This window comes from Kitasatospora purpeofusca, from assembly GCF_036010405.1.
Classification (GTDB): domain Bacteria; phylum Actinomycetota; class Actinomycetes; order Streptomycetales; family Streptomycetaceae; genus Kitasatospora; species Kitasatospora purpeofusca.
Genome location: NZ_CP108561.1, coordinates 3091660 through 3206191, shown reverse-complemented (window position 1 = coordinate 3206191; position 114532 = coordinate 3091660). Strand labels below are relative to the sequence as shown.

Sequence of the window (114532 nt, the reverse complement as noted above, 5' to 3'; positions counted from 1 at the left end):
GTCACCAGGGGCAGGCTCCAGGCCACCCTGGACTTCCCGTTCCAGGGCGCCGCCCGCGCCTACGTCTCCCAGGGCGGCACGGCCCGCGGCCTGGCCGAGCTCTACGGCCAGGACCACCGCTACACCACCGCCGACACCGACGCCTACGAGCTGCCGACCTTCCTCGGCAACCACGACATGGGCCGCTTCGGCTCCTTCCTGCTCGCCGACAACCCCGGCGCCGACGAGGCCACCCTGCTGAAGAAGGACCGGCTCGGCAACGAGCTGATGTTCCTCACCCGGGGCCAGCCCGTCGTCTACTACGGCGACGAGCAGGGCTTCACCGGCGCCGGCGGCGACAAGGACGCCCGCCAGGACGTCTTCGCCTCGCAGACCCCCTCCTACAACGCCGACCGCGTCCTCGGCGGCGCCCCCGGTTCCGCCGACCGCTACGACCGGGACGCCGCGCCCTACCGGGACGTCGCCGCCCTCGCGAAGCTCCGCCGCGACCACCCGGCGCTCGCCGACGGCGCCCAGATCGAGCGGTACGCGGCCGACGGCCCCGGCGTCTACGCCTTCTCCCGGATCGACGCCGCCCAGCAGGTCGAGTACCTGGTCGCGGTCAACAACGCCACCGAGGCGAAGACCGTCACCCTGGACACCTTCTCGGCCGGACAGGGCTTCGACCCGGTCTACCCGGCCCCCGGCGCGCGGACCACCAGCGGCGCCGACCGCAGGGTCACCGTCACCGTCCCCGCGCTGTCCTCGGTCGTGCTCAAGGCCGCCGGGAAGCTCGCGCCGGCCGCCGCCGCGCCCTCGATCACCCTGGAGGCGCCCGCCGAGGGCTCCACCGGCACCGTCACCGTCCGCGCCGAGGTGCCCGGCGGCGGCTTCGGCCGGGTCACCTTCGCGGCGCAGATCGGCGACCGGCCCTGGCAGGTGCTCGGCAGCTCCGACACCGGTGCGTCCGGCTCCGCCGGCCAGAGGCCCTATGCCGTCACCCAGGACCTCACCGGCGTCGCCCCCGGCACGCCCGTCCGCTACAAGGCCGTGGTCCAGGACGCCGCCGGCCGGCTGCGCTCCGCGACCGGCGGCTTCAGCACCGGCACCCCGGCCCCGAAGCCCGTCCCCAGCGCCGCCGCCCGCCCGTACGCCGTCGTCCACTACCAGCGCAGGAACGGCGACTACGACGGCTGGAACCTCTACGCCTGGGGCGACCTCGCCGACGGCGAGGCCACCCAGTGGCCCGCCGGCCACGGCTTCACCGGCCGGGACGCCTACGGCGCCTTCGCCCATGTGAAGCTCAAGCCGGGCGCCTCGGACCTCGGCTTCGTCGTCGAGAAGGACGGCGTCAAGGACGTCGACGCCGACCGGCACCTCGACCTCGGCACCACCGGCGAGGTCTGGCTGAATGAGGGCGACCCGGCCGTCCGCACCGAGAACCCCGGCCCGGTGAACACCCCGCCCGCGGGCACCGCCGTGCTCCACTACAACCGGGCCGACGGGAACTACGACGGCTGGGGCCTGCACGACTGGACCGGCGCGGCCAGCCCCACCGACTGGGGCAACCCGCTGCAGCCCGTCCGCCGGGACGCCTTCGGCGCCGTCTTCGAGGTGCCGCTCGCCCCCGGCGCGACCAGCCTCAGCTACATCCTGCACAAGGGGAACGACAAGGACCTGCCCGCCGACCAGTCGCTCGACCTGGCCGGCACCGGCCGCGAGGTCTGGATCCTCGGCGGCCGCGAGGGCTACCTGCTGCCGCAGTCCGGCGGCGCCTCCTCCCAGCTGGACCCCGCCACCGCCAAGGCCCAGTGGATCGACGCCCGCACCGTCCTCGTCCCGCCCGGGTACGGCGCCGGGGACGCCGTCCTCGCCGCCGGCACCAGCGCCCAGCTGGTGTACGACCCGGCGGGCGGCCTCCGGGCCGACCGGGGCACGCTGACCGGGCCCGGCCGGTGGATCCGGCTGGAGCCCGTGCCCGGCGGGCCGACCGTCGCCCAGAAGGCGGCCTTCCCGCACCTGGCCGGCTACCGCGCCTTCACCGTGGACCCGCGCGACACCGCCCGGGTGCCCGAAGCCCTGCGCGGCCAGCTGCTGTTCACCGAGCACCTGCCGAGCGGCGCCGCCCTCGCCGCCACCGGCGTGCAGATCCCCGGTGTGCTCGACGACCTGTACGCCCGCCGCACCGGCCGGGTCGACTTCGGACCCGCGTACTACAACGGCAAGGTCGCGCTCTCGCTCTGGGCACCGACCGCGCAGGAGGTCTCCGTCCAGGTCTTCGACACCGCCACCGGCGGCACCCCGAGGACCCTGCCGCTGAAGCGCGACGAGGAGACCGGCGTCTGGGAGCTCGTCCGGGACCGGGCCGAACTCGACGGCAAGTACTACCTGTACCAGGTGAAGGTCTGGGCGCCGACGGTCCAGCAGCTGGTCGTCAACACCGTCACCGACCCGTACTCCGTCGCCCTCTCCACCGACTCCCGGCGCAGCCTGGTCGCCGACCTCGCCGCGAAGGCGCTCAAGCCGCCGGGCTGGGAGGACCACGCCGTGCCGCCGGCCGTCCCGCTCGGGCGGGAGCAGATCCAGGAGCTGCACGTCCGGGACTTCTCCGTCGCCGACGACACCGTTCCGGCCGCCGAGCGCGGCACCTACCTGGCCTTCACCGAGTCCGAGGCGGCCGGAACGAAGCACCTGCGCGAGCTCGCCTCGGCCGGGGTCACCACGATCCACCTGCTGCCGACCTTCGACATCGCCACCATCAGGGAGAACCGGGCCGAGCAGCAGCTGCCCGCCTGCGACCTCGCCGCGCCGGCCGCCGACAGCGAGAAGCAGCAGGAGTGCGTGGCGGCCGTCGCCGCCCAGGACGCCTACAACTGGGGCTACGACCCGCTCCACTACAACGTGCCGGAGGGCTCGTACGCCACCGACCCCGAAGGGACCGCGCGCACCGTCCAGTTCCGGCGGATGGTGCAGGCGATCCACGCGGCCGGCCTGCGGGTGGTGCTCGACGTCGTCTACAACCACACCGCCGCGAGCGGCCAGGCCGAGCACTCGGTGCTGGACCGGGTCGTCCCCGGCTACTACCAGCGGCTGGACGCCAACGGCAAGGTGACCGCGGACAGTTGCTGCGCCGACACCGCGCCCGAGCACGCCATGATGAACCGCCTGGTGGTCGACTCCGTCACCACCTGGGCGCGCGAGTACAAGGTGGACGGCTTCCGCTTCGACCTCATGGGCCTGGACCCGAAGTCCACGATGCTGGACGTGCAGGCCGCGCTGCGCCGGATGACGCCGGACTCGGACGGCGTGGACGGCAAGAACGTCCTGCTCTACGGCGAGGGCTGGAACTTCGGCGCGGTGGCGGACAACGCCCGGTTCGAGCAGGCCACCCAGCGGAACATGGCCGGCACCGGCATCGCCACCTTCGACGACCGGTTCCGGGACTCCGCGCGCGGCGGCAACTTCCAGCTCTCCTCGGCGCCCCAGCAGGGCTTCGCCTCGGGCCTGTTCACCGACCCGAACGGCTCGGCCGCCAACGGCACCCCGGAGCAGCAGAAGGCCCGGCTGCTCCAGCAGACGGACCGGCTCAAGGTGGGGCTGACCGGCAACCTGGCCGACTACTCCTTCACCGACAGCTCCGGTCGGACCGTCACCGGCAAGGACGTCGACTACAACGGCGCCCCGACCGGCTACGCGGCCCGGCCCGGGGAGGCGCTCGCCTACGTGGACGCGCACGACAACGCCGACCTGTTCGACGCGCTGGCGTACAAGCTGCCGGCCGGTACCGCGCCCGCCGACCGGGCCCGGACACAGGCGCTGGCGCTCGCGCTGACCACGCTGTCGCAGGGCCCCGGCTTCGTCCAGGCGGGCAGCGACCTGCTGCGTTCCAAGTCGCTGGACGCCAACTCCTACGACTCCGGCGACTGGTTCAACGCGATCCACTGGGACCCGCGGGACGGCAACGGCTGGGGCCGGGGGCTGCCGCCGGCCGCGGACAACAAGGAGCTGTGGCCCACCGCCAAGGCCCTGTTGGCGGATCCGCGGCTGACCGTGGGCCCCGCCGACATCGCGGCGGCGGGCGCGCAGTACCAGGACTTCCTGCGGATCAAGCGCTCCTCGCCGCTGTTCGCGCTGCCGACCCTGGCGGCCGTGCAGCAGCGGCTCGGCTATCCGCTGTCGGGCACGCCCGGCGAGGTCCCGGGGGTGCTCACCCTGCACCTGGACGGCACCGGGCTGCCGGGCGCGGAGAAGGGGATCACGGTGGTGTTCAACGCGACGCCCACCGAGCGGAGCCAGACCGTCGGCGCGCTCGCCGGGACGGCCCAGGTGCTCCACCCGGTCCAGGCCGCCGGCGCCGACCCGGTGGTGAAGCGGTCGGGCTTCGCCGCGGCGACCGGAACCTTCACCGTGCCGGGCCGCACGGTGGCGGTGTTCGTGCAGCGCTGACGGTCCGTCGTCGACCGGGCCCCGTTCCGTCACCGCGGAGCGGGGCCCGGGACTGATCCACAGGGTTTCCGGTTCCATTCAATGTATGGAGTTGGCCGGAAACCGCCCCTGGCACGGCCGGAAAGGGGAGGTGCCGCCCCCGCCGGGCGCCGGAGAGGGTCCTGCGGCCCGGGCCCGCGCCCTGAGCGCTGGTCAGTGCCAGCAGGGGGTGACCAAACCTTTCGGCGGACATGAAAACGATCGTCGGATGTTCTTGCCGCCGTAACACTCCTGACCTTCCGGCAGATGTACGGCCCGGTAGCTAATCGGCCAATCACTGGCATGCATCTGTCATTAACGGCTCGTTTGCTGCCACGATTCCTCCGGCTGCAGATGAGGGGGCCCCACCCCCCGGTGCAGCTGTCCGAGGTCAGGAACGGCGCGATCCCCCTGCCGAAACGCTTTACCACCTTGCTCCGCAACCGCACCCGCGCCGCGCACCGGCGGCGGGGGCCCCCACTGAGTCGCAACCCTGCGACCAGGTTCTGTCCACCGCCCGCGAACCCCGCGGCGGTCGGAAAAGGAGTCCGCATGTCCCGTTACGCCCACGCCCGGAAGGCAGCGGTTGTCATGGCCGCCACCACCGCGCTGCTGGTGACCGGTTTCCCGGCCCTCGCACAGGCGGTCACCCCCGACGCGCCGACCGCCGTCGCCGCGCAGCAGGCGAGCCGCGCCGAGCTGATCGCCTCCGCGACCCAGCAGACCGCCGGCCTCGCCCAGACCCTGGGCCTGACCGCGAACGAGAAGCTGGTCACCAAGGATGTCGTCCAGGACACCAACGGCGCCCGCCACCTGCGCTACGAGCGCACCTACGCCGGCCTTCCGGTGCTCGGCGGCGACCTGATCGTCCACCAGGACGCCACCGGTGCCACCACGGGCGTGACCAAGGCCAGCGAGGCCGTGCTGAGCGGCGTGAACACCACGCCGAAGCTCGCCGCGCCGAAGGCCCAGGAGGCGGCGCTGGCCGCCCAGGCCGGCTCCGCGGTCGACACCGCTCCGCGCCTGGTCGTCTGGGCCGCCGACGGGACCCCGAAGCTCGCCTGGGAGACCGTCGTCTCCGGCAAGGAGTCGGACGGTACCCCGAGCCGCCTGCACGTCGTCACCGACGCCTCCACCGGTGCCGTGCTGAGCCAGAACGAGGGCATCAAGACCGGCACCGGCACCGGCGTCTTCGTCGGCAACGTGCCGCTGACCACCACCCAGAGCGGGTCCTCGTACCAGCTCAAGGACGGCACCCGCGGTGGGCAGTACACCACCGACATGGGCAACCGGACCACCGGCAACGGCACCCTGTTCAGCAAGTCCAGCGACACCTGGGGCAACGGCCAGGCCAGCAACCGCGAGTCCGCCGCCGTCGACGCCCAGTACGGTGCCGCCGCCACCTGGGACTTCTACAAGAACACCTTCGGCCGCAGCGGCATCCGCAACGACGGCGCCGGCGCGTTCAGCCGGGTCCACTACGACACGGGCTACGTCAACGCCTTCTGGGACGACGGCTGCTTCTGCATGACCTACGGCGACGGGTCCGGCGACACCCACCCGCTGACCGAGCTGGACGTGGCCGGCCACGAGATGAGCCACGGCGTCACCTCCGCCACCGCCAACCTCAACTACTCCGGCGAGTCCGGCGGCCTCAACGAGGCCACCTCGGACATCTTCGGCAACGCGGTCGAGTTCTACGCCAACCTGCCGAAGGACAACCCGGACTACCTGGTCGGCGAGCTCATCGACATCAACGGCAACGGCACGCCGCTGCGCTACATGGACAAGCCCTCCAAGGACGGCGGCTCGGCCGACTCCTGGTACTCGGGCGTCGGCAACCTGGACGTGCACTACTCGTCCGGTGTCGCCAACCACTTCTTCTACCTGCTGGCCGAGGGCAGCGGCGCCAAGGTGATCAACGGCGTCAGCTACAACAGCCCGACCACCAACAACATCACCGTCACCGGCATCGGCCGGGACAAGGCGCTGCAGATCTGGTACAAGGCGCTGACCTCGTACATGACCTCCACCACCAACTTCGCCCAGGCCCGCACCGCCACGGAGAACGCCGCCAAGGCCCTCTACGGCGACGGCAGCCCCGAGCTGATCGCGGTCGGCACCGCCTGGGCGGGCGTCAACGTCGGCACCGTGCCCCCGAACCCGGGCGGCGTCACCGTCACCAGCCCGGGCAACCAGAGCACCAAGGTCGGCACCGCCGTCAACCTGGCCATCAAGGCCACCGGCGGCACCGCCCCGCTCACCTACTCGGCCACCGGCCTGCCGGCCGGCCTGTCGATCAACGCCTCCACCGGTGCGGTCACCGGCACCCCGACCACCATCGGCACCTCCAACGTCACCGTGACGGCGAAGGACTCGGCGAACAAGACCGGTACGGCCAGCTTCACCTGGGCGGTCACCGACGGCAGCAGCACCTGCACCCCGGCGCAGCTGCTCGGCAACGCGGGCTTCGAGACGGGCACGGCCGCGCCGTGGACCGCCTCCAGCGGCGTCATCGACAACTCGTCCTCGCAGGCCCCGCACGGTGGCACCTGGAAGTCGTGGCTGAACGGCTACGGCTCCACCCACACCGACAGCCTCTCGCAGACGGTCACCATCCCGGCCGGCTGCAAGGCGACCCTGAGCTTCTACCTGCACATCGACACCGGCGAGTCCGGCACCACCCAGTACGACAAGCTGACGGTCCAGGTCAACGGCACCACGCTGAAGACCTACTCCAACGTGGACGCGGCCGCGGGCTACCAGCTGCGGACCTTCGACCTGTCGACCTACGCGGGCCAGACGGTGACCCTGAAGTTCAACGGCACCGAGGACTCCTCGCTGCAGACCAGCTTCGTGATCGACGACACCTCGATCGCCACGAGCTGACCCGGCGCCGGTGAACCCGGCGGAAACCAGGTAAAGACAGGGCAGGGCCCGGCGGGTGCGACCGCCGGGCCCTGTGTCGTGCCCGGGTGCGTGCCGTCGGTAGGGGTACGGTGCCGTGGCCGGGGGTGTGCGGTCCGGGTCCGTGAGCTTCCGGAAACCGTGCGGTCACCCCGGGGCAACCGGCGGGCAACACGAAACACGGGCGAAACGTGTCCGTCCGCGACCGGTAATCCGTTCTCGCCACACTTCCGGCACCTGCCCTCTTCGCAGCTCCCGGAGGACCTCCCATGCTCCTGGCCGCCTCCCTGGCCGTGTCCGCGGCCGCACCCGGCGCCGCCTCCCTGGCCGCCGACGCGCCGTCGGGGATCGACACCGGCGACACCGCCTGGCTGCTCGCCGCCACCGCACTGGTGCTGCTGATGACCCCGGGGCTGGCGCTGTTCTACGGCGGTATGGTCCGCGCCAAGAGCGTGCTCAACATGATCATGATGAGCTTCGTCTCGATCGCGGTGGTCACGGTGGTCTGGCTCCTGGCCGGCTACTCGCTCGCCTTCGGCCCGGACGCCGGCGGCTGGGGGCTGATCGGCGGCCTCGACCACCTGGGGATGGCCGGGATCACGCCCGCCTCGGTCACCGGCACCGTCCCCACCGTGCTGTTCGCGACCTTCCAGCTGACCTTCGCGATCATCACCGCCGCGCTGATCAGCGGCGCCATCGCGGACCGGGCCAGGTTCGGCGCCTGGGTGGCCTTCACCGCCGTCTGGACGCTGCTGGTCTATGTGCCGGTCGCGCACTGGGTGTTCGCGCCCGGCGGCTGGATCCTGTCCCGGCTCGGTGCGCTGGACTTCGCCGGCGGCACCGTGGTCGAGGTCAACTGCGGCGCGAGCGGACTGGCCCTGGCGCTGCTGCTCGGGCCCCGGATCGGCTTCCGCAAGGAGGCGATGCGCCCGCACAGCCTGCCGCTGGTGCTGCTCGGCGCGGGCCTGCTCTGGTTCGGCTGGTTCGGCTTCAACGCCGGTTCGGCGCTGGGCGCCAACGGCCTGGCCGCCTCCGCCCTGCTCAACACCCAGGCGGCCGGCTGCACCGGGCTGCTCGGCTGGCTGCTGGTCGAGAAGCGCCGGGACGGCCATGCCACCACCCTCGGCGCGGCCTCCGGCGCGGTGGCGGGCCTGGTCGCGATCACGCCGTCCTGCGGCAGCGTCGACCTGCTCGGCGCACTGGCGATCGGGCTGGCGGCGGGCGTGGTCTGCTCGTACGCGGTGAGCTGGAAGTTCCGCTTCGGCTTCGACGACTCGCTGGACGTGGTGGGCGTGCACTTCGTGGCCGGGGCGATCGGCACCGTACTGATCGGCCTCTTCGCCACCGCCACGATGACCGGCGGAGCGACGGGGCTGCTGCACGGCGGCGGTTTCGGGCAGTTGGGGCGTCAGCTGGTGGCCGTCGCCGCCGTCGCGGTCTACGCCTTCGCGGTCACCTACGGCATCGGGTGGGCGATCGAGCGGCTGATGGGCTTCCGGGCCGGCGAGGAGGACGAACTCACCGGCCTGGACCTCGCCGTGCACGCCGAGACCGCGTACGATCACGGCGTCCTGGGCCACGGCGTGCTGGGGCAGGGGAGTCTCCCGCCCCGCCCCACCGCCAGCGTGCTCGCGCACCCGTCCGACAAGGCGCCCTCCGCATGAAGCTGATCACCGCGATCGTGAAGCCGTTCAAGCTGGACGAGGTCAAGCGCGCGCTGCAGGCCGCCGGGGTGCACGGACTGACCGTCAGCGAGGCCAGCGGGTACGGCCGCCAGCACGGGCACACCGAGGTGTACCGGGGGGCCGAGTACCGGATCGACCTGGTGCCCAAGGTGCGGATCGAGGTCGTCGTCGAGGACGATGACGCGGACCTGGTGATCGAGGCGGTGGTCCGGGCGGCCCGGACCGGGAAGATCGGCGACGGCAAGGTGTGGGCGGTCCCGGTGGAGACCGTCGTCCGGGTGCGCACCGGCGAGCGCGGGCCGGACGCGGTCTGACGGACCGGGTCCGACGGCGCGGCTGCTGCCCGGCCGGGTCCGACGGCGCGGCTGCTGCCCGGCCGGACAGGCGCCATCCCTCCTCGGGGTGGCGCCTTCGCTTTGGGTTCGTTCACGACCTCTGCGGGCCCGCGGAAACCTTTCTCCCATCCCCTTGACGGGTCCTGGTGGCGACCCTAAATTCGGCGCAGCACATTTCCTGAAAGTTTCAGCAAGCTTTCATCAGCGGTACCCCGGCTGCCCCACCCCAGCCACCCCCACAGGAGACAACGTGGTCACCACCGTTCCCGCCCGTCGGCCTGCCCGCGGAACCGGGCCCGTCCGCAGAACCGGGCCTGCCCGCGGAACCGGGCCCGTCCGCAGCGCCAGGCCGGTCCGCAGTGCCGGGCCCCTCCGCGCGGCCGGCGCGCTCGGCGCCTCGGCGGCCCTCGCCCTCTCGCTCACCGCCGCCCTCGGCGCCCCCGCCGCACAGGCCGCCCCGCCCGGCGGCGGCAAGGACGTCACGGCCACCCTCTTCGAATGGCGCTTCGACTCGGTCGCCAGGGCCTGCACCGACACCCTCGGCCCGAAGGGCTACGGCTTCGTCGAGGTCTCGCCGCCCCAGGAGCACATCCAGGGCAGCCAGTGGTGGACCTCCTACCAGCCGGTGAGCTACCGGATAGCCGGGCGCCTCGGCGACCGGACGGCCTTCAAGAACATGATCGACACCTGCCACTCCGCCGGCGTCAAGGTGATCGCCGACTCGGTGATCAACCACATGTCGGCGGGTTCCGGCACCGGCACCGGCGGCACCGCGTACAGCAAGTACACCTACCCCGGGTACTACCAGGACCAGGACTTCCACTCCTGCCGACGGGCGATCGGCAACTACAACGACCGCTCCGACGTGCAGAACTGCGAGCTGGTCAACCTCTCCGACCTGGACACCGGCAGCGCCTACGTCCAGCGGACGATCGCGGCCTACCTGAACGACCTGGGCTCGCTGGGCGTCGACGGCTACCGGATCGACGCCGCCAAGCACATCGCCGCCGCCGACCTCGCCGCCATCAAGGCGCGGACGGCCAACCCGCAGGCCTACTGGGTGCAGGAGGTCATCCACGGCGCAGGCGAGCCGATCCAGCCCTCCGAGTACACCGGCACCGGCGACGTCGACGAGTTCCGCTCCGGCACCTGGCTGAAGAGCGCCTTCCAGGGCGGCCGGCTCGCCGACCTGTCCGGCTGGGGCGGCGGCCTGCTGCCCACCGACAAGGCCCGCACCTTCGTCGACAACTGGGACACCGAGCGCAACGGCTCCACGCTGACCTACCGGGACGGCTCCGCCTACACCCTGGCCAACATCTTCGTGCTGGCCCACCCGTACGGCTCGCCCAACGTCTACTCCGGCTACGCCTTCAGCGGCCACGACGACGGCCCGCCGAACGGCGGCACCGTCAACGCCTGCTACCAGGACGGCTGGAACTGCACCCACGCCTGGCGGCAGGTGGCCAACATGGTCGGCTTCCGCAACGCGGTGGCCGGCACCGGACTCACCGACTGGTGGTCCGACGGCAGCAACGCGATCGCCTTCGGCCGGGGCGGCAAGGGCTTCGTGGCGATCAACCGGGAGAGCGGCGCGATCGCCCGGACCTTCCAGACCTCGCTGCCGGCCGGCTCGTACTGCGACGTCCAGCACGGCGACCCGGTGGCCGGCGGGTGCACCGGCCCGTCCTACACCGTCGGCACGGACGGCCGGTTCACCGCCACCGTCGGCGCCGGCGACGCGGTCGCGCTGCACGTCGGGGCGCCCGGCGGCGGCACCGCGGTGACCGGCGGGGCGTCCTTCACCGTCGACGCGGCCACCAGCTGGGGGCAGAACGTCTACCTGGTCGGCGACAACGCGGCCCTCGGCGCCTGGAACCCGGCCGCCGCGCTGCCGCTCTCCTCGGCCGCCTACCCGCTGTGGAAGCTCGACGTGACGCTGCCCGCCGGGACGTCCTTCGCGTACAAGTACGTGCGCAAGGACGCCTCGGGCGCGGTCACCTGGGAGTCCGGGGCCAACCGGACCGCGACGGTGCCCGCCTCGGGCAAGGTGGTGCTGAACGACACCTGGCGTCCGTAGGCGGTGTCGGCGCGCGTGGGGGATGCCCGTCAGCCCGGTGCGACGGGCATCCCCCCTGCGAGTGGACCGGCGGCCGCAAACCCGCTTCGGCGGGTGAACTCCGGCAGCATCGCGGAATGAGCACCACCCCCGTCGTCCTCGACCTCGAACTCCGGGGCGGCCGCTGGGACGGCCACCGCAAGCGCGTCCACGCCGCCGCCCCGCCGCCCTCGCTGCGGATGGCGCTGCGGACCGAACTGCCCGCCGCCGAGGCGGGCGAGTACTGGCCCACCACCAGCGTCCACCTGCTGGTCGACGAGGACGGCGGGCGCCGCTACCGGCACTCCCACGACGAGTAGTGGGCGCCGGGGGTCCGATTGCCGGCCCCGGTGCCGGCCCAGGTGGCGGCGCCCGGGCGGCGGATCAGCCGCGGCCGACGTACGGCATGGTGGTCGCCATCACGGTGGCGAACTGCACATTGGCCTCCAGCGGCAGTTCCGCCATGTGCCGTACGGTGCGGGCCACATCGGCGACGTCCATGGTCGGCTCCACCGCGATCCGCCCGTCCGCCTGCCGGACGCCCAGGCTCATCGCGGCCGTCATGTCGGTGGCGGCGTTGCCGATGTCGATCTGCCCGCAGGCGATCCGGTACGGGCGGCCGTCCAGCGACAGCGACTTGGTCAGCCCGGTCACGGCGTGCTTGGTCGCGGTGTAGGCGACCGACTGCGGGCGCGGCACATGCGCGGAGATCGAACCGTTGTTGATGATCCGGCCGCCCTGCGGACGCTGCGCCCGCATCTGCCGGAACGCCGCCCGGGCGCACAGGAACGCGCCGGTCAGGTTGAGGTCCACCACGGCCCGCCACTCGGCGACGTCCAACTCGTCCACCGCGGCCGGGGCGCCGAAGGTCCCGGCGTTGTTGAACAGCAGGTCCACCCGCCCGAAGCGCTCGACCGCCGCCGCGAACAGCGCGTCCACGGCCTCCGGATCGGTGACGTCGGTCGGTGCCACCAGGGCCTCCGTGGCGATCGGCCGGGCGGTCTCGCGCAGCGGCTGCGCGCGCCGTCCGGCGAGCACCAGCTGCCAGCCCCCGGCGGCCAGCTCCCGCGCGACGGCCCGGCCGACGCCGCTCCCGGCTCCGGTGACAACGGCGATCTGTTCCAGCATGGCGGACTCCTCGGCTCGCGGCGGCTGGCCCGATCGTTCCCGATCCCCGCCCCGGCGTCACTGGTACGAGTGTCCAAGGCCCGGACGGCGCGGTGGCCGCTCGCTCGTTCGGGCGGTTCCGGCGGCGGGCGATGGACGCGCCCGCGACGGTGCCCGGTGCGGTCCCGGGGGAGGGCTCCGGTCGCGGTCCGGCGGATCCCCGCCGACCGGCGGGGGTACCACCCCGCCGGTCGGCAGGACCCGGCGGAGGCTTTACTCGATCGGGAACAAACATTGGATCGGTGCAGGCCGACGCGCAACCGGCCCGGGGCGGGCCACGTCATAAGATCGCAGGACGGCACGCCGCCGCGCAGGGCGGCGATCAGCCTCCCGGGGGTCCCGCAGACAGTCGCGCCCCGGGCCTGTCCGGCCCCACCCGGGGGCCATCGCCCGGCTCCGCGGAGCGGGCGCGACACCGGTCGGAGAGTTCTCACCGTGCAGCCGCAGTCCTTCCGTTTCCGCGCCGTGCTGACCGGTGCCACCGCCTTCACCCTGGCCGCCGCGCTCGCGGCCTGCGGCAGTACGGACGGCGGGAACAAGGGGGATTCGGCGAAGGCCGGCGCCGGCAAGGGTGCGGCGACGGCCACCGGCTCCTCCTCCGCGTCGGCCGCCTCGTCCGCGCCGGGTTCCTCCGCGTCGGCCGCCTCGTCCGCGCCGGGCTCCTCCGCCCCGGGCTCCCCGACGGCCGGTTCGACCTCGGCCGCCGCGACGCCCGTCCCGGCCGCCGGGTCCGGCAAGGTGCTGATGCCCACCGGCCCGCAGGCCGCGTTCGGCAAGGCCAGGGACACGGCCGCGGGCCAGATCATGATGACCACCCTGGCCGGTCCCAAGTCCGGGGTGTCCGGCAAGGTCTGGGTCTGGCTCCCCCCGGAGTACAACGACCCGAAGTACGCGAAGACCGGCTTCCCGGTGCTCACCCTGTACGCGGGCGGCCAGAGCGCCGGCTACAACACCTGGACCGACAACCAGTTGCCGATCCAGGAGGTCGACGCCGACCTCGCCAAGCAGGGCAAGGCCCACCCCTTCATCATGATCATGCCGGTGCAGAACCTCGACTCCAACGAGGCCAAGGCCCTGGAGTGCGCCGACATCCCGGGCCAGCCCAAGATCGGCACCTGGATGGCCGAGGACATCCCCGACTTCGTGCGCGCCAACTTCCGCACCGTGAAGGGCCGCGACGGCTGGGGCCTGATGGGCGCCTCCACCGGCGCGTTCTGCAGCGCGAAGCTGGCCCTGCAGCACCCGGACAAGTTCAAGGCCGCCGTCCCGATCGACGGCTACTTCAACCCCGACTCGCCGCTCTGGAAGGGCTACGAGAACGACCGCCAGGCCAACAGCCCCGACCTCCTGGTCGCCCAGGGCAAGGCCGACGTCAGGATCCTGGCCACCGCCGGCGGCGCCAACGCGTACGAGATGAAGCTGGTCAAGGCGTGGGTCGCGAAGGCCGCGGCGCCGCTCACCGTCGAGTACTACGAGCAGCCCGGCGGGAAGCACCTGACCACCGACTTCAAGAAGATGATCCCGGACACCCTGCAGTGGCTCACCAAGAACCTCGCGGGGCCGCAGAGCGACTGAGGGGCCCGGGGCAGGAGCGGAGTGAAGTGGAGCGGACCGGCCGATCGCATCGGACGGTCCGCTCCGCCGTTCCCGGCACCGGCACCGGCACCGGCATCCGTCGTTCGGCACCCGGATTCCGGTGGTTTCCTGCGGTTTCCCGCAGCTTTCCGCGCCGCCGTGCGACGGTCGCGGCGGAATGTTGCGCCGCGTTCGCCGTCGCGCCCCCCGGAACGGGTCGAACCGCCGCTGAGCTGCACGTCAATCGGACATTGATTCGCCTCTGATGTCCTCTCATCACCCTGGTGGGAGTGCCAGCCCACCACTTCCGCCAGGTCGTGCCAGCCCTGCCCGAGACGTGAAGAGAGTGCCATGCCCAGCCACCTGCTGCCCGTAGCGTCCCCGGTGTCCCCGGCCGTGCCCACCCAGGGCGGCCCCGTGCACGACCGCACCGCCGACGAGGAGCCGCAGGCCTTCCGCTTCGCCGGCCTGCGGCTGGTGCACTCCGCACTCCGTCGCGACCTCGCCAGGCTGCCCAACGCCCTCCGGCTGCTCCAGCCCGGCGAGGACGAGAAGGGCGCCGCGCTGCTGCGCCACTGGACCTTCGTCACCGCCGTGCTGTCCTGCCACCACGAGCAGCAGGACACCCGGATCTGGCCGATCGTCCGCCGGTTCGCGCCCGAGCTGCGGCTGCTGCTGAACTGGCTGGAGTCGGACCACCACAACCTCGACCACTCGTTCACCCGGGTCACCACCCTGGTCCGGATCGCCAGCCGGGACACCGGTTCGGTCTGGCCGGTGGCCTACGCGATCGAGGACCTCGCCGCCCGGCTGGAGACCCATCTGCGGGTCGAGGAGCGCCAGCTGCTGCCGCGGATGGAGCTGGTCTTCACGGAGAACTCGCGGGTGGGCAGCCTGCCCGAGCTGCTCGACGTGATGCACTCCGCCGACGGCCCGGGCACGCCGGACGCGCTCGCCTGGCTGCTGGACGGTGTCGAGCCGGCACTGGTCGAACGGCTGCTCGCCGACTGCGACGACCTCGTGGCCCGGCACTGGCCGCACTGGCAGGCCACCTACCAGCGGTGCACGGCGCCGCTGTGGGGCCCGCCCGAGGCCTGGGACGCGGCCGGGGAGTGAGACCCGGGGCTTTTGCGGCGCTTCGGTCTACGCGCGTGGCAGGTGCCGGGGGCGTATGCCACCGCCCGATCGCCGCGCGGCAGTCGTCCGGCCGCCGTGCCCGGTGGGTTCAGCGCAGACCGAGGCGGTCCAGGTAGCCCGGCAGGTCGGCCGGGTCGTGGGTGGCCAGGCCCAGGTAGCCGTCCGGCCGGACGACGAACAGGCCAGGTCCGTACACCCGCTCGGTGACGCCGCCGTCGACCCGGTGCCCGTGCACCCCGGCGGGCAGCTCGGGCAGGTCGCGGCCGACCGCGAGCACGGTGACGTGCGGGCCGCGGAACAGCTCGAAGAGCCGCCGCGCCGACCCGGTGCCGCCGGCCGGTCCGCTGTCCGCTGTGCCGCTGGCCGCACCGCTGGCTGTGCCGCCGGCCGGTCCGCTGTCCGCCGTGGCGTTCGCCGCGCCGTCCAGCGGTGCGTCCGGGGCCCGCTCCCCGGCCCGCAGCGCGTCCTCGGCCAGGCCGGGGCGTGCCTCGACGGTCAACGGACCGTCCTCGTAACCGAGTCCGAGCTGTTCGGTGCGCGGGCCGCGCCGCAGTCCGCCGGCCCGGACCCCGCCCGCGCGGTGCAGCCGGGTGGAGATCTCCAGCACGTCGGCGGCGATCGGCAGCCGTTCCTCCTCGTAGCTGTCCAGCAGGGCCTCGTCGGCGCCGTGCCGCAGCACCTGGCCCAGCTTCCAGCCCAGGTTGTAGGCGTCCTGGATGCTGGTGTTGAGGCCCTGGCCGCCGGCCGGGGAGTGCATGTGCGCGGCGTCGCCGGCCAGGAACACCCGGCCCTCCCGGAACCGCTCGGCGAGCGCCGTGCGCGGCCGGAAGCCGGAGGCCCAGTGCACCCGGCCGAGCGCCGACTCCGGCAGGTGGGTGCGGGCCGCGACGGTCCGTCGCACGCCCTCCGGCGAGGTGTCGGGCTCCGCGTCGTTCCCCGCTCCGCCCTCCGCCCCGGCCTCCGCGCCGCCCTCCGCGCCGAACTGGGCGAACAGTTGGAACGCGGTGGTGCTCGGCAGCGGGCAGAGCAGGAGCGGGCCGCCGGGCGCCTTCGGCCACACGTGCCAGTTCCCGCGGTCCAGGCCGTCGATCTCCAGATCGGCGACCAGGGCCGGGCGCGGGTCGACCTGCTCGCCCGCCATCGGGATGCCCACCGCCCGGCGGACGGTGGAGCGGCCGCCGTCGGCGGCGACCAGGTAGCGGGCGGAGACGGTCAGCTCGGTGCCGTCGGGGCCGGTCAGCCGGGCCTCGACCCGGTCCGGGTACTGGTCGAGGCCGCTCAGCGCGGTGCCGAGGACGACCTCGCCGCCGAGTTCGCGCAGCCGCTCGTGCAGCAGCTCCTGGGTGCGCCACTGCGGGAGCATCCAGACCGAGGGGAACGGCACGGTCGGGTCCGGGGCGACCGGCCCGGGGCCCCCGACGAGGTCCCACTCGCCCTGCGGCTCGCCGTCCTCCCAGCTCAGCATCCGGGGGTAGGGCCGACCGGCGGCATGGACGGCGGTGAGCAGGCCGAGGTCCTCGAAGACCTCCTGGGTCCGGGGCTGGAGTCCCTTGCCGCGCGAGCCGGGGAACAGCGCCCCGGCCTGCTCGACCAGCAGCGCGGGGACTCCGCGCCGGGCGAGGTCGCAGGCGAGGGTCAGGCCGGTCGGGCCGGCGCCGACGACAAGGACCTCGGTCCGGGTCGGGGCGTGCGTCATCACGAACTCTCCTTAACGTTGTTAAGTAGCTGACGTTCGAAAGCATGGGCTTAACGTTGTTAAGTTGTCAATGCCGTACGGTCGTACCGGGCGGCCCCACCATCGCGAAGGCGGTCGGCCATCACGGAAGGAAGGGCGCGACATGCCGCCGAAGCTGGACCGCGCCCAGGTGGTCGACGCCGCCCTGCGCCTGCTCGACGAAACCGGGCTGGACGGGCTCACCCTGCGCCGGATCGCCGCCGAGCTGGACGTCAAGGCGCCCGCGCTGTACTGGCACTTCGCCAACAAGCAGGCCCTGCTGGACGAGATGGCCACCGAGATGCTCCGCCGGATGTACGCCGGGCCGGTCGCCGTCCCGGAGGGCTGGCAGGAGGCGATCACCACCACATGCCGGACCCTGCGTACGGCGCTGCTCGGCTACCGGGACGGCGCCAAGGTCTTCAGCGGCACCCGGCTCACCGACTACGGGCACTCCGAGGGGCAGGAGGCCCTGCTCGGCGCGTTCCGCCGGGCCGGGTTCGAACTCGCCGACGCCGTCCTGGCCTTCACCACCGCGTACGCGTTCACCATCGGGTTCGTGATCGAGGAGCAGGCCGTCCAGCCGGTGCCGGGGGAGCGGGCCCCCGACTACGACCCGGACCGGCGGGCCGCCGCCATCGACCCCGGGCACGCGCTCGCCGCGGCCGCGAGCCGGGAGCTCTTCGGGGACTTCGAGCGGCGCTTCGAGCGCGGTCTGGCGATCGTCGTGGCCGGCGTCGAGGCCTCGCTCCGCCCGGAGCCCTCGCCCTGACCCCTTGCCCCCCGAACCCGTCCTGACCGGCAACTCCCGCTGTCCCCTAGGGGATTCACCCCGCACGGCCTCCGGGTGGCGGCGGTCCGGAGGCTCGGGGGAGGGCCAGGGGCCGGGTACCGCCGACGGCTGATGGCCGACCGGCGGCGCCCGCCTACCGTCGGAGCCATGACGAGTGCACCCGCGAACCCGCCCCCGGAGCACCGCCCCGGACTCCGTTCCACCGACCTGCCCGCTCGCCGGTCCGAGGGCCCTGCCACCGGCCGCCGCCGGAGGCCGGCCGTCCGCTCGGCCGCCCTTGCGGCGGGCGCCGTGCTACTGCTCGGTACCGGCCTCGCCGCCTGCAAGGGCGGTGTCTCGCTCTGCCTCGACGACAACAGCTGCGATGTCGCCGTCCACACCGAGAAGGCCGACAGCACCCACACCGTCGAGGTCTTCGGCGGCGACAGGACCGTCACCCTCACCGTGGGCCGGATCACCGACACCACGGCCGAGGTCAAGCTCGGAGAGGAGACCAAGACCCTCACCGAGGACATCGAGACCGGTGTCGGCTCCGCGAAGATCACGCTGCGTCATGCCAATGCGCGCGAGCACACCGCCGAACTCCACGTCGTCCGCTGACCGCCGGTCGGCCCCGGGCGACCCCGACCGGCCGGCCCCGCCGCAGAGTGCCGCGGAGCGCCGCTACTACTCAGGCAGGCGGTTGAGCCAGGTGATCGGCGCGACCGTGATCGCCGTCTCCGGCGCACCGTCCCACTCCGAGGGCAGTCCGGCCGCCGTCAGCGCAGTCACCACCGCGCGCCCGACCTCGGCCGTCCGCCGCACGGCGGCCTCCGTCGACTCGCCGTCCACCTGGAACCCGCCGTACCGCAGCATCAACGCACCGCCGTCGGCGGCCCGTTCGGTGTCCTGCTGATGGAAGAACACGAAGCCCCGCGAGTCCTCCTCGGCCTCGCCCCCGATCTCGGCGTAACCGCAACTCGCACAGCAGGTGAAGTCCATCGCGGCGACGATGCCCAGCTCCTCCAGGGCGTCGAAGGCGGCCTCCAGTCGGTCGACGTCGGTCGTCCCCGGCCAGGAGGCCTGCTCCTCCAACCGCGCCCGCCACAGCGGAGCGACGATCCGCTCCGCCTCCTCCATCGTCAGTCCCTGGTCGTCGAGGACCTCGACCAGGGACTCGGCTATCTCGTCCGGCTCCTGGAAGCCGCACCGGATCAGCTCGCGGGCCCGCTCCTCGGCGTCCCGCAGTACCTCGTCGGCAAGGGTGCTCTGTACGGTCTCCTGGTCCATACCCGTATCCAAGCACCCGCCTCCGACAACGGCCGGGGCGTGCGGTCCGGTGCTACCGTCCCCCGGTGACCTCGCTCCTCCAGCCCCCGCTGATCACCCGTCTGCTCGCCGCCGACCGCATCCTGATCGCCGGCGCCGGCGGCGGATTCGACGTCTACGCGGGCCTGCCGCTCGCCCTCGCCCTGCGGGCCGCGGGCAAGGAGGTGCACCTCGCCAACCTCTCCTTCAGCGAGCTCCACGCCCTGCCCGCCGAGGTCTGGCAGGAGCCGGACCTGGCCCTGATCACGCCGGACACCCCGGCCCCGGAGGGCTACTTCCCCGAGCGGACGCTCGCCCGCTGGCTCCGGCTGCAGGGCATGCCCGACCAGGTCTGGGCGTTCCCCAGGACCGGAGTGCGACCGCTGCGCGCCGCCTACCGGTCCCTCGTCGACCATCTCGGCATCGACGCCGTCCTGCTGGTCGACGGCGGCACCGACATCCTGATGCGCGGCGACGAGGTGGGCCTCGGCACGCCGGAGGAGGACATGACCAGCCTCGCCGCCGTCGCCGGGCTCACCGGAGTCCCCGAACGGCTGGTCGCCTGCCTCGGTTTCGGCATCGACGCCCACCACGGGGTCAACCACTCCCTGGTCCTGGAGAACCTCGCCGCGATCGACCGGGCCGGCGGCTACCTGGGCGCCTTCTCCGTCCCGCGCGACAGCCGGGAGGGGACGCTCTACCTGGACGCGGTGGAGCACGCCCGGGCGGCGTTCCCCGAGCACCCGAGCATCGTCCAGGGCTCGGTGGCGGCCGCGCTGCGCGGCCTGTTCGGCGACGTCCGGTTCACCGACCGCACCAAGGGCGGCAAGCTCTTCGTGAATCCGCTGATGACGCTCTACTTCGGGGTCACCGTGGAGGCGCTGGTCGCCGAGCACCGCTACCTCGACCGGCTCGAACGGACGGTCCTGATGCGCCAGGTCGCCACCGTCATCAGCGAGTTCCAGGACTCGCTGCCCGTCCAGCGGCCGCCGCGGCAGTTCCCCCACTGACGCTCCGGAACCCGGCTGCCCCCGGGCTCCGCGCGACCGCCCCGCGTGACCGCCCCGCGCGACCGCCCGCATGGCCACCCTCGCGACCGCCCCGGGCCGAGGGTGGCGGGAGGTCAGCCGGTGGCGAGGCGGAACTCCAGATTGCCGAAGCGCACCTGGTCGCCGGGGCGGACCCGGATGCCGCCGACGATCCGGTACCCGTTCACATGGGTGCCGTTGGTCGAGCCCAGGTCGTACAGCACCCAGCCGTCGCCCTCCCGGCGCAGCTCGGCGTGGTGCCGCGAGACCGAGGCGTCGTTCAGCCGCAGCCCCGACCCGGGGAACCGGCCGATCGTCAACTGCCCGCCCCCGGCGTGGGGGAGGCTCAGCCCGGGCAGCCGCTCGGCCCGCCAGGCCCCGCCCAGGCGCACGCCGAAGGCGGAGACCCGGCCCACCGTGCGCAGCAGGAACCGTCCGACCGGGTTCCCGGCCGGCAGGTCGGCCATCACGGCCTTCAGTTCGGCGTGGCTGCTCGCACGGAGGACGAGGTCCAGCCGGCCCAGAAAAGTGTCGTGCGACAGCCGGCCGTTCCCGGCGCCCTCCCGCAACGCGTCGAGGGCCCGCTCCCGCTCGGCCTCGGACGGCCGGACCACCTGTGTCCGGTTCTCACGCGACATCATGGACCGATTCTCGACTCCCCCCGCCGACCTGTCCAGATTCCCCGGGCCGCCGGTCCGCCGGTCCCGGGTCCGCCGATCCCCGCTCCGGCCGTCCGGCGGTGCGGATCAGGTCTTCCGCGCGGCCGCCACGATCTTGACCGTGGTGTGCAGGAACCGCGAGGTCACCGCCCCCCGGTAGGACTTCCCGAAGAGATTGCCGCTGGTGACCCACTTCCCGTCCTTCAGGTGCACCACGACGAACGCGGTGCCGGGATCGGCGCCGAGCACCTCGTAGTCGCCCTTCGGCGAGGTGTAGGGGAGCGGGAAGTCCGCAGGCAGCGGCTCGGAGAGGAAGTTCAGCGTGAGCCGGACCTCCGGCGTCACCTCGACCTCCGCGAACGGCTCGGCGTCCAGCACCGCCTGGACCTCGTCCACCGTGCGCAGCAGCACCGGCACCGGGAAGCCCAGCTGTTCGGCCAGGTGCTGTTCGATCCGCCCGGTCAGCGCGGCCCGGGCCGCCGCGTCGGTGGCCTCGGCGGTGAAGAACACATTGCCGCTCTGGATGTAGGAGCCGACGCGCTCCAGGCCCAGCTCGGCGAAGAGCGCGCGCAGCCGCTCCATCCGCACCGTCCGGCCGCCCACGTTCACGGCGCGCAGGAAGGCGATGTAGGTGGTCGTAGTGGTCACCCGGCCAGTGTGGCACCGGGCACCGACAGCGCGCGCACGTCGCGCCGCCGCGCGGTGTCGGTGCCCGGCGGTCGGCCGTGGCCGGTGCCACACTGACGGCATGGCTACCTGGCAGGATTTCGAGCAGCAGGCGCCGGACCTGGCGCCTGCCGTGCGGGCCCGTTTCGAGGCGAACAAGCACCACGTCCTGGCGACGCTGCGCAGCGACGGTTCACCCCGGGTGAGCGGAATCGAGGTGGGCTTCTTCGGGGCGGACGTCGTACTCGGCTCGATGCGCGACGCGATGAAGGTACGGGACCTCCGCCGCGACGCCCGCTTCGCGCTGCACAGCAACCCGAGCGACGAGACGCTGGCGGACGGCGACTCCAAGCTGTCCGGCCGGGCCGTGGAGCTCATCGACGAGGCGGAGCGCGCCGCCTACGAGGCCGAGCTCCCGGAGCCGCCGCCCGGCCCGTACGACGCCTTCCGGCTGGAGCTGGAGCAGGTCGTGCACACCACCGTCGTGGGGGACGCGGTGCGGATCAGCTCCTGGCGGCCGGGCGAGCCGGTGCGGAGCTTCGAGCGCCGCTGACACCGGCCGGCGGCACCGCCGGTAGCGCCGGGCCGGTACCCCCGGGCCGGTACCGGCGGCCGTCCCTACGGCAGGACGGACCTGACCGCCTCCGGCGTGCGCGCCACCACGGCGTGCCCGTCGTCCGCGGTGATGATCGGGCGCTGGATCAGGATCGGGTGCTCGGCCATCGCCGCGAGCCAGCCGGCCCGGTCGCCGGCCTCCCGGCCCCACTGCCTCATGCCCAGGTCCTTGGCGACGGGCTCCTCGATCCGGACGATGTCCCACGGCTCCAGGCCCAGCCGCACCAGCACCTGCTCCAGCTCGGCGACGCTCGGCGGGTCCTCCAGGTAGCGCCGCACAGTGAACTCGGCGCCCGCACCGGTCAGCTCGTTCAGTGCGCTGCGGCACTTCCCGCAGCGCGGGTTGATCCAGATCTCCATCCCACTACCCTACCGACCGGGGCCGACCCCGCCCCGCCCCCGCGCCGCCCGCCCTTGGCCGCCCGCCGTTCGCCGCCCCCGACGCGTGCTGCCGGACCCCGCGGCCGCCTCCGTCGCCCGTCGCGGGAACTCCCCTCCGTCCACCGACAGTTGTCCGTAGCGTCGTTGGATCTACGGGAGGGGAATCCCGCATGGACGGTGCGTCGATCATCGAACGTCTCATGACTACGGAGGGGCGCTTCGACCCCTACCCGCTCTACGCGCGGGCGCACGAGCTGGGAGCCGCCGCCCCGGCCGGCCCCGCGGCGGTCCTCGTGGCCGGGCACACCGCCGCCAACCAGGTGCTGCGCAACCCCGCCTTCGCCGTGGAGGACACCAGGACCCTCACCGCCGACAACGCGGACCTGCTGGCCCACCCCTCCGTCGTGCTGCTCGGCCACTCGGTCCTCCAGCGCAACGCCCCCGACCACGGCCGGGTCCGCTCGCTCGTCGCCTCGGCCTTCAACGCCCGCCGGGTCGCGGCCCTGCGCCCGGCGATCGAGAAGACGGTCGCCCGGCTGCTCGACGAACTGGACGACGGGGGCGCCGACGGCTCGCCCGTCGACTTCATGGACGCCTTCGCCTTCCGCCTCCCGGTCGAGGTGATCTGCGAACTGCTCGGCGTCCCCGCCGTCGACCGCCACCGCTTCCGGAGGCTCGCCTCGGACCTCACCATCGCGCTGGAGCTGGTCCAGGACCTCGGCGAACTGGCCGCGGCCGACACCGCTGCGGAGGAACTGGATTCCTACTTCGCGGAGTTGGCGGCCGAGCGACTGGCCAGGCCGACCGGCGACCTGGTCAGCGACCTGGCCCGGATCGCGGCCGACTCGCCGGACCGGATCTCCGGCGAGGAACTGCTGGGCAACCTCGTCCTCCTCCTGGTCGCCGGCTTCGAGACCACCACCAACCTCCTCGGCAACGGCCTCACCCTGCTCTTCCGCCACCCCGGTGCCGCCGAGGGCCTGCGCACCGGCGGGCTCGACCCCTCGCTGTTCACGGACGAGGTGCTGCGCTACGACTCCCCGGTCCAGCTCACCTCCCGGATCTCCACCGCCCCCGACCTCACGGTGGCCGGCCTGCCCACGCCCACCGGCACCGTGGTGCTGGTGATGCTGGGCGCGGCCAATCGCGACCCGGCCCGCTACACCCGTCCGGACCGCTTCGACCCGACCCGCACCGACAGCCAGCCGCTCAGCTTCGGCGGCGGCCAGCACTTCTGCCTGGGCAGCCAACTCGCCCGGCTGGAGGCGGACATCGCCGTCCCGGCGCTGCTGGACCGCTTCCCCCGGCTGGCTCCCGCCGGCATCCCGGTCCGCCGTGACCGCCTCGTCCTCCGCGGCTACGAATCGCTTCCGGTGACCACCCGCTGAGCCGATTCCCGGGGCCGCGTCCCCGGCTCCTCAGCCGCCCCCGGCCGCGTCGGCGAGCCGGAGGCTGCGGGCGGACTGGTAGCGGCTCCCGGCCGAGGCGAAGGCGGCGGCCGAGGCCCGCACCCGGGCCGGGTCGCCGTCCAGGAGCGCCTGCGCCCGGTCGAGTTGGGCCGCGGCGACGGGGTTGCCCGCGATCGCGGCGCGGGCCTCGGCGAGCCGCTCGCGCGCCTCCGGGTGGCCGCTGAGCACCGAGGCCTCGACCCGCACCGCCGCGTACCAGTGCAGCCAGACCCAGGACACCCACTTCCACACCTCCTCCGGGGCGGGTGAGATCCGCTCCAGCGCGGCCCCCGCCTCCCCCCGGTCGAGCAGCACCGTGGCGTCGAACACCGCGCCGTAACCGTGGCGGTGCTCCTCCTCGGTGCCCGCCCGGCCGGCGACGGCCAGCCAGGAGGCCCGGGCGCCGTCGTCACCTCGCAGCCCGTGGACCATGGCGACCGCCGCGGCGGCCGGGCCGAGCGAGAACGAACGCGGCCGCCCGCCCTGCTCCCAGGCTTCGAGGAACCGTGCCCCACCCGCGAGCACGTCCTCCTCCTGCCCGGCGAACGCGTCCGCGACCAGCAGCCAGGACGTGGCGTGGTGCCCCACCTCGGCCGTCAGCGGATGCCCGGCGAGCCGGCGCCCCCACTGCCGGGCCCGGTCCAGTTCGCCGACGCCGATCGCGGTCGCGGCGGCCATCGCGAGCGCGTCCACCTGTTCGTGCGCGGTCGCCGGGGTGCGCGGCGCCAGGGCCAGCAGCTCGACCCGGCGGCGGGCGGCCGCAGCGGCCGCGAACGGCTCCCCGGCCCAGCTGTGCGCACCGGAGAGGGCGTCCAGGGCGGCGGACTCGGCCACCGGGTCGCCCGCGCGCCGGGCGAGGTCGACGGCCCGCTCGGCGTACCCGACCGTCTCCCGGGCCGTGTTGTCCGGGCTGCCCTGGACGGAGCCGTAGGCGTCCGCGAGCACGGCCGCCTCGGCGAGGGCGAGGGCGGCCGAGGCGGTGGCGGAGCCGTCGGACAGTTCCCGGGCCCGCGCCAGCAGGGCGGTCACTTCCGCGGCGGCGGGAAGGCGCGCGAACGTGCTGGAGAAGCGGTGGGCGACGGTGGCGGCGGTCGCCAGGTCGCGGGCGGCCCCGGCCGGGTCCCCGGCGTCGAGCGCGGCCGCCGCGGCGGCGCGGTGGAGGCGGTACATGTCGTCGCCGAGGCGTCGGCACCCGGCCACCCGGGCGGCCTCCCGCAGCGCGTCTGCGGCGTCGGTGGCGTCTACGGCGTCGGTGGGGGAGCCGTCGGCGAGGGCGGTGGCGAGGGCGGCGGCCTGTTCGAGCCGCTGCTGGGCCTCGCCGAGCAGATGGCGGTCGAAGGCCAGCCCGGCGAGCCCGAGCGCGAGGCGGCGGGCGTCGGGCCGCCGATCGGGGCGTTCGGCGGCCCAGGCCAGCGCGGTCCGCAGCTCCTCGGCAAGCGCGTCGAACCCGGCCTGCCAGTCGCCCTCCCGCAGCTGCCGTTCCTCGTCCGCCGCCCGCGCGAGTCCCTCCGCGCCGCTCAGGCACCAGTCGAGGTGGCGCCCCCGGGTCCGCGCCGACTCCTCGGCCCCGTCCAGCAGTTCGGCGCCGTACTGCCGGATCGTCTCCTGCGCCCGGTAGCGGGTGCCGTGCGCGGACGGGACGACGGTGAGCAGGCTCTGCTCGGCGAGCCGGCCGAGACCGTCGGCGACGGCGCCCGGGTCGAGCGGGGCGAAGCCCGCCACCGCGACCGCCGCCCCGGCCGTGAACGGCAGCACGAACGCCGACACCCGTCGCAGCAGCGCGCGGTCGGCGGGCTCCAGCAGGTCGTGGCTCCAGTCCAGGACCGCCCGCACCGAGCGGTGCCGCTCGTCCGCGCGCGGGCCGCCCGCCAGGATCCGCAACTGGTCCGACAGTCCGGCCCGGAGTCCGTCCAGCCCGAGCGTCGGCCAGCGGGCGGCCGCCAGCTCGATCGCCAGCGCCATCCCGTCGAGCCGCTCGCAGACGGCCGCGATCCCGTCCCGGAGCGCCGGATCCGGGGCGGCCCCGGCCGCCGCGGTGGCCCGTTCGAGGAACAGCGCGACCGCCTCCGACGTGCCGCCGCCGTCCCGGGACAACGGTGGTACGGGGAAGACCCGTTCGAAGGGCACCAGCAGCCGGGCCCGGCTCGTCGCCAGCACCCGCACCTGCGGGCAGGCCGCCAACAGCCGTTCCAGGAAAGGCGCGACACCGTCCCTGACCTGCTCGCAGTTGTCCAGCACCAGGAGCGCCCGGCGTTCGGCCAGTGCGGCGCACACCGCTTCGTCGAGCCCCTGCCCGGGCTGCTCGCCGACCCCCAGGACGGCCGCGACGGCCGCCGCCACCCGGTCCGGACCGGTGACCGGGGCCAGGTCGACGAACCACACCCCGTCGGCGAACCCGTCGGCCGCCCCGGCCGCCACCGCCAGCGCCAGCCTGGTCTTGCCCACTCCACCGGGCCCGACCGCCGTGACCTGCCGATGGTCCGCCAACAGCGCTGCCAGCGCGGCCCGTTCACGCTCCCGTCCTACGAAGGCCGTCAGTGGAGCGGGCAGCGCGGGGGCCGGCCGGGGCCGCTCGGCACGGGCGAGTTCGACCGCCCGCCGGGACAGTGCCCGCCGGTCCGGCAGCGCCAACTTGCGCAGCAGCGAAGAGGTGTGGGACTCGACGGTGCGCACGGAGATGAACAGCCGAGCGGCGATCTCGGCATTGCTGAGGTGTTCGCCGAGCAGCGCGAGCACATCGGCTTCGCGGGGCGAGATCACAGGAGTCGGCACCGCGTCATTATGCGGGTCGACTCCGTGGTCCGTTCCGTGGTCACCACGGATGCGGCCCCCGTCCCGCCCGGGGGAGGCTGTGACCAACGCCGCCGACGAGCACAGGAGTGAGAGACCATGACCGGACCGCGCACCCTCGCCGAGCGCCGCCAGGACATCGAACAGCGCCTCGCCGAGGACGTCGACGTCTGGGTGGCCACGGCCTCGCCGGACGGCGTGCCCCACCTCGTCCCGCTCTCCTTCGACCTCGACCGGGACGGCGGAGCCCTGCTGCTCGCCACCCCGGTCGGCAGCCCGACCGGCCGCAACCTCGCCGCCGTCGGCACCGTCCGGCTGGCACTCGGCCACACCCGGGACGTCTGCATGATCGAGGGCGAGGTCGAGGCCCTGGGCCTCGACGCCCTCCCGCGCGAGCGGGCGGACCGCTTCGCCGCCCGCACCGGCTTCGACCCGAGGGCCTCGGCCGTCCGGTACGGCTGGTTCCTGATCACGCCCCGCCGCGTCCAGGCCTGGCGGGAGGAGAACGAGCTGGCCGGCCGCGAGCTGATGCGCGACGGCCGCTGGCTCGACGAAACGGTCAGTTCTTGAGAAGCCTTCCCCGGCGCGGTCGCGCCACCATGGAACAGTCCCGCCCCACCAGCCCCACCGAGGAGCCCACCATGACCGCCACCGCTTCGAGGACCACCACCTCCAAGACCCCCACCCAGCCCTTCGACGGCTTCACCGAGGACGAGCGCGCGGCCATGAAGGAGCACGCCAAGGAGCTCAAGGCCGCGGCCCGCCGCAACCCGCGCACCGCCAAGGCCGACGCCGAGCAGGAAGTGCTCGCCAAGATCGCCGAGATGGAGCCGGCCGACCGCGCCCTCGCCGAACGCGTCCACGCCCTCGTCCGGGCCGCCGCCCCCGCCCTCACCCCCAAGCTCTGGTACGGCATGCCCGCCTACGCCAAGGACGGCAAGGTCCTCTGCTTCTTCCAGTGCGCCCAGAAGTTCAAGTCCCGCTACGCGACCCTCGGCTTCAGCGACGTGGCCAACCTCGACGACGGCAGCATGTGGCCGACCACCTTCGCCCTCACCGCCCTCACCCCCGCCACCGAGGCCCGCATCACCGCCCTCCTCACCACGGCCACGGCCTGACCGCCCTCAACTCCCGCTGCCGGTTCCCCCTGTCCGCTTCGCCCGGAAGGCGCGCCGGTAGGCGGCGGGCGTGGTGCGCAGCGCCTCGTGGAAGCGGCGGCGCAGGTTGACGGCGGAGGAGAGGCCGACCCGGTGCGCGATGGTCTCCACCGGCAGGTCGGTCTCCTCCAAAAGGGCCCGGGTGGCGGCGATCCGCCGGTCCAGCAGCCAGCGCCCGGGGCTGATGCCCAGCTGTTCGGTGAAGCGCCGGGTCAGCGTCCGGGCCGACACCTGGGAGCGGACGGCCATCTCGGCGACGCTCACCGGCCGGTCCAGCCGTCCGTTCAGCCACTCCAGCAGCGGGGCCAGCGAGTCGGCGGACGGCGCGGGGGCGGGCAGTTCGGCGTACTGCAGCTGGCAGCCCTCGCGGTGCGGCGGCATCACCATCTGCCGGGCGATCCGCAGGGCGTGCGCGGCGCCGTGGTCCTCGCGCACCAGGTGCAGGCAGAGGTCCGCTCCGGCCGCGGCGCCGGCGCTGGTGGCGACGTCGCCGTGGTCCACGTAGAGCACCCCGGGGTCGACCCGGACCCGCGGGAACCGGGCGGCCAGCTCGGCGGCCCGGGCCCAGTGGGTCGCGGCCCGGCGGCCGTCCAGCAGCCCGGCGGCGGCGAGCACGAAGGCGCCCGAGCAGAGGCCGACGACCCGTGCGCCGCGCCGGTGCGCCCGGACGACCGCGTCGACCACCGCCGACGGCACCTCCGTTCCGGCCGGGTGCTGCCAGCCGGGCACGAGCACCGTGTCGGCGGCCTCCAGCGCGTCCAGCCCGGCGGCGACCAGGAGGTCGTAGCCGGCCCGGGTACGGACCGGACCGGGGTGCTCGGTGCAGACCCCGAACGCGTAGCGGACGGGCACGGCCGGGCCGTGGTCGCCGAACACCTCGGAGGCGCAGGCCAGCGGGAAGGTGTCCTGCGGCGGCAGCAGCAGGGCCACCACCCGGTGCGGCCCCGGTGAGCCCGGGAGCGGACGCGGCGTCATGGCGGGAAAGTACCCCATCATGTCGTTCGGGACACTGGGACAGCACGATTGGTCTGAACCACTATCGCTGCTGTGACCACCGCCGAGACGCACACCCCGCCTGCCCCGCACTCCCGCCCCGGACCCCGGGACGGCCGGATCCCGTTGTGGACCGCACCCTTCACCCTCTACTTCACCGCCCGCGCGGTCTCCCTGCTCGGCGACGCGATGATGCCCGTGGCCGCCGCGCTCGCGGTCGGCGCGCTGTACGGCGTCTCCGGGGCCGGCCTCGTCCTCGGCACCTGGACCGGGACGTTCGTGCTCCTGGTGCTGTTCGGCGGGGTGCTCACGGACCGGATCGGCGCCCGCCGGACGATGGTCGCCGCCGATCTCGTCCGGGTGCTCACCCAGGGCGTGCTGGCGGCCGCCTTCTTCGCCGGACGGCCGCCGTTCTGGCTGCTGGTGACCATGGCGGCGGTGGCCGGTGCGGCCGTCGCGATGTTCCTCCCGGGCGTGAACGGGATGGTCCCGCTGGTCGCGGCCGACCCGCAGCGGGCGAACGCGACCCTCAAGGTGGCCGACGCCCTCGCCCAACTGCTCGGCCCGGCCCTGGCGGGACTGCTGATCGCGCTGACCGGCGCCGGGGCGGTGTACGCGATCGACAGCGGCACCTTCCTGCTCAGCGCCCTCTGCCTGGCCCTCGTCCGGCCCACCGCCCGCACTGCTCCCACCGCCCGCACCGGCGGTCCGCTCCGCCAGGAACTGCTCCGGGGCTGGCGGGAGTTCCGCGCCCGTACCTGGATGTGGGCGGTGATCCTGGTCTGGATGGTCTTCGGCATCCTGCTCTTCGGCCCGCTGGTACCACTGGGTTCGGCGCTGGTCGCCGACCGGCTCGGCCCGAACGCCTACGGCCTGGCGGTCTCCTTCCTCGGCGCCGGAACCGTGCTCGGCGGCCTGGTGGCCCTGCGACTGCGCCCGGCCCGCCCACTGGCCGCGGGCACGGCGGCCATGGTCCTGTACACCGCGCTGCCGCTCTCCGTGGCCCTGGACGCGGGACTGCCACTTCTCCTGGCGGGCCACGTCCTCGGCGGCGCCGCCCTGGCGTTCTGGTCGGTGATGTGGGCGACCAGCGTGCAGACCCACACCCCGCCCGCCGTGCTCAACCGCGTCTCCGCCTACGAGCTGGCGGGTTCGGTGTCCGGCATCTCGCTCGGCCAACTACTGGCCGGCCAGGCCGCCGCCCTGGCCTCCCCGGACCACCTGCTCCTCCTGTCGGCCGCCGCCTGCCTGACCGGCTGCGCAGCCCTCTTCGCCACCCCCGCCGTCCGCCGCCTCCCCCGCACCGGCCCCACCGGCTGACCACGCCCGGATGACCGACTCGTGCTGGTTGTGGATCACAGTTGTCCGACGACCCGGCGAGGGCCGCTTACAGCAGGCTCATCGTCGTCAGCCCGACGAAGGAGGAGACGAGCGCCCGTCCACATGCCCGGAGGACCCTGTTCGCCCCGGAGCCGCTGTCCAGCCCCGTCACCAGCAGCACCACGATGCTGCTGAACGCGAAGCCGCTGAGAACGCCCGCCAGGGTCGACAGCAGGCCGGCGAGCGCTCCCTCGTCGGCGGTCGTGATCAAGGAACCCGGTTCGCACTGCACCGGTCCACCCCGTCGAAGGTCGCAGCTCAGAACGGTCGCAGCCGCACGGGCCGGAGCGCCGTCCGCCCTGACGGCACGACGCGGGCCGCACTCCCGCAAGGCAGCTCAGGCAGGACGCTACCGGCCCCTCGGGTCGCGCCGGACAGGTTTCTGATGAACCGTCAGTCGAAAGGGTGAGGCGGAAACGGGAGCGGGGGCCGTCGCACTCCGTGAGAGTGCGACGGCCCCTGCGAGTGGCCGGTGCGGGCCGCTCTACAGGTCGTAGTAGAGCTCGAACTCGTGCGGGTGGGGGCGGAGGGCGATGGGGGCGATCTCGTTGGTGCGCTTGAAGTCGATCCAGGTCTCGATGAGGTCCGGGGTGAAGACGTTGCCCGCGAGGAGGTACTCGTGGTCGGCTTCGAGGGCCTCCAGGACGGCGGGGAGGGAGGACGGGACCTGGGGGACGTTGGCGTGCTCCTCGGGAGCCAGCTCGTAGAGGTCCTTGTCGACCGGCTCCAGGGGCTCGATCTTGTTCTTGATGCCGTCCAGGCCTGCCATCAGCATGGCGGCGAAGGCGAGGTAGGGGTTGGAGGAGGGGTCGGGGGCGCGGAACTCGATGCGCTTGGCCTTGGCGTTGGAGCCCGTGATCGGGATCCGGATCGCGGCGGAGCGGTTGCGCTGGGAGTAGACCAGGTTGACCGGGGCCTCGAAGCCGGGGACCAGGCGGTGGTAGGAGTTCACCGACGGGTTGGTGAAGGCGAGCAGCGACGGCGCGTGCTTGAGCAGGCCGCCGATGTAGTAGCGGGCGGTGTCGGAGAGTCCGGCGTAGCCCTGCTCGTCGTAGAAGAGCGGCACGCCCTCGGTCCACAGGGACTGGTGGACGTGCATGCCCGAGCCGTTGTCGCCGAAGATCGGCTTCGGCATGAAGGTGGCCGTCTTGCCGGCCCGCCAGGCGACGTTCTTGATGATGTACTTGAACAGCATCAGGTCGTCGGCGGCGTGCAGCAGGGTGTTGAACTTGTAGTTGATCTCCGCCTGGCCGGCCGTGCCGACCTCGTGGTGCTGGCGTTCGACCTCCAGGCCCGCCTTGGCGAGTTCCAGGGACATCTCGGCGCGCAGGTCGGCGAAGTGGTCGACCGGCGGGACGGGGAAGTAGCCGCCCTTGTACTTGACCTTGTAGCCGCGGACGTCGCCCTCGGTGGAGCCGGAGTTCCAGGCGCCGGCCTCGGAGTCGATGTGGTAGTACGAGGCGTTGGCGCTGGTGTCGAACCGGACCGAGTCGAAGACGTAGAACTCGGCCTCGGGACCGAAGAACGCGGTGTCCGCGATGCCCGAGGAGGCGAGGTAGGCCTCGGCCTTCTTGGCGACGTTGCGCGGGTCGCGGCTGTAGGCCTCGCCGGTCACCGGGTCCTGGATGAAGAAGTTGATGTTGAGGTGCTTCTCCTGGCGGAACGGGTCGAGCCGGGCGGTGGCGAGGTCGGGGACCAGGGCCATGTCGGACTCGTGGATTGCCTGGAAGCCGCGGATCGACGAGCCGTCGAACATCAGGATCTCGGACGGGTCGAACGTCGCCGCGGGTACGGAGAAGTGCTGCAGAACGCCTGGCAGGTCGCAGAAGCGGACATCGACGAACTTCACGTCGTTGTCCTGGATGAACTGCTTCACTTCGGCGGCGTTGTTGAACATCCATCCTCCTCGGCGTAGCGAATGGGGCTCACCCTAGGAATGGGCCGTTTCCGGCCGGTGACCCAGTCGTTTCCTGAATGTTAACCGCCGCCGTCGTGCGGGCGGCAAAGTCGTACGGTCCTGGACAAAACGCCTTGCCGGGCCAGGTGGGGGCGGTGAAGTGGTCTGGACCACTGGGGAGGGTCGGGGGAAAGCCCGCAGTGGCCGATTCACTCTCCGGTGGCGGGCGGCCGGGGTGCCGGGCGACGGGCCGTCCGGCGCGGGTCGGGGAGGCGGTGGCCGTCCCCGGTGTTCGCCCGGTTAATGTGGATTCGTGGACACCAGAGAAGCGTTGGGATCGTGGATCGACGGCCCGAAGGCGGCCGCCGAGAAGATGGGTGCCGACTTCGGCTACCGCGGTGAGCGCCTCGGACTGCCCAAGGAGGGTTCCGGCTCGCTCGCCGGCCCGGGCCGCCGGCTGGGTGCCCTGTTCGTCGACGGCTGGCTGGTCGCCATCGTCGCCTACGGGCTGCTCGGCAACGGCTCCGCGGGCTCGGCGAACATGTGGACCACCCCGCTGCTCTTCGCCGTCATCGTGCTGCTGCTCGCGACCACCGGGACGACCTTCGGCAAGCGGCTGTTCGGCCTGCGGGTGGTCCGGCTCGACGGCGGCCGGGCGACCATCCCGCAGGTACTGCTGCGGACGGCGCTGCTCTTCCTCGTCGTGCCGGCCCTGGTCTGGGACCGCGACACCCGGGGGCTGCACGACAAGGCGGTCGGCACCGTCGAGGTGCGGATCTGAGCCCGGGCCCGATCTGAGCCCGTCCGGACCGGTGCGAACACCGCGCCGGAGCGCCGGAACGCCGAACGGCCCCGCTGCGGAGGTTCCGCGGCGGGGCCGTTCCGGTGTCGACGGGGGAGGGGCTCAGCGAGCCTGGCCGCCCTTGGGCATTCGGGCGCCCTTGGGCATCGGGCCCTTGGGGATGGGGGCCTTGGAGAGCAGGTCGCCCAGGGCGCGCAGCCGGTCGTTGGTCTCGGTGACCTGGGCGGGCGTGATGGCGCGCGGCAGACGCATCAGGTGGATCTGCAGCTTCTTGAGCGGGACCTCGTCCTTGCCGTCGCCCACCACGATGTCGTGCACCGGCACACCGTCGCCGACGACCCGGGCCATCTTCTTCTTCTCGGACGCCAGCAGCTGGCGGACCCGGTTCGGGTTGCCCTCACCGATCAGCGCGATGCCGGCCCGGCCGACGGCGCGGTAGACCGCGTCCTGGCTGCGGGTGACGGCCACCGGCGTGGAGTTCGCGCTCCAGCCTCGCTTGATGTTGTTCAGCACAGCGGCAACGGCGCCCGGCTGCCCCTCCATCTGCCCGAACGCCGCACGCTCCGCCCGGCGCCCGAAGACGATCGCCATGGCCAGGAAGGCCACGATGAAGCCCAGGATGCCCAGGTAGACGGGGTGCTCGATCGCGAAACCGATGGCCAGGAACACGCCGAAGGTCAGCAGGCCGACGCCGGCGATGATCAGGCCGATCTTGGTGTCGACCTTCTTGGTCATGGTGTATGCCAGGCGGATCTGCTTCAGTCGCCCGGGGTTCTCGGATGTTTCCCTCGCCATAACGCTCATGGTACGTGGCGCGGGTACGGGATATCCAAGCCCGGGTACCCGTTCGCCCCGAACCGTGACCCGGGTGTCCCTGTTCCGCCCGGTGTGTCGGCCCCCGGAGTGCTCCGGAACAGCCCCCGGAGTGCCGCTGAAGAACCCCTGGAGTACCCCCGAGGTGTCCTCTTCCGCTACGCCGGGCGCTCCGCGGGACGCCCCGCCGGACGCCCCGCCGCCGTCAGCGGCGCGCGGCCTTCGCCGGCCCGCCCGCAGGGGCGCCCGCCGGCCCGCCCACCGGCCCGCCCGCCGGTCCGCCGTCGAGCTCCCGCGCCGCCGCGTGCCTGCGGTTCTCGCAGACGGCGGCCCAGGCGTTCCGCCGCGCCTGGCGCTGGCCGCCCGCCAGCAGCACGCTCTCGGCCAGCCGGAGCGCGGTGCCCACCGACCGGAGTTCCATCCGGAAATCGACCCGCATGCCGAAACAGCTCCCCTCGGACCGGGCGGACGCGCGGGCGGACCCGTGACCGGGTGCGCGCGGAGGTGCGGTCGCGCTCGGAGGTGCGGCTGAGAAAAATCGAACACTCATGGAGACGTCATCATCCCCACTCCGTGTTACCAGTCCGTGACCAGGCAGTCAAAGTCCGGTGAAGCGAAAGGGGCGGAGCCGAAGCCCCGCCCCTCCGATGGCGTGAAACCGTCGCCGCTGCCCGTCAGACCGCCGCGACCGGGGCCGCCGCGGCCGGGGCGGCCGTCCCGCTCTGGCGCTCGCGGTGCTCCAGCGCCTGCCGGTACAGCCGCCCGGCGCGGTACGAGGAGCGGACCAGCGGGCCGGACATGACCCCGGCGAAGCCGAGCTCCTCGGCCTCCTGCTGCAGCTCGACGAACTCGTGCGGCTTGACCCACCGCTCCACCGGGTGGTGGCGCAGCGACGGCCGCAGGTACTGGGTGATGGTGATCAGCTCGCAGCCGGCCCCGACCAGGTCGGCCAGCGCCTGGCTGACCTCCTCGCGGGTCTCGCCCATGCCCAGGATCAGGTTGGACTTGGTGACCAGCCCGGCCTCGCGCGCCTGGGTGATGACGTCCAGCGAGCGCTCGTAGCGGAACGCCGGGCGGATCCGCTTGAAGATCCGCGGCACGGTCTCGACGTTGTGCGCCAGCACCTCGGGGCGCGAGGAGAAGACCTCGGCCAGCTGCTCGGGCACCGCGTTGAAGTCCGGGATCAGCAGCTCGACGCCGGTGCGCCCGGTCTCGCGGCCGGCGGTCAGCGCGTGCACCTGGCGCACGGTCTCCGCGTACAGCCAGGAGCCGCCGTCCGGCAGGTCGTCGCGGGCGACGCCGGTGATGGTGGCGTAGTTGAGGTCCATGGTGACGATGGACTCGGCGACGCGGCGGGGCTCGTCCCGGTCGAATTCGGCGGGCTTGCCGGTGTCGATCTGGCAGAAGTCGCAGCGGCGGGTGCACTGGTCACCGCCGATGAGGAAGGTCGCCTCGCGGTCCTCCCAGCACTCGAAGATGTTGGGGCAGCCGGCCTCCTGGCAGACCGTGTGCAGCCCTTCCTTCTTCACCAGCGACTGGAGGGCGTTGTACTCCGGCCCCATCTTCGCGCGGGTCTTGATCCACTCGGGCTTCCGCTCGATGGGGGTCTCGCTGTTGCGGACCTCCAGGCGGAGCAGCTTCCTGCCGTCGGGCGCGACAGCGGACACGTGCGACTCCTAGAACTAGACGGGGTACCCCCAGGGTACGCCTGTGCTTGTACGGCCTTCGCCGGGGCCGGGACCCCGCAATCGCAGGGCAACAGGGCTACCGGCAAGTAGATTCCCGGGTGCGGGATCGGGCCCGGGTACGAACGCGGACGCGCGCACCCGGCCCCCGGGCTCAGCGCCCGGCCGCCGGCTCCGGCAGCTCGGCGAGCACCTCGGCCAGGTGCTTCTCGACCAGCGGCAGCGCCTCGGTGACGGGGAGGGCCCGCCCGAGCTCGCCGGCCAGCGAGGCGACCCCGGCGTCGCGGATGCCGCACGGCACGATCCGGTCGAACCAGGTCATGTCCGGATCGCAGTTCAGCGCGAAGCCGTGCATGGTCACCCCGCGCGCGACCCGGACGCCGATCGCGGCCAGCTTGCGGTCGTCGCCGCGCTGCCCCGCGTTGGACGGCGCGTACTCCGGACCGGCCAGTCGCGGGTCGATGCCCAGCGGCAGGCCCATCCGCAGGGTGAGCTTGCCGATGTCCACCACCTGCGAGGGGTCCACCACCGCGTCCGGGATGTCCCCGCCCAGCACCCAGACGCCGCTGCGGCCCTCGACCCGGGTGGTCCCGACGCCGAACGCGCCGCAGGCCCGGATCAGGGCCTCCTCCAGCCGCCGCACGTACGCGATCACGTCGATCGGGTCGGGCAGCTTCACGATCGGGTAGCCGACCAGCTGGCCGGGGCCGTGCCAGGTGATCTCGCCGCCCCGGTTCACCTCGACCACCGGGGTGCCGTCCAGCGGCAGGTCCGCCGGATTGGTGCGCTTGCCCATCGTGTACACGGGCTGGTGCTCCAGCAGCAGCACCGTGTCGGGGATCTCGTCGGCGACCCGGAGGGCGTGCAGCCGCTGCTGCTCCTCCCAGGCCTCCTGGTACGGGACGGCACCCTCGCCTGTGCCCATCCGGACGAACCGAACGTTCTCGCTCACCGCTGCTGCTCCTTGCCAGGCGTTCGAGACCAACCTCGCCACTGTACGCCCCGGCCCGTACGGACCGTCCAGGTGCCCGCTCAGGCCCCCGACAGCAGCTGCAGCCGCAGGGCCAGCTGGAGTTCCAGCGCGCGTTCGGGACCGTTCCAGTCCCGGCCCAGCAGTACCTCGACCCGGTCCAGCCGCTGGACGACGGTGTTCACATGGACGTGCAGCTCGTCCTTGGCCCGGGTGAGGCTGCCGCCGCAGTCGAAGTACGCGCGCAGGGTGCGGACCAGCTCGGTGCCGCGACGGGCGTCGTAGTCCAGCAGCGGTCCCAGCGTCGCGCCGACGAAGCCGGAGACGTCGTGGCCGTCGCCGAGCAGTACCCCGAGGAAGCCGAGCGAACCCGCCGAGGCGCCCTCCCCGTCCCGGCCGAGCACCCGCAGCGCCCGGACGCAGCGCAGCCCCTCGGCGTACGCGCCGGCCAGCGCGACCGGCCCGACGGCGGGGCGGCCGGCGCCCACCGTGACCGGGAAACCCGCCAGCCGGGCGAGCCGCTCGGCGGCCTGTTCCGCCGCCCGCTGGGCGACGTCCCCGGCCGCACCTCCGCCCGCACTTCCGCCCGTCGTACTTCCGCCTCCCGCACCTCCGCCCGCCGCGTCGAGCGGTGCCCGGGCCGCGACCGGATCCCCGGCTCCGACCGGATCCCCGTCCCCGGTACGGCCTCCGCCCCCGGCAGGAGTCTCCGCCCCGCCACCGCCCCCGTCCGGGACCAGCAGCACCACCGCCCCGCCGTGCTCGGCACTGATCCCCCGGGCGCCGAACAGGTACCGCCCGGCCGCCCCCGCCAGCCGCGAGCGAACGGCGGCCGGCCCTCCGGCGGCCCCAGCCGCACTGCCGACCCCACCGGCCCCGCTCCCGCTGCTCCCGGCGCCCCCACCACCCCCGCCGCGCCCCGGCTCGGCGACCAGCACCAGGTGCGGCCGGCCGAGGTCGACACCTAGCCGGCGCCCCCGCGCGGTCAGCCCGGCCGGATCCCGGTCGGGAGCGGTGAGCAGGTCGGCCAGCAGCTCGCCGCGGACCCGGTTCTCCGTCTCGGCGACCGACCGCCGCAGCAGCAGGAGCAGCGCGGTGACCACGCCGGCCCGTTCGAACAGCCGGCGGTCGGCGTCGTCGAGGTCCGGCCGGCCGCGCAGCACCAGCGTGCCGAGCTGCTCCTGCCCGGCCAGCACCGCGCACACCCAGGCCCCGCCGTGGCGCACCGCGCGCCCCTCGGCCCGGGACGCCGCCACCGTCTCGGCTGGCCCGGCGCCGGGTGCGGCGGCCCGTCCGGCGAGCGGTTCGCCCTCGGCGTCCAGTACGGCGATCCCGCCGCCGAGCAGGGCGGCCACGGCGGCGGCGACGTCCGGCACCTCGGCCCCGCGCAGGACCAGGTCGGTGAGCCGGTCGTGGCCCCGTTCGGCGCGCTGGACGGCGGCGGAGTGGGCGCGGATCAGTTCGTTGGCGCTGTTCAGCTCGGCGAGCGCGGCCCGGGTGTCGGCGAGCGCCTTGGCGGTGTCCAGCGCGATCGCGGCGTGCGCGGCCAGGGTGCAGAGCAGCGCGACCTCGTCCGGGGAGAACGCGCGGGGCGAGCGGTCGGCGGCGAACAGCACCCCGATCACCCGGCCGCCGAGCAGCAGCGGGACACCGATGATCGCCACCAGGCCCTCCTCGACCACGCCCGCGTCGATGACGTCGGTGTGGTGGAAGCGGTCGTCGGAGCGGTAGTCGGGGGTGGCGTACGGGCGGGCGCGCTGCGCGACCAGGCCGCCGAGGCCGTCGCCGAGGCTGAGCCGCAGGGTCTGGAAGAGGACCGAGACCGAGCCGTCGGTGACCCGCATGTAGGTGTCGCCGGCGGCCTCGTCCGGGAGGGTGAGGTAGGCGGTGTCGGTGCCCAGCAGCATCCGGGCCCGGCGGACGATCGCCTGCAGTACGGCGTCGAGGTCGCGGGAGGCGGCGAGGTCGCCGGCGGTGTCGAAGAGGGCGGTCAACTCGGCCTCGCGGCGGCGGTGCTGGCGCAGGGTCCGGTGGACCCGCAGCGCCTGCCAGGTCGCGTCGTCGATCTCGCCCAGCACGTCGGCCGGCGCGCCCCGCCGGCGCGCGTCGGCCAGCACGTCGGCGAAGTCCTCGGTGGCGGCGCCGGAGGCGAGCAGGTCCAGCAGTCGCCGCAGCGCGGGCGCCGAGCCGGCGTGGAGGTCGTTCATGGTACGGCCGCCAATCGGCAGTGGGTGTTCGTGTCCCGGGGAGGGAAGCGCGATGCTAGCCGCTCGGCCCGGGCGGCCGTAGCCCGCCGGCACCCGTACGGTGACGGGCGCCGGCGGGCCGGACGGCGCGTCAGGCGGTGGCCGCCTTCCCCACCGTCGCCGCTGCCGGCTCCGCGCCGTCCTCGGCCGGCCGGGCGCCCGTCACCTCCGCCAGGTCGTGCCCGCGCGTCTCCCGCCCGCACAGCACCGCCAGGACGGTGATCGCGGCGGCGATCGCCACGTACACCGAGATCGGGGTCGAGCTGCCGTAGTCCTTCAGCAGCGCGGTGGCGATCAGCGGCGCGGGTGCGCCGGCGGCCACCGAGGCGAACTGCGCGCCGATCGACGCACCCGAGTAGCGCATCCGGGTGGCGAACAGCTCGGAGAAGAAGGCCGCCTGGGGCGCGTACATGGCGCTGTGGAAGACCAGTCCGACGGTCACCGCGAGCACCAGCGACCCGAAGGAGCCGGTGTCCACCATCCCGAAGAAGACGAACGCCCACACCCCGACGCCGACCGCGCCCACCAGGTACACCGGTTTGCGCCCGACCCGGTCGGACAGCGCCCCGAACACCGGGATCAGCGCGAACTGGACCGCCGAGGCGATCAGGACGGCGTTCAGGGCGGTCTGCTTGGGGAAGTGCACGTGCGAGACGGCGTACGCGAGCACAAAGGTGGTCATCACGTAGTACGAGATGTTCTCCGCCATCCGCGCGCCCATCGCGACCAGCACCTCGCGCCAGTGGTGCCGCAGGACCCCGACCAGCGGCGGCTGTTCGGCCTTCCCGCGTGCGGCCGCCCGGGCCAGCGCCTCCTTGAACAGCGGCGACTCGTCCACGGCCAGCCGGATCCACAGGCCGACCCCGACCAGTACCGCGGAGAGCAGGAACGGCACCCGCCAGCCCCAGGCCAGGAACGTCGCCTCGGACTGGACGCCCGTCAGCAGCGAGAGCACACCGGCCGCCAGCAGGTTCCCGGCCGGGGCGCCGCCCTGCGGCCAGGACGCCCAGAACCCGCGTCGCCGGGCGTCGCCGTGCTCCGACACCAGCAGCACCGCGCCGCCCCACTCGCCGCCCAGGGCGAAGCCCTGCACCAGCCGCAGCAGCGTCAGCAGCACCGGCGCCGTCACCCCGACCGAGGAGTAGGTCGGCAGGCACCCGATCAGTGTGGTCGAGCCGCCCATCAGCAGCAGGCTGACCACCAGCAGCCGCTTGCGGCCGACCCGGTCCCCGAAGTGCCCGAAGACCAGCGCCCCGATCGGGCGCGCCGCGAACCCGATCGCGTAGGTGAGGAACGACAGCAGCGTGCCGGTCAGCGGGTCGCTGTTCGGGAAGAACACCTTCCCGAACACCAGCGCCGCGGCTGTTCCGTACAAGAAGTAGTCGTACCACTCGATCGTGGTACCGATCAGGCTGGCCGCCACGACTCTTGGCAGTGAGCGGCTCCGTGCTCGATCCGAGACGGCGGTTGTCATGGGGTCACCACTTCCGGGCCGGGGACAGGACAGGACGGGGGGAGGACGAGAGGAGCGGGGCAGGACGGGGGAGCGGGTGCTGCACGAGGAGCGGGGCGGGACGGGGACGTCGCCACAAGGTAGGGAGCCGCGGTGCCCGGGACTATGTGACCGACCCACACACCCCGGACGGCGGCCATGGTGGAAGCCGCCATCACGTCTCCGCTCAGTTCGCCGTCCAGGCGCCGTCGAGCGGCAGCGAGGCGCCGGTGAGGCAGGCGGCGTGCGGCAGGCAGAGGTAGAGGGCGAGCCGGGCCACCTCGACGGGCTCGACGAGGCGCTTGACGGCGGTGCGCTCCAGCAGGACGCGCTCGACGACCTCCTCCTCGGGTACACCGTGGGCCAGGGCCTGGGCGGCGATCTGGTGCTCCACCAGGGGGGTGCGGACATAGCCGGGGTTGATGCAGTTGCTGGTGACGCCGTACGGCGCGCCCTCCAGAGCGACGGTCTTGCTGAGGCCCTCCAGGGCGTGCTTGGCGGTCACGTAGGCCGATTTGAAGGGGCTCGCCCGCAGCCCGTGGACGGAGGAGATGTTGACGACCCGGCCCCACCGCCGTGCGTACATGTGGGGAAGGGTGCGGCGCAGGATGCGGAAGGGTGCCTCGACCATCACCCGCTGCATCAGGGTGAAGTGTTCGAGCGGGAACTCGTGGACGGGGGCGAGATGCTGGAGGCCGGCGTTGTTGACCACGATGTCGGCATCGGCCGGCAGGGCCTCCACGGCCTCCGGGTCGGCGAGGTCGGCGACGTGCGCGACGCCGCCGATCCGCTCGGCCAGCCGAAGGGCGGGGTCGGCGGCGAGGTCGACGACGTGGACCCGGGCGCCGGCCTCGGCGAGGACCTCGGCACAGGCCCGGCCGATGCCGGAGGCGGCCCCGGTGACCAGAGCGGTGCGGCCGTCGAGGGGGCGGGCTGAAGTGGTGTCCATGGCCGAGAACGGTAGGAATCCGACGGCCGGGCTCCTATGTGCTGGTCCTCTACAGCACCCCGGAGAACTGTGGGGTTCTCCGCCATGACGGTCGACGGTCGGCAGAAGCCCCGAAAGCCAAACCCACCCTGAGGGGTCTTCCCCACAATGGGCGCGGATGCTTCACCCGTTCGGAGGATTGCTCGGTCAGAACCACCCATAGCGCCCGAATGCTCGCTACATTCACGCCGATTCCCGACAGGGGGCGTCGCCACAGGCAGCCGAACCGCTGGTGGAGCCGGTGCGGCGTCCGAGAGGTGTTGACTGACTATGCCCCAAAGGCCTGCAACCGACAGCCCGGCGTACGGACCGCTCGACCCGCTCGACCAGCACCGGGGTCCGGTCGGCCGGGCCCTTCCGGACGCCCCCGACGCCCCGACCGCCGACGAACTGCGGCTGCCCGAGCAGGCCACGCCCGACCGGCACGCCCTCGACCGGCCCGGCCCGGACCGGCACGCATCCGCTCCGGACCGGCACGCGACCGGCCCCGACCGGCACGCGACCGACCAGTCCCCGCCCGCCCGGCCCGTCCCCGAGCGGCACGTCCCGGAGCGGCCGCCCGCCGAACGGCACCAGTCGGCCGGCACCCAGAACCTCCAACTGGCCGCCCTGATCGAGGAGGCCGGCTTCTCGCACGCCGGTCTGGCCCGCCGGGTCGACCAGCTCGGCCTGGAGCACGGCCTCGACCTGCGCTACGACAAGACCTCCGTCACCCGCTGGCTCCGCGGCCAGCAGCCCCGCGGTGCCACCCCGGCCCTGATCGCCGAGGTGTTCACCCGCCGGCTCGGCCGCCGCCTCACCGCGCAGGACCTCGGCCTGGACGCCTGCGCCCCGGTCTACGCGGGCCTGGAGTTCGCCGAGACGCCGCAGGAAGCGGTGGACATCGTCGCGAGCATGTGGCGCAAGGACAACGGGCCGCAGTCCGAGCTGCGCCGGATCGCCTTCACCCCGGCCGGCCTGGTGGTGCCGAGCCGGGACTGGCTGATCGGCCGGACCGACGAGCGGGTCGCCCGCGACGGCTCCACCCTGGCACGGCCCGACCCGGCGGCGGGCGGGCCGCCCCCGGGCGCGGCCTCCGGTCCCGCCGGCCCCGCGACGCGCGGCCAGCTGCCGGGCGGCCAGGCCGCCCCGGGTGCCCAGGCGGCCCGCACCGCCGCCACCTCGGCCGGTCCCGCCGGCGGACCGGCCGCCGCGCCCGTGGGCGGCCCGACGACCGGCCCCGCCGCCGGGGCGGCCGCGTTCGGGGCCCGGGTGCCCACCCAGAGCCGCCGCCCGCCGATCGCCGTCGAGCCGCCGTTCCAGGACCCGGCCCGCGAGTCGCGCCCGGCCCTGCGCGTCGGCCGGGGCGACATCGCCGCCATCCGCGCCGTCGGCGACCTCTTCCGCGCGCTGGACCACGCCTACGGCGGCGGCCACGCCCGCCAGGCGCTGGTCCGCTACCTGGAGAGCGAGGCCGAGCCGATGCTGCGCGGCCGCTACGGCGAGCAGATCGGCCGGGCCCTGTTCGGCGCGGTCGCCGACCTCACCCGGCTGGCCGGCTGGACGAGCTTCGACATCGCCGCGCACGGTCTCGCCCAGCGCTACTTCGTCCAGGCCCTGCGGCTCTCCCAGGCCGCCGGGGACCGCGCGCTCGGCGGGTACGTCCTGGTGACGATGAGCCAGCAGGCCGTGCACCTCGGCCACGGCCGGGAGGCCGTCCAGCTGGCCCGGGTGGCCCAGCAGGGCGTGGGCACCGCGGTGCCGCCGACCGTGCAGGCGCTGCTGCACGCGGCCGAGGCGCGCGGGCACGGCCTGCTCGGCGACGTCCGCTCCTGCACGACGGCGCTGGTCCGGGCCGAACGCGCGCTGGCGGCGGCCCGCACCGGCGACGAGCTGCCGGCCTGGGCGCGGTTCTTCGACGAGGCGCAGCTCTCGGACGAGTTCGCGCACTGCTACCGGGACCTCCAGCAGTGGCGGACGGCCGCCCAGCACGCCGAGAAGTCGCTGCGGCTGCGCTCGCCCGCCTACGCCCGGAGCCGGATCTTCTGCCGGCTGGTGCTGGCCACCGCCCGGCTCGGCATGGGGGACCTCGACGAGGCCTGCGGCATGGCGACCGACGCCCTGCGGGCGGCGGGGGAGATGCGGTCGGCCCGGTCGCTGGAGTACGTGCGCGACTTCCACCGCCGCCTCACGCCCTACCGGGGCAGCCCGGTGGCCCGGGCGTTCGAGGAGACGGCCCGTCAGGCGGGGGTGATCTGAACCGGGGGCTCCGACCGGACCGGCGGAGTCACCAGCTCTCGGCGTTCACCCGCGGCCGGTCGCCCTCCACGGCGGCCGGCGGCCGGACGTCCCCGCGCAGCCGCTGCGCGGCCAGCGGGAACAGCAGCACGGAGAGCATGCCCGCGCCGACCAGGGCCGCCGAGGTGGAGGACGGCAGATGGCCGGCGTCCACCTCGATCGTGGTGATCACCACGACCAGCGGCAGCGCCGTCGCGCCGTAGAGGCCGAGCGCTCCCCGGTCGCGCCGTCCCAGGCCGGCGGGGGCCAGCAGCGCCGCGGGCAGTCCGCGCACGGCCAGCAGCAGGACCACGAACAGCGGGACGAGCAGCAGCGTGCCCGGATCGTCGATCAGCGCGTCCAGATCGAACTTCATCCCGCTGACCACGAAGAACACCGGGACGAGGAAGCCGAAGCCGATGCCCTCCAGCTTGGCCTCGATCACCTCCTCGGCCGGCCCGGGGATGTCGGAGAGCAGCAGTCGGGAGACGATGCCGGCGGTGAACGCGCCGAGCAGCATGTCGAGTTCCAGCCAGAGGGCGGCGGCCACCATGGTCGCGAGCACCAGGATCACGGTCCGGACGGCGAACTGGCCGGAGGTGCGCAGGGTGCGGCGGAGCAGCCGGGTCATCCAGGCCGGCCTCGGCCGCCGGGCGCCGCCGATCGCGACGCCGGTGATCACCGCGTAGGCGCCCAGGATGACGGCGGTGCGGCCCGCGCTGTTGCCGCTGAGCAGGACGGCGACGGCGATGATCGGCCCGAACTCGCCGACCGCGCCGGTGGCCATGACCAGTGAGCCGAACGGGGTGGGCAGCTCACCCGCGTCGCGCAGGATCGGCAGGATGGTGCCGAGCGCGGTGGTGGTCAGCACCAGCCCGGTGAAGGCGCCGTCCAGGGGTTTCGGGTTGATCACCGCTCCCACGACGAGCGCGACCGCCACGCTGATCAGCCATGCGGCGCCCGCCCGGCGGAGCGGTCCGCCGCGCAGTCTGGCGAAGTCGATCTCGTAGCCGGCCAGGAACATCAGCATCGCCAGGCCGAACTGCGAGAGCGCGTCGATCAGGTCGTCCACGTGCACCCAGTTCAGGCCGTCGGGGCCGATCAGCACGCCGAGCAGGATCTCGAACACGACGGTGGGGACGGCGATCCACCGCAGCAGCCGGTCGGCGATCAGCGGGGCGGCCACCGCGGCGGCGGGGACCAGGATCAGCGAGAGCGGCTGGACCTCGAAATCGGCGCTCACCGGGCGCTCACCGGGCGGCCGACGGGGGAGCGGAGATCGTCCGAACAGCGGTCATATCGGCATATTGGCACGCGAACCTGCGCCGTTCGGGCAGCCGGGCCGCGCGCCGCACGTCACGGGCCGCGCCGCACGTCAGCGCCGCACGCCGGGTCCGCGCTCCACGCGCCCGCACGCCGAGCGGCGCCGAGCGGCCGAGCGGCGCCGGGGGGGTGTCCCGCACAGGACACCCCCCGGCGCCCTCCGCCGTCAGGCCGCCTCCGCCTCCCGTACGGCGATCGGCAGCCCGAGGTCGCGCGCCACGGCCTCGGCCGCGCGCCGTCCCGACACCAGCGCCCCCTGCACGCTGCTGGTGTCCCGGTGGTCGCCGCAGACGTAGAGCCCGGCGAGCAGCCGGACCGGCCGCCGGGTGTTGTGCGGCGGCGGCATCGCGGGCACCGCGTCCGGCAGGTGCCGCACGCTCAGGAACTGCCAGCCGCCGGTCGGTGAGCCGTACAGCTCCGCCAGCCGGGCCCGGACGGCCGGCTCCAGCGCCGCCGGACCGCCGGCGTCGAAGGTGCGGCGGCCGAGCACGGTGGTGGCGATCAGTGCCTGTCCGGTCGGGGCGTACGAGGGGTGCAGCTCGCTGAGCACCAGCGAGTGCGACACCAGGGACGGCTGCCCGCCCGGCCGGTCGCCGTCCAGCAGCAGGGCGGCCTCCCCCAGAGGGGTGCGGTCGGCCGCGTGGTAGAAGGTCGTGACGGGGTGGAAGTCCGGCAGCCGCAGACCGGGCAGCAGGTCGGCGGCGGAGCGGGAGTCGGTCGCGACGACCACGGCCTGCGCGCCGATCCGCCCATGGGTGGCGGTCTCCACGCCGTCGGCCGTGATCGAGGTGACCCGCACTCCGGTGCGGACGGTGCCGGCGGGCAGTGCGGCGGCCAGCTGGGCCGGCACGGCCGCCATCCCGCCGGCGGGCAGACAGAGTCGGCCGCGCGCGTAACAGCGGAGCACCAGGTCGGCGACCCGGCTGCTGGTACCGAGCGCGGGGTCGCTGAGCAGGGCGCCGAGCAGCGGCCGCAGCAGTCCGTCGACGGTGCGCGGGGCGAGGCCCCGGTCGCCGAGGGCCCGGGCGGTGGTGGTCTCCGGCCGGGCCTTCAGCCGTGCGGGCGGGGTGTTGGCGAGGCGGTTGAGCCAGCTGCCGAGCCGGGCCTTGTCCAGCGGACTGCCCAGTGGCGCCCGGGCGGCGGCGTGCCGGGCGGTGGTCAGCTGTGGGTCCCCGACCCGGTACCGGCGCCCGCCGTTGTGCACGAGTACGCCCGGCGTGAGCGGGCGCGGATCGAGGCGGTCGAGGTCGAGCACGCGGCGGGGCTCGGGGAAGGCGGTGTTCAGCAGATGGCTGCCGTGGTCGAGCCGGAAGCCGTCGAGTTCGTGGGAGGCCGCTCGACCGCCGATCCGGTCCGCGGCCTCCAGGACCTGAACGGTGAGGCCGTGGGCGGTGAGTACGCGAGCGGCGGCAAGGCCCGCGAGGCCGGCTCCCACCACGACGACGTCCGGGTCGGACTGTCGGCGGGTGCGGCGAGTGAAGTCGTACGTGGGCACGGGTGGCTCCCTCCCTGGTCCCGGGATTTCGGGCCGGTGCAGGCAGCAGAGTGCTGGGACACGGTCCGACCGGTGTGATGCCCAGTCAGTACGAGCGTCAGACAAGCACACGGGCCCCGAACCCGGTGGGGAAGGGGAGTGGCCGCATCCGGTGGCCGCGTGGTCACGGACTGTGTTCCTCCTCGCCCGTGTTCCCGCCCGACGGGCGCACACGGTCACCAGGGGCGCGCAGCGCGCCCACCGTGTGCTCCCGTGCGCCCCCTCTCGGAGCCCTGCGCCGCAGTCACCCGGACTCCGCTCCGCATATGCCCCTGGCCAGGGCGGACGTCGTAGCGCGCCTACGCGACGGGGCCGGACGCGACCGCGCGCGCCCGGCCCCGTCGGCCCGGGCCGGAGCCCGGCCCTTCCGGCCCGACCCCGTCGGCCCGGGCCCGAGCCCGAGCCGCCCCGGAGCCACTCGTCAGAGAGCCGCCCGCGCCGCCGAGTCGACGTCCGGGTGCGCGAAGCGGAAGCCCGCGTCCAGCAGTCGGCGCGGCACGACCCGGTGGCTGCCGACCACCTCGACCGCCAGCTCGCCCAGCACCCCGTCCAGTACGGCCTTCGGCACCGGGAACGGCGTCGGCCGGCGCAGCACCCGCCCGAGCGCCGCCGTCAGCTCGGCGTTGGTCACCGGCTCGGGGGCGGTCAGGTTCACCGCCCCGTCGATGTCCTCCCGGTCGATCAGGAAGCGCATCGCCGCCACCTCGTCGGCGAGCGAGATGAAGCTCCAGTACTGCCGGCCGTCGCCGAGCCGGCCGCCGAGGCCCAGCCGGAACAGCGGGAAGAGCCGTCCGCCCGCGCCTCCGGCGGCGGAGAGCACCAGTCCGGTGCGCGGGTGGACCACCCGGATCCCGGCCCGCTCGGCCGGCCGGGCGGCGGCCTCCCACTCCACGCAGACCTCGGCCAGGAAGTCGTCCCCGGCGGGCGAGGACTCGTCGATCACCCGGTCCCCGGTCTGCCCGTAGTAGCCGACGGCGGAGGCGCTCACGAGGACCTTCGGCGGTTCGGCCAGTCCGGCCAGGGCGGTCGCCAGGGTCTCGGTGCCGAGGACCCGGCTCTCCCGGATCTCCCGTTTGTAGGACTCGCTCCACCGGCGGTCGCCCACGCCGGCGCCCGCCAGGTGCACGACCGCCTCGACCCCGGCCAGCCCGGCCCGGTCGATCTGGCCCAGCAGCGGGTTCCAGCCGATGGCGGTGGTGCCGTCCGGCCGGGGCCCGGTCCGCGAGCGGTGCCGGACCAGCCGCACCACCTCGTGCCCGTCCGCCAGCAGCGAGCCGACGAGTGCCGCGCCGATCAGTCCCGTGGATCCTGTGACCGCGATTCTCATGGGCCCATCCTCGCAGTCGGTCGGGGGCCCGCCCGGGAGCGGCGGCCCGGCGGGGTCGCGGGAATTGCCGTGTACGTCCCGGCCGGGGGTGATTAGCATGCGGCGCATGCACGTAGACGATCAGCTGATCATCCGCCCCGCCCGGGCCGAGGACGAGAAGGAACTCTCGGCCCTCAACCGCTCCACCTGGACCCCGCTGGCCGAGGTCGCCCCCCGGCCCGACGAGGACGCGGGGGTGTTCGACGAACGCCACAGCCCGGACCAGTTCCAGCTCGCCCTGCTCGACGGCCGGGCGGTCGGCTACATCCGGGTCGTCCCGCCGACCCCGCTGGCCAGCAACCGGCATGTGCGCCAGATCCAGGGCCTCGCGGTCGACGCCGCCGTGCGCGGCCGGGGCATCGGCGTCGCGCTGGTCGAGGCGGCCTGCCGGATCGCCCGGGAGCAGGGTGCCCGCCGGATCACCCTGCGGGTGCTCGGCCACAACGCCCCGGCCCGCGCCCTCTACGAGCGCTGCGGCTTCGTGGTCGAGGGTTCGCTCAAGGAGGAGTTCCTGATCGACGGGGCCTACGTCGACGACATCTGGATGGCCCGGTCCCTCGACGACCGGCCGACCGACTGAGCGCCCGGCTGACCGACTGAGCGCCCGGCTGACCGACTGAGCGCCGGCCGGCCGCCCTGCCGAGAGACCCGCCCGACCGTTTCCGCACGACCCACCGAAGCGCACTGACGCACCGTCAGATCACGTGTGCGGGTGGTGCAGAGTCGTGACAGACCCACCCTGTCTGGAGCGTCACCCGGACGGGTAGGTTACGGCCGTGAGCAACTCGACGCCTCCCGGGTGGTACCCGGTACCGGGTGCGGACGGCACGGCCGGTCATGAGCGCTGGTGGGACGGCACGGCCTGGACCAGTGACGTGCGCCCCGTCCAGGCGGGCGGCGGCCCGATTGCCGACGCCCCGACGCAGGTCGCCTGGCAGAACCCCTCGGGGGGTTCCGCACCCGCGCCGCCGGCCTACGGCTACGGCGCCCCGCAGCAGGGGCAGCCCGGGTACGGCTACCCGGCGCAGAACCCGCCGGCCTACGGCTACCCGCCGGCCGCCTATCCGCCGCCCGAGCGGCCGAACCGGATCAGGACCGGGACGGCCGTCGGCATCGTGGTCGGCGTGCTGGCCGTGGTCGGCGTGGTGGCCGCCGTGGCGCTCAACAGCGGCGGCGACAGCCCCATCGCCAAGCCGACCCAGCCGGTGGCCACGGTCACCGTCACCGACACCCCGAGCCCGAGCGCCACCACCCCGAGCCCGACCAGGTCCTCCCCGCCGCCGCCGACCACGCCGCCGAAGCCGAGCCCGGTGCTCAAGGACACCGTGGCGGACCCGCAGCACGCCATCACCGTGCCGGTGTTCGAGGGCTGGGAGGCGAACACCAGCGGGTCCCACTCCACGATCTTCCTCGGCAGCGGCCAGTACACCTGCCCCGGCGGCGGCAACTGCATCCGGGGCCAGTTCTCGGTGGAGAAGGACACCATCGCCGGCACCACCGCCCGGGCGGCGGCCGAGGCGGCCATGCCGACCTACGCGGCGGCGATCTTCAGCAACATCACCGGGCACACCGACGCGGGCTCGTCCAGCACCACGGTCGCGGGCATCTCCGGGTACGCGGTGCGCTGGCACATCACCACCTCGGACGGCAGCAAGGGCTACATCCTGATGGTGGCCGTCCCCGCCAAGGGCGGCGGCTTCGTGGCCTTCGAGGGCGGGGTGGACGACGCCGCGGGCGCGCCCGACCCGTCCGTGCTGGACCAGATCCTCAAGGGCATCAAGCAGGACACCAGCGCGGCGGCGGGCTCCACCACCTGAGCGGCCGTCCGGGCGGGCCCGGCGGCCGCGGGCCCCGGTCCGCCCGACGGCCGCCGGACCCGCCCGCTCCGTCCTGGCGGAGTCAGTCCCCGTAGCGCTCCCAGAGCTTGGGGAACCGTTTCGCCATGACCTCGGGGTCGTCGAAGTCGAACCCGGCCCCGAACGGCTGCGAGGGCTGGCGTCCGCCCACCTCGGGCAGCGGCAGCGCGGTCAACTGCTCGTACGCCTCGTCGGCCGCGTAGCCGAGGTCCTCGGCCTCGCCGTCCTCCTCCTCGTCGAAGCCGGGCAGCAGGTCGGCCAGGTCGTCCGGCTCGTGCAGCCCGCCCTCGAAGACGTCCCGGCCCTGGCCGATCAGCCAGCACCGGAAGAAGTCGAAGGAGTCCTCGGAGGCTCCGCCCAGCAGCAGGTAGGCCGCGCCCCAGAGGTCGTGGCGGTAGGCGCGCTGGAACCGGGCCTCGAAGAGCCGGGCGAAGTCGATGACGTCGTCCGGGGTCAGCTCGACGAGCCGCTCCACCAGACGGTCCGCCTGCTCGTCCGGGTCGCCCTCGGCGTCCTCCCGGGTGTCGTCGATGATCTGCCAGAAGTCGGTCTCGTCCATCACCGCTCCAGCATCCCTGTTCGGCCGCACGCGCGCATGCGAAGAGCGGGTGAATCGCCCGGAACGGCACGAAAAACCCGGAACGGCGCGAAGATGCCCGCCGTCCGCCGCCCTTCGACGCCGCCCCGGCCCGGGCGCGCGGAGTCCCGGCCCCGGGCGCGGAACCGCCCCGGACGCGCGGAACCCCGCGCCGTCCGGGGACGACGCGGGGTTCCGGTGCTGCCGGAGGGGGACCCTCGGGCGGAGCCTTACAGGCCGAGCTCGACCTCGAACTCGCCGGCCTCCAGGATCTCCTTGACCGCCACCAGGTAGCGGGCGGCGTCGGCGCCGTCCACCAGGCGGTGGTCGTAGGAGAGCGACAGGTAGGTCATGTCACGGATGCCGATGGCGGTGCCGCCGTCGGCCTCGATGACGACCGGGCGCTTGACCGTCGCGCCGATGCCCAGGATGGCGGCCTGGTTCGGCGGCACGATGACGGTGTCGAACAGCGCGCCGCGCGAGCCGGTGTTGCTGATGGTGAAGGTGGCGCCGGACAGCTCGTCCGGGGTGATCTTGTTGTTGCGCACCTTGCCGGCCAGCTCGGCGGTCTTCTTCGAGATGCCGGCGATGTTGAGGTCGCCCGCACCCTTGATGACCGGGGTCATCAGACCCTTCTCCGAGTCCACCGCGATACCGATGTTCTCGGTGTCGAAGTAGGTGATGGTGCCCTCGGCGTCGTTGATCCGGGCGTTGACGACCGCGTTGGTCTTCAGCGCCTGGGCCGCGGCCTTGACGAAGAACGGCATCGGGGACAGCTTCACGCCCTCGCGCGCGAGGAAGGAGTCCTTGGCCTTGGCGCGCAGCGACATGATCCGGGTGACGTCCACCTCGACCACGCTGGTGAGCTGCGCCTGCTCGTGCAGGGCCTTCAGCATGTTGTCGCCGATGACCTTGCGCATGCGGGTCATCTTGACCGTCTGGCCGCGCAGGGCCGACGGGGCGGCAGCGGCCTTCGGCGCGGCGGCGGCCGCGACCGGGGCAGCGGCGACCGGGGCCGGCGCGGCCTTGGCGGCCTCGGCGGCGGCCAGGACGTCCTGCTTGCGGATGCGGCCGCCGACACCGGTGCCGGTGACAGCGGTCAGCGCGACGCCGTGCTCGGCGGCGAGCTTGCGCACCAGCGGGGTGACGTAGGCGTCACCGGCGTCGGCCACCGGGGCGGCCGGGGCCGGGGCGGCGACCGGGGCAACCGGGGCCGGGGCGGCAACCGGGGCCGGGGCGGCCGGGGCGACCGGAGCCGGAGCTGCGACCGGGGCAACCGGGGCCGGGGCGGCAACGGGAGCCGGAGCGGCAACCGGAGCAGCGACCGGAGCCGGAGCGGCAACCGGAGCCGGAGCGGCGGCGACGGCGCCCGCGGCACCGATCAGCGCGAGCTGGGCGCCGACCTCGGCGGTGTCGTCCTCGGCGACCAGGATCTTCACCAGGGTGCCGGCGACCGGCGACGGGATCTCGGTGTCGACCTTGTCGGTGGAGACCTCGAGCAGCGGCTCGTCGATCTCGACCGTGTCACCCTCGGCCTTCAGCCAGCGGGTGACGGTGCCCTCGGTGACCGACTCGCCCAGGGCCGGCAGCAGCACCGGGGTGGCGTCGGCGGCCGGGGCGGCCGGAGCGGCGGCGACCGGGGCCGGAGCCGGGGCGGCAACGGGGGCCGGGGCGGCGACCGGAGCCGGAGCGGCGACCGGGGCCTCCGCGACCGGGGCCGGGGCAGCGGCGGCCGGAGCCGCGGCGGCGACCGGCGCGCCCGAGCCGTCGTCGATGATCGCCAGCTCGGCGCCGACCTCGACGGTCTCGTCCTCGGCGACCTTGATCGAGGCCAGAATGCCGGAGGCCGGGGCCGGGATCTCGGTGTCGACCTTGTCGGTCGAGACCTCGAGCAGCGGCTCGTCGACCTCCACGCGCTCACCCTCGGCCTTCAGCCAACGGGTGACGGTGCCCTCGGAAACGCTCTCGCCCAGCGCGGGCAGTGTTACTGAGACCGCCATGGTTTCAGCGACTCCTATTCAAGTCTTGCGAACTGGAAGATGGGGGGTGTGGGGGCGCGATCAGTCGTGCGCGTGCAGCGGCTTGCCGGCCAGCGCCAGGTGCGCCTCGCCCAGGGCCTCGGACTGGGTCGGGTGCGCGTGGATGAGCTGCGCGACCTCGGCCGGGAGAGCCTCCCAGTTGTAGATCAGCTGGGCCTCTCCGACCTGCTCGCCCATGCGGGCGCCGACCATGTGGACGCCGACCACGGCGCCGTCCTTGACCTGGACGAGCTTGATCTCGCCGGCGGTCTTCAGGATCTTGCTCTTGCCGTTGCCGGCCAGGTTGTACTTGACGGTGACGACCTTCTCCTTGCCGTACAGCTCGACGGCCTTGGCCTCGGAGATGCCGACGGAGGCAACCTCGGGGTTGGAGTAGGTCACGCGCGGGACGCCGTCGTAGTCGATCGGCACCGGCTTGAGGCCGGCCAGGCGCTCGGCGACGAGGATGCCCTCGGCGAAGCCGACGTGGGCCAGCTGCAGGGTCGGGGCGAGGTCGCCGACGGCCGAGATGGTGGGCACGTTGGTGCGCATGTACTCGTCGACGAGGACGTAGCCGCGGTCCATCGCGACGCCGTTCTCCTCGTAGCCGAGGCCGGCCGAGACCGGGCCGCGGCCGATGGCGACGAGCAGCAGGTCGGCGTCGATCTGCTTGCCGTTCTCGGTGGAGACGCGCACACCGGTCTCGGTGTACTCGACGCCGGAGAAGCGGGCCTTGAGCTCGAACTTGATGCCACGCTTGCGGAAGGCGCGCTCCAGCAGCTTGGAGGAGTTCTCGTCCTCCAGCGGGACCAGGTGCGGCAGGGCCTCGACGATGGTGACGTCGACGCCGAACGACTTCCAGACGGAGGCGAACTCGACACCGATCACGCCGCCGCCGAGGATGACGGCCGACTGCGGGATGCGGTCGAGCTTGAGGGCGTGGTCCGAGGAGATGACGCGGTTGCCGTCGATCTCCAGGCCCGGGATCGAGCGCGGCACGGAGCCGGTGGCCAGGAGGATGTGGCGGCCCTCGATGCGCTGGCCGTTGACGTCCACCGAGGTCTGCGAGGAGAGCTTGCCCTCACCCTGGATGAAGGTCACCTTGCGGGACGCCACCAGGCCCTGGAGGCCCTTGTACAGGCCGGCGACGACGTCGTCCTTGTACTTGTGGACGCCGTTGATGTCGATGCCCTGGAAGGTGGCCAGCACGCCGAACTCGGCGGCCTCCTTCGTCTCGTCGGCGATCTCGGCCGCGTGCAGCAGCGCCTTGGTCGGGATGCAGCCGCGGTGCAGGCAGGTGCCGCCGAGCTCGCCCTTCTCGACCAGGGCGACGCTCAGGCCCAGCTGGGCGCCGCGGAGCGCCGCGGCGTAACCGCCGCTTCCGCCTCCGAGAATGACTACGTCGAAAACGGTGCTGGCGTCGTTCGCCACGTCACGTCCTCCATGCAATGGGATGTGGATCGCCGGGCCGGTCGCGGTCCGGTGGGTCGGAAGCCCTTGTGGGGCGCCCAGTCGTGCCGGAAATACATCTTCGCACTTGTTCGCGGCGGCTGATGTCCGGGTCCGCCCCAGGGGTGTCCCGAGCGGTGGTCGCAGGGGTGGGATTACCCCGGACGGAGGGGCATCGTCGCAGCTCAGGGCGGGGTTGACAGGGGGTGGGAGACGGTTTCCCGGGACCCTCGCGGCCAGCGGTTCCGCACTGTGGAACAAAGTTTCGCCCGCAGCGAACACGGGTGCGGCGCGCGCCCGCGTCCCCTACCCGCAGGTAACCCGGGGTGGAAGCCGGACGGGGCCCGGCGCGTGCGCGCCGGGCCCCGTCCTCGGTCGTACCGTCCGTCAGCCCTTGCCGCCGGCGGCCTTCTGCTCGGCGAAGCGGACCAGGGTGCGGACCGCCGACGCGGTGCCGCCCTTCGGGGTGTAGCCGAACGGCGCGGCCTCGTGGAACGCCGGGCCGGCGATGTCCAGGTGCGCCCAGTCGATGCCCTCGGCCACGAACTCCTTCAGGAACAGGCCGGCCACCAGGCCGCCGCCCATCCGGTCGCCCATGTTGGCCAGGTCGGCGATGGTCGACTCGGTCATGCCCTTGCGGAGCTCGGCCGGCAGCGGCATCGGCCAGGACTGCTCGCCCACCTCGCCGGCGACCGCGTGCAGGTCGGCGCGCAGCTCGTCGTTGTTGGCCATCACACCGAAGGTGCGGTTGCCCAGCGCCAGGATCATCGCGCCGGTCAGGGTCGCCACGTCGACGATGACGTCCGGGTTCTCCTCGCCGGCCCGCACGATGGCGTCGGCCAGCACCAGACGGCCCTCGGCGTCGGTGTTCAGCACCTCGACGGTCTTGCCGCCGTACATCCGCAGCACGTCGCCCGGGCGGGTGGCCGTGCCGGACGGCATGTTCTCGGCCAGCGCCAGCCACGCGGTGACGTTGACCTGGAGGCCGAGGCGCTTGGCGGCGACGACGGCGGCGAACACCGCGGCGGCACCGGCCATGTCGCACTTCATGGTCTCGTTGTGGCCGGCCGGCTTCAGCGAGATGCCGCCCGAGTCGTAGGTGATGCCCTTGCCGACGAACGCCAGGGTGGCCTTCGCCTTCGGGTGGGTGTAGGCCACCTTCACCAGCCGCGGCGGGTTGGCCGAGCCGTTGCCGACGCCCAGCAGGCCGCCGAAGCCGCCCTTGAGCAGGGCCTTCTCGTCCAGCACCTCGACCTTGAGGCCGTGCTCCTTGCCGGCGGCCTGGGCGATCGCGGCGAAGGACTTCGGGTTCAGGTCGTTCGGCGCGGCGTTGATCAGGTCGCGGGCGCGGTTCATCTCCTCGCCGATGGCGACAGCGCGCTCGACCGCGGCCTTGGCGTCCTTGCTGCCCTTGCGGGTCGAGAGCACCAGCAGCTCGCCGACCGGCTCCTTGCCGCCGTTGCCGTTGCTCTTGTAGGTGCCGTACGCGTAGGTGCCGAGCAGCGCGCCCAGCGCGACCGCCTCGACCTCCTCGCCGGACTCGGCCGGCAGGGCCAGCGCGACCTTCTTGCTGCCGGCCAGGGTGCGGGCGGCGACACCGGCGGCGCGGCGCAGCGCCTCCAGGCCGTACCCGCCCTCGACGGCGTCGCCGAGGCCGACCGCGAGCACGAGCGCGGCCTTCAGACCGGCCGGGGCGGGCACCTTCACGGCGTCGCCCTCGGCGCCGGTCGCGCCCAGGGTGGCGAGAACCTCGGCCAGCTTGCCCTCGAACGCCTCGGCCACGGCCTCGGCGCCCGGGGCCAGCACGATGCCCTTGGAGCCCTTCGCCACGCCGATCACCAGGGCGTCCGCGCGCAGCGAGGCGGCGGCGGAGGTGCTCACAGACAATGCAGTCACGTAATGCGTCCTGTTCTTTCGCGGTCCACGACCGGTCGCGGCGCGAGTGCCGCACCGGCGCAGCCCGGAACCGTCGGCCAGGCCGACCGCCCGGCGGTGTCGGACCCGGGGCCCCTGGCTGCGCGCGCCCACCGTCGCGGCGGTCGCGCACACCAGAGGCCCCGGCGCCGCGACGGGCGCCGGACGGGCAGGACCTGCGACGGTGCAGGGCTGCGGTGCTCCCCGCATGGTAGTCCGCATGGTGGGATCACGCGCCGCCCGGTCCATCGCCTTTCACCACCCGGGCTCCGGCGCCCTCAGCGGGGCAGCAGCGCCAGGGCCAGCAGCGCACCCGTCGCGGCGGTCTCCACCGTCGCGCCGAGCACGTCCCCGGTGATCCCGCCGAACCGCCGCACGCACCGCAGCAGCAGGGGGCCGGCGGCGGCGGTGCCGATCACAACGGCCAGTGGCAGTACCAGGGCTGACCATCCGTCGAGCAGACCGGCAAGTCCGAGCAGGGCCGCCGCGGCACCGGTCGAGGCGAGTGCCTGACCCGGTGTCACGGTGCTCGCCACCATGGCGCCCAGCCCGCCCGGCCGGGCCGCCGGGACCGTGCGCAGACAGCCCCAGGCGAGCGCGCAGCGCCCGGCCACCGCCGCCGTGAGCACCGCGAGCGCGCCCCGCAGCGGGGAATGCGCGAACTGCCCGGCCAGCGCCGCCACCTGCGCGAGCAGGACCAGGACGAGGGTCAGCACGCCGAACGGGCCGATGTCCGACTGCTTCATGATCCGCAGCGCGTCCTCGGCGGGCTTCCCGCTGCCCAGGCCGTCCGCGACGTCCGCCAGGCCGTCCAGATGGAGTCCCCGGGTGAGCACCGCCGGCACGGCGACGGCCGCGACCGCCCCGAGCGGTGCGCCCGCGCGCCAGGCGACCAGTGCCCCCGCCGCCCCGGCGAGCACCCCGAGCACCACCCCGACCAGCGGCGCGACCAGCATCGCCCGCCCTCCGGACGCCCGGTCCCACCGGTCGACCCGCACCGGCAGCACCGACAGAGTCCCGAACGCGAACCGCAGCCCGTCCCTCAGTCCGTCCCGCAGCCCGTCCCGCACCGTCGACCACCCACTCCCGTCCGGCACCCGGCCGGGTGCCGGAAGCGCGCGTGCCAAGAGCAGGGGCCCGGGACCCGTCGACGATCGACGGATCCCGGGCCCCGGCCCTACAGCTTGCCCAGCAGCTCCGCGGCCGTCGGCAGCCGCGCCGGCTCCTTCGGCGCCGCCGGCACGTACGCCGTCGGCGGCTCGTCGGCCAGCGTGTCCGCCGCGGCCTGGAGCAGCGGCAGCGCCATCAGCGCGCCGACACCCTCGCCCATGGTGATCCCCTGCTCCTGCAGCGGCGTCAGGGTCAGCCGGTCGTAGGCCTTGGCCTGGGCGGGCTCGCCGCTGGTCTGCCCGGCCCGCCACCACTCCGGCGCCCGGAACGCGATCCGCTGCGCGACCAGCGCGCAGGCCGCCGAGACGACGCCGTCCAGCACCACCGGGAGCTTGCGCACCGCGGCCTGCAGCAGGAATCCGGTGATCGCCGCGAAGTCCGCGCCGCCGGTGGCCCCGAGCAGCGCCAGCTGGTCGCCCAGCACCGGCCGGGCCCGCCGCAGCGAGTCGCGCACGGTCGCGCACTTGACCATCCACACCCGGTCGTCGATGCCCGAGCCGCGCCCGGTGACCGCCGCCGCGTCCGTCCCGCAGAGCGCGCCGACCAGGACCGCCGCCACCGTGGTCGAGCCGACCCCGAGGTCGCCCAGCACCACCAGGTCGGTCCCGGCGTCGGCCTCCTCGTCGGCGACGGCCATCCCGGCCCGGAACGCCTTCGTGGTCTCCTCGGGGGTCAGCGCGTCCTCGACGTCGATCCGCCCGGAGCCGCGCCGCACCCGGTGCGCCGTCACCTCGTCGGGGAAGTCCGAGGCCGCGGCGTCGACCGCGACGTCCACCACCCGCACCTCGGCGCCGAAGCGCCGGGCGAGCAGCGCCACCGGCGCGGTGCCGTCGAGCACGGCCCGCACGCGCGCGGCCGTGCCGCCCCCGGCGGGCAGCCGGGAGACCCCGACCCGGGCCACCCCGTGGTCGGCGGCGAACAGCACCACCTTGGGCGCCGACAGCGGCCGCACGGGGGAGCGCCCCTGCACGGAGGACAGCCAGGCGCCCAGCTCCTCCAGCTTGCCGAGGCCGCCCGGCGGCCGGTTCAGCTCCTGCCACCGCTCCTCGGCGGCGCGCCGGGCGCTCTCGTCGGGGCGCTCGACGAGCGAGGAGAACGTATCGAGATCCACGGTCGTGTCCATCGTCCGGAAGGCTACACGCCGTACGTCTTCAGCCGACGGCGGGCTTGACCGTGAGAACCTGCCCCGCCACCACCAGCAGCACACGCTCGGAGGCGTCGGCCACCATCATGTTGAGCCGGCCCAGGGTGTCGCGGAACCGGCGGCCGGCCGGGGTGGCCGGGACGACGCCCATGCCGACCTCGTTGCTGACCGCCACGACCCGCCGCCCGGTCCCCGCCCAGGCGGCCGCCAGCGCCGTGCAGCGCCGCCGCACCTCGGCCTCGCCGCCGTCCGCCCAGACCGCGTCGTCCCAGGCGCCGCACTCGTCCATCACCGAGGTGAGCCACAGCGCCAGGCAGTCGATCAGCACCGGCGCCGGGTCGGCGGTGTCGGCCAGGACGGCCTCCAGCCCGCAGGTCTCGGCGGTGCGCCAGCTCGCCGGGCGCCGGTCCCGGTGCAGGGCGACCCGCTGCGCCCACTCCTCGTCGCCGTCCCGGGTGCCGCCGGTGGCCACGTACAGCACGTCCTCGTACCGGGCCAGCAGCTGTTCGGCCCGGGTCGACTTGCCGGACCGCGCGCCGCCGAGGAGCAGGGTGCGGGGGAGCGGTGCGTCAGGTGTCATGCGCCCATCCTCGCCCACGGCGCATACCGAAGATCCGGCCGGGCAACCTGAGGGCAGGTCCTCTCCTCCGGGTCGCGCATGGCGTGATCCGAAAGAGAGGACCTAGGGTGCGCAGCACAGCACATCGCTGGTCGTCGGCGGGAGGAGCCGGGCATGGTCTGGACGTGGCGGTACGAGAAGGCGGACGGCACCGCGGTGGCCCCTGGCAGCGGGCAGGCGGAGGAGTTCTCCGGCCAGGGGGACGCGGAGAGCTGGATCGGGGAGAACTGGAAGCAGTTGGCCGAGGACGGCGTGGACCGTGCCGTCCTGCTGGACGACGACCGCGAGATCTACACGATGAGCCTGCACGAGGGCTGATCCGGCCCGGTCGGGGGCCGCTCGCCGGTGCGCGGGCGGCCTTCCCCCGGCGTGCCCCCGCTGCCCGCCGGGGCTACTTCATCCCGACGACGTGCAGCAGCGCGGCGACCTGCCGGTACGGGTCGGTGCGGCCGGCCCGCTCCTCGGCCTCCAGCAGCTGGGCGAGCTGCCGGCCGTCCACGGGCGGCGCGTCGTCGGGGGTGCTCTCGGTGAGGACCCGGACGCCGTACCAGTGCCGCAGCGGCACGGACACCTCGGAGAGGGTGACGGCGAGGTCGCCGATCCGGTCGGCGCGGGCCGCCAGACCGAGCCGGTTGTAGTACCGATCGCTCTCGAAGGCCTCCAGGGCGGCGCGCCAGTCGCCGGCGGCGGCGGGCCGCAGGGCGAGCGCGTCGCGGTTGCGGACCACCAGTGAGAGCAGCCCGCCCGGGGCGAGCAGCCGGGCCAGCGAGGCGATCATCGGATCGGGGTCCGGCAGGTACATCAGCACGCCGTGGCAGAGCACGACGTCGAAGCTGCGCGCCCCGAACCAGCGCCCGCACTGGTGCCCGTCGCCGATCAGCAGCTGGATCCGCTCGCGGACGGCGTCGGACTCCTCGGCCAGCGTCTCCTGGGCGGCGCCGAGCGCGGTCGGGTCGGAGTCGATGCCGGTGACGTAGTGGCCGGCCCGGGCGAGCCGCAGGGCCTGGGTGCCCTGGCCGCAGCCGATGTCCAGCACCCGCTGGGCGGTGCGTCCGGTGAGCTGCTCGGCGAGCTGCCGGGCGACCATCTCCTGCCGGACGAGGTTGCGCAGGGTGCCGGAGCGCCCCGGCGCGGGGCCGGTGCCGCCGGCGAAGGAGCCGCTGCGCGAGGGCAGCCGCCGCTCGTGGCCGTGCCGCTCGTACCCGTCACGCTCCTGGGCCGGCCGGTCGTGGGCGAGCCGGTCGTGGCCGCCGCCCCCCTGGCCGGGGAGCGCGTAGAGGCCGGGCCCGTCCCACAGGGGAGGGGCCCAGCCGGAGTCCACCGGTTCGGCGGTCAGGGCTTCTCCCCGCGCCGCACCTGCGGCTTGGGCAGTCGCAGCCGGCGCATCTGCAGGATGCGCATCAGGCCGTACGCGACCGCGCCGCGGGTGTTCTGCCCGGCGAAGCGCTCGGCGAGCTGCTTGCGCAGGCCGAAGCCGAGCCGGACGAAGTCCAGGATCACCAGGACGAAGAAGAGCAGGAACAGCACCGTGGAGAGCAGCTGGAGGGCCGGCACCTTGACGATGCTGAGCACCAGGATCAGCACGGCGGCGGGCAGGAAGAACTCGGCGAGCGACCAGCGGGCGTCCACGTAGTCACGGGTGAACTTCCGCACCGGGCCCTTGTCACGGGCCGGCAGGTGGCGCTCGTCGCCGTCCATCAGCGCCTGGCGCTGCTTCTCGCGCTCGGAGCGCATCCGCTCGCGGGCCTGGCGGGAGGCCTCCTTGCGGTCCTTGGGCACGGTGACCCTGGTCCGGCGGTTGGTTTCGGCCTCGCTGCGCTTGGGCGTGGGCCGCCCCTTCTTCGCCTGCGGGTCGCGGGTCTGCGTCTTGCCGTCCTGCTTCTCCAGCACGGTGGCGGAGGCGGCGGCTTCATCTGAACGGCGTCGGAACACACCACCAGCCTACGGGGTGCGGCGACGCTTCTCCGGGTCGCCCGGGAACCGAACGCGTATCGATCGCGTCCCGGACCGGCCGCGACGGGTCCCAGGGGGGACTCGGGTCGGGGTCCCGGGCGGGTTCGGGGGGAGTCCCGTAGGGGATCACTCCGCTGACCGGCGGGTGGAATGAGGGCGGGATCCACCCCGCGGATGAGGCTTCCCGGGACCGACCTGTAGCAGGCTTGTTGCAGGCAGGTGCACTGCGGCGACGGGCTCGCTGCACATACACTCGTCGTGTCTGGTAAGAGACTGATACCGCAGGCCGGAGAAGGGGGCACCCGAGGCCCATGAGCGACGGAATCATGAAGCGTATGGGGCTGATCTTCCGCTCCAAGGCGAACAAGGCCTTGGACCGGGCGGAGGATCCGCGTGAGACGCTCGATTATTCGTACCAGAAGCAGCTCGAGCTGCTGCAGAAGGTGCGTCGTGGCGTCGCCGACGTGGCCACCTCGCGCAAGCGACTGGAGCTCCAGCTGACCCAGCTGCAGCAGCAGTCGGCGAAGTACGAGGACCAGGGCCGCAAGGCGCTCTCGCTCGGCCGGGAGGACCTCGCCCGCGAGGCCCTCACCCGCAAGGCGAACATGCAGTCCCAGATCAACGACCTGGAGGTGCAGTACCAGCAGCTCCAGGCCGAGGAGGAGAAGCTCACGCTGGCCTCCCAGCGGCTGCAGGCCAAGGTCGACGCCTTCCGCACCAAGAAGGAGACCATCAAGGCCACCTACACCGCGGCCCAGGCGCAGACCCGGATCGCCGAGTCCTTCTCCGGTATCTCGGAGGAGATGGGCGACGTCGGCCTGGCGATCCAGCGGGCCGAGGACAAGACCGCGCAGATGCAGGCCCGGGCCGGTGCGATCGACGAGCTGCTGGCCTCCGGCGCGCTCGACGACGCCAGCGGTCTCGGCCGCAAGGACGACATCGAGGCCGAGCTGGAGCGGGTGGCCGGCGGTTCCGACGTCGAGCTGGAGCTGGCCCGGATGAAGGCCGAGCTGACCGGGGGATCCCCGGCCGCCCCGCAGGCGATCGAGCAGGGCCGGCCGCAGGACGCCGCGCCGCAGCAGCAGGACGGCCCGCGGATCAACTACAACAAGTAGTCGGAGCGGCAACCGACCTGAGCTCCGTCCCGGAGCACCTCCGGGAACATCCCCAGGAACAGGGAGACGCACGGCATGATCATGCGGGTCATGGGTGAGGGGCAGTTCCAGGTGGGCGAGGCCCATCTGAACCGGCTCAACGAGCTCGACGACGAGCTGCTCACCGCACTGGAGTCGGGGGACGAGGAACAGTTCCGCCGGGCGCTCGTCGAGCTGCTCGGCGCCGTGAGGGAGTTCGGCACTCCACTGGCGGACGACTCGCTGGAGCCGTCCGACCTGATCCTGCCGGACTCCGAGGCCACCATCGAGGACGTCCGCGAGATGCTGCGGGCGGAGGGCGACGGTCTCGTCCCGGGCATTCCCGAGTAGCCGCCGTCTCGCGCCAGACACGAGGGCGGGCCCCCTCCGCACGGAGGGGGCCCGCCCTTTGTCGTTGCCCGGTGGGCGTCGTTGCCCGGTCGGCCGAGGCCCGGACCGGCGAATCGTTACGGCAGGGCCAGCATCCGGTCCAGCGCCGCCTTGGCGTACTTCTCGGTCTCCGGGTCGACCTTGATCACGTTCGGCACCCGGCCATCGACCAGCGACTCCAGCGCCCACACCAGGTGCGGGAGGTCGATCCGGTTCATGGTGGAGCAGAAGCAGACCGCCCGGTCGAGGAAGACGACCTCCTTGTCCGGGTGCGCCTTGGCGAGCCGGCGGACGAGGTTGAGCTCGGTGCCGATGGCCCACTTGGAGCCGGGCTCGGCGGCGTCCAGCGCCTTGATGATGTACTCGGTCGAGCCGACCATGTCGGCGGCCGCGACGACCTCGTGCCGGCACTCCGGGTGCACCAGGACGTTGACGCCGGGGACCCGCTCGCGCACGTCGTTCACCGAGTCGAGGGTGAACCGGCCGTGCACCGAGCAGTGGCCGCGCCAGAGGATCATCTTCGCGTCCCGCAGCTGCTCGACGGTCAGGCCGCCGTTCGGCTTGTGCGGGTTGTAGACGACGCAGTCGTCCAGCGAGAAGCCCATGTCCCGCACCGCGGTGTTGCGGCCCAGGTGCTGGTCGGGCAGGAACAGGACCTTCTGGCCCTGCTCGTACGCCCACTCCAGCGCCCGCCGGGCGTTGGAGGAGGTGCAGATGGTGCCGCCGTGCCGGCCGGTGAAGGCCTTGATGTCGGCGGAGGAGTTCATGTACGAGACCGGGACGGTCACATCGGCTATCCCGGCGTCGGTCAGCGCGTCCCAGCACTCGGCGACCTGCTCGGCGGTGGCCATGTCGGCCATCGAACAGCCCGCGGCGAGGTCAGGCAGGACGACCTGCTGGGCGTCGCCGGTGAGGATGTCGGCCGACTCGGCCATGAAGTGCACGCCGCAGAAGACGATGTACTCGGCCTCCGGGCGGGCGGCCGCGTCCCGGGCGAGCTTGAAGGAGTCGCCGGTGACGTCGGCGAACTCGATCACCTCGTCGCGCTGGTAGTGGTGGCCCAGGATGAAGACGCGGTCCCCGAGCGCGGCCTTGGCCGCGCGGGCGCGCTCGACGAGGTTCGGGTCGGAGGCCGGGGGGAGGTCGCCGGGGCACTCGACGCCGCGCTCGCTGTTCGGGTCGGCCTGGCGGCCGAGCAGCAGCAGAGCGAGCGGCGTCGGAGTGGGGTCGACGCCGTAGGTCTCGGTGATAGTGGTGGTCACGGGCGAGTGCCCTTCTGTGCGGCCGATCGAGCGGTGCGCCTTCTCGTCTATCTGACGCAATCTATGATAACCGGTTAGCGTCAGAGTGACGATGGCCATCCTGTCGATGTGACGAGAACCGCTCGCCGGTTCGGAGCCTTCCCGGGTCCGTCCGGCGTGGCCGGAACCGGATCCCGGACCGGCCGGGTTTCGCTGGTGGCATGAAGGCAATCGCGATCCACCGCTACGGCGGCCCCGAAGAGGTCGAGTACACCGACCTGCCCGACCCGAAGGTCGGACCGGACTCGGTACTGGTGCAGGTCAGGGCGGCCGGGGTGAACCCGGTCGACTGGAAGGTGCGGGACGGGCTGCTCGACGGCCTGCTCGACGCGCACTTCCCGCTGGTGATGGGCTGGGACGCGGCGGGCGTGGTCCGGGCCGTCGGCGGCGGCGTCACCGAGTTCGCGCCCGGCGACGAGGTCTACGGCTATGTGCGCAAGGACACGGTCGAGCACGGCACCTATGCCGAGCTGGTGGCCGCGCCGGTCCGCACCCTGGCCCGCAAGCCGGCCGCGCTGGACTGGGCGCAGGCCGGCGGACTGCCGCTGGCCGGGCTCACCGCCCTCCAGTCGCTGCGGGCGGTGGGCGTGGGCCCCGGCGACACCGTCCTGGTGCACGCCGCCGCCGGCGGGGTCGGGCACCTGGCCGTCCAGATCGCCCGCGCCCTGGGGGCCCGGGTGATCGGCACCGCCGGCGAGCGCAACCACGACTATCTGCGCGAGCTCGGCGCCGAGCCGGTCCGGTACGGCGAGGGGCTGGCCGAGCGGGTGCGGGCGCTGGCGCCGGAGGGGGTGGACGCGGCCCTCGACCTGGTCGGCGGCGACGCCGTCGAGGTCTCGGCCGGACTGGTCGCCGACCCGGCGCGGATCGCCTCCGTCGCCGACTTCGGGGTGAAGGCCCGCGGCGGCCGGTACGTCTGGGTCCGCCCGGACGCGGCCGGGCTGGCCGAGCTGGCCGCGCTCGCCGACGAGGGGCGGCTGACCGTGACCGTCGCCTCCACCTTCCCGCTCGCCCAGGCCGCCTCGGCCCAGGCGCTGAGTGCCGAGGGGCGGACCCGGGGCAAGATCGTCCTGCTCACCGGCTGACCGGTCGACCGGCCGAGCGGTGCCCGGCCGACGGACGGACGTCCTCCCGTTGTCATCCGTCAGCGGTGAACTCGCTCCTGACATCCGCCAGAATGGAGCCGAACCGTTTCGGCGGCCCGCCGCCGTCCCCCGGCGGGCGGGGCCCGCCCCGATCCCGACGCCGCACGACCCGTGGAGCCCCGCACCGATGAGCAGCAGCCGAGCGAACGAGACGGTCGGGGCCTCCCTGGACGAGACCGACCGCCTCCTGCTCGCCCGGCTGGCCGGGGACGGTCGCGCCTCGTACGCCGAGATCGGGCTCCAGGTGAACCTCTCCGCCACCGCCGTCCGCCGCCGGATCGACCGGCTGCGGGCGCGCGGGGTGGTCCGGGGCTTCACCGTGGTGCTCGACCCCTCGGTGCTCGGCTGGCAGACCGAGGCCTTCGTCGAGGTCTACTGCCGCGAACGGACCGCCCCCGAGGAGATCCTCGCCAGCCTGCGGCAGTTCCCCGAGGTGGTCGCGGCCTGGACGGTCACCGGCGATCCGGACGCGCTGGTCCACCTGCGGGCCGCCGACATGCGCCACCTGGAGGCGGTCATCGAGCGGATCCGCCGCGAGCCCGGCGTCCAGCGCAGCCGCTCCTCGGTGGTCCTCTCCCAGCTGATCGGCTAGCTGGAACCTCCCTGTTCGGCCCAATTCGCCCCCCGCGCAGGAATCCTGCGCGGGGCCCGCCGAAGACGCCCGAAAGCTGCCCGACCGGCCGCGTTCCGACGCGCGGGGAGAGCCCCTGGCTGCCTACGCTGATCATGTCCGGCCGTGCGGTGCCAACCCCCCCCGTTCCACCGGACCCTCCCCGACCCCCACAGCCGAGAGGGACACCCGTGTCCGCAGCCCCCGACCGCATGCACCGGCCCGACAGCGACCTGGTCGACCTGGTTTTCGACTACATGCGCGAGCGGCTGCAGTACGACCCCGTCCCGCTCGACCACCCCGGTGACGGCGAGCACCTGCGCGCCCAGCTGTCCGGCCTGCTCAACCAGGACGGCAACGACGCGGCCGACGTGCTCAAGCTCTACGACCACGAGCTCTCCCGCGCGGTGATCTCCGCCGACAGCCCGCGCTACCTGTCCTTCATCCCGTGCGCCCCCACCAAGGCCGCGCTGCTCTTCGACATGGTGGTCTCCTGCGCCTCGCTGCAGGGCATCTCCTGGCTGGAGGCGGCCGGCGCGATCGCCGCCGAGAACCAGGTGCTGCGGCTGATAGCGGACCGCGCGGGGATGCCGGACTCGGCCGGCGGCACCTTCGTGTCCGGCGGCTCGGCCGGCAACCTCTCCGCCCTGGTCGTCGCCCGGGACACGGCCCGCCGCAAGCTCGCCGAGCAGGGTCGACCCAGTGGCCCGGAGGCCCGGCTGCGGATCGCCGTCGCCGACCAGGTGCACTCCTCGGTCAAGAACACCTTCAACATCATCGGCGTCGAGGCGTTCAAGGTCCCGACCGTCGACCGCCGGTTCACCGGCGAGGCGCTGCGCGCCGCCCTGGCCGCCGACCCGAACCCGGAGACGGTGATCGCCGTCGTCGGCACCGGCGGCACCACCAACGAGGGCATCGTCGACGACCTCCAGGGCCTGTCCGAGGTCGCCCGCGAGCGCGGGCTGTGGTTCCACGTGGACGGCGCCTACGGCGGCGCGGGCCTGTTCGCCCCCTCCGTCCGGGAGCGCTACAACGGCATCGAGCACGCCGACTCCTTCGTCGTCGACCCGCACAAGTGGCTGTTCGCGCCCTTCGACTGCGCCGCGCTGATCTACCGCAACCCGCAGCTCGCCCGCGCCGTGCACACCCAGGACGCCTCCTACCTGGACGTGCTGCACACCGAGGGCGACGAGTGGAACCCCACCGACTACGCCTACCACCTGACCCGGCGCGCCCGCGGCCTGCCGCTGTGGTTCTCGCTCGCCGTGCACGGCGTCCAGGCGTACACCGACGCCATCGAGGCCGGCCTGACGCTGGCCCGGGACACCGCCCAGCTGATCCGCGACAGCGAGCACCTGGAGCTGCTGTTCGACCCGCAGCTGTCCGCGGTCTGCTTCAAGCGCAACGGCTGGACCAACGACGACTACTACCGCTGGTCGCAGCAGCTGCTCGCGGACCAGATCGGCTTCGTCACCCCCACCGGCTGGGACGGCGAGACGGTCGCCCGCTTCGCCTTCCTGCACCCGGGCACCACCATGGAGATGGTCAAGGAGATCCTCGACACCATGGAGTGACGCCCGCGGCGCACCCGTCCGGACGCGCACCGTCCCGAAGCGCGCACCGACCCCCGCCCGGCCCCGGCCCGGCGGGGGTCGCGCGCGTCCGGCGCCGTGACCGCCGCGGACGGCTACAGCAGCCCGCCGTTGGGGACGTACGGCGCCGGCGGGCGCATTCCGCGCAGCCCCAGGTACCCCCGGGTCTGCACGGACAGGCCCAGTTCGAGGCCGACGTCCAGCGCCCACTCCTGCTCGGCGGTCAGCGCCTCCACCCGCGCCTCCACCCCCTCCGGCACCCGGGCCAGCGCCTCGCGCAGCAGCCGGGTGGCGATCCGCTTGGAGGTGGCGGCCAGCAGCCGCACCTCGCCGCCCTCCCGGTAGCAGTAGCCGCTGCCGGCCAGGGTGTCCGCGACCAGCACCTCCTCGCAGTGCGCGAGCAGCAGTTCGTGGTCCGGGCCGTGCGCGGCGCCGCGCAGCCGCCGGTCCACCGAGTCCAGCAGGTGCCGGTGGGTCGCGTTCCCGGGGTGCACCGGGAGGTCGCCCGGGTCGACCAGCCGGGACCGGTCCACCCGCCCGGTCAGCTGCATCGCCGGGTGCAGGGTGAACCCGGCCAGCCGGTACCGCCGCACCGCCGCCGGCGAGGGCGAGGAGCACAGCATCCCGCGCAGACAGCCGCGACCGTGGGCGAGGGCCCGCTCCAGCAGCAGCCGCCCCACCCCCTTGCCCTGGGCCTGCGGCAGCACCGCGAGCAGCGCCAGCACCCAGACGCCCTCGCGGCGCAGCGCGAGCACCGCGCCGACCGGCTCGCCGGCCAGCTCGGCCACCCAGCAGCCCTGCGGATCGGTGCGCGCGAGGTGTCTGGTGCGGGCCAGCTGGAACACCGGGGGCGGGGGCGGCCCGGTGACGGTAGGGGCGTCGGGGAGCGAGGCGAACGCGGCGGCGGAGATGTGCCGGACCGCTTCCGCGTCGGCGGCTGAGTCCTGGAGCGGGCGCAGGAGCATACCCACCATCCTGACCGCCGGGCCCGCGCCGCAGGGCCGGTTCGCCCGGATCGGTCCGAGCGGATGCGGCCGATGTCCGCCGGTGTGCGAGCATGGAAGGCGTATGGGGAACGGGTGCACGCCCGGCCCACGGAACACCGCCGCCGTGAATCCACCGAAAACACTCCGTCGTCCGGGAAATGAATCCGGACGGCCGTCGGTTGGTACTGGCGGCAGACCGTCGTCAAGACCGGGAGAACGCAGATGACCGTCCAGGACGAGACCACCGTCGAGAGTGGCATCCTCCTCACCGATGCCGCCGCGGCCAAGGTCAAGGGCCTGCTGGAGCAGGAAGGCCGGGACGACCTGGCGCTGCGCGTCGCCGTCCAGCCCGGTGGCTGCTCGGGCCTGCGCTACCAGCTGTTCTTCGACGAGCGCTCGCTCGACGGCGACGTGCTGAAGGACTTCGACGGTGTGAAGGTCGTCACCGACCGGATGAGCGCCCCGTACCTTGGCGGCGCCACCGTCGACTTCGTCGACACCATCGAGAAGCAGGGCTTCACGATCGACAACCCGAACGCCACCGGCTCCTGCGCCTGCGGCGACTCGTTCAGCTAGTCGGTCCACGGCCAGTAGGCCGGTAGCTCCGACGCGAAGGCGGCCCCCGGGATCCCGGGGGCCGCCTTCGTCGTGTCCGCACGCAGTCCGCTCCGGGCTCACGGGTTGCCGGGGATGTCCGGGACCACCGGATCCGGGCCGATCTTGGCGTCCGCCTCCAGCGGTACCTCCTGCCCCGTCGCCACATCGGTCACCGCCCGGCCCTGGAGCGGCTGCTTCAGGTCGGCCGCCACCGTCTGCCGCTTGGCCAGATCGGCGCAGGCCTGTCCGGCCGGGACCGGCGCCGCCGTGGTCACCCGGATGTCCACCCGGCCCGGCTTGGACTCGTCGGCCTTGAGCGCGTACCGCTGGCAGATCCCGCCGTAGAACCAGACCGTCAGCTTGTTGCCGTCCACCCGGTAGGTGATCGCCGGGTGCACCGGCGAGCCGCTCCCGGAGCCGTTCGGCGGCGGCTCGCCCACCGCGATGCCGTTGCCGTCCGAGCCCGGGGGAGTGGGCGCCGGAGTCGGCTGCGACGGCGGGGCCGGCGGCTTGGTGGGCGTGGCCGGACCGCTCGGCCGAGGGTCCGAGAGGGTGGCCGTCGGGTCGACCGGCGGGGTGGTCACCGGGGCCGGGGCGGACGGGGCCGAGGTCGTGGCCGGGGCGGCCGGGTCCGGGCTGCCGGTGGCCGCGCCCGGCGAGGCGGAAGCGCTCGCCGAGGCCCGCTCCGCGCCCGTCGCCGCCGTGTCCGAAGCCGCCTTGGTCCCGCCGTCGCACCCGGCCAGGACGGCCGCCGCCGCCAGGGCGAGGCAGGCCAGCGCGGTCGCGCGGGCCCGGCCGGAACGCCTGGGCATGCTCTCCAGATCCATCTGAACTTCCTCCCGAGGGTTCAGCGGTACGCCTTGGCGGCCGCACCGCGGGGATGTGACGTGGCCCGGACGATTCCGGTTCCCCGCCCGTCCCGGCCGCACCCGGGGCACCCTCGGGAAGCGCTGATCAGGGCCCGTACTCGGGCATCGACGCGACCACGCGCCGGGCACGGGAGGGGACGCGGAAGCCTGAGCCGGCCGGCGCGCTGTCCTGGGGACCGGTCGCCAGCAGCGGCCAGAACCGGCGCAGCCGGTGCGAGGAGTCCACCAGCGCGTCGAGCGACTCCCCGTCGGCGTCGCCGAGCAGGGCGGGCGGAACCCGCAGCGGGTGGTGACTGGGCAACATCGGCCATCAACTCCGATCCACCTGCCGTGGCAGCGTCGCCACGGTCCCGGTCGGGGCCGGGAGAAGCCCCTGACTGCGACCCTAGGCCGGGTGTCCGGCAGCCACCAGAGCTACCCCGGGGTAGTACACCTTCGGGGGTGGCGGGTGACAGCACACGGCCGGGATCGCACCCGGCGTCTTGCTGGGGCCCCGGCACCGCCGGGTACCGTGGGTGGGTTCCACCCCCGCTGTCCCATGGCCCCGCTGCCATCCTGAGGAGACCCCGTGCGTATCGCCGTCGCCGGTTCGATCGCGACCGACCACCTGATGACCTTCCCCGGCCGGTTCGCCGACCAGCTGGTCGCCGAGCAGCTGCACACCGTGTCGCTGTCCTTCCTGGTCGACACCCTCGACATCCGCCGCGGCGGCGTCGCGCCGAACATCGCCTTCGGCATGGGCGTGCTCGGGCTGCGCCCGGTCCTGGTCGGCGCGGCCGGCGCGGACTTCGCGGAGTACCGCAGCTGGCTGGAGCGCAACAACGTGGACTGCCGGTCCGTCCACATCTCCGAGACCCGGCACACCGCGCGCTTCATGTGCACCACGGACGAGGACCACAACCAGATCGCCTCGTTCTACACCGGTGCCATGGCCGAGGCCCGCAGCATCGAGCTCAAGCCGATCGCCGACCGCGTCGGCGGCCTCGACCTGGTGCTGATCGGCGCCGACGACCCGCAGGCGATGGTGCGTCACACCCAGGAGTGCCGCACCCGCGGCTACGCCTTCGCCGCGGACCCGTCGCAGCAGCTGGCCCGCCTCGACGGCCACGACATCCGCCAGATCGTCGACGGCGCCGCGTACCTCTTCACCAACGAGTACGAGGCCGCGCTGATCGAGTCGAAGACCGGCTGGGACGCGGAGGAGATCCTCACCCGGGTCGGCACCCGGATCACCACCCTCGGCAGCAAGGGCGTCCGGATCGAGCGCAAGGGCGAGTCCCCGATCCTGGTCGGCTGCGCCCCCGAGACCGCCAAGGCCGACCCGACCGGTGTCGGCGACGCCTTCCGGGCCGGCTTCCTGGCCGGGCTCTCCTGGGGGCTGGAGCTGGAGCGCGCCGCCCAGCTCGGCTGCATGCTGGCCACCCTGGTGATCGAGACCGTCGGCACCCAGGAGTACGAGCTGCGCCCGCACGACTTCCTGCAGCGCTTCGTCGCGGCCTACGGCGACGAGGCCGGCGCCGACGTCCGGGCGCACCTGGTCAACTGACCCGCCGCACCAGGTAGGCCGAGCCCCGGTCGCCGCCGTACTCGGCGGCCGGGGCCTCGCCCAGGTACTCCTGGTCGCGCATCCCGCACCAGGCCGGCACGTCCAGCCGGGCGGCCTCGTCGTCGGCCAGCACCACGACCGTCCCGCCCACCGGGACCTCGCCGATCCGCTTCGCCAGCTCGATCACCGGCAGCGGGCACCGCTTGCCCAGCGCGTCCAGGACCAGCGGCCCCCCGTCGGGCTCCCGGGCTGCGGCGGGCGCGGGCAGGTCCAGGCCCAGTGGCGCGCGGACTCCGGCCACCAGCTCCGGCAGCACGGTCAGGAAGCGGTCGACGTCCGCCCCGGTGGTGCCGAACGGCAGCGAGATCCGGACGTTCCCCTCGGTGAGCACACCCATCGCGGCCAGTACATGGCTCGGGGTCAGCGTGGACGAGGTGCAGGAGGAGCCGGAGGAGACCGCGAACCCGGCCCGGTCCAGCTCGCCCAGCAGGACCTCGCCGTCCACGTACAGGCAGGAGAAGGTGACGATGTGCGGCAGCCGCCGCACCGGGTCGCCGACCACCTCCACCTCGGGCACCAGCTGCGGCACCCGGGCCCTGATCCGTTCGACCAGCTCGTGCAGCCGGGCGTTCTCCCGCTCCGCCTCGGCCCGTACCGCGCGCAGCGAGGCCGCGGCCGCGACGATCGCCGGCACGTTGACGAAGCCCGGCACCCGGCCGGCCTCCCGCTCGTCGGCGGGCAGCGGCGAGACGTAGCGGACGCCCTTGCGCACCGCGAGCACCCCGACCCCGGCCGGTCCGCCCCACTTGTGCGCGCTGGCGGTGAGCAGCGACCAGCCGGTCGGCAGGTCCACCCGCCCGGCGCTCTGCGCGGCGTCCACCAGCAGCGGCACCTCGCCGCGGAGCGCTGCCACCTCGGCGACCGGCTGCACCGTGCCGACCTCGTGGTTGGCGGACTGCAGCACGGCGAGCGCGGTGTCCGGCCGCAGCGCGGCGGCGAAGACCTCCGGGTCCACCCGGCCGAACCGGTCGACCGGCACCGAGGTGACCTCGCCGCCCTCGGCGAGGTGCCGTTCGGCGCTGTGCAGCACGCTGGAGTGCTCGACGGCGGAGTGCGCCAGGTGCCCGCCGCGCCGCCGGTTGCCGCGCAGCGCGCCCAGCACCCCGAGGTGGACGGCCTGGGTCCCGCCGGAGGTGAAGGCGATCTCGTCGGCCCGGCAGCCGATCACCTCGGCCACGGTCTCCCGGGCGGCGTCCAGCAGCATTCCGGCCCGGCGTCCGGAGCGGTAGAGCCGGGCGGGATCGGCCCATCCCTCGTCCAGCGCGGCGGTCAGCGCCTGCCGCGCGACGGGGTGGAGCGGTGCGGTGGAGGCCACATCGAAGTACACGGTCACATTTAACGGCACCGGCGGGTGTGCCCGGGGTTCCGGAGGCGGCTCACCCTCCGTCAGTCGATCATCCCGAATGTCCGGAAAGTCCACTCCCGACGGGGCGTCACCATGTTGTCCGAGGTCATCCCTCGATCGGGCGTACGGACCCCTAATGCCTAGGATGACCTGCGGCGCAGCCCCTACCGGGCCTGATCGGGTGTCCGGGCGGCGCGTTACTGGGACCTGCCCGTCAGCAGCGCATAAGGCTGGAGTAGGGTTTGGCCCGCATAAGCATTCAAACCGTGCCCGTGGTCGGGTCGCCGGGGAGCGAAAGCCTCCTCGGGGCGACGCGAAGGCGGGCGAGACTTCGGGAAGGCGCTACGTGAGTCCCAACGGCTCCGACCGCTCGCCGCGGCGCACGATGCGGCGGAAGCTGCCTCAGGCGCTGGCACTGGGCCTCGTCATCGCGACCGCCACCGGCTGCTCGGCCAACGACCTCCCCAGGCTTGGCCTCCCGAGCCCTGTCACCAAGGAAGGGCCGATGGTCCTCCACATGTGGCAGGGCTCCTGGATCGCGGCGCTGGTGGTCGGCGTACTGATGTGGGGTCTGATCATCTGGAGCGTGATCTTCCACCGGCGCAGCCGCACCGGTGTGCAGGTCCCCCCGCAGACCCGGTACAACGTGCCCATCGAGGCGCTCTACACCGCGGTCCCCATCATCATCGTGTCGGTCCTCTTCTACTTCGTCGCCCGCGACGAGTCGAAGCTGATCGCCGTCTCCGAGAAGCCGCAGCACACCGTCAACGTGGTGGGCTTCCAGTGGAGCTGGGCGTTCAACTACGAGAACACCGAGAATCCGGACCCGGCCAACCTGCAGGCCGCGTACGAGGTGGGTACCCCCAACGCGGCGCCCACCCTGTACCTGCCGGTGAACGAGACGGTGCAGTTCCGCCTCACCTCGCGTGACGTGATCCACGACTTCTGGCCCATCAACTTCATGATGAAGATGGACGTCGTGCCGGGCGTGGTCAACAAGTTCGAGGTCACCCCGACCGTCAAGGGCGAGTACAAGGGCAAGTGCGCCGAGCTCTGCGGCGTCGACCACTCGCGCATGCTGTTCAACGTGAAGGTCGTCGACCGGGCCGAGTACGACCAGCACCTGAAGGACCTCAGGGCCAAGGGTCAGACCGGCGCGGTGCCCTCCGGCATCACGACCATGGGAAGTGAAGAGAAGTGACCATCCTCAACGAGCCCGCCGCGGCCGGCGGGGGCGCCGGGGCCGTCACGGTCGGGGCGCAGCGGACCCGGAAGCCGGGTTCCACCATCATCAAGTGGCTGACCACCACTGACCACAAGACGATCGGCACGCTGTACCTGGGCACGTCGTTCGCCTTCTTCCTGATCGGCGGCATCCTCGCGCTGGTCATGCGCGCCGAGCTGGCTCGTCCCGGGACCCAGATCCTGTCGAACGAGCAGTTCAACCAGGCGTTCACGATGCACGGCACGGTCATGCTGCTGATGTTCGCGACGCCGCTCTTCGCCGGCTTCGCGAACTGGATCATGCCGCTGCAGATCGGCGCGCCCGACGTGGCGTTCCCGCGGCTGAACATGTTCGCCTACTGGCTGTACCTGTTCGGCTCGCTGATCGCGGTGGCCGGCTTCCTCACCCCGCAGGGCGCGGCCGACTTCGGCTGGTTCGCCTACGCGCCGCTCTCGGACGCCGTCCGCTCGCCGGGCATCGGCGCGGACATGTGGATCATGGGTCTGGCCTTCTCCGGCTTCGGCACGATCCTCGGTGCGGTCAACTTCATCACCACGATCATCTGCATGCGCGCGCCCGGCATGACGATGTTCCGGATGTCGATCTTCGTCTGGAACGTCCTGCTGACCGCCGTGCTGGTCCTGCTGGCCTTCCCGGTGCTCGCCGCCGCGCTGTTCGCCCTGGAGGCGGACCGCAAGTTCGGGGCGCACGTCTTCGACCCGGCCAACGGTGGCGCGCTGCTCTGGCAGCACCTGTTCTGGTTCTTCGGCCACCCCGAGGTGTACATCATCGCGCTGCCGTTCTTCGGCATCGTGTCGGAGATCATCCCGGTCTTCAGCCGCAAGCCGATGTTCGGCTACTCCGGCCTGATCGCGGCCACCATCGCGATCGCCGGTCTGTCCGTGACGGTGTGGGCCCACCACATGTACGTCACCGGACAGGTACTGCTGCCGTTCTTCTCCTTCATGACCTTCCTGATCGCGGTCCCGACCGGTGTGAAGTTCTTCAACTGGGTCGGCACCATGTGGAAGGGCTCGCTGAGCTTCGAGACCCCGATGCTCTGGACGGTCGGCTTCCTGGTCACCTTCCTCTTCGGTGGTCTGACCGGTGTCCTGCTGGCCTCCCCGCCGATCGACTTCCACGTCTCGGACTCGTACTTCGTCGTCGCCCACTTCCACTACGTGGTCTTCGGCACCGTCGTCTTCGCGATGTTCGCCGGCTTCCACTTCTGGTGGCCGAAGATGACCGGCAAGATGCTCGACGAGCGCCTCGGCAAGGTCACCTTCTGGACGCTGTTCATCGGCTTCCACACCACCTTCCTGGTGCAGCACTGGCTCGGCGCGGAGGGCATGCCCCGCCGCTACGCCGACTACCTGGCCTCGGACGGGTTCACCACCCTGAACACCGTCTCGACCATCGGCTCGTTCCTGCTCGGCCTGTCGATCCTGCCGTTCCTCTACAACGTGTGGAAGACGGCGAAGTACGGCGAGAAGGTCGAGGTCGACGACCCGTGGGGCTACGGCCGTTCGCTGGAGTGGGCGACCTCCTGCCCGCCGCCGCGGCACAACTTCCTCACCCTGCCCCGGATCCGCTCCGAATCCCCGGCCTTCGACCTCCACTACCCGGAGATCGCCGCGCTGGACTACCTGGAGTACCACGGTGAGCCGGCCAAGCACTTCGCCGGTGTGACCCCGGCGAAGTACGACGCCCCGAAGCTCGGCAAGGGCAAGAAGGAAGGCGACGCCTGATGAGGGAACAGGGCAAGATTTTCCTGGGCCTGGCGGTCTTCGTGCTGGCCATGGCGATCACCTACGGCCTGTGGACCAACAGCTCCGACCACGGCATCGAGGCCGCCGGTACCACCGCGCTGTTCCTCGCCTTCGCGCTGTGCGCCTTCATCGGGTACTACCTCGCCTTCACCGCCCGCCGGGTGGACAGCGGCGCGGGTGACAACCCCGAGGCCGAGGTCGCGGACGACTCCGGCGAGCTGGGCTTCTTCGCCCCGCACAGCTGGCAGCCGCTCTCGCTGGCGGTCGGCGGCGCGCTGGCCTTCCTCGGCGTGATCTTCGGCTGGTGGCTGCTGTACTGGTCGATCCCGGTCATCCTGATCGGCCTCTTCGGCTGGGTCTTCGAGTTCTACCGGGGCGAGAACCAGAACCAGTAGGACCGGTTCTCTCCCACAGGGCCGGGCTTCCCGCACGGGAAGCCCGGCCCTGTTGCGTCCCCGGAGTGACGGCCTCACCCCGCCGGCCCAACAGGGCGCCGTTCGGATGTCGCTCAGCCGGAGGGGGTTCCTACGATCTGACCAATCGTGCGAAACCCTGGGAGGCGGTCATGGCCGACAGGCGCGGAATCGCGGGTCTCGGCGGCATCACGCTGGCCCTCGTAGTGCTGGCCCCGCTGGCCGGCTGCAGCTCCGGCGGCGAGGAGGTCGCGGACTCCGTCCGCAAGGTCGACGCGGCCCGGCTGGTCCACCTCTCCGCCACGGAGAAGGTGGACCCCTCGCAGCCGGTGACGGTCACCGCGGAGCCGGGCAGCCGGCTGACCGACGTCACCGTGGTCGGCCCGGACGGCCGGATCGTCGCCGGGCGGCTCTCGGAGGACCAGCGCAGCTGGCAGACCACCGGCCGGCTGAAGGCGGCCACCGCCTACACCGTGCGGATCGCCGCCGACGACGGCAGCGGCGGGCGCGGCGAGACCACCTCGGGCTTCGCCACCCTGGCCGCCCAGCGGCTGCTGACCGCCAAGCTCGGCCCCGACTCCTCCGGCAGCGGCGTCTACGGGGTCGGCCAGCCGCTCACCGTGCAGCTCTCCGAGGCCGTCAAGGACCCGCAGGCCCGCCAGGAGGTGGAGCGGGCGCTGACGGTGACCTCGCAGCCCGCCGTGACCGGCGCCTGGTACTGGGTGGACGACAAGAACCTGCACTTCCGCCCCGAGGACTACTGGCCCACCGGCACCGTCGTCGCGCTGGCCTTCGAGGCCACCGGCGGCCGGATCTCCGACGGCCTGTACGGCGGCGACCGGGCGGCCCTGGCGATGCGGATCGGCGAGCGGGTCGAGACGGTGGTCGACGCGGCCGCCCACGAGCTGACCCTCAAGCGCGACGGCCAGGTGGTCCGGACGATCCCGGTCACCACCGGCAAGCCCGGCTTCGACACCCGCAACGGCGTCAAGGTGGTGCTCGGCCAGGAGCGCAAGGTCCGGATGAGCGGCGAGACGATCGGTATAGCGGCCGGCAGCCAGGAGTCCTACGACCTCGACGTCGAGTGGGCCACCCGGGTCACCTGGAGCGGCGAGTACGTGCACGCGGCGCCCTGGTCGGTGGGCTCCCAGGGGGTGGAGAACGTCAGCCACGGCTGTACCGGCATGAGCACCGAGAACGCCCACTGGTTCTACCAGAACACCAGGGTGGGGGACCTGGTGACGGTGGTGAACAGCCGCGGCAAGACCATGGAGCCGTTCGGCAACGGCTTCGGGGACTGGAACGTCGGCTGGGGCGAGTGGGTCGGGCACAGCGCCCTCGGGCAGCCCGTCAGCACCACCACGCCGGCCACCAGGGCCCCCGCGGGCGGGATGATCGCCCCGCAGCTCTGAGGACGGCCCCCGAGGGCCCTCAGCGGCCCTCCGGTCCCTCTGCGGAGCTCTCCTCCCGGTAGGCCAGGCGCAGTGCGTTGTCGGCGGCGGCCAGGGCGTCCGCCGCCGGCACCCCGAGCCGCCGGACCCGCTCCGCGTACTCGGCGGCGGCCGCGGCGGCCAGCCGGTGCGCGGAGTCGCCGACCGCGGCGATCAGGGTGCCGCGCCGGCCGTGGGTCTCCACCACCCCGTCCGCCTCCAGCTCCCGGTAGGCGCGGGCGACCGTCCCGGCCGCCAGCCCGAGCCGCTCGGCCAGCGCGCGGACGGTGGGCAGCCGCAGTCCGGTCGCGAGTTCGCCGGTCCGGGCCTGTTCGGCGATCTGGGCCCGGATCTGCTCGTACGGGGGAGTGCCGGAGGCGGGGTCGACGGACAGCTGCACAGAGGGCTCCTGACGTTCGGCGGGGCACCGCGGGGCGCCCCCGGGTACGGGAAAGCCCGAGGGCCGCCGACCAGAAGAACTCTGGTCAGCGGCCCTCGGGGTGCGACGCGGGGTGCGTACGGGATCAGTGGTGGCCGTGGCCGCTGGTGATCTCGTGGTGCTCCTCGGAGGTCGGCTTGGGGATCTGGCTGCCCTCGCCGTAGAAGCCGCGGGAGAGCTTCGCCCGGGTGCGGTCGATGACGTTGGCCTTGCGGGCCACGCCGTTCTCGTCCGTCTCGGCCGGCAGCTCGAACGGCTCGATCTGCTCGTGCGCGGTGAGCAGGTGCAGGTCCTTCTGCGGCAGCTGGGCGTGCACCTCGACGAACTCGCCGTGCGGCAGGCGCTTGATGACGCCGGTCTCGCGGCCGTGCAGCACCTTCTCCTTGTCACGGCGCTGGAGGCCGAGGCACCAGCGCTTGGTGATGATGAAGACGATCACCGGGACCACGAACATGCCCACGCGGACGAAGTAGGTGACCGAGTTGATCGACAGGTGCAGGTGGGTGGCGAACAGGTCGTTGCCACCGGCCGCCAGCAGGACCAGGTAGAGGCTGATCCAGGCGGCGCCCAGGGCGGTGCGGACCGGGGCGTTGCGCGGGCGGTCCAGGATGTGGTGCTCGCGCTTGTCGCCGGTGATCCAGCCCTCGATGAAGGGGTAGGCGGCGATCGAGACCAGCACCATCGGGAAGAGGACCATCAGCGGGATCGCCACACCGAGGTTCAGGGTGTGGCCCCACAGGCTGACCTCCCAGCCCGGCATGATGCGGATCAGGCCCTCGGAGAAGCCCATGTACCAGTCCGGCTGGGCGTCCGTGGACACCTGGTCGGGACGGTACGGGCCGTACGCCCAGATCGGGTTGATCGAGGCGATCGCCGAGATGGCCGCGATCAGACCGAACACCAGGAAGAAGAAGCCACCGGCCTTGGCCATGTAGACCGGCATCAGCGGCATGCCGACGACGTTCTTCTCGGTCTTGCCCGGGCCCGCCCACTGGGTGTGCTTGTGGTAGAAGACCAGGATCAGGTGCGCCACCAGCAGGCCGAGCATGATGCCCGGGATCAGCAGCACGTGGATGGTGAAGAACCGCGGCACGATGTCGTGGCCGGGGAACTCGCCCCCGAACAGGAACATCTGGACGTAGGTGCCGATCAGCGGGGTCGCCAGGACGGCGCCCTCCATGAACCGGATACCGGTGCCGGAGAGCAGGTCGTCGGGCAGCGAGTAGCCGAAGAAGCCGTCGAACATGCCCAGGACCAGCAGCAGGAAGCCGAAGACCCAGTTGATCTCGCGCGGCTTGCGGAACGCGCCGGTGAAGAAGACGCGCATCATGTGCACGAACATCGCCGCGACGAAGACCAGGGCCGCCCAGTGGTGGATCTGGCGGACCAGCAGACCGCCGCGCACCTCGAAGCTGATGTCGACCGTCGACGCGTACGCCTCGGACATCGGGATGCCCTTGAGCGGGATGTACGAGCCGTCGTAGATGACCTCGCCCATGGAGGGCTTGAAGAACAGCGTCAGGTAGACACCGGTCAGGATGATGATGACGAAGGTGTAGAGGCAGATCTCGCCCAGCATGAAGGACCAGTGGTCCGGGAAGATCTTCCGCAGGTTGGTCTTGGCGAGGGAGTAGATCCCCAGCCGGCCGTCCGTCCAGTCCGCGGCCTGCTCCCACTTGTTCGCGGGCTTGGCGCGCGTGCTGGCGGGCTTGGCGGCGCCGGAGGTGGTGCTGCTCGTACTGCTCATCGAGCACGCTCCCAGTAGCTCGGGCCGACGGGCTCGTCGAAGTCGCCGTGGGCGACCAGGAAGCCCTTCTCGTCAGTGGTGATCTTCAGCTGCGGCAGCGGGTGGCCGGCCGGGCCGAAGATCACGCGCGCGCCGTCCGCCAGGTCGAAGGTCGACTGGTGGCAGGGGCAGAGCGCGTGGTGGGTCTGCTGCTCGTACAGGCTGATCGGGCAGCCGACGTGGGTGCAGATCTTGGAGTAGGCGAGGATGCCCTCGAAGCCCTTCTCCTTGGACCTGTCGTCCTTGATGTTCTCCGGCGCGATGCGCACCAGCATCAGGGCGTCCTTGGCGATGCGCTGCTGGAAGTCCTCGTCGTGCGTGTGCAGGCCCTCGGGCATCGCGAAGGTCAGCGACCCCGTGATGATGTCCTCGGCCTTCATCGGCTGGTTGGTGTTCATGTTGATGAGCTGCAGGGGCTTGGCGTCGGTCGCCTCCTCCCAGCCGGTGTGCTCCAGCTTGTCCTCGGGCAGCGGGCCCAGGTCGCGCAGGAGGACCACACCGGACAGCGGCACCAGGGCCATCGAACCGATGAGGGTGTTGCGGATCATCTTGCGGCGGCCGAAGCCGGACTCCGCGGCACCGGTCCGGAACTGCTCGATGACGTCGGCGCGGACCTCGTCGTCGGCCTCGATCGGGTGACGCTCGGCCGGGATCTCGTGGTCCGACATCAGGGTGCGGGCCCAGTGGACCGCGCCCGCGCCGATGAGGAACAGCGCCAGGCCGAGGGTCATGCCGAGCGCGAAGTTCAGCGCGCTGACGTGGCCCAGCGGCCAGATGTAGACGATCTTGTCCGGGTCGATGGCCACGTACGAGGCGATGAAGCCGATCGTGGCGAGCATCGAGACGACGAACATCAGCGACACCTGGCGCTCGGCCCGCTTGGCGGCCCGCTCGTCGATGTCGGTGCGACGCGGCTCGTGGGCCGGCAGGCCCGGGTCGGCGAACGCGTCGCCGTGGGCGGCCACCTCGTGGTGCCCGGCGGAGCCGTGGGACTCCGGGAGCTTCTCTTCTGACATGTCGTGGCTCATGACTTCTTGGCCTTGGTGGTGTGGGCGGCGACCCAGATCGCGACCGCGATGAGCGCTCCGAGACCGAAGATCCAGCCGAACAGGCCCTCGGTCACCGGACCGAGGCTGCCGAGCGTGAGACCGCCGGGGTTGGGCTCATCGTTGGTGGTGTGGCGGACGAAGGCCACGATCTGCTTCTTCTGCTCCTCGGGCATGGTGCTGTCCGGGAACGACGGCATGTTCTGCGGGCCGGTCTGCATGGCCTCGTAGATGTGCTTGGCGTCCACGCCCTCCAGCGACGGGGCGTACTTGCCCTGGGTCAGGGCACCGCCCTGGCCGGCGAAGTTGTGGCACTGGGCGCAGTTGGTGCGGAACAGCTCGCCGCCCTTGGACAGGTCGTCCGGGTTGGTCGAGGTGTACTGCTCCTCGGTCGGCGTGACCGGACCGGGGCCGAGCGAGGCGACGAAGGCGGAGAGCTGGTCGATCTGCGCCTGCGAGTAGATGTTCGGCTTGCTCGGCACCTGGGCGCCGGGCTGCTGGGCCGGCATGCGGCCGGTGCCCACCTGGAAGTCGACCGCGGCGGAGCCGACGCCGACCAGGCTCGGGCCGTCGCTGCTGCCCTGCCCGTTCAGGCCGTGGCAGGAGGAGCAGCCCACGGCGAAGAGCTTCTTGCCCTCATCGATCGCGAGCGACTGCGCCGCCACGTCGGCCTGCGCCTTGCCGGCGGGCGCGAACGCGGCGTACAGCCCCCCGGTTGCCGCCAGGGCGAGAAGTAGGACGACCAGCGCCGCCAGTGGGTGGCGCCGTCGTGCGGAGAGCTTTTTCACGGAATAACCCCGGTGTCAGGATCTGGTCGACTGGTGGTTGCACCCGGCGGCCGGTCTGGCCGGCACGAGGCTGCCTTCTCTAGGGCTGCGCGCGCGGTCGGTCGGTGGGAGCGTCGCCACCGGCGAAATCGGGCCGTCGCCGGTGAGGGCGGGACCCGAGGCCGGTGGCCAGCGACCTGATCAGCTGGTTACTTGATCAGGTAGATGGTCGCGAACAGGGCGATCCACACGACATCGACGAAGTGCCAGTAGTACGACACCACGATGGCGGCGGTGGCCTGCTCGTGCGTGAAGCGCTTGGCTGCGTACGTCCGTCCGAGGACCAGCAGGAAGGCGATCAGACCACCCGTCACGTGCAGACCGTGGAAGCCGGTGGTCAGGTAGAACACCGTGCCGTACGGGTCGGAGGACAGCGACAGGCCGTCCTTCTTGACCAGCTCGGTGTACTCGAAGATCTGGCCGCCGATGAAGATCGCGCCCATCACGAAGGTGATGACGAACCACGAGCGGAGCTTCTTCACGTCCCCGCGCTCGGCGGCGAAGACGCCGAGCTGGCAGGTGAGCGAGGAGAGCACCAGGATCGTGGTGTTGACCGAGGAGAAGGGCACGTTGAGGGCGTGCGCCTTCTCGGTCCAGAACTCCGGCCCCTTGACGGAGCGGAGCGTGAAGTACATCGCGAAGAGGGCCGCGAAGAACATCAACTCGGAACTGAGCCAGACGATCGTTCCGACGCTGACCATGTTCGGCCGGTTGACCGATCCGTGCGCGTGCCCGGTTTCTACTGCTGTTGCTGTCGCCACGACGGACATTATGTCGGTCCCTTATTCCGTCTTCACGTCGGGGGGTCACCCTCGGAGTGTCCGGTGCGTGCGGTATGCCCCCCTGGGGCCCGACGGGGCGTCCGTACTGCCCCTGAGCAGCGGCGTGTCCCTTTTCTGACGGTTGCTCGAAGGGCCCGTCCGGGCCCTGTCCGGCGTGTCGTGACGGGCTTCCGGGGGTCGCCGGGGGTAAGGGGAAGTTCCACTCGTCCGCCGTACGGGTGGACCGTGCGGGCGGGGGTGACGCGCCGTGCTCCGCCCGGACCAGTGGCGGGCGCGGCGCCGTCGGGAAGAGATCGCGCGGGAGGGGCTCGGCGGGCGGTGATCGGGAGTAGCATCCGGGGAGAGGCGAACGTGGTCCGGATCACACGTGAGGGAGCAGGGCCCATGGCGTACACGACCGACGAGACGCTGACCGTTCTCGTCTACAGCCACGACCGAACCACCCGTGAGCAGGTGCTGACCGCTCTCGGGCGGCGGCCCGCGGAGGACCTCCCGGAGCTGGCCTACCTGGAGTGCGCGACCACCCCCGCGGTGCTCAAGGCGCTGGAGAAGGGTGGTGTCGACCTCTGCGTCCTGGACGGTGAGGCGGTGCCGGCCGGCGGGCTCGGGCTCGCGCGGCAGCTGAAGGACGAGATCTACGGTTGCCCGCCGGTGCTGGTGCTGATCGGCCGGCCGCAGGACTCCTGGCTGGCCGCCTGGAGCCGGGCCGACGCGGCGATCTCCCAGCCGGTGGACCCGGTGGCGCTGGCGGAGGCCGCCGCCACGCTGCTGCGGGCCAGGCTGGCCAAGCGGGCGCCCGCCACCCGTTAGGGTCCACCGCGCCCGTCGCGTCCACCCCTCGTCCCACCCGGCGTCTCACTACAAGAGAAGAAGGGTGAACGGCGGAGCCCCGGCGGCCCGCCGCTCGATAGGCTGACTCCGTCCCTACGTCCTTCCCCGGTGAGCCGGGGCAGCGAGAGCTGGAGTCAGCCATGGTGAACGTGCAGCCTGCGAACGGTGGTAGCGACCCCGCGCAGGTGGTCCGCTCCTGGCCGGACATCCTGTCGGCGCTGCTGAGGGGAGAGGACCTCGACCGCTCGGCCACCGCGTGGGCGATGGACCGGATCATGAGCGGCGAGGCCTCCCCGGTGCAGGTGGCCGGGTTCATGGTGGCGCTGCGGGCCAAGGGCGAGACGGTCGACGAGATCTCCGGACTGGTCGACTCGATGTACGCGCACGCCGAGCCGCTGGACATCCCCGGCCCGGCGGTGGACATCGTCGGCACCGGCGGCGACCGGGCCAAGACCGTCAACATCTCCACCATGTCGGCGATCGTCGCCGCCGCGGCCGGGGCCAAGGTGGTCAAGCACGGCAACCGGGCCGCCTCCTCGTCCAGCGGCTCCTCGGACGTGCTGGAGAAGCTGGGCATCAGCCTGGACCTCCGGCCGCGCCGGGTCGCCGAGATCGCCGAGGAGGTCGGCCTCACCTTCTGCTTCGCCGCGACCTTCCACCCGTCGATGCGGCACGCCGCGCCGGCCCGGCGCGACCTCGGGGTGCCCACCGCGTTCAACATCCTGGGGCCGCTGACCAACCCGGCCCGGGTGACGGCGCACGCGATCGGCTGCTTCGACACCCGTCTGGCGGCACTGATCGCCGGGGTGCTCGCCCAGCGCGGTGCCACCGCGCTGGTCTTCCGGGGCGACGACGGGCTGGACGAGCTGACGATCACCACTACCTCGCGGGTGTGGGTGGTCCGCGACGGCGCCGTCACCGAGACCGCCTTCGACCCGCGCGAGGTCGGCATCGAGCCGGTCGGCATCGAGGCGCTGCGCGGCGCGGACCCGGCGTACAACGCCGAGGTCGCGCGCCGGGTGCTCGCCGGGGAGCACGGGCCGGTCCGGGACGCGGTGCTGCTGAACTCGGCGGCCGCGCTGGTGGCGCTGGACCTCACCGACGCGCCGCTCGCCGAGCAGCTGGCCGCGGCCATGCGGCGTACCGCGGTGGCCGTCGACTCGGGAGCCGCGCGGGACCTGCTGAAGCACTGGTCGGAGGCCACCACCCGGGTGTGACACGGCGGTCGGGGCCCATCGGGAATCCTCCCGGTGGGCCCCGACGCTTGTCCGGGATGTGGACCCTTGTTTGACCGGGGGGCGGACCGGATCTACAGTCTTGGCCAGGTCATGAGTGACAGCGACAAGCCCCAGCTTGCTGTCCGGCAACCCTCCTTCCGTGGCGGGGTGCCCTGGGTGAGGACCGGGCCGTGCGGCGAGCCGTCCGCGTGGCAAGCGCGGACACCCGGATCACTACGCACTCCCGGGGTCCCTGACCCGTAGACGGAGTGCATCCCCATGTCTGTTGCGACCGACCTCCTCGCCCCCCTCCCCGTTCTCGGCCACGACGTCGAGGTCCCGCTCGCCAACGGTGACAAGGTCGCCTACGCGGCGCTCGACTACGCCGCCAGCGCCCCGGCGCTCCAGCGGGTCTGGGACGAGGTCGCCGCCTACGCGCCCTACTACGGCAGCGTGCACCGCGGCGCCGGGTACCTGTCCCAGCTCTCCACCGACCTGTTCGAGCAGAGCCGCCGCACCGTCGCCGAGTTCCTGGACCTGCGCGAGGGCGACCAGGTGGTCTTCACCCGCGCCACCACCGACTCGCTCAACCTGCTGGCCGGCGCCGTCCCGGCCGGGACCCAGGTGTTCGCCTTCGAGACCGAGCACCACGCCTCGCTGCTGCCCTGGGCGCACGCCGGTCTGACCGTCACCTGTCTGCGCGCCCCCCGCTCGCACGCCGAGGCGGTCGCCGCCTTCGACGCCGCGCTCGCCGAGGCGCCCGAGGGCCCGAAGCTGCTCTGCGTCACCGGCGCCTCCAACGTCACCGGCGAGCTCTGGCCGGTCGCCGAGCTGACCCGGACCGCCCACCGGTACGGCGCCCGGGTGGTGCTGGACGCCGCGCAGCTGGCCCCGCACCACCGGGTCTCGGTGCGCGAGCTGGGGGTCGACTGGATCGCCTTCTCCGGCCACAAGCTGTACGCGCCGTTCGGCGCCGGGGTGCTGGCCGGCCGGGCCGACTGGCTGGACGAGGCCGAGCCGTACCTGGCCGGCGGCGGCGCCACCCGCACGGTGGCCCGGGAGACCGACGGCTCGGTGGCCGTCCAGTGGCACACCGGCCCGGCCCGGCACGAGGCCGGCTCCCCGAACGTCATCGGCGTGTACGCGATCGCGGCGGCCTGCCGGGCGCTGACCGAGGCCGGGTTCGACGCGCTGGAGGCGCGCGAGCGGGCGCTGGTGGCCCGGCTGAAGGCCGGTCTGGCGGAGGTCCCCGAGGTCAGGGTGCTGAACCTGTTCGGTGCCGACGCCGACCGGGTGGGCGTGCTGTCCTTCGTCGTCCGCGGCTGGAACAGCTCGCACTTCTCGGCCGCGCTGTCCGCCGAGTACGGCATCGGCGTGCGGGACGGCCTGTTCTGCGCCCACCCGCTGGTGCGCACCCTGCTCGGCGACGAGGAGGCCGCGCCCTCGGAGTGCGGCGCGCCGGAGGCCTCGCTGCCGGGCGAGCGCAGCCTGAACGCGATCCGGGTGAGCTTCGGCGCCGGCACCCCGGACGAGCACGTGGACCGGTTCCTGACCGCCGTCCGCGAGCTGGTCACGGACGGCGCGGCGTGGAGCTACCGGAACGAGGGCGGCCGCTGCGTCGCCGACACCCGCCGGGAGGGCTGAGGCCCCGTCGGTCCCGGCCGGCCGCGCCTGCGCCCGGCCGGGCCTCCGCCCGGCTACTCCTCCAGGCCGATCGCGAAGGCGGCCTCCAGGTCGTGCTGGGAGTAGGTGCGGAAGGCGATCTGGGTCTCGGTGTGCGCCACGCCCGGGACCTTGTTCAGCCGACCGGGGATCACCTCGGCGAGGTCGTCGTGCCGGCGCACCCGCACCATCGCGACCAGGTCGTAGCCGCCGGTCACCGAGTAGACCTCGCTGACGCCCTCGATGGCGGCGATCGCCTCGGCGATCTCCGGGATGCGGTCGACGCTGGTCTTGATCAGGACGATGGCGGTGATCACGGTGGCGTACTCCTTTGTGAGGTGCCGCCAGGGTAGCGGGCGTCGGTCGCACCGTCGCGTGGGTGGGTGCGGCGGGGTCGGCGGGGTCTGCGCTCGGCCAGGGTGCAGGCGTAGAGGAAGCCCGCCCCGAAGCCGATCACGTGCACCAGGTACGCCACCCCCGGTCCGGCGGAGTGCACCGACCACCACTGGAGCGCGAACCAGAGGCCCAGCACCAGCCAGGCCGGGAACCGCAGCGGCAGGAAGAGCAGCAGCGGCACGAGCGTGGTGACCCGGGCGTGCGGGTGGAAGCGAAGGTAGGAGCCGAGCACGGCGGAGATCGCGCCCGAGGCGCCGATCAGCACCCGGGTCGAGTCCGCCGAGCGCGCCTCGGCCAGGGCGAAGCCGTAGGTGGTCAGCGCGCCGGCCGCCAGATAGAAGAGGAGGAACCGGGGGCGGCCGAGCCGGCGCTCGACGGCGGGGCCGAAGACGTACAGGAAGAGCAGGTTGCCGAGCAGGTGCAGCCAGCCGGCGTGCAGGAAGAGCGCGCTGAGCACGGACAGCGCCGGGTGCTTGCCCGGGGTGGCCGAGGCCGGGCAGCCGGGTACCGGGTCCGGGGCCTCGGCCAGTTGGTCCGAGGTCAGCGGGTGACCGGTCAGGAGCTCGGCGGGGACGGCCCCCCAGCGCTGCTCGTAGCGCTGCTCGGCGCAGACCCGGGCCTGGTCCCGGCCGTAGAGCGGGTTGAGCCCCGCGGCCGGTCCGAGCAGGAAGACCGCGGTGTTCAGCGCGATCAGCGCGTAGCAGACGGCCGGAGCGGCGGCGGCCGGTCGGCCGCGGTGCGCGCCGGGGTGGGGGACCGGGATCGCCATGGGCTCCAGCATCCCCCCGCTGCCGGGCGGGCACCGCGCGGTTACGGCAGGTGGGCTACCGCCCGGGAGTGCTCGGCCGGTGGCCGGGAAGGTTGCCCCAGGCAATAGGCTTGGGGCGGGCATTCCCGCCTCCCGCCGCCGACGCCGGGGCTCCGGGGGGAGCGCCCGAGCCCGTTCCGGGACCACCCGAGAGGACCCCCGATGACCGTCCCCGCCCTGACCGCCGAGACGCGCTGGCGCTGCACGCTCTGCGGAAACCTGACCCGCTTCGACGTGACCCGAACCGCCCGGGTGACCGAGTTCCTCCACTTCGACCTGGCCGGCGAGTCCAAGGTCGAGGAGACCCAGGTGCTCAGCGAGACCGTGGAGTCGGTGCGCTGCCGCTGGTGCAACGCCGTGGACCAGGTCGAGCTGGTCGCCCGTCCCGGCGCGGACGAGGCGGCCGGGACCGCCGAGGCTCCCGAGCAGGGCTGACCGCCCGGTCCGTGCGGTGGGCGGTGAGCGGCGTGGCCGCCCGCCGCGCGGGACAATACAGAGAGAACACGCGGAGTGTGACGGGGGTGGCGGCCGAGGGCCGTACCCCGCTGGACCAGGATCGGAGCCGAGGACGTGGTGGACGCAGCGAAGGAGCCCGCCGGGCCGCAGGGGCGGCAGCCCGCTGTGGACGCGCAGGCGCCGGACGCGGCAGTGGCCGCCCCCTCCGGCACCGGGGCCCCGGCGGAGGCGCCCGCGGGTGAGGAGTCCGGCGCCGGTGAGGAGCCGGCGGCAGCGGACGGTGGAGCGGCCGGCCAGACCGGGCCGGAGGGAGCGGCGGCCGACGGGGCGTCGGCCGAGGCGCTGGACCGGCCGCTGCCGGAGGGCGTGCGCCGACGGGTGGTCGGCCTGGCCTCCGACGCGCTCGGCGGTCTGCCGCTCGGCGAACTGCCCCAGTCGCTGCGCCAGTACGCCAAGTTCACCCCCGCCCGCCGGGCCAAGTACGCGGCGACCGCGCTGGCTGCGGCGCTGGAGGCGGAGCCGGCCTTCCGGGTGCGGATAGCGGAGCGGCTGCGGCTGGGCCAGCCGGACCTGGTCAGAGCCCTGGAGGCGGGCACCGTGCCGGGCGCCGCCGACCCGATGGACGTGGCCGCGGCGGCCTATCTGGTGCGCTCCGCCGGGTGGAGCCGGCTGGTGGCCGAGGCCGGCGAGGAGGCCGAGCGGGCCGGTACCGAGGGCGCGGTCGCCGAGGCGACCCGGCTGGTCGAGAAGCTGCAGGCCGAGCTGGCCGAGCTGCGGACCACGGCCCGGTCCGACCTGGAGCGGCAGCGGGCCGAGTCGGAGGACGTCCGCAAGGAGGCGGAGTCGCTGCGCCGGCGGCTGCGTTCGCTGGAGAGCGACACCCGCCGGGCGCAGGCGGAGACCCGGAAGGTCGCCGCCGAGCTGGAGGCGGTCAGGGCGCAGGCGGCGGTCGAGCGCGGCGCGGCGGAGACCGAGGCGCGGCGGCTGCGGCACCGGGTCACGGAGCTGGAGAACTCCGCCGAGCAGGGGCGGCGCTCCGCCCGCGAGGGGCGCGGTGTCGAGGACATGCGGCTGCGGCTGCTGCTGGACACCGTGCTGCAGTCGGCCCAGGGCCTCCAGCGGGAGCTGGCGCTGCCGATCTCCCAGATCCGTCCGGCGGACCTGGTGGAGGCGGTGGTGCCGGGCGCGGCCTCGCCGCACGACGTGGCGCGGCGCGGGCTGGCCGAGGACGATCCGGCGCTGCTTGACCAGCTGCTGGCGATCCCGCAGGTCCATCTGGTGGTGGACGGCTACAACGTCACCAAGACGGGCTATCCGACGCTGCCGCTGGAGCAGCAGCGGATCCGGCTGCTGGGCGGACTGGCGATGCTGGCGCAGCGTACCCAGGCGGAGGTCACCTGTGTGTTCGACGGCCAGGACCTCGACGTGCCGGTGATCATGGCGCCGCCGCGCGGGGTGCGGGTGCGGTTCAGCCGGACCGGCGAGACGGCGGACGAGCTGATCCGCCGACTGGTCCGGGCGGAGCCGCAGGGCCGCCCGGTGGTGGTGGTCTCGGCGGACAAGGAGGTGGCGGACGGCGTGCGGAAGGCGGGCGCGCGCCCCGTCGCCTCGGTGCTGCTGCTGAACCGGCTGGCCCGTCCGTAACTCCAGGATGCCGCGCACCGACGGTCATGACGGCTGGTCAGCGCCGGGATTGCGGTCTTGTGCGGGTTTCGTGAAGTCCGGGTGCGGGCGGCAGGTTCAGGTAATCGTGGGAGTGGCGCGAAACGTGGATCTTCACTAGGGTCTGGCGTCAAACCTATTTTCCGGATTCTCACCCCAACGGGTGAGGCCATTGGAAGAAGGAGCCGGTCCTTTTGGCCTCCCACCGCCGTCCCAAGCAGCCGAGCCGCGCGCGGGTCTCCGTGCTCACCGCGGCCGCTGCGACCGCGGTCGCTCTCTCCGCCCAGGTCGCCGCCCACGCAGCGCCGAGCCCGTCCCCGAAGAAGGACGACGTCAAGGCGCAGATCGACCAGCTGAACGAGGAGGCCGAGCAGGCCACCGAGAAGTTCAACGGCGCCAAGGAGCGGGCCGACCAGCTGCGCAAGCAGGCGGACCAGCTCCAGGACCAGGTCGCCCGCGGCCAGGAGCAGATGGCCCAGCTTCAGGCGGGGCTGGCCGAGGTGGCGGGCGAGCAGTACCGCACCGGCGGCATCGACCCGTCCGTGCAGCTGATGCTCACCTCCGACCCGTCCGGGTACCTGGACAAGGCCTCCAGCGTGCAGCAGGCCAGCTCCAGCCAGGCCGAGGCGCTCAAGGGCCTGCAGGACCAGCAGCGCCGGCTGGACCAGCAGAAGGTCGAGGCGGCCGCCGTGCTGGCCTCGCTGGACACCACGACCAAGGACCTGAACCAGTCCAAGGCCGAGGTCGCCAAGAAGCTCAAGGACGCCCAGGACCTGCTGAACTCGCTCAGCGCCGCCGACCGCGCGGCCGTGAAGGCGGCGCAGCAGCAGTCCGACCGCGCCTCGCGCGGCAGCGAGCGCACCGATCCGGGCAGCCTGCCGCAGGCCAGTGGCATGGCCGGTGCCGCGGTCGGCAACGCGATGGGCAAGCAGGGCTCGCCGTACGTCTGGGGCGCCACGGGTCCGAGCACCTTCGACTGCTCCGGCCTGATGGTCTGGGCGTACGGGAAGGCCGGCGTCTCGCTGCCGCGGACCTCGCAGGCGCAGGGCAACTACGGCAGCCGGGTCGCGTCCCTGGCCGAGGCCCAGCCGGGCGACCTGATCATCTACCGCCCCGACCGCAGCCACGTCGGGATGTACATCGGCAACGGCATGGTGGTCCACGCGCCGCACACCGGTGACGTGGTGAAGGTGATGAAGGCCGACGCCATGCCGATCAACACGATCCGCCGGGTCTGACGGCCCGCCACGACACCCCCGGGGGCGGTTTTCGGCCCTTGTGATCAGCGCCACCCCCGATCGGGGGTGGCGTTGGGGTTTGGGTGGGGCATTGGGCCGTCCAGGTGGAAATGATCAGCCTGATGTGGGGATGTGATCACACTCGGTCATATTCACAAAGGAACTTGGGTATTCTTCTGACTTTTTTCTGACAAGGATTTGAACGGATCACGGATCTGTTACTAGGGTCGTGCTTCGGACCTCGCACAGTCGATCACCCAGCCTGGGTGGCGGTGGGGTTCGCCGTCGAGTTCGCGAAGCAGCCGGGCGGGGCCTCAGGTGCCCGTCCGAACCGGACCCAGCAGTCGGGGGTCAGCTGTGGAGCGGAGCCGGGGAACCACGTTCCTCCGGGGTGAATCGGCGCCAGGTCGGCCGCTCGCGCGGACGGTGAGGCGTCGTAGGGCACGCTTCCGCCCGAACCCGTCAGCTCACCCGGTAGGCGGATGAGGAAGAAGGAGTCCGCCTTCGTGGCGTCCCATCGTCGTCCCAAGCCCGCCGGCCGCACCCGGGTCTCGATCATGACCGGTCTGGCCGCCGCTGCCGTCGCCCTCTCCGCGCAGTCCGGCGCCCACGCCGACCCCGCGCCGACCAAGGACCAGGTCAAGGAGCAGGTCGACCAGCTCAACGAGCAGGCCGAGGTCGCGACCGAGAACTACAACGGTGCCCAGGCCAAGCAGCAGGAGCTGCAGAAGCAGGTCGCCGAGCTGCAGGACAAGGTGGCCCGCCAGCAGGCCGTGGTGACGGAGGCCCAGGGCGGCCTCTCCGAGATCGCCGGCGAGCAGTACCGCACCGGCGGCATATCGCAGACCGTCCAGCTGATGCTGTCCGCCAGCCCGGACAACTTCCTCAGCCAGGCCGACGCCCTGAACCAGGCCGGTTCCACCCAGTCCGGCGCGCTGAAGGAGCTCCAGGAGCAGCAGCGCAGGCTCGACCAGGACCGCACCGAGACCCAGACCAAGCTCGGCGAGCTGGAGGCCACCACCCAGCAGCTGAAGACCTCCAAGGACGAGGTCCAGGGCAAGCTGGCGAAGGCCCAGCAGCTGCTCAACACGCTCACCGAGCAGGAGCGCCAGGCGCTCCGCGCGGCCGAGGAGAAGGCCGCCGCCGAGGCCAAGGCGAAGGCGGACGCCGCGAAGGCCGAGGCCGCCAAGGCCGCCAAGGCGAAGGCGGACGCCGAGCGCGCCACCCGTGACACCAACCGCAGCGACCTGAGCGCGCCCGCGTCGGCGCCGGCGGCGTCCGCTCCGGCCGCCGCCGCGGCCAAGCCGGCCGCTCCCGCCGCCAACGGCTCGCGCGCCGCCGCCGCGATCGCCGCCGCCGAGAGCAAGCTCGGCGCCCCGTACGTCTACGGCGCCACCGGCCCGAACTCCTTCGACTGCTCCGGCCTCACCGGCTGGGCGTACGCCCAGGCGGGTGTGTCGCTGCCGCGCACCTCGCAGGCCCAGGCCGGCGCCGGCACCCGGATCGGCTCGGACATCTCCCAGGCCCAGCCCGGCGATCTGGTGATCTTCTACGGCGACCGCCACCACGTCGGCATCTACGTCGGCGGCGGCCAGGTCATCCACGCCCCGAAGCCGGGCGCGTCGGTCCGCTACGAGTCGGCGTCCAACATGCCGGTCAACTCCATCGTGCGCCTCTGACCCCAGGGTCGGCAGACTCCCCGCAGGCCCGGTCTCCCCCGAGGGGAGGCCGGGCCTGCGGCTTTCCCCCGGTCACCGGGAACTCCGGCGGGCGAACCGGTCTGATGTCCGATCAGTGACTGAATATTCGGGTTCGGAGGGGTTTGGAAACGGTTGCCCCGACTCGCTAACGTCTGCCACCGGACGCCCGCTTCGACAGCCGCACGGTCCGGTGCGGCGGCGGGTCCCGGCCCAGGATCGGAGCCGACGTCGAATGACCGCGCACCGCCGTTCCCCGCTGTCAGGTGTCCACACGCTCGCCCGGGCGCTGGTGCTCACCGCGGCGGCCACCACCGTGCTGGGCGTGGCGACCGGCGGCACCGCGCAGGCGGCTCCCGGCGCGCCCGACGCCCCGGCCAACCGCAAGGACGTCAAGGCCCAGGTGGAGCAGCTCTACGACGAGGCCGAGCAGGCCTCGGAGCGGTTCAACGCCGCCCTGGAGGCCCAGCAGCGGCTCCAGCACGAGACCGGCACGCTCCAGCAGCAGATCGCCCTCTCCCAGGACGAGCTGAACCAGTTGCGCGGCGACCTCGCCACCGTGGCCGGGGCGGAGTACCGGGGCGGCGGGATGGCGCAGACCGTCCAGCTGATGCTCTCCACCGACCCGGAGGGCTACCTCTCCCGGGCCCGCACCCTCGACCAGGCCGCCGAGCGGCAGAACGAGACCCTGCACGAGGTGCTGGGCCGTCAGCGGGTGCTCGACCAGCGCCGGGCCGAGGCCTCGGCCAAGCTCTCCGAACTGGAGCAGACCCGCAGGGCGCTGGCCGACGGCAAGCAGCAGATCCAGCAGCGGCTCGCCAAGGCGCAGCGGCTGCTCAACAGTCTCGGCGCCACCGAGCGCGCCCGGCTCACCGCCCAGGACGCCCGCGAGGCCGAGCAGCGCGCCACCCGCGGCACCGACCGGCTCGACCTCGGCACCACCCCGCCCGCCTCCGAGCGCGGCGGCGCCGCGCTGGCCGCCGCGGTGCGGATGATCGGCTCGCCCTACGTCTACGGATCCACCGGGCCCAAGGCGTTCGACTGCTCCGGTCTGATGTACTACAGCTGGCGGCAGGCCGGAGTGACCCTGCCGCGCACCTCGCAGGCCCAGGCGTTCGCCGGGCAGCGGGTCAGCATCTCCGAAGCACGGCCGGGAGACCTGGTGATCTTCTACCGGGACATGCACCACGTCGGGATGTACGCCGGCGGCGGGGTGATCGTGCACGCCCCCTACCCGGGGGCCCGGGTGCGCTACGAGAGCGTCAACGCCATGCCGGTCGCGGGGGTGATCCGGCTCTGAGCCGCCCGGACCCCGCCGGCGGCCGAGGCCCCTCCCGGCGCACCGCCCTGCTGCTCGCGGCCGGCGGCCTCGCCCAGCTGTCGCTTCCCGGCGCCGTCCCCGTGCGGCCCGCCGCGGCGGCCTCGGACGAGTACGCCGAGGTCTCGGCGCTGCTCGCCGAGCGGGCCCGGACGCGGGCGGCGGGGCCGCCCCCGCTGCCGCTGCGCGTCGGCTACCGGAACCTGCTGCTGGGCCCGGTGGACCGGGCCGGGCGGTCCACCGCCACCGCCGAGCTGACCGTCGCGGTGACCGGGTACGACGAGCTGCCGGTGGTGCACCCGCGCCGCTTGACGCTGCTCCGTACCGCCACCGGCCGGCGGATCGAACGCGAGGAGGGGGCCGGCGGGCCGCCGCCGCTGTGGGACCTCGGCACCGTCGGGGCCGCCGCGGGAGCGCGCTGCCTGGTGCTCGGCGTGGACGGCGCGGACGCCGCCGGCCCGGCAGGTCGCGCGGCGGCGGCCGTCGTCGGCGACCGGGCGGTGTCCGCCGTCGAGGCGCTCTGGGGTACTGCCTGGGCGGGCCGGCTGCTGCTCGAACTGCCCGCCACGGGGGAGCAGTTCGCCCGGCTGCTGGCGGACGACCGGCCCGGCTGGTCGGACCTCGCCGCGGTCACCGTCTCGGCGCCCGGCGCGCCCCTGCACGCCCCGGCCGACCGGGTGCTGGTCAACCCCGAGGTGTACGCGCGGCTGAGCGACTTCGGCCGGCAGGTGGTGGTCACCCACGAGGCGGTGCATGTGGCGACCCGGGCCGACACCCGGGCCTGGACCCCGCTCTGGCTCTCCGAGGGGGTCGCCGACTGGACCGGCTACTGCGACTCGGGCCGCTCGGCCCGGCAGATCGCGCCGGAGCTGGCCCGGGACGTCGCGGCCGGACGGCTGCCCGCCGCGCTGCCCTCGGACGCCGCCCTCACGGCCGGCGGGGAGGGCCTGGCGCAGGCCTACGAGCAGTCCTGGCTGGCCTGCGACCTGATCGCCCGCCGGTACGGCCCGGAGCGCCTGGTGGCGCTCTACCGGGCGGTCGGCGCGGCCGCCCCCGGGGCGGACCGGGAGGCGTGGCTGGACGGGCTGCTCCGGGGGCAGCTGGGCCTCGGGCTGGCCGCGTTCACCCGCCTCTGGCTCGCCGAGGTACGGGCCCTGGCGGGCTGAGCCGGGCGGTCCGGGGGCGCGGGGTCAGCGCCGTTCGCTGGGTGCGGCCGAGGGCCGGTCCATGCCGTCCAGCAGGTCCTGCTCGTACGCGATGCCCGGCCGCACCGAGAACGCGACGGCCGGCGCCGGCTCCGGGCGGGCCAGCACCACGGTGGCCGGGACCCGGTCGGTGCGCCGGGTCGAGCGCCAGAGCCGCACGCAGGACAGCACGGTCGCGACCAGCAGCAGCACATTGCGCGCGGTCAGGACGGCGATCGCGCCCGGCCTGCTGGCGACCACGTCGCCGAAGACCAGCGGGAACTCCACCAGGGTCAGCGGGGTCGCGGCCAGGATCAGCAGCGCCACCGGCCGCTGGCTGGTGCCGCGCACGGTCAGGCAGACCGCCGCCGCGCCGACCAGCCAGACCAGGTACTGCGGGCTGATCACCCGGCTGGTCACGGTGAAGATCAGCAGCGCGGCGAGCGCCGCGTCGTACATGGTGGCGGCGTTGCGCCGGCGGGCGGTGAACCGCCAGAGCAGCAGCCAGCCGAAGCCGAGCACGGTCCCGGCCAGCATCACCTTGCTGACCAGCGGGACCCACGGCCCGAGCATCTCGACCGAGCCGTAGTTCATCATCACCTTGCCGTCCCAGCTCCCGGCGATCCGGGCGAAGTGGATCGGCAGCGCGCCGACCGACTCCACCTCGATGCCCCGGTCCTTCTGGAACGTCAGGAACTCGAACGCGCCGTTCATCCCCGCCGCCAGCAGGAAGCCGATCGAGGCGGTCGTGGCGGCCGCGGCCGTCCAGGAGCGCCGGGTGCGGCGGCCGGAGGGGGTCCCGATGAGGCCGAGCAGCGGCCAGATCTTGACGATGCCGCCGAGCCCCAGCAGCAGGCCGCCGATCGCCGGGCGGCGGATCAGCGCCAGCAGGCCGGCCACCGCGATCGCGGTCACGATCACGTCGTAGCGGTTGTAGATCATCGGGCCGAGCAGCGGGACGCCGGCCACCCAGACCCAGGCGCCGGTCAGGGCCCGGCCCTTGCGCAGCCCGGTGCGGACCAGCAGGCCCATCGCGAGCGCGTCGGCGATGCCGCAGATCACCCAGAACGAGACCAGGTACGACCAGGGCAGCAGACCGGGCAGCAGGATCACCAGGGCGGCGCCGGGCGGGTACTGCCAGGTGACGTCGTCCAGCGGGAAGGTGCCGGTCTGCAGTACGCCGTACCAGCCGTGGTAGATCAGCCAGACGTCGGCGGTGATGTCCCCGCCGGGCATCCGCAGCACGCCGGTCACCAGGAGCATCAGCAGCGTCCGGGTGGCCACCCAGCTCGCGCCGAGCGCCAGCAGCGCGCCGGAACGGCCGGAGGGGCGCGTGGTGCGCTGCACGGGCTCGCGGCGGACGGCGAGCGCCGTGCCGGAGCCCTCGGCGCCGCTGGGTGTACCGGACTCGGTGGCCGGGGCCAACTCCACAACGCTCCCTCGTTCGTCTCGGACGTTCCGTCGGCGGCGCCGCGCGACGGACGCCCGGGCAGTCCGGGCGGGTCGGGACCGGCCGTCACCGCGGGGCCGGGCCGGACACGCCGACCACCCTTGTCCTAGGACAGACCCGGGGAGGGAACGGTTGCCTTGCGTGGATCCGTTCCCGGCGGGTCGTCGTGTTGACCTATCGTACGGATCACCCAGCGGTACACCGAGCACCCCCCGACCGAGCGAGCCGTGGCCTGATGCACAAGACCTTGATCGTCACCAACGACTTCCCGCCGAGGCCCGGCGGTATCCAGGCCTTCGTGCACAACATGGCCGTCCGTCAGCCCGCAGGAAGCGTCGTGGTGTACGCCTCCACCTGGCGCGACGGCACCGAGGTCGCGCGCTTCGACGCCGAGCAGCCCTTCCCGGTGGTCCGCGACCGTACGAAGGTGATGGTTCCCACACCCCGGGTCACCCGGCGGGCCGCCGAGATCCTGCGGGCGGAGGGCTGCGACTCGGTCTGGTTCGGCGCCGCCGCGCCGCTCGGGCTGATGGCCCCCGCGCTGCGCCGGGCCGGGGCCGGCCGGCTGCTCGGCATGACCCACGGGCACGAGGCCGCCTGGGCCCAGCTGCCGGTGGCCCGGCAGCTGCTGCGCCGGATCGGCGAGGGCACCGACGTGCTCACCTACCTCGGCGAGTACACCCGCTCCCGGATCGCCGCCGCGGTCGGCCCGGAGCCGGCCGCGCGGATGGCGCAGCTGCCGCCGGGCGTGGACGAGCGGACCTTCCACCCGGACTCCGGCGGCGCCGCGGTGCGCGAGCGGCTCGGGCTGGCGGACCGCCCGGTGGTGGTCTGCGTCTCCCGGCTGGTGCCGCGCAAGGGGCAGGACACCCTGATCGAGGCGATGCCGCAGATCCTCGCCGAGGTGCCGGACGCCGTGCTGCTGATCGTCGGCGGCGGCCCGTACCGGGCGGATCTGGAGAAGCTGGTGGACGCCCGGGGCGTGCGCTCCGCCGTCCGGTTCACCGGCTCGGTCCCGTGGGAGGAGCTGCCCGCGCACTACGGCGCCGGCGACGTCTTCGCCATGCCCTGCCGCACCCGGCGCGGGGGACTGGACGTCGAGGGGCTCGGCATCGTCTACCTGGAGGCCTCGGCGACCGGCCTGCCGGTGGTGGCGGGGGACTCCGGCGGCGCGCCGGACGCGGTGCTGGAGGGCGAGACCGGCTACGTGGTGCCGGGCGGCACGCCCTCGGCGGCGGCGGAGCGGATCGTCCGGCTGCTGCGGGACGAGGAGCTGCGGCGGCGGATGGGCGAGGCCGGGCGGCGCTGGGTGGACCGCTCCTGGCGCTGGGACCTGCTGGCCGGGCGGCTGACCTCGCTGCTGGCGGGCTGAACGCCCGGGCCCGACGCGAACGCGGCCGCGGCCCGCCCCCGGACGACGGGGGCGGGCCGCAGCCGCGTTCGCGGGGTCCTACTTGCGGTAGATCGCCTCGACGTCGGCCGCGTAGTCCTTCAGCACGACGTTGCGCTTGAGCTTGAGCGAGGGCGTCAGATGGCCGCTCTCCTCGGAGAAGACGGTGTCGAGCAGCCGGAACTTCTTCACCGCCTCGGCCTGCGAGACCGCCGCGTTGCCGTCGTCCACCGCCTGCTGGAGGGCGGCCAGCAGGTCCGGGTCCTCGCGCAGGTCGGCCACCGAGGCCCCGGCGGGCTTGCCGTTGAGCTGCTTCCAGTTCGGGAAGAAGTCCTCGTCGACGGTGATCAGACAGGCCACGAAGGGCTTGCGGTCGCCGACCACCATGACCTCGCCGACCAGGGCGTGGGCCCGGATCCGGTCCTCGATCACGGCCGGGGCGACGTTCTTGCCTCCCGCGGTGACGATGATCTCCTTCTTGCGGCCGGTGATCGTCAGGTAGCCCTCGTCGTCCAGCGAGCCGATGTCCCCGGTGGCGATCCAGCCGTCCTTCAGGGTGTCGGCGGTGGCCTGCGGGTTGTTCCAGTAGCCGGTGAAGACGTGCGGGCCCTTGAAGAACACCTCGCCGTCCTCGGCGATCCGGACGGCGGCGCCGGGGACGGGCCGGCCGACCGTGCCGATCTTCGGCTTGTCCCACGGGTTGAAGGCGGTGGCCGCGCAGGTCTCGGTCAGGCCGTAGCCCTCCAGCACGGTGAAGCCGATGCCCCGGTAGAAGTGCCCGAGCCGCTCGCCCAGCGGGGCGCCGCCGGAGATCGCGTGGGTGGCCCGGCCGCCGAGCGCGGCCCGCAGCTTGCTGTAGACCAGCTTGTCGAAGACGGCGTGCTTGAGCTTGAGCAGCAGGCCCGCGCCGCCCGCGTCCAGCGCCCGGCTGTAGGCGATCGCGGTGTCGGCGGCCTTGTCGAAGATCTTGCCCTTGCCGTCCGCCTGCGCCTTGGCCCGGGCGGTGTTGTAGACCTTCTCGAAGACCCGGGGCACACCCAGGATCAGCGTCGGCCGGAAGGCGGCCAGTTCGGCGGTGACGTCCCGGATGTCGGAGACGTGGCCGAGCTTGATCGGGGCCATCGCCGGGGCGATCTCGGCGATCCGGGCGAGCACGTGGGCCAGCGGCAGGAAGAGCAGGACGGAGCTCTCGCCGGTGCGGAACAGCGGGGCCAGGCGCTCCACCACGTTGCCGCACTCGGCCATGAAGTTGCCGTGGGTCAGCTGACAGCCCTTCGGGCGGCCGGTGGTGCCCGAGGTGTACACGATGGTGGCGATCGCGTCGGGGCCGGCCGCCGAGCGGCGCTCCTCGACGGTGGCGTCGGTGACCTCGCGGCCCGACTCGGCCAGCGCGGCGAGGGCCGGGCCCTCGATCTGCCAGGTGTGCCGAAGCTCCGGCAGCCGGTCCCGGACGTCCGCGACCACCGCGGTGTGGGTCGCGGTCTCGGTGAACACCGCGACCGCCCCGGAGTCGCCGAGGATCCACTCGACCTGCTCGGCGGAGGAGGTCTCGTACACCGGCACGGTGATCGCGCCGGCCGTCCAGATCGCGAAGTCCAGCAGCGTCCACTCGTACCGGGTGCGGGACATGACGCCCACCCGGTCGCCCGGCGCGACACCGGCGGCGATCAGGCCCTTCGCGGCCGCCCGCACCTCGACCTGGAACTGGGCGGCGGTCAACTCCTGCCACTGGCCGTCCACCTTGCGGCTGAGCACCGCGACATCGGGGTGCCGCTCGGCGTTCTGCTGCACGAGGTCGGAGAGGTTACCGCCGCTCGGTACCTGGTAGAGGGCCGGAAGGCTGAAGTCGAGCAAGACTGCTCCTCGTTCGCGACGCTGCGGGACGGCAGGACGTTACTGCCCGGTAGGCAGCTTCGACCAGGGGGGTCGGCTCCGGTGTTCGAAGTGTCACACCTTGACCCGTCCGACCAGGTCGGGACCGGGTCGTTCGAATGGCACCCTACGACAGCCCGGAGGTGACCGGCCGGTAGCCGTCGGCCACGGACCGTGTGCTCCGGCGGCGGGGCGCACCCGGGCGCCCCGGGGCGCACCGAGGGACCGGCCGGATCGCGGGGCGCGATAGCCTGCTCCGGGCGCACCCGGCCGAGCAGCCTCGGCCGGACCAGCACGGGACGACGCGGAGGGCCATTCCATGGCGGAGCACACCAGGTCGAGCATCACCATCGACGCGACCCCGGCGACGGTCATGGCCGTGATCGCGGACTTCGCCGCCTACCCGGCCTGGACCGGCGAGGTCAAGGAGATCGAGGTCCTGGAGACGGCGGAGGACGGCCGCGCCGCCCAGGTCCGGCTGGTCCTCGACGCCGGCGCCATCCGCGACGAGCACGTGCTCGCCTACACCTGGGACGGCGACCGCGAGTGCGCCTGGACCCTGGTGCGCAGCCAGATGCTCCGCTCGCTCGACGGCTCCTACACCCTGGCCCCGCTCGGCGCCGACCGCACCGAGGTCACCTACCAGCTCGCGGTGGACGTCAAGATCCCGATGCTGGGCATGATCAAGCGCAAGGCCGAGAAGGTCATCATCGACCGGGCGCTGGCCGGCCTGAAGAAGCGGGTCGAGGACACCGCCGCCGGCAAGGCGCTCTGAGGCCCGGCGGCGCGGACGGACAGGGGCGGTACGGCATGACGGCGACACGCACCATCCTGGTCAGCGGCGACCCGGCGGCCCCCGAGGTGGCCGCCGCCACCGCCCTGCACGCCGCCCGGCAGGGCCGGCGCACGCTGCTCCTCGCGGCCGACGACCCGCACCGCACCCTGGACGCCGTCCTCGGCGTCCGGCTGGAGGCCGAGCCCGCCGGGTACGCGCCCGGCCTGGCCGTCGCCAGGACCGACGAGCAGGCCGCCTTCCGGCACGCGCTCGACGAGATCGGCGGCCGGCTCAAGCCCGCGCTCGACCTGCTCGGCGCCGACCCGCTCGACCCCGAGGAGCTCACCGCGCTCCCCGGCACCGCCCGGCTCGCCCTGCTCCGGGCCCTGCCCGCCGTCGAGGCCGACGTCCTGGTGGTGCTCGCCCCGCCGCCCGCCGATCTGATCGCCACCCTCGCCCTGCCCGAGCAGTTGGAGCGCTACCTGGCCCGGCTCGTTCCCGAGCAGCGCCAGGCCGCCCGGGCCCTGCGGCCCCTGCTGGCCGGCCTCGCCGGGGTCCCGATGCCTGCCGACTGGCTGTACGAGACGCGCGGCAAGGCCGCCGGCGCGCTCGCTGCGGCCCGCGCCGCGATCACCGCGCCCGGCACCAGCGTCCGCCTGGTCACCGCCGCCGACGCCCACCCCTTCGCGGAACTGCGGCGGATCCGGGCCGGCCTCGCCCTGCACGGCCACCGCCCGGACGCCGTGGTGGTGCACGGGGTGCTGCCGGACGCCGCCGCCGACTCGCCCGACCCGTGGCTGGCCGCCCTAGCCGGGCGCCGCCGGGACGAGCTGACCGCGCTGGCCGCCACCCTGGACGGCGTCCCGCTGCTCACCACCGGGCCCGCCGAGGCCACCCTGGAGGCCGTCGCCGACCGCCTCTACGGCACCGGGTCCGGCCCGGAGGCGCGGGCCGCCGGGCCGTGGACCGTCGAGGACCGGCGGGCCGCGGACGGTCTGCTGGTCTGGCGCCTGGAACTGCCGGGTGCCGCGCGGGAGGACCTGGACCTGGTCCGGCGCGGGGACGAACTGGTGGTCGGCCTGGGTGCGCACCGCCGGGTGCTGGCCCTGCCGTCGGCGCTGCGGCGCTGCACGGTCGCGGGCGCGGGCCTGCAGGACGGGGTGCTGGCGATCCGCTTCGCCCCGGACCCCGCTCTCTGGCCCAGGTAGTCGCCCGCTCGCCTCCTTCGTGGGGCTCGGGGCGGGGGTCGCCCGCTCGCCTCCTTCGTGGGGCTCGGGGCGGGGGTCGCCCGCTCGCCTTCCGTGCAGGGGGCCCAACGGGGTCCGGTAGCGTCGGGGCGGGTGGCCGCGGGCGCGGGCACCGTTGTTGAGGAGGCGCGCGCGATGACCACCACCGACCGGACCGAGCCCACCGCCGAGCACCCGTTCGGGCCGGAACTGGGCCCGCTGGTGGACGAGGTGCGCCGGTTCGCCTCCGTCTTCGGCGAGAAGGCCCAGGAGGCGAGCGCCGAGACCCTGATCTCGCTGGCCGGGCTGGCCGACCGGCTGCGCGAGAAGCAGCCCGAGGTGTACGACCACCTCGCCGCCGCCGGTAGCGGACTGGCCGCCGCCGGGGCCGAGCTGCTGGCCGCCTACCGGGCCGCCGTGGCGGGACACGAGCACCGCTGGACCGCCGGGGAGCAGGCCCGCACCGAACGGGTGGACCTCGACGACGAGGCTGAGGGACCGTCCGCCAAGCAGTGAACCCCTGATCCCCTCCGGGTCACCTCCTGGCTTCAGCCTGTGATGCCACCGGTGAAAATGTACGACTTTTGAAGGGGCTCGGCCGGGTCGGTCGCAGATTGTCTTCGGTTAATGTATGCGACGGTGTGTACGGGGGCTTGGTTGGGCGGTAGCGTTCCGTCCAGCGGGAACGAGTGAATAGCTGAGGGACACATGGCTCTGACCATCGGCGTCGACGTCGGCGGGACCAAGATCGCGGCAGGCGTGGTCGACGAGGCCGGCGAGATCCTGGCCCGGACCAGGGTGCCCACCCCGGCCGACCCGCAGTGGGCGGTCGACGCCATCGCGCAGGCCGTGCGCGAACTCAAGGAGCAGTACCCCGAGGTGACCGCGGCGGGCATCGGGGCCCCCGGCTTCGTCGACCGCGAGCGCTCGACGGTGATCTTCGCCCCCAATATCGACTGGGAGGACGAGCCCCTGCGCGGCCGGGTCGAGGAGCTGACCGGCCTGCCCGCGGTGGTCGAGAACGACGCCAACTGCGCCGCCTGGGCCGAGTACCGCTTCGGTGCCGCGGCCGGCCACAGCGACATGGTGCTGATCACCGTCGGCACCGGCATCGGCGGCGGCCTCGTCCTGGACGGCCGGCTCCACCGGGGCCGGTTCGGCGTGGCCGGCGAGATCGGCCACCTCAACATGGTCCCGGACGGCCTGCCCTGCGGCTGCGGCGGCCGGGGCTGCTGGGAGCAGTACGGCTCCGGCCGCGCCCTGCGCCGGTACGGCCGGGAGCGCGCCGCCGAGGACACCGTGCGCGGCAAGCGGATGCTGGAGCTCAACGACGGCGTCGCCGAGACCATCCGCGGCATCCACATCACCCAGGCCGCCGAGGAGGGCGACCCGCTCGCCCTGGAGTGCTACGCCGAACTGGCCGACTGGCTGGGCCGGGGGATGGCCGACCTCGCGGCGCTCTTCGACCCGGCCGTCTTCGTGCTCGGCGGCGGCGTCTCCGACTCCGGCCGGCTGCTGCTCGACCCGGTCGCCAAGGCCTTCGAGCACTACCTGACCGGCGGGGTGCACCGCCCGCGCGCCGAGGTGGTGCTCGCCTCCACCGGTTCGGCCGCCGGGATCGCCGGCGCGGCCGACCTGGCCCGCACGGTCTGACCCCACCCGTCGCACCGCCACCGGCGGCCCGGTTCCCCGCGGACCGGGCCGCCGCCGTTTCGGCCTGCCAGGGGTGTCGCGCCGTCGGCGGGCCCGGCGGTCCGGGCGGTAGCGTCGTCCGGGACGCCCAGGGGAGGACCACCGATGACCACCGCACCGGCCGAACTTCCGCCGCCCGCACCGGGTCGGCTCCGGCTGCTCAGCTACAACATCCGCTCCCTGCGGGACGACCGGAGGGCGCTCGCCCGGGTGGTCCGGGCCTGCGGGCCGGACCTCGTCTGCGTACAGGAGTCGCCGCGCTACTGGCGCCCCGAGGGGCAGGCCGCCTGGCTCGCCCGGGCGACCGGCACCGTGGTGCTGAGCGGTGGCGGCCGGATCGCGGCCGGGCCGCTGCTGCTCGGCCGGCCCGGCGTCCGGGTGCGGGCCGTCCACGACCGGCTGCTGCCGAAGACCAGGGGGCTGCACGCGCGCGGCTTCGCGACCGCGCTGGTCGAGGTGGCCGGGGCGGCGCCGTTCACCGTCACCAGCTGCCACCTCAGCCTGGACGCGGACGAGCGGCTGCGGCAGTTCGGACTGCTCGCCGGACAGCTGCGGCACGCCGGACCCGGGGTGATCGCCGGGGACTTCAACGAGCACCCGGACGGGCCCGGCTGGCGGTCGCTGGCCGAGCGGCTCCAGGACGGGTACACGGTGGCGCCCTGGGGCGGCGAGATGACCTCCGTGCCGGAGAACCCCTACCAGCGGCTCGACGCCGTCTTCGCCACCCCCGACATCGAGGTGCTGGCCTGCGGCGTCCCGCACGGGCTGCCCGGCGTCACCGGGGCCGACCTGCTGGCCGCCACCGACCACCTGCCGGTCCTGGCCGTGCTCCGGCTGCCCGCACCGGGGCCCGGTCCCGACGGTCGCTGACACGGCCGCGCGGCGCGGCACCCCTTCCGGGTGCCGCGCCGCGCGAACGGACCGCCGGGGGAGTACTACGGGCAGCTGATGACGGTGTCGCCCGCCGCCGCGGTGCAACTGTCGGTGCCGGAGCCGCCGTTCAGGGTGTCGGTGCCGGGGCTGCCGTTGAGCGTGTCGTTGCCGATGCCACCGGTCAGCCGGTCGTTGCCGAGGCCGCCGAGGAGCGTGTCGTTGCCGGACCCGCCGTCGACCGTGTCGTTGCCCGAGCCGGCGTAGACGGTGTCGTTGCCGCCGTCCGCGTTGACCGTGTCGTTGTCGCCGAGGGCGCAGATGACGTCGCTGCCGCCGGTGCCGAACAGGGTCTCGCCGTTGGCGGTACCGATGATCGTGCAGCCGTGGGCGTTGTTGACGCCGGTGTTCGTGGTGGCGGTGTTGTTGGCCGGGGCCGGGTCGCTCTGGGCGGCGCCGACGGTGGCGGTGTCGGTGAGGGTGCCGGTGGCCCGGGGCTCGACGGTCACCGTGACGGTGGTGCTCGCGCCGGCCGCGAGGGTGCCGAGGGTGCAGTTGGCGGCCGTGGCGGTGGTGGTGCAGCTGCCCTGGCCCGGAGTGGCCGAGAGCACGGTGCCCGGGCCGGTGAGCGAGTCGGTGAGGGTGACGCCGGTGGCGCTCTGGCCGGTGCTGCGGTTGGTCACCGTCACGGTGTACGAAGCCTGGCCGCCGGCGGTGACGGTGGCGGGGCCGGTCTTGGTGACCGAGAGGTCGACCCCGGCCGGCGTGCCGGCCGCGCCGAGCCGAGCGGATCCCGGCCACCCGCGGGACCCGGACCCGGGACCGGGCCTGGACCCGGGCTTGGACTTGGACATGGGCAAACGGTCCACTTCGAGTCTCCTCGTCGTCACGCCGACCCCTGGTCCGGTGGTCCTCGTGCCGAGGTCCTCGCGGCGGCGGCGTCGCCTCACGGGTGCACCGCGCACCCGCCACTCCGGACGGGTCCCTTCGTGCACGAGGGGTGCCCGGCCCCGGAGCGTCGGCACACAGCTTCGGGTCGCCCCCCGCGGTGGCCCGGCAGGGCCGGGCACCACTGCACCCACTGGCCGCCGAACTCCACTCCGAGGAGTGACCGCAGGACCGGGCCGGAACGCCGACGGCCTCCCGGGCGGTGCCCGGGAGGCCGTGCGACGGACGCCCGGGTACGGCCCGGGGCGCGGGAAGCGGAGGGGTCAGACGACGGCGCCGCCGTGCGGGTCCTCGGGCTCGTCCTCGTCGCGGTCCTTCATCCGGACCACCAGGGTGGCGAAACCGCCGAGGAAGGAGGCCACGCCGACCCAGGCCGGCCAGCCGGAGACCTCGCGCCAGACCACCGCGTCGAAGAGCAGCAGCGCCGGTCCGCCGAGCACCGCCAGCCAGGCGAACTTGGCGGTGGTGTCGGCCTCGGGCAGCGGCGGCGGCTCCGGCGGGACGAAGTGGTCCTCGTCGGTCTCCTCGGACAGCTCGAAGTCGCGCGGCCCGGCGGAGCCGGCGGCCGGCATCACCGGGCGGCCGGAGCGGGGGCGCGGCTGGGGCGCCAGGTCGGAGAGGTCGCCGGGCTCGCCGGGGAGCCGGTCGGTGCCGGAGGGGTCCTTGAAGCCCTTGAGCTCGTTGCGCGCCCGGAGGTTCTCGACCTCGGGCCAGTTGGGGTTGTTGAGGTCCACCGGGTCGTCGAACTGGGCGACCAGCGCGGCGAAGATCTCGTCCTGCTCGGCCTGGCTGCGCTCGGGCGCGCGCCGCGTCCTGGACGGCTCGGCCGCCCCGCCGCCCTCGGCCGCCACCGGGGCGTCACCGGAGCCGGAGGCCGTTCCCGAAGCCGTGCCCGAGGCCGAACCCGGTCCCGAAGCCGTGCCCGAGCCGGAAACCGGCCCCGATCCGGACCCGGCCGTCGTCGCCTCGCCGCCCGTCGCCGGGGCCGCCGCGCCCCCGGCCGGCCCCCGGCCCGTCTGCTCGCCGTCGGCCCGCCCGGCGCCCGGCCGCGCGCCGCCCGTGGTCGCACCGTCCTCGCGGGGCGCGTCGTCCTCGCCGCCCGCCGTGCTGCTCTCGTGCACTTCCGGCCCTTCAGCCTTGGTGGTGGTCGGATTTCACCGGGATGACGCCCGCCGCGTGCGCGGGAGCCAACCGTCGGATGAAGTCCTGGGCGGCCGCGAATATTTCCCCCGCGTCGTGGTCCAGCGTCGCGACGTGGTAGCTGCGCTGGCACAGCCGCTCCGTCACATCGGTCGAGGATATCCGGGCCAGCACCAGCTCGGAGTTGGCCGCGGAGACCACGTGGTCCTGCGGGCTGCGGAAGAGCAGCACCGGCTGGGTCACCCGGGGCAGCCGGGCCTGGACGTCCTTCCACAGCCGGGCCAGCGACCAGGCGGCGTGCAGCGGGGTGCGGTCGTAGGCCAGCTCGTTCGCGCCGGGCCGGGCGATGTCGTTGGCGACCCCGGGCACGCTCGGCACCAGGTGCCGCAGCACCGGCAGAATGACACTCGCGGGGTTGTCCGACCGCACCGACGGGTTGACCAGCACCAGCCCGGCGATCGTCGGACCGTGCACGGAGGCCAGCCGCAGCGCCAGCCCGCCGCCCATCGACAGCCCGACGACGAAGACCCGCTCGCACTGCCCGGCCAGGTCGAGCAGCTCCCGCTCGACCTCGGCGTACCAGTCCTCCCAGCGGGTGAGCTGCATGTCCTGCCAGCGGGTGCCGTGGCCCGGCAGCACCGGCAGCCCGACCGTGTACCCGGCCCGGGCGAGGTCCTCGGCCCACGGCCGCAGCGACTGCGGGGAGCCGGTGAACCCGTGGCAGAGCAGGACGCCCACCGGCCCGCCCCGGTGGCGGTACGGTTCGGCACCGGGCAGCAGCGGCATGGCGGGCTCCTTCGCGGGCGAGGACGCTGGAGGGTGGCGCTGGAGGTGGCGCTGTTTCGAGCGGTACGCGCTGGGCGTGCGGGGGCGTGCGGGTACCGGCCGGCACCGGAAGCTGCGGAATTCGCATCGTCCCACGTGCCCGCCCGCCCCGTACACCCCCGCCGGGCACCGGGCCGCCCCGCCCCCGGGACACCCCGTCGGGGCGGGGCGGGGCACGGGCGGACACCGAAGGGCATTAGGATCGACCGGTCCGCAATACAGGAGGCCCGGGTTGTTCTACCGACTGATGAAGATGATCGTCGCGCCACTGCTTCGGATCTTCTTCCGGCCGTGGATCGAGGGTGAGGAGAACATCCCCACCGAGGGTGCCGCGATCATCGCGAGCAACCACCTCTCGTTCTCGGACTCCTTCTTCTTCCCCGCGCTGATCAAGCGCCGGGTGACCTTCATCGCCAAGGCGGAGTACTTCACCACGCCGGGCATCAAGGGCCGGCTGACCGCCGCCTTCTTCAAGGGCGTCGGCCAGCTCCCGGTCGACCGCTCGGGCGTGCGCGGCGCCGGCGAGGCGGCGATCCGCTCGGCGATCGCCGTGCTGGACCGGGGCGAGCTGTTCGGCGTCTACCCGGAGGGCACCCGCTCGCCCGACGGCAAGCTCTACCGGGGCAAGGTCGGCGGCCTGGCCCGCGTCGCCCTGGCCACCGGTGCGCCGGTCATCCCGGTCGCGATGATCGACACCGAGAAGGTGCAGCCGCCCGGCCAGGTGGTCCCGAACTTCGGCACCCGCCCGGGCATCCGGATCGGCCGCCCGCTGGACTTCTCCCGCTACCACGGCATGGAGAACGACCGCTTCATCCTCCGTTCGGTGACGGACGAGGTGATGTACGAGATCATGCGGCTGTCCGGCCAGGAGTACGTGGACATCTACGCGACCGCCGCCAAGCGGCAGCTCGCCGACGACAAGAAGAAGGCCGACGCCGTGCAGAAGGCCGAGCAGGCCGCCGCCAAGGCCGAGAAGGCCGAGGCGGACAAGCTGGAGAAGGCCGAGCAGGAGAAGGCCGAGCAGGAGCAGCAGAAGGACACCGGGCCGGCCTGACACGGGGCCGACCCGGCGCCGGGGGAGGGCGACAGGGATGACGGACGGCGGCAGAGCCGGGGCGGCGCGCCCGGGCACGGTCGGCGCGGCGGTGGCGGCGGGCGGCATGTCCGTCGAACTGCCGCTCTGGCGGGCGATCTCCTCGTTCCGCGTGCTGGCCCTGTGCTACGCGCTGCTCCGCTACTTCGACTCGTACCTGGCGTTCCTGCACCCCGTCGCGGGCTGGATCTACCTCGGTGCGCTGACCCTCTGGACGCTCGCCTCCACCCGGGCCTTCTCCGGCCCGCAGCGCTGCACCTGGTACGTCCTCGCCACCGATCTCACGCTCGCCGTCACCGGCATCGTGATGAGCGGCATGGTCGACGACCCCGCCCGGATCAGCCACGGCGCGCCGACCCTGCCCACCATCTGGGCGGCCGGCACCGTGCTCGGCTTCGCCGGCCGGGGCGGCTGGCGCTGGGCGGCGGCGGCCGGCTCGGTGATCGGGGTGGCCAACATCCTCGGCCACGGCGGCGCGACCGGCGACAACCTCCACAACATCGTGCTGCTCATGGTGGCCGGCTGCGCGATCGGCTACGTGATCGAACTGGCCCGGGCCAGTGAGGCGACGCTGACCCGGGCGCTCCAGGTCGAGGCGGCCACCCGGGAGCGGGAGCGGCTCTCCCGGGACATCCACGACGGGGTGCTGCAGGTGCTCGCGCTCGTCCAGCGCCGGGGCACCGGGGCCCCGGCCGGCGGCGACGACCTCACCGAGCTGGGGCGGCTGGCCGGCGAGCAGGAACGCGCCCTGCGCGCGCTGATGAGCGGCGGACCGCTGCCCGAGCAGCGCGCGCCCGAGCAGCCGCAGGACCTCCGTACCCTGCTCACCCCGCACACCGACGAGCGGGTGACCGTCTCGGCCCCCGGCACCCCGGTGCTGCTGCCCGGGCGGACCGCCGGTGAGCTGGCCGCCGCCGTCGGCGCCGCGGTGGACAATGTGCGCCGGCACGCCGGGCCCGGCGCGCGGGCCTGGATCCTGGTCGAGGACGAACCTGAGGCCGTCACGGTCTCGGTCCGCGACGACGGTCCCGGCTTCGCGCCCGGGCGGCTCGGCGAGGCGGAGCGGGCCGGGCGGCTCGGCGTCTCCCAGTCGATCCGGGGCCGGCTGCTGGACCTCGGCGGGACCGCGGAGCTGTACTCGTCGCCCGGGGAGGGCGTCGAGGTGGAGCTCAGGGTCCCGCGCACCGCGTCCGGCGCCCCGGCCGGCCTCCTGTGACACCTCCCGCGAAAGGGTTCCGCGCATGACCACCGACCTGTCGACCGATCAGCAGGCGGCCGCCGTCCGCCCGGTGCGGGTGATGGTGGTGGACGACCACCCGATGTGGCGCGACGCCGTCTCCCGGGACCTCGCCGAGGCCGGGCTGGACGTGGTGGCCACCGCCGGGGACGGGGAGGAGGCCGTCCGCCGGGCCCGCGCCTGCTCCCCGCAGGTCGTGGTGCTCGACCTCAACCTGCCGGGCCTGTCCGGCGCCGAGGTCTGCCGCCGGCTGGTCGGGCACGACCCGTCGGCGCGCGTGCTGGTGCTGTCCGCGAGCGGCGAGCACGCGGACGTGCTGGAGGCGGTGAAGTCGGGCGCGACCGGCTACCTGGTCAAGTCGGCCGGGCGGGAGGAACTGCTGGACGCGGTGCGCCGCACCGCCGTCGGCGACGCGGTGTTCACCCCCGGCCTGGCCGGGCTGGTGCTCGGCGAGTTCCGCCGGCTGGCGGCCGAGCCGCCCGCCCCGGCCGCGCCGGTCGTCCCGCAGCTGACGGCGCGGGAGACCGAGGTGCTGCGGATGGTCGCCAAGGGGCTGTCGTACAAGCAGATCGCCGATCGGCTGGTGCTCTCCCACCGCACGGTGCAGAACCACGTCCAGAACACCCTGGGCAAGCTCCAGCTGCACAACCGGGTCGAGCTGGTCAGGTACGCGATCGAGCAGGGGCTCGACGACGCGGTGTGACGCCCGGGGCGGGTGCGCGGACACGCCCACCCGCCCCGGGCGTCACAGGAGTCGTCCCGGTGACGGGGGCTCAGCGCGGGACGCCGGCCACCGCTCCGCGCAGCAGCCCGGCGACGATCTCCACCCCGTCCCTGGTGAGCACCGACTCGGGGTGGAACTGCAGTCCGGCGAAGCCCGGCCCGCGCAGCGCGTGCACGTCCCCGGTCAGCGGGTCCCGGGCCACCTCGACGCCCGCGGCGGCCAGCCGGGCGGCGTCGTCGTCGGTGCAGCGCGCCGTGAAGGTGTTGTAGAAGCCGACCGTCCGCTGCTCGCCGAAGAGGTCCACGCTCTCCTGGGCACCCTGGTACGGCACCGCCTTGCGCACCAGCGGCAGCCCGAGCGCGCCGGACAGCAGCTGGTGGCTGAGGCAGACGGCGAGCAGCGGGGCGGTACGCCGCCCGGCCCGGACGGCGGCCAGCGCGTCGGTGACGATCGGGCGCAGGACGGCCATCTTGGGGTCGTCGGCGGCGGCCGGGTCGCCCGGGCCGGGGCCGAGCACCAGCGCGCCGGGGTGGGCGGCGACCCGCTCGCGCAGGCCCGGCTCGTCGAACCTGGCCACGGTGACCCGGTGGCCGAGCGAGGTCAGCAGGTGGCCGAGCATCGCGGTGAAGGTGTCCTCGCCGTCGACGACGAGGGTCTCCAGTTGCTCGGTGATCCGGGACGGCTGCTGCATCCGCAGCCAGAACGGGGCGAGGCCGGCCCGGCGGGCGTCCAGCGCGGCCTGGACCCGGTGGTTGTCGGCGAGGCGCGGGCTGTTCCGTCCGGCCGTCCGGGCGGGGGCCGGGCGGGCGCCGATCGCGGTGAGCACCCCGGCGGCCTTGGCGTGGGTCTCGGCGACCTCGCCGTCCGGGTCGGAGTGGCGGACGAGGGTGGCGCCGACCCGGACGGCGAGCCGGCCGGTGGCCGGGTCGATGTCGGCGGTGCGGATGCAGATCGGGGAGTCCAGCAGCTGGCCGCCGCTGGCCGAGCGGCCGATCAGGGCGAGCGCGCCGGAGTAGTAGCCCCGGCCGCCGCGCTCGTACCGCTTGATCACCCGGGTGGCGTTCTGCACCGGGCTGCCGGTGACGGTGGCGGCGAACATGGTCTCCTTCAGCACCTCGCGGACGTCCAGCGAGGTGCGGCCGCGCAGCTCGTACTCGGTGTGCGCGAGGTGGGACATCTCCTTGAGCCGGGGGCCGAGCACCTGGCCGCCGAGGTCGCCGACGGTGCACATCATCTTGAGTTCCTCGTCGACCACCATCGTCAGCTCCTCCAGCTCCTTGGGGTCGTGGAGGAAGGAGATCAGCGAGTCCAGGTCGGAGCCGGCGGCGGGATAGCGGTAGGTGCCGGAGATCGGGTTCATCACGACCGTCCCGCCGCTCTGCCGGACGTGCACCTCGGGGGAGGCGCCGACGAGCACCCGGTCGCCGGTGTGCACCAGGAAGGTCCAGTAGGCGCCGCGCTCCTGGTCCAGCAGCCGCCGGAACAGGGTGAGGGCGAGCGCGGGCGAGAAGTTGTCGAGCGTCGCGGTGAAGTCGCGGCGGATGACGAAGTTGGCGCCCTCGCCGCGGCCGATCTCCTCCTCGATCACCCGGCGGACGATCTCCGCGTACTCGGCGTCGTCGATGTCGAAGCCGCCGTCGGTCAGGGCGACCGGCAGCTGCGGCAGCGCGGCCGTGACCTCGGCCAGCGGCAGGGCGTACTGCTCGGTGACCGAGAGGGCCTGCAGCGGGGTGCCGTCGTCGTGCGCCTCGAAGCCGCGCTCGCGGATCTGCCGGTAGGGCACGAGGGCCAGCAGGTCGTGGACGGGGCCGTCGGCGGGGACGCCGTGGCGGACCGGCAGGTCGGCCAGCCGGTCGTGGCTGCCGACGGTGCCGAGCAGGATCTCGACGGTGTCCGGGGCGGTGCGGGGCGTGCGGCGGTGCAGCAGGGCGAAGGCCGGTGCGTCGGCGGCGGTGAGGCGGGCGAGCAGGTCGGCGGCACTGGTCACGGTGGCGGCGTTCCTTCCGGGATGGCTTCTGCGGCGGGGTGGGATTTCCGCTCCGGGAGGCTGCCGACCGGCTGGTGGAACGCCGACGGCCGCCCCGGGGGGCGGCCGTCGTGTGCGTCTAGGAACGCGCTGACTGTGGGCCACCCGAAGGCTCGGCCCACCACCAGGATCGGGTGTGCGGCGTGTTCACGGGACCGAGCCTAGCGGATCCCCGGAGGGGCGTGAGGGCCGTCACCCGATTGTCCGCAAGGTGTCTCATCCCTCGGGCGGTGGTCACAATTCGGTTGCCGCACCCCGTAGCCTTGACCGCGTGACCGTGACGAATCCCCACACCTGGCAAGCCCTGCCCGCGGCGCAGCAGCCCGAATGGCCGGACCAAGAGGCTCTGCGCAAGACCCTTGCGGACCTCGCCTCGTATCCGCCGCTCGTCTTCGCCGGCGAGTGCGACCAGCTGCGCGCCCGACTCGGAGCCGTGGCCCGTGGAGAGGCGTTCCTGCTGCAGGGCGGCGACTGCGCCGAGGCCTTCGACGGCGTCTCGGCGGAGCACATCCGCAACAAGCTCAAGACCCTGCTGCAGATGGCGGCCGTGCTCACCTACGCGGCCTCGGTGCCGGTGGTGAAGGTCGGCCGGATCGCCGGGCAGTACTCCAAGCCGCGCTCGAAGTCGACCGAGACCCGCGACGGCGTGACCCTGCCGGTCTACCGGGGCGACTCGGTGAACGGCTTCGAGTTCACCCCCGAGTCCCGGATCCCGGACCCGGAGCGGCTGAAGCGGATGTACAACGCGTCCGCCGCGACGCTCAACCTGGTGCGCGCCTTCACCACCGGTGGCTACGCGGACCTGCGCCAGGTGCACGCCTGGAACCAGGACTTCGTGCGCAACTCGCCGGCCGGTCAGCGCTACGAGCAGCTGGCCCGCGAGATCGACAACGCGCTGGCGTTCATGAACGCCTGCGGTGTCGCGCCGGAGGAGTTCCGGACGGTCGAGTTCTTCTCGTCCCACGAGGCGCTGGTCCTGGACTACGAGACCGCGCTGACCCGCGTGGACTCGCGCACCGGCGAGCTGTACGACGTCTCCGGCCACATGGTGTGGATCGGCGAGCGCACCCGTCAGCTGGACCACGCGCACATCGAGTTCGCCTCGAAGATCCGCAACCCGATCGGTGTGAAGCTCGGCCCGACCACCACGGTCGACGAGGCGCTCACCCTGATCGAGAAGCTGGACCCGGAGCGCGAGCCCGGCCGGCTCACCTTCATCACCCGGATGGGTGCGGGCAAGGTCCGCGACGCCCTGCCGACCCTGGTGGAGAAGGTCACCGCCTCGGGCGCGCAGCCGGTCTGGATCTGCGACCCGATGCACGGCAACACCTTCGAGGCGTCCAGCGGTCACAAGACCCGCAGCTTCGACGACGTGCTCGACGAGGTCAAGGGCTTCTTCGAGGTGCACCGGGCGCTCGGCACCCACCCGGGCGGCATCCACGTGGAGCTGACCGGCGACGATGTCACCGAGTGCGTCGGCGGCGGCGACGAGGTGCTGGTCGACGACCTGCACCAGCGCTACGAGACGGCCTGCGACCCGCGGCTGAACCGCAGCCAGTCGCTGGACCTGGCGTTCCTGGTCGCCGAGATGTACCGCGGCACCGTCTGAGACCGGTCCGAATGTGAGCGAAGCCTCTCCGGCCTGGGGTTTTCCCCGGCCGGAGAGGCTTTTGCGTGCCCGGATCGCCGGGTAAGGTGAGGCTTAGTGAACTAAGGCAAGCCTTAGTCAAGATCCACTCGCTTCACTCCGGGAGAGACCGCGATGTACGTATGCATGTGCCATGCGGTCACCGAGGACCAGGTGAAGCGGGCGATCGACGCGGGGGCCGACACCCCGCGCCGGATCGCCAAGGGCTGCAAGGCCGGCACCGACTGCGGCTCCTGCGTCCGGCGCATCCAGGCCCTGCTCGGCGAGCACGGTGCCCGGCCCTGCCCGACCGCCCGGCTGGCGGCCAAGCTGGGTCTGGCCGACCCGGGGGCCGACCCCGAGGCGGAGCCGGAGCCGGTACCGGCGCCGACAGCGGCGCTGCGCGTCGCCTGAGCCCGGGCCCGCCGGGCCCGGTTCCGCAGGACCGCGGCCCCGGTCAGGACTCCGGCTGCTCGATCAGCTGCGCGAGGTAGAGCGCCTCCCCGAGCTTCTCCAGCAGTTCGAGCTGGGTGTCGAGGTAGTCGATGTGGTGCTCCTCGTCCTCCAGGATCGATTCGAAGATGTTCGCCGAAGTGACGTCGTTCTTGGCGCGCATCACCACGATCCCGCGCTTGAGCCGGTCGATCGCCTCGACCTCGACCTGGCGGTCCGCCTCGAACATCTCCTTGACCGTCTGGCCGATCCGGACGTGGAACAGCCGCTGGTAGTTGGGCAGCCCGTCGAGGAAGAGGATCCGGTCGGTGAGCACCTCGGCGTGCTTCATCTCGTCGAAGGACTCGTGCCGGGTGTACTTGGCGAGCTTGGTCCAGCCGAAGTTCTCCTGCATCTTGGCGTGCAGGAAGTACTGATTGATCGCGGTCAGCTCGGCGGTGAGCTGTTCGTTGAGGAACTCGATGACTTCGGTGTCGCCCTTCATGGCGCTGCCTTCCTGCTGCTCTGCGTGCGGGACACGGCCGTTACCCTCCGGCTGCACGCATCCTGGCACCGGGGCGGGAAGAAATTCCAGTAAGTTCACACTCACTAGGACATGTGTCGGAATATCCGATTTGCCTGGGGCTTGAGCCGTACGAGGGGGGCGTGGGAGGCGGTCAAGGGGCGCGCGCGGCCCGCCGCCCGCCGTCTGTCACCATGGATCCATGGGTCAGTCCGAGCAAGAACCGTCGTCGCCGTCTGACCCCCGGCTCCCGCCGGGCCAGCGGGTCCAACGCGGCTGGCCCGCCCTGCACTACGGGCCGGTACCCCGGTTCAAGCCCCTGACCTGGGACCTCCAGGTGTTCGGCGCGACCGCCTCGGCCGAGAAGCACAGCTGGGACTTCGAAGGCTTCAACGCCCTGCCCCGCACCACCGTCCGGGCCGATCTGCACTGCGTCACCCGCTTCTCGGTGCTCGACAGCGACTGGACCGGGGTGTCCGCCGCGCTGCTGCTCGACCTGGTACCCCCGGACCGGGACGTCACCCATGTCATGGTCTGGGCCGAGTACGGCTACAGCGCCAATCTGCGGCTCGCCGACTTCGCCGCGCCCGACACC

101 protein-coding genes and 2 riboswitches (2 of these 103 running past the window's edge) are annotated in these 114532 nt (G+C 73.4%); of the genes, 53 read left to right on the top strand and 48 right to left on the bottom strand.

The genetic code is table 11. From position 1 onward, the window contains the following. The 6 genes from pulA to OG715_RS13820 all read left to right on the top strand — a co-directional run. On the top strand, positions 1-4425 hold the 3' portion of the coding sequence (gene pulA / locus OG715_RS13845) for a pullulanase-type alpha-1,6-glucosidase (RefSeq protein WP_407660977.1). 1134 nt of this gene lie to the left of the window's left edge; only the last 4425 of its 5559 coding nucleotides appear in the window; its start codon lies off the left edge, out of view; it ends in the stop codon at positions 4423-4425. A gap of 570 nt (positions 4426-4995) precedes the next feature. Next, complete coding sequence (locus OG715_RS13840; RefSeq protein WP_266269006.1) at positions 4996-7332, top strand: M4 family metallopeptidase; 2337 nt, start codon at positions 4996-4998, stop codon at positions 7330-7332. 287 nt (positions 7333-7619) lie between these two features. Continuing rightward, complete coding sequence (locus OG715_RS13835) at positions 7620-9014, top strand: ammonium transporter (protein ID WP_266269005.1); 1395 nt, start codon at positions 7620-7622, stop codon at positions 9012-9014. After that, the gene (locus tag OG715_RS13830; RefSeq protein ID WP_266269004.1) at positions 9011-9349 is read left to right on the top strand and encodes a P-II family nitrogen regulator; all 339 of its coding nucleotides are present in this window, start codon (positions 9011-9013) and stop codon (positions 9347-9349) included. Before OG715_RS13835 ends, OG715_RS13830 begins: the two co-directional genes overlap by 4 nt. 271 nt (positions 9350-9620) lie before the next feature. Further along, a complete protein-coding gene (locus OG715_RS13825) occupies positions 9621-11447 on the top strand; it encodes a carbohydrate-binding module family 20 domain-containing protein (RefSeq protein ID WP_266269003.1) in 1827 nt (608 codons plus the stop codon). Between the two features lie 116 nt (positions 11448-11563). Beyond that, the gene (locus OG715_RS13820) at positions 11564-11785 is read left to right on the top strand and encodes a hypothetical protein (protein WP_266269002.1); all 222 of its coding nucleotides are present in this window, start codon (positions 11564-11566) and stop codon (positions 11783-11785) included. 64 nt (positions 11786-11849) lie between these two features. Here OG715_RS13820 and OG715_RS13815 read toward each other — a convergent pair whose 3' ends face one another. Then, positions 11850-12593 (bottom strand): SDR family oxidoreductase, encoded by a 744-nt coding sequence (locus tag OG715_RS13815; protein WP_266269001.1) that lies wholly within the window; start codon positions 12591-12593, stop codon positions 11850-11852. A gap of 474 nt (positions 12594-13067) precedes the next feature. Here OG715_RS13815 and OG715_RS13810 point away from each other — a divergent pair, with 474 nt between their 5' ends. Together OG715_RS13810 and OG715_RS13805 are read left to right on the top strand one after the other, a co-directional pair. Beyond that, complete coding sequence (locus tag OG715_RS13810) at positions 13068-14207, top strand: alpha/beta hydrolase (RefSeq protein WP_266269000.1); 1140 nt, start codon at positions 13068-13070, stop codon at positions 14205-14207. A gap of 351 nt (positions 14208-14558) precedes the next feature. Continuing rightward, positions 14559-15323, top strand: coding sequence for a hemerythrin domain-containing protein (locus tag OG715_RS13805; RefSeq protein WP_093862281.1), 765 nt, complete (start codon positions 14559-14561; stop codon positions 15321-15323). A gap of 109 nt (positions 15324-15432) precedes the next feature. On the opposite strand, the gene OG715_RS13800 is transcribed toward OG715_RS13805, so the two are convergent. Then, positions 15433-17040, bottom strand: coding sequence for an FAD-dependent monooxygenase (locus OG715_RS13800; protein WP_266268998.1), 1608 nt, complete (start codon positions 17038-17040; stop codon positions 15433-15435). Between the two features lie 142 nt (positions 17041-17182). Between OG715_RS13800 and OG715_RS13795 the strand changes: the two genes are divergently transcribed. Together OG715_RS13795 and OG715_RS13790 are read left to right on the top strand one after the other, a co-directional pair. Continuing rightward, entirely contained in the window at positions 17183-17830 is a 648-nt protein-coding gene (locus tag OG715_RS13795; RefSeq protein ID WP_266268997.1) for a TetR/AcrR family transcriptional regulator C-terminal domain-containing protein, read from the top strand. 168 nt (positions 17831-17998) lie between these two features. Then, entirely contained in the window at positions 17999-18451 is a 453-nt protein-coding gene (locus OG715_RS13790) for a hypothetical protein (RefSeq protein WP_266268996.1), read from the top strand. 66 nt (positions 18452-18517) lie between these two features. Here OG715_RS13790 and OG715_RS13785 read toward each other — a convergent pair whose 3' ends face one another. Next, positions 18518-19120, bottom strand: a complete 603-nt coding sequence (locus OG715_RS13785; protein ID WP_266268995.1) for a DUF6891 domain-containing protein — start codon at positions 19118-19120, stop codon at positions 18518-18520. A 65-nt stretch (positions 19121-19185) separates the two neighbouring features. On the opposite strand from OG715_RS13785, the gene OG715_RS13780 reads away from it, so the two are divergent. Next, a complete protein-coding gene (locus OG715_RS13780) occupies positions 19186-20148 on the top strand; it encodes a DUF1152 domain-containing protein (protein ID WP_266268994.1) in 963 nt (320 codons plus the stop codon). Positions 20149-20261: 113 nt separating this feature from the next. Here OG715_RS13780 and OG715_RS13775 read toward each other — a convergent pair whose 3' ends face one another. Next, positions 20262-20807 carry a DUF1707 and FHA domain-containing protein gene (locus tag OG715_RS13775; protein WP_266268993.1) on the bottom strand — a complete coding sequence of 182 codons (546 nt, stop codon included), beginning with the start codon at positions 20805-20807 and terminating at the stop codon, positions 20262-20264. 105 nt (positions 20808-20912) lie between these two features. Continuing rightward, entirely contained in the window at positions 20913-21473 is a 561-nt protein-coding gene (locus OG715_RS13770) for a DUF1697 domain-containing protein (protein ID WP_266268992.1), read from the bottom strand. 100 nt (positions 21474-21573) lie between these two features. Between OG715_RS13770 and OG715_RS13765 the strand changes: the two genes are divergently transcribed. Beyond that, positions 21574-22044 carry a pyridoxamine 5'-phosphate oxidase family protein gene (locus OG715_RS13765; RefSeq protein ID WP_266268991.1) on the top strand — a complete coding sequence of 157 codons (471 nt, stop codon included), beginning with the start codon at positions 21574-21576 and terminating at the stop codon, positions 22042-22044. A gap of 65 nt (positions 22045-22109) precedes the next feature. Here the strand turns inward: OG715_RS13765 and OG715_RS13760 are convergent, their stop codons facing one another. After that, positions 22110-22466 carry an arsenate reductase family protein gene (locus OG715_RS13760; RefSeq protein WP_266268990.1) on the bottom strand — a complete coding sequence of 119 codons (357 nt, stop codon included), beginning with the start codon at positions 22464-22466 and terminating at the stop codon, positions 22110-22112. Positions 22467-22687: 221 nt separating this feature from the next. On the opposite strand from OG715_RS13760, the gene OG715_RS13755 reads away from it, so the two are divergent. Next, a complete protein-coding gene (locus tag OG715_RS13755) occupies positions 22688-23875 on the top strand; it encodes a cytochrome P450 (protein ID WP_266268989.1) in 1188 nt (395 codons plus the stop codon). A 30-nt stretch (positions 23876-23905) separates the two neighbouring features. Here the strand turns inward: OG715_RS13755 and OG715_RS13750 are convergent, their stop codons facing one another. Next, the gene (locus OG715_RS13750) at positions 23906-26707 is read right to left on the bottom strand and encodes an ATP-binding protein (RefSeq protein WP_266268988.1); all 2802 of its coding nucleotides are present in this window, start codon (positions 26705-26707) and stop codon (positions 23906-23908) included. Positions 26708-26824: 117 nt separating this feature from the next. Between OG715_RS13750 and OG715_RS13745 the strand changes: the two genes are divergently transcribed. Next, positions 26825-27295 (top strand): pyridoxamine 5'-phosphate oxidase family protein, encoded by a 471-nt coding sequence (locus tag OG715_RS13745; protein WP_266268987.1) that lies wholly within the window; start codon positions 26825-26827, stop codon positions 27293-27295. Positions 27296-27366: 71 nt separating this feature from the next. Continuing rightward, on the top strand, positions 27367-27843 hold the full coding sequence (locus OG715_RS13740) for a DUF1801 domain-containing protein (RefSeq protein ID WP_266268986.1): 477 nt from the start codon (positions 27367-27369) through the stop codon (positions 27841-27843). Positions 27844-27849: 6 nt separating this feature from the next. Here OG715_RS13740 and OG715_RS13735 read toward each other — a convergent pair whose 3' ends face one another. After that, positions 27850-28857, bottom strand: a complete 1008-nt coding sequence (locus OG715_RS13735) for a GlxA family transcriptional regulator (protein ID WP_266268984.1) — start codon at positions 28855-28857, stop codon at positions 27850-27852. A 72-nt stretch (positions 28858-28929) separates the two neighbouring features. Between OG715_RS13735 and OG715_RS13730 the strand changes: the two genes are divergently transcribed. After that, positions 28930-30195 carry an MFS transporter gene (locus tag OG715_RS13730; protein ID WP_266268983.1) on the top strand — a complete coding sequence of 422 codons (1266 nt, stop codon included), beginning with the start codon at positions 28930-28932 and terminating at the stop codon, positions 30193-30195. Positions 30196-30262: 67 nt separating this feature from the next. On the opposite strand, the gene OG715_RS13725 is transcribed toward OG715_RS13730, so the two are convergent. Together OG715_RS13725 and glnA are read right to left on the bottom strand one after the other, a co-directional pair. Next, a complete protein-coding gene (locus tag OG715_RS13725; RefSeq protein WP_266268982.1) occupies positions 30263-30466 on the bottom strand; it encodes a hypothetical protein in 204 nt (67 codons plus the stop codon). Positions 30467-30739: 273 nt separating this feature from the next. Next, the gene (gene glnA, locus OG715_RS13720) at positions 30740-32152 is read right to left on the bottom strand and encodes a type I glutamate--ammonia ligase (protein WP_266268981.1); all 1413 of its coding nucleotides are present in this window, start codon (positions 32150-32152) and stop codon (positions 30740-30742) included. Between the two features lie 313 nt (positions 32153-32465). Here glnA and OG715_RS13715 point away from each other — a divergent pair, with 313 nt between their 5' ends. Beyond that, positions 32466-32933, top strand: a complete 468-nt coding sequence (locus OG715_RS13715; protein WP_266268979.1) for an RDD family protein — start codon at positions 32466-32468, stop codon at positions 32931-32933. Between the two features lie 123 nt (positions 32934-33056). Here the strand turns inward: OG715_RS13715 and OG715_RS13710 are convergent, their stop codons facing one another. The 7 genes from OG715_RS13710 to OG715_RS13680 all read right to left on the bottom strand — a co-directional run bounded on the left by OG715_RS13710 (position 33057) and on the right by OG715_RS13680 (position 41109). Continuing rightward, positions 33057-33749: a DUF4191 domain-containing protein gene (locus OG715_RS13710; protein ID WP_266268978.1), complete on the bottom strand. Its 693-nt coding sequence runs from the start codon at positions 33747-33749 to the stop codon at positions 33057-33059. A gap of 223 nt (positions 33750-33972) precedes the next feature. Then, positions 33973-34206, bottom strand: coding sequence for a hypothetical protein (locus OG715_RS13705; RefSeq protein WP_266268977.1), 234 nt, complete (start codon positions 34204-34206; stop codon positions 33973-33975). A 235-nt stretch (positions 34207-34441) separates the two neighbouring features. After that, on the bottom strand, positions 34442-35434 hold the full coding sequence (locus OG715_RS13700) for a lipoyl synthase (RefSeq protein ID WP_266268976.1): 993 nt from the start codon (positions 35432-35434) through the stop codon (positions 34442-34444). A gap of 172 nt (positions 35435-35606) precedes the next feature. Continuing rightward, entirely contained in the window at positions 35607-36377 is a 771-nt protein-coding gene (gene lipB, locus OG715_RS13695; protein WP_380512126.1) for a lipoyl(octanoyl) transferase LipB, read from the bottom strand. Between the two features lie 107 nt (positions 36378-36484). Continuing rightward, positions 36485-38629, bottom strand: a complete 2145-nt coding sequence (locus OG715_RS13690) for a helix-turn-helix domain-containing protein (protein ID WP_266268974.1) — start codon at positions 38627-38629, stop codon at positions 36485-36487. A 130-nt stretch (positions 38630-38759) separates the two neighbouring features. Then, positions 38760-40142 (bottom strand): MFS transporter, encoded by a 1383-nt coding sequence (locus tag OG715_RS13685; protein ID WP_266268973.1) that lies wholly within the window; start codon positions 40140-40142, stop codon positions 38760-38762. 205 nt (positions 40143-40347) lie between these two features. After that, positions 40348-41109 (bottom strand): 3-hydroxybutyrate dehydrogenase, encoded by a 762-nt coding sequence (locus tag OG715_RS13680; protein WP_266268972.1) that lies wholly within the window; start codon positions 41107-41109, stop codon positions 40348-40350. Positions 41110-41418: 309 nt separating this feature from the next. Between OG715_RS13680 and OG715_RS13675 the strand changes: the two genes are divergently transcribed. Continuing rightward, a complete protein-coding gene (locus tag OG715_RS13675) occupies positions 41419-43386 on the top strand; it encodes a regulator (RefSeq protein WP_266268971.1) in 1968 nt (655 codons plus the stop codon). A 28-nt stretch (positions 43387-43414) separates the two neighbouring features. Here OG715_RS13675 and OG715_RS13670 read toward each other — a convergent pair whose 3' ends face one another. The 3 genes from OG715_RS13670 to OG715_RS13660 all read right to left on the bottom strand — a co-directional run bounded on the left by OG715_RS13670 (position 43415) and on the right by OG715_RS13660 (position 47588). Continuing rightward, the gene (locus OG715_RS13670; protein ID WP_266268970.1) at positions 43415-44647 is read right to left on the bottom strand and encodes a cation:proton antiporter; all 1233 of its coding nucleotides are present in this window, start codon (positions 44645-44647) and stop codon (positions 43415-43417) included. 246 nt (positions 44648-44893) lie between these two features. Next, complete coding sequence (locus OG715_RS13665; RefSeq protein WP_266268969.1) at positions 44894-46222, bottom strand: NAD(P)/FAD-dependent oxidoreductase; 1329 nt, start codon at positions 46220-46222, stop codon at positions 44894-44896. Positions 46223-46682: 460 nt separating this feature from the next. Next, positions 46683-47588: a TIGR01777 family oxidoreductase gene (locus tag OG715_RS13660; RefSeq protein ID WP_266268968.1), complete on the bottom strand. Its 906-nt coding sequence runs from the start codon at positions 47586-47588 to the stop codon at positions 46683-46685. A gap of 106 nt (positions 47589-47694) precedes the next feature. Here OG715_RS13660 and OG715_RS13655 point away from each other — a divergent pair, with 106 nt between their 5' ends. Together OG715_RS13655 and OG715_RS13650 are read left to right on the top strand one after the other, a co-directional pair. Further along, a complete protein-coding gene (locus tag OG715_RS13655) occupies positions 47695-48207 on the top strand; it encodes a GNAT family N-acetyltransferase (RefSeq protein WP_266268967.1) in 513 nt (170 codons plus the stop codon). A gap of 196 nt (positions 48208-48403) precedes the next feature. Next, on the top strand, positions 48404-49444 hold the full coding sequence (locus OG715_RS13650; protein ID WP_266268965.1) for a DUF2510 domain-containing protein: 1041 nt from the start codon (positions 48404-48406) through the stop codon (positions 49442-49444). An 82-nt stretch (positions 49445-49526) separates the two neighbouring features. Here OG715_RS13650 and OG715_RS13645 read toward each other — a convergent pair whose 3' ends face one another. The 7 genes from OG715_RS13645 to cobU form a co-directional block, all read right to left on the bottom strand. Beyond that, positions 49527-50042 carry a DUF4240 domain-containing protein gene (locus OG715_RS13645; RefSeq protein WP_266268964.1) on the bottom strand — a complete coding sequence of 172 codons (516 nt, stop codon included), beginning with the start codon at positions 50040-50042 and terminating at the stop codon, positions 49527-49529. A 248-nt stretch (positions 50043-50290) separates the two neighbouring features. Next, complete coding sequence (sucB, locus tag OG715_RS13640; RefSeq protein WP_266268963.1) at positions 50291-52060, bottom strand: 2-oxoglutarate dehydrogenase, E2 component, dihydrolipoamide succinyltransferase; 1770 nt, start codon at positions 52058-52060, stop codon at positions 50291-50293. Positions 52061-52120: 60 nt separating this feature from the next. Next, on the bottom strand, positions 52121-53527 hold the full coding sequence (gene lpdA / locus OG715_RS13635; RefSeq protein WP_094745444.1) for a dihydrolipoyl dehydrogenase: 1407 nt from the start codon (positions 53525-53527) through the stop codon (positions 52121-52123). A 387-nt stretch (positions 53528-53914) separates the two neighbouring features. Continuing rightward, positions 53915-55423: a leucyl aminopeptidase gene (locus OG715_RS13630; protein ID WP_266268962.1), complete on the bottom strand. Its 1509-nt coding sequence runs from the start codon at positions 55421-55423 to the stop codon at positions 53915-53917. Positions 55424-55719: 296 nt separating this feature from the next. Further along, positions 55720-56511 (bottom strand): adenosylcobinamide-GDP ribazoletransferase, encoded by a 792-nt coding sequence (locus tag OG715_RS13625; protein WP_266268961.1) that lies wholly within the window; start codon positions 56509-56511, stop codon positions 55720-55722. A gap of 107 nt (positions 56512-56618) precedes the next feature. Next, the gene (locus OG715_RS13620) at positions 56619-57734 is read right to left on the bottom strand and encodes a nicotinate-nucleotide--dimethylbenzimidazole phosphoribosyltransferase (protein WP_266268960.1); all 1116 of its coding nucleotides are present in this window, start codon (positions 57732-57734) and stop codon (positions 56619-56621) included. 28 nt (positions 57735-57762) lie between these two features. After that, positions 57763-58335 (bottom strand): bifunctional adenosylcobinamide kinase/adenosylcobinamide-phosphate guanylyltransferase, encoded by a 573-nt coding sequence (cobU, locus tag OG715_RS13615; protein WP_266268959.1) that lies wholly within the window; start codon positions 58333-58335, stop codon positions 57763-57765. 153 nt (positions 58336-58488) lie between these two features. Between cobU and OG715_RS13610 the strand changes: the two genes are divergently transcribed. Beyond that, positions 58489-58692, top strand: coding sequence for a hypothetical protein (locus OG715_RS13610; protein WP_266268958.1), 204 nt, complete (start codon positions 58489-58491; stop codon positions 58690-58692). A gap of 73 nt (positions 58693-58765) precedes the next feature. Here the strand turns inward: OG715_RS13610 and OG715_RS13605 are convergent, their stop codons facing one another. Beyond that, complete coding sequence (locus tag OG715_RS13605) at positions 58766-59461, bottom strand: class I SAM-dependent methyltransferase (protein ID WP_266271668.1); 696 nt, start codon at positions 59459-59461, stop codon at positions 58766-58768. 245 nt (positions 59462-59706) lie between these two features. Continuing rightward, positions 59707-60264 (bottom strand): DUF3043 domain-containing protein, encoded by a 558-nt coding sequence (locus OG715_RS13600; protein WP_045938270.1) that lies wholly within the window; start codon positions 60262-60264, stop codon positions 59707-59709. Positions 60265-60638: 374 nt separating this feature from the next. Between OG715_RS13600 and OG715_RS13595 the strand changes: the two genes are divergently transcribed. After that, the gene (locus OG715_RS13595; RefSeq protein WP_078879583.1) at positions 60639-61442 is read left to right on the top strand and encodes a PspA/IM30 family protein; all 804 of its coding nucleotides are present in this window, start codon (positions 60639-60641) and stop codon (positions 61440-61442) included. A 75-nt stretch (positions 61443-61517) separates the two neighbouring features. Beyond that, on the top strand, positions 61518-61811 hold the full coding sequence (gene pspAA, locus OG715_RS13590; RefSeq protein WP_266268957.1) for a PspA-associated protein PspAA: 294 nt from the start codon (positions 61518-61520) through the stop codon (positions 61809-61811). A gap of 116 nt (positions 61812-61927) precedes the next feature. Here pspAA and nadA read toward each other — a convergent pair whose 3' ends face one another. Further along, positions 61928-63112: a quinolinate synthase NadA gene (gene nadA, locus OG715_RS13585; RefSeq protein ID WP_407660976.1), complete on the bottom strand. Its 1185-nt coding sequence runs from the start codon at positions 63110-63112 to the stop codon at positions 61928-61930. Positions 63113-63312: 200 nt separating this feature from the next. Here nadA and OG715_RS13580 point away from each other — a divergent pair, with 200 nt between their 5' ends. From OG715_RS13580 to OG715_RS13570, 3 genes are all read left to right on the top strand, one after another. Beyond that, entirely contained in the window at positions 63313-64236 is a 924-nt protein-coding gene (locus OG715_RS13580) for an NADP-dependent oxidoreductase (protein ID WP_266268956.1), read from the top strand. Between the two features lie 187 nt (positions 64237-64423). Continuing rightward, a complete protein-coding gene (locus OG715_RS13575) occupies positions 64424-64888 on the top strand; it encodes an Lrp/AsnC family transcriptional regulator (protein WP_266268955.1) in 465 nt (154 codons plus the stop codon). 209 nt (positions 64889-65097) lie between these two features. After that, positions 65098-66480, top strand: coding sequence for a pyridoxal phosphate-dependent decarboxylase family protein (locus tag OG715_RS13570; RefSeq protein WP_266268954.1), 1383 nt, complete (start codon positions 65098-65100; stop codon positions 66478-66480). A 113-nt stretch (positions 66481-66593) separates the two neighbouring features. Here the strand turns inward: OG715_RS13570 and OG715_RS13565 are convergent, their stop codons facing one another. Then, complete coding sequence (locus OG715_RS13565; protein ID WP_266268953.1) at positions 66594-67463, bottom strand: GNAT family N-acetyltransferase; 870 nt, start codon at positions 67461-67463, stop codon at positions 66594-66596. Between the two features lie 243 nt (positions 67464-67706). Here OG715_RS13565 and erpA point away from each other — a divergent pair, with 243 nt between their 5' ends. Then, positions 67707-68060: an iron-sulfur cluster insertion protein ErpA gene (gene erpA / locus OG715_RS13560; RefSeq protein ID WP_030391519.1), complete on the top strand. Its 354-nt coding sequence runs from the start codon at positions 67707-67709 to the stop codon at positions 68058-68060. Positions 68061-68158: 98 nt separating this feature from the next. Here erpA and OG715_RS13555 read toward each other — a convergent pair whose 3' ends face one another. Both OG715_RS13555 and OG715_RS13550 read right to left on the bottom strand, forming a co-directional pair. After that, complete coding sequence (locus OG715_RS13555; protein ID WP_266268951.1) at positions 68159-68908, bottom strand: hypothetical protein; 750 nt, start codon at positions 68906-68908, stop codon at positions 68159-68161. Positions 68909-69035: 127 nt separating this feature from the next. After that, positions 69036-69254 (bottom strand): hypothetical protein, encoded by a 219-nt coding sequence (locus tag OG715_RS13550; RefSeq protein WP_045938264.1) that lies wholly within the window; start codon positions 69252-69254, stop codon positions 69036-69038. 264 nt (positions 69255-69518) lie between these two features. Here OG715_RS13550 and OG715_RS13545 point away from each other — a divergent pair, with 264 nt between their 5' ends. Beyond that, a complete protein-coding gene (locus tag OG715_RS13545; RefSeq protein WP_266268949.1) occupies positions 69519-70496 on the top strand; it encodes a carbohydrate kinase family protein in 978 nt (325 codons plus the stop codon). Here the strand turns inward: OG715_RS13545 and OG715_RS13540 are convergent. After that, positions 70489-71883: a cysteine desulfurase/sulfurtransferase TusA family protein gene (locus OG715_RS13540; RefSeq protein WP_266268948.1), complete on the bottom strand. Its 1395-nt coding sequence runs from the start codon at positions 71881-71883 to the stop codon at positions 70489-70491. The two genes, OG715_RS13545 and OG715_RS13540, sit on opposite strands and share 8 nt — an antisense overlap. Positions 71884-72247: 364 nt before the next feature. On the opposite strand from OG715_RS13540, the gene ctaC reads away from it, so the two are divergent. From ctaC to OG715_RS13520, 4 genes are all read left to right on the top strand, one after another. Continuing rightward, the gene (gene ctaC / locus OG715_RS13535; protein ID WP_266268947.1) at positions 72248-73102 is read left to right on the top strand and encodes an aa3-type cytochrome oxidase subunit II; all 855 of its coding nucleotides are present in this window, start codon (positions 72248-72250) and stop codon (positions 73100-73102) included. Beyond that, positions 73099-74874, top strand: coding sequence for an aa3-type cytochrome oxidase subunit I (gene ctaD / locus OG715_RS13530; protein ID WP_030391513.1), 1776 nt, complete (start codon positions 73099-73101; stop codon positions 74872-74874). The genes ctaC and ctaD overlap by 4 nt, the downstream gene beginning before the upstream one ends. Continuing rightward, the gene (locus OG715_RS13525; RefSeq protein ID WP_045938258.1) at positions 74874-75290 is read left to right on the top strand and encodes a cytochrome c oxidase subunit 4; all 417 of its coding nucleotides are present in this window, start codon (positions 74874-74876) and stop codon (positions 75288-75290) included. Before ctaD ends, OG715_RS13525 begins: the two co-directional genes overlap by 1 nt. A 170-nt stretch (positions 75291-75460) precedes the next feature. Next, positions 75461-76720, top strand: coding sequence for a L,D-transpeptidase (locus OG715_RS13520; protein WP_266268945.1), 1260 nt, complete (start codon positions 75461-75463; stop codon positions 76718-76720). Between the two features lie 19 nt (positions 76721-76739). Here the strand turns inward: OG715_RS13520 and OG715_RS13515 are convergent, their stop codons facing one another. The 5 genes from OG715_RS13515 to ctaE form a co-directional block, all read right to left on the bottom strand. Then, positions 76740-77138 carry a GntR family transcriptional regulator gene (locus OG715_RS13515; RefSeq protein WP_266268944.1) on the bottom strand — a complete coding sequence of 133 codons (399 nt, stop codon included), beginning with the start codon at positions 77136-77138 and terminating at the stop codon, positions 76740-76742. 124 nt (positions 77139-77262) lie between these two features. Further along, positions 77263-78924, bottom strand: coding sequence for a cytochrome bc1 complex cytochrome b subunit (gene qcrB / locus OG715_RS13510; protein WP_266268943.1), 1662 nt, complete (start codon positions 78922-78924; stop codon positions 77263-77265). After that, a complete protein-coding gene (gene qcrA / locus OG715_RS13505) occupies positions 78921-79991 on the bottom strand; it encodes a cytochrome bc1 complex Rieske iron-sulfur subunit (protein WP_435649162.1) in 1071 nt (356 codons plus the stop codon). Before qcrA ends, qcrB begins: the two co-directional genes overlap by 4 nt. After that, positions 79988-80797: a cytochrome bc1 complex diheme cytochrome c subunit gene (gene qcrC / locus OG715_RS13500; RefSeq protein WP_266268941.1), complete on the bottom strand. Its 810-nt coding sequence runs from the start codon at positions 80795-80797 to the stop codon at positions 79988-79990. Before qcrC ends, qcrA begins: the two co-directional genes overlap by 4 nt. A 188-nt stretch (positions 80798-80985) precedes the next feature. Continuing rightward, on the bottom strand, positions 80986-81606 hold the full coding sequence (gene ctaE, locus OG715_RS13495) for an aa3-type cytochrome oxidase subunit III (protein ID WP_266268940.1): 621 nt from the start codon (positions 81604-81606) through the stop codon (positions 80986-80988). Positions 81607-82002: 396 nt separating this feature from the next. Between ctaE and OG715_RS13490 the strand changes: the two genes are divergently transcribed. The 3 genes from OG715_RS13490 (at position 82003) to OG715_RS13480 (ending at position 85310) form a co-directional block, all read left to right on the top strand. Next, a complete protein-coding gene (locus tag OG715_RS13490; protein ID WP_266268939.1) occupies positions 82003-82428 on the top strand; it encodes a hypothetical protein in 426 nt (141 codons plus the stop codon). A 161-nt stretch (positions 82429-82589) separates the two neighbouring features. After that, positions 82590-83666: an anthranilate phosphoribosyltransferase gene (trpD, locus tag OG715_RS13485; protein ID WP_266268938.1), complete on the top strand. Its 1077-nt coding sequence runs from the start codon at positions 82590-82592 to the stop codon at positions 83664-83666. Between the two features lie 107 nt (positions 83667-83773). After that, positions 83774-83891: riboswitch (SAM riboswitch) on the top strand. A gap of 54 nt (positions 83892-83945) precedes the next feature. Further along, the gene (locus OG715_RS13480; RefSeq protein ID WP_266268937.1) at positions 83946-85310 is read left to right on the top strand and encodes an aminotransferase class V-fold PLP-dependent enzyme; all 1365 of its coding nucleotides are present in this window, start codon (positions 83946-83948) and stop codon (positions 85308-85310) included. 53 nt (positions 85311-85363) lie between these two features. Here OG715_RS13480 and OG715_RS13475 read toward each other — a convergent pair whose 3' ends face one another. Further along, positions 85364-85645 (bottom strand): Lrp/AsnC ligand binding domain-containing protein, encoded by a 282-nt coding sequence (locus OG715_RS13475; RefSeq protein WP_030391503.1) that lies wholly within the window; start codon positions 85643-85645, stop codon positions 85364-85366. Then, positions 85642-86493, bottom strand: coding sequence for a rhomboid family intramembrane serine protease (locus OG715_RS13470; RefSeq protein WP_266268935.1), 852 nt, complete (start codon positions 86491-86493; stop codon positions 85642-85644). Before OG715_RS13470 ends, OG715_RS13475 begins: the two co-directional genes overlap by 4 nt. Positions 86494-86694: 201 nt before the next feature. Between OG715_RS13470 and OG715_RS13465 the strand changes: the two genes are divergently transcribed. From OG715_RS13465 to OG715_RS13440, 6 genes are all read left to right on the top strand, one after another. Continuing rightward, positions 86695-86967, top strand: coding sequence for a hypothetical protein (locus OG715_RS13465; protein ID WP_266268934.1), 273 nt, complete (start codon positions 86695-86697; stop codon positions 86965-86967). A gap of 363 nt (positions 86968-87330) precedes the next feature. Beyond that, a complete protein-coding gene (locus OG715_RS13460; RefSeq protein WP_266271666.1) occupies positions 87331-88632 on the top strand; it encodes an NYN domain-containing protein in 1302 nt (433 codons plus the stop codon). Between the two features lie 212 nt (positions 88633-88844). Then, positions 88845-89888, top strand: coding sequence for a C40 family peptidase (locus OG715_RS13455; RefSeq protein ID WP_266268932.1), 1044 nt, complete (start codon positions 88845-88847; stop codon positions 89886-89888). A 339-nt stretch (positions 89889-90227) separates the two neighbouring features. After that, positions 90228-90384: riboswitch (cyclic di-AMP (ydaO/yuaA leader) on the top strand. Between the two features lie 10 nt (positions 90385-90394). Further along, positions 90395-91567: a C40 family peptidase gene (locus tag OG715_RS13450; protein ID WP_266268931.1), complete on the top strand. Its 1173-nt coding sequence runs from the start codon at positions 90395-90397 to the stop codon at positions 91565-91567. A 253-nt stretch (positions 91568-91820) separates the two neighbouring features. Continuing rightward, on the top strand, positions 91821-92885 hold the full coding sequence (locus tag OG715_RS13445; RefSeq protein ID WP_266268930.1) for a C40 family peptidase: 1065 nt from the start codon (positions 91821-91823) through the stop codon (positions 92883-92885). Positions 92886-92986: 101 nt separating this feature from the next. Then, on the top strand, positions 92987-94069 hold the full coding sequence (locus OG715_RS13440) for a hypothetical protein (RefSeq protein ID WP_266268929.1): 1083 nt from the start codon (positions 92987-92989) through the stop codon (positions 94067-94069). 24 nt (positions 94070-94093) lie between these two features. Here the strand turns inward: OG715_RS13440 and OG715_RS13435 are convergent, their stop codons facing one another. After that, a complete protein-coding gene (locus OG715_RS13435; RefSeq protein ID WP_266268928.1) occupies positions 94094-95518 on the bottom strand; it encodes a glycosyltransferase family 87 protein in 1425 nt (474 codons plus the stop codon). Positions 95519-95772: 254 nt separating this feature from the next. Between OG715_RS13435 and OG715_RS13430 the strand changes: the two genes are divergently transcribed. Further along, positions 95773-96909, top strand: a complete 1137-nt coding sequence (locus tag OG715_RS13430; protein WP_266268927.1) for a glycosyltransferase family 4 protein — start codon at positions 95773-95775, stop codon at positions 96907-96909. Positions 96910-96987: 78 nt separating this feature from the next. Here OG715_RS13430 and OG715_RS13425 read toward each other — a convergent pair whose 3' ends face one another. Beyond that, positions 96988-98781 carry an AMP-dependent synthetase/ligase gene (locus tag OG715_RS13425; RefSeq protein ID WP_266268926.1) on the bottom strand — a complete coding sequence of 598 codons (1794 nt, stop codon included), beginning with the start codon at positions 98779-98781 and terminating at the stop codon, positions 96988-96990. A gap of 337 nt (positions 98782-99118) precedes the next feature. Between OG715_RS13425 and OG715_RS13420 the strand changes: the two genes are divergently transcribed. The 5 genes from OG715_RS13420 to OG715_RS13400 all read left to right on the top strand — a co-directional run bounded on the left by OG715_RS13420 (position 99119) and on the right by OG715_RS13400 (position 103362). Continuing rightward, positions 99119-99574, top strand: coding sequence for an SRPBCC family protein (locus OG715_RS13420; RefSeq protein ID WP_266268925.1), 456 nt, complete (start codon positions 99119-99121; stop codon positions 99572-99574). A 35-nt stretch (positions 99575-99609) separates the two neighbouring features. Next, the gene (locus OG715_RS13415) at positions 99610-100782 is read left to right on the top strand and encodes an ArsA family ATPase (protein ID WP_266268924.1); all 1173 of its coding nucleotides are present in this window, start codon (positions 99610-99612) and stop codon (positions 100780-100782) included. A 174-nt stretch (positions 100783-100956) separates the two neighbouring features. Beyond that, positions 100957-101316, top strand: a complete 360-nt coding sequence (locus tag OG715_RS13410) for a DUF5304 family protein (protein WP_266268922.1) — start codon at positions 100957-100959, stop codon at positions 101314-101316. Between the two features lie 192 nt (positions 101317-101508). Then, positions 101509-102453 carry an ROK family glucokinase gene (locus tag OG715_RS13405; RefSeq protein ID WP_266268921.1) on the top strand — a complete coding sequence of 315 codons (945 nt, stop codon included), beginning with the start codon at positions 101509-101511 and terminating at the stop codon, positions 102451-102453. A gap of 144 nt (positions 102454-102597) precedes the next feature. Beyond that, complete coding sequence (locus tag OG715_RS13400) at positions 102598-103362, top strand: endonuclease/exonuclease/phosphatase family protein (RefSeq protein ID WP_266268920.1); 765 nt, start codon at positions 102598-102600, stop codon at positions 103360-103362. Positions 103363-103427: 65 nt separating this feature from the next. Here OG715_RS13400 and OG715_RS13395 read toward each other — a convergent pair whose 3' ends face one another. From OG715_RS13395 to OG715_RS13385, 3 genes are all read right to left on the bottom strand, one after another. Further along, positions 103428-104216, bottom strand: coding sequence for a hypothetical protein (locus tag OG715_RS13395; protein ID WP_266268919.1), 789 nt, complete (start codon positions 104214-104216; stop codon positions 103428-103430). Positions 104217-104573: 357 nt separating this feature from the next. Then, positions 104574-105431, bottom strand: coding sequence for a hypothetical protein (locus OG715_RS13390; protein WP_266268917.1), 858 nt, complete (start codon positions 105429-105431; stop codon positions 104574-104576). A gap of 10 nt (positions 105432-105441) precedes the next feature. After that, the gene (locus OG715_RS13385; RefSeq protein WP_266268916.1) at positions 105442-106236 is read right to left on the bottom strand and encodes an alpha/beta hydrolase; all 795 of its coding nucleotides are present in this window, start codon (positions 106234-106236) and stop codon (positions 105442-105444) included. Between the two features lie 286 nt (positions 106237-106522). Between OG715_RS13385 and OG715_RS13380 the strand changes: the two genes are divergently transcribed. Genes OG715_RS13380 through OG715_RS13370 form a run of 3 tightly spaced genes read left to right on the top strand, consistent with a single transcriptional unit; the run spans position 106523 to position 109308 of the window. Further along, a complete protein-coding gene (locus OG715_RS13380; RefSeq protein ID WP_266271665.1) occupies positions 106523-107329 on the top strand; it encodes a lysophospholipid acyltransferase family protein in 807 nt (268 codons plus the stop codon). Positions 107330-107366: 37 nt separating this feature from the next. Next, positions 107367-108584 carry a MacS family sensor histidine kinase gene (gene macS, locus OG715_RS13375; RefSeq protein ID WP_407660975.1) on the top strand — a complete coding sequence of 406 codons (1218 nt, stop codon included), beginning with the start codon at positions 107367-107369 and terminating at the stop codon, positions 108582-108584. A 25-nt stretch (positions 108585-108609) separates the two neighbouring features. Next, positions 108610-109308, top strand: a complete 699-nt coding sequence (locus OG715_RS13370) for a response regulator (RefSeq protein ID WP_266268915.1) — start codon at positions 108610-108612, stop codon at positions 109306-109308. Positions 109309-109378: 70 nt separating this feature from the next. Here the strand turns inward: OG715_RS13370 and OG715_RS13365 are convergent, their stop codons facing one another. After that, positions 109379-111316 carry an anthranilate synthase family protein gene (locus OG715_RS13365; RefSeq protein WP_266268914.1) on the bottom strand — a complete coding sequence of 646 codons (1938 nt, stop codon included), beginning with the start codon at positions 111314-111316 and terminating at the stop codon, positions 109379-109381. 310 nt (positions 111317-111626) lie between these two features. Between OG715_RS13365 and OG715_RS13360 the strand changes: the two genes are divergently transcribed. Together OG715_RS13360 and OG715_RS13355 are read left to right on the top strand one after the other, a co-directional pair. Further along, entirely contained in the window at positions 111627-112964 is a 1338-nt protein-coding gene (locus OG715_RS13360; RefSeq protein ID WP_266268912.1) for a class II 3-deoxy-7-phosphoheptulonate synthase, read from the top strand. A 153-nt stretch (positions 112965-113117) separates the two neighbouring features. Continuing rightward, on the top strand, positions 113118-113396 hold the full coding sequence (locus OG715_RS13355) for a (2Fe-2S)-binding protein (RefSeq protein WP_266268911.1): 279 nt from the start codon (positions 113118-113120) through the stop codon (positions 113394-113396). 43 nt (positions 113397-113439) lie between these two features. Here the strand turns inward: OG715_RS13355 and bfr are convergent, their stop codons facing one another. Next, on the bottom strand, positions 113440-113919 hold the full coding sequence (bfr, locus tag OG715_RS13350; protein ID WP_030391478.1) for a bacterioferritin: 480 nt from the start codon (positions 113917-113919) through the stop codon (positions 113440-113442). Between the two features lie 220 nt (positions 113920-114139). On the opposite strand from bfr, the gene OG715_RS13345 reads away from it, so the two are divergent. Continuing rightward, positions 114140-114532: the 5' portion of a sulfite oxidase-like oxidoreductase gene (locus OG715_RS13345; RefSeq protein ID WP_043472393.1), read on the top strand. Its footprint extends 237 nt past the window's final position; the window shows 393 of its 630 coding nt (coding positions 1-393); it begins with the start codon at positions 114140-114142; its stop codon lies off the right edge, out of view.

Bases quoted from the DNA above. Each gene is read 5' to 3' on its own strand.
- ctaE (WP_266268940.1), bottom strand. From the start codon at position 81,606: ATGTCCGTCGTGGCGACAGCAACAGCAGTAGAAACCGGGCACGCGCAC.
- OG715_RS13605 (WP_266271668.1), bottom strand. From the start codon at position 59,461: ATGGTCGCCCGGCAGCTCGCCGAGCAGCTCACCGGACGCACCGCCCAG.
- OG715_RS13765 (WP_266268991.1), top strand. From the start codon at position 21,574: ATGGCTACCTGGCAGGATTTCGAGCAGCAGGCGCCGGACCTGGCGCCT.
- OG715_RS13830 (WP_266269004.1), top strand. From the start codon at position 9,011: ATGAAGCTGATCACCGCGATCGTGAAGCCGTTCAAGCTGGACGAGGTC.
- OG715_RS13645 (WP_266268964.1), bottom strand. From the start codon at position 50,042: ATGGACGAGACCGACTTCTGGCAGATCATCGACGACACCCGGGAGGAC.
- qcrA (WP_435649162.1), bottom strand. From the start codon at position 79,991: ATGAGCCACGACATGTCAGAAGAGAAGCTCCCGGAGTCCCACGGCTCC.
- OG715_RS13745 (WP_266268987.1), top strand. From the start codon at position 26,825: ATGACCGGACCGCGCACCCTCGCCGAGCGCCGCCAGGACATCGAACAG.
- OG715_RS13775 (WP_266268993.1), bottom strand. From the start codon at position 20,807: ATGATGTCGCGTGAGAACCGGACACAGGTGGTCCGGCCGTCCGAGGCC.
- OG715_RS13420 (WP_266268925.1), top strand. From the start codon at position 99,119: ATGGCGGAGCACACCAGGTCGAGCATCACCATCGACGCGACCCCGGCG.
- macS (WP_407660975.1), top strand. From the start codon at position 107,367: ATGACGGACGGCGGCAGAGCCGGGGCGGCGCGCCCGGGCACGGTCGGC.
- OG715_RS13395 (WP_266268919.1), bottom strand. From the start codon at position 104,216: ATGTCCAAGTCCAAGCCCGGGTCCAGGCCCGGTCCCGGGTCCGGGTCC.
- OG715_RS13385 (WP_266268916.1), bottom strand. From the start codon at position 106,236: ATGCCGCTGCTGCCCGGTGCCGAACCGTACCGCCACCGGGGCGGGCCG.
- lipB (WP_380512126.1), bottom strand. From the start codon at position 36,377: ATGGGCACAGGCGAGGGTGCCGTCCCGTACCAGGAGGCCTGGGAGGAG.
- OG715_RS13655 (WP_266268967.1), top strand. From the start codon at position 47,695: ATGCACGTAGACGATCAGCTGATCATCCGCCCCGCCCGGGCCGAGGAC.
- OG715_RS13355 (WP_266268911.1), top strand. From the start codon at position 113,118: ATGTACGTATGCATGTGCCATGCGGTCACCGAGGACCAGGTGAAGCGG.
- OG715_RS13490 (WP_266268939.1), top strand. From the start codon at position 82,003: ATGGCGTACACGACCGACGAGACGCTGACCGTTCTCGTCTACAGCCAC.
- OG715_RS13465 (WP_266268934.1), top strand. From the start codon at position 86,695: ATGACCGTCCCCGCCCTGACCGCCGAGACGCGCTGGCGCTGCACGCTC.
- OG715_RS13400 (WP_266268920.1), top strand. From the start codon at position 102,598: ATGACCACCGCACCGGCCGAACTTCCGCCGCCCGCACCGGGTCGGCTC.
- OG715_RS13410 (WP_266268922.1), top strand. From the start codon at position 100,957: ATGACCACCACCGACCGGACCGAGCCCACCGCCGAGCACCCGTTCGGG.
- OG715_RS13760 (WP_266268990.1), bottom strand. From the start codon at position 22,466: ATGGAGATCTGGATCAACCCGCGCTGCGGGAAGTGCCGCAGCGCACTG.
- OG715_RS13550 (WP_045938264.1), bottom strand. From the start codon at position 69,254: ATGTTGCCCAGTCACCACCCGCTGCGGGTTCCGCCCGCCCTGCTCGGC.
- OG715_RS13675 (WP_266268971.1), top strand. From the start codon at position 41,419: ATGCCCCAAAGGCCTGCAACCGACAGCCCGGCGTACGGACCGCTCGAC.
- OG715_RS13735 (WP_266268984.1), bottom strand. From the start codon at position 28,857: ATGACGCCGCGTCCGCTCCCGGGCTCACCGGGGCCGCACCGGGTGGTG.
- OG715_RS13690 (WP_266268974.1), bottom strand. From the start codon at position 38,629: ATGAACGACCTCCACGCCGGCTCGGCGCCCGCGCTGCGGCGACTGCTG.
- OG715_RS13370 (WP_266268915.1), top strand. From the start codon at position 108,610: ATGACCACCGACCTGTCGACCGATCAGCAGGCGGCCGCCGTCCGCCCG.
- OG715_RS13680 (WP_266268972.1), bottom strand. From the start codon at position 41,109: ATGGACACCACTTCAGCCCGCCCCCTCGACGGCCGCACCGCTCTGGTC.
- OG715_RS13840 (WP_266269006.1), top strand. From the start codon at position 4,996: ATGTCCCGTTACGCCCACGCCCGGAAGGCAGCGGTTGTCATGGCCGCC.
- erpA (WP_030391519.1), top strand. From the start codon at position 67,707: ATGACCGTCCAGGACGAGACCACCGTCGAGAGTGGCATCCTCCTCACC.
- OG715_RS13740 (WP_266268986.1), top strand. From the start codon at position 27,367: ATGACCGCCACCGCTTCGAGGACCACCACCTCCAAGACCCCCACCCAG.
- OG715_RS13820 (WP_266269002.1), top strand. From the start codon at position 11,564: ATGAGCACCACCCCCGTCGTCCTCGACCTCGAACTCCGGGGCGGCCGC.
- OG715_RS13380 (WP_266271665.1), top strand. From the start codon at position 106,523: ATGAAGATGATCGTCGCGCCACTGCTTCGGATCTTCTTCCGGCCGTGG.
- OG715_RS13520 (WP_266268945.1), top strand. From the start codon at position 75,461: ATGGCCGACAGGCGCGGAATCGCGGGTCTCGGCGGCATCACGCTGGCC.
- cobU (WP_266268959.1), bottom strand. From the start codon at position 58,335: ATGACACCTGACGCACCGCTCCCCCGCACCCTGCTCCTCGGCGGCGCG.
- OG715_RS13835 (WP_266269005.1), top strand. From the start codon at position 7,620: ATGCTCCTGGCCGCCTCCCTGGCCGTGTCCGCGGCCGCACCCGGCGCC.
- OG715_RS13565 (WP_266268953.1), bottom strand. From the start codon at position 67,463: ATGCTCCTGCGCCCGCTCCAGGACTCAGCCGCCGACGCGGAAGCGGTC.
- OG715_RS13430 (WP_266268927.1), top strand. From the start codon at position 95,773: ATGCACAAGACCTTGATCGTCACCAACGACTTCCCGCCGAGGCCCGGC.
- OG715_RS13415 (WP_266268924.1), top strand. From the start codon at position 99,610: ATGACGGCGACACGCACCATCCTGGTCAGCGGCGACCCGGCGGCCCCC.
- OG715_RS13685 (WP_266268973.1), bottom strand. From the start codon at position 40,142: ATGACAACCGCCGTCTCGGATCGAGCACGGAGCCGCTCACTGCCAAGA.
- OG715_RS13405 (WP_266268921.1), top strand. From the start codon at position 101,509: ATGGCTCTGACCATCGGCGTCGACGTCGGCGGGACCAAGATCGCGGCA.
- OG715_RS13800 (WP_266268998.1), bottom strand. From the start codon at position 17,040: ATGACGCACGCCCCGACCCGGACCGAGGTCCTTGTCGTCGGCGCCGGC.
- pspAA (WP_266268957.1), top strand. From the start codon at position 61,518: ATGATCATGCGGGTCATGGGTGAGGGGCAGTTCCAGGTGGGCGAGGCC.
- OG715_RS13575 (WP_266268955.1), top strand. From the start codon at position 64,424: ATGAGCAGCAGCCGAGCGAACGAGACGGTCGGGGCCTCCCTGGACGAG.
- OG715_RS13595 (WP_078879583.1), top strand. From the start codon at position 60,639: ATGAGCGACGGAATCATGAAGCGTATGGGGCTGATCTTCCGCTCCAAG.
- OG715_RS13815 (WP_266269001.1), bottom strand. From the start codon at position 12,593: ATGCTGGAACAGATCGCCGTTGTCACCGGAGCCGGGAGCGGCGTCGGC.
- OG715_RS13555 (WP_266268951.1), bottom strand. From the start codon at position 68,908: ATGGATCTGGAGAGCATGCCCAGGCGTTCCGGCCGGGCCCGCGCGACC.
- OG715_RS13620 (WP_266268960.1), bottom strand. From the start codon at position 57,734: ATGGACACGACCGTGGATCTCGATACGTTCTCCTCGCTCGTCGAGCGC.
- sucB (WP_266268963.1), bottom strand. From the start codon at position 52,060: ATGGCGGTCTCAGTAACACTGCCCGCGCTGGGCGAGAGCGTTTCCGAG.
- OG715_RS13525 (WP_045938258.1), top strand. From the start codon at position 74,874: ATGAGGGAACAGGGCAAGATTTTCCTGGGCCTGGCGGTCTTCGTGCTG.
- OG715_RS13795 (WP_266268997.1), top strand. From the start codon at position 17,183: ATGCCGCCGAAGCTGGACCGCGCCCAGGTGGTCGACGCCGCCCTGCGC.
- OG715_RS13610 (WP_266268958.1), top strand. From the start codon at position 58,489: ATGGTCTGGACGTGGCGGTACGAGAAGGCGGACGGCACCGCGGTGGCC.
- OG715_RS13660 (WP_266268968.1), bottom strand. From the start codon at position 47,588: ATGAGAATCGCGGTCACAGGATCCACGGGACTGATCGGCGCGGCACTC.
- OG715_RS13805 (WP_093862281.1), top strand. From the start codon at position 14,559: ATGCCCAGCCACCTGCTGCCCGTAGCGTCCCCGGTGTCCCCGGCCGTG.
- OG715_RS13480 (WP_266268937.1), top strand. From the start codon at position 83,946: ATGTCTGTTGCGACCGACCTCCTCGCCCCCCTCCCCGTTCTCGGCCAC.
- OG715_RS13470 (WP_266268935.1), bottom strand. From the start codon at position 86,493: ATGGCGATCCCGGTCCCCCACCCCGGCGCGCACCGCGGCCGACCGGCC.
- bfr (WP_030391478.1), bottom strand. From the start codon at position 113,919: ATGAAGGGCGACACCGAAGTCATCGAGTTCCTCAACGAACAGCTCACC.
- OG715_RS13445 (WP_266268930.1), top strand. From the start codon at position 91,821: ATGACCGCGCACCGCCGTTCCCCGCTGTCAGGTGTCCACACGCTCGCC.
- qcrB (WP_266268943.1), bottom strand. From the start codon at position 78,924: ATGAGCAGTACGAGCAGCACCACCTCCGGCGCCGCCAAGCCCGCCAGC.
- OG715_RS13710 (WP_266268978.1), bottom strand. From the start codon at position 33,749: ATGGCGAGGGAAACATCCGAGAACCCCGGGCGACTGAAGCAGATCCGC.
- trpD (WP_266268938.1), top strand. From the start codon at position 82,590: ATGGTGAACGTGCAGCCTGCGAACGGTGGTAGCGACCCCGCGCAGGTG.
- OG715_RS13705 (WP_266268977.1), bottom strand. From the start codon at position 34,206: ATGCGGGTCGATTTCCGGATGGAACTCCGGTCGGTGGGCACCGCGCTC.
- OG715_RS13580 (WP_266268956.1), top strand. From the start codon at position 63,313: ATGAAGGCAATCGCGATCCACCGCTACGGCGGCCCCGAAGAGGTCGAG.
- glnA (WP_266268981.1), bottom strand. From the start codon at position 32,152: ATGTTCAACAACGCCGCCGAAGTGAAGCAGTTCATCCAGGACAACGAC.
- OG715_RS13755 (WP_266268989.1), top strand. From the start codon at position 22,688: ATGACTACGGAGGGGCGCTTCGACCCCTACCCGCTCTACGCGCGGGCG.
- OG715_RS13785 (WP_266268995.1), bottom strand. From the start codon at position 19,120: ATGGACCAGGAGACCGTACAGAGCACCCTTGCCGACGAGGTACTGCGG.
- OG715_RS13790 (WP_266268996.1), top strand. From the start codon at position 17,999: ATGACGAGTGCACCCGCGAACCCGCCCCCGGAGCACCGCCCCGGACTC.